Below are 113633 nucleotides of genomic sequence, written 5' to 3' on the forward strand. Positions count from 1 at the left end.
CTATGCGAGCCGGGCGATCCACGCCGACCCCGCCTATCATGTCGAGGGGCGGATATTGGCGCCGCTCTTTCTTGTCGCGCTCGCGCTGCGGCTTTATGCACAGCGCAGGCGACGATGATGCGCCGGCAAGGGCGCGCGCACATGATTTTCGGCTGTGGAATGATGAATGGACTTGCCGGGCGGGTAAACAGGTGGGGCTATTCGCCCGCCCGGCGAAGTCTCTGTGTATGAGGCGGGCGAACCATGTGACCGGCGCCAGGGACCAGCTCGCACCTGCCGATTCACCAACCTCAATTCGTCAAGCCAGACCAAGGCCCGGACCAGACAGCGACGTCATGAAGACAACGTCGCCACAATCATGGAATGCCCGAAATGGGACAAGTTGGCGAGTTACATCGGGTCACGTAGCGGGTTGTTGCAATCCATTAAGGAATTTTTAACCTTGTTTGGGCTTTTTCCGCACACACTTTGCCGCCGCGCAATATTATGTTATGGAACTCGCCTTCGTTGTTACCGTTACAAAGAAGTAACAACGGCTGGTCGCGCCCCGTTATTGGCGTATCTACCACGCCGCAGCTCGCTTGTGGGCATTTGGGGGTAGTATGGACCGCACAAAAGCGAGCGTTGACCAGAGCAGCGATGATGGCGAGCGGATCGTCGCCGACGAACTGGCGCGCCTGCTAGAATCGCCGATGTTCGTGCGCTCGCCGGTGCTCACCCGCCTGCTTCAATATCTGGCCGACCACCGGCTGCAGGGCAATCGCACCGCGCCCAAGGCCTATGCGATCGCGACCGAGGCGCTGGGACGCAGTGCCGATTTCGATCCCGCGGTCGACAGCTATCCGCGCGTGATGGTTGGCCGGCTGCGCAACCTGCTCGACCGTTATTATGCCGAGACGCCGTGGCTGCACCGCTTGCGCGTGCCGCAGGGCAGCTATGAGATCGTTGTCCAGCATCGCGCCGCGCCGCCGAGTTCGCGGAGCGCCGACGCGCCCGACGCGCCGCACGATGAGCAGGGGCCAGCCGGCGCGGCGGTCCCGGAAGCCGCGGGCGGGAGCGCCGTACCCGCCAGGCCGGCGCAGGCCGCCGCATCGCGGCCGCGCGGTATCTGGCTGTGGCTGGGTTTTGTGGTGGCGCTGGCGTTCGCGGCCGCGGCCGGATGGTGGTTCGCCCGTTCCGACGGGCATTTGCTCGGCGCCGATTTCGTCGCGATGCCGACGATCGAGGTGAGCAGTCCGGCGGCGGGCGACACCGGGCCGTCGCGGGCGATGGCGCGCGGGCTCGACAGCAAGCTGCGCGACGGGCTGCGGCGTTTCGAACTGGTGCAATTGCTGTCGTCGCGCGGTCCCGGCGCCGCGGCGCGGCAGACCCCCGCCGACTATCGCCTCGATGCCTCGATCGTCCGCGCGCTCGAGGGCGGTGCGGTCGACGTGACGCTGGTGCTCAACCGCGTTGCCGACGAGCGCGCGATCTGGTCGCAGCAGATCCGGCTGGGGCAGGACGATGTTCCCGAGTTCCGCGGGCTCGAGCCGGCGATCGCCCAGATGGCGGGCGATTACGGAATCATCGTGCGCGACCAGTTGCAGCGCGAGCCGAACAATTATGCGCCGGGCTTCCCGTGCCTCGCGCAGTTCAACCGGTTGCGGCAGATGCGCACTCCGGTGGCGGCGCAGCGGGTCGACCGTTGCCTGCGTGCCACGATCGTCGACCTGCCGGGCGATCCGGTGCCGCTTGGCGCGCTGTCGTTGCTGCGTTTCGGCGATTGGCAACCGCTGCGCGCGACCCCCAAGGGTAAGCAAGCCTTTGCGGAGGCGCAGGATTTCGCCCGGCGCGCCTATACGGCCGCGCCGAACAGCGCGGCCGGAATTTTTGCGATGGCGCGCGCCCATTTTTATGTCGGTCAATGCCAGCGCGGGGTGGCGATGGGCAACGCCGCGGTCGAGCTCAATCCCTATGACCCCGATCTTGCGGGGTTCATGGGGCTGTTCAAGACATCGTGCGGGCTGACGGCGGACGGCGAGGCGTTGCTGACGCGTTCGGTGATGCTCGACGATTCGCACGCCGGGGTTCCCGCGGTGACGCTCGCCTTCCTGCGCTCGCAGCGCGGCGAGCAGCCCGAGGCGCTGGCGCTGCTCGACCGGATGCCCTCGCCGAGCAATATGGAACCGCAATATCTGATGGTGCGGTCGGTCGTGCTGGCGCGGATGGGCAAGGTCGACGAAGCGCGGATATTGTGGCGCCGGCTGCTCGACTATACCGGCCAGCCGGCCGCCGCGCCGCCCGAAATGGTGCTGCGCCAGTTCATGATCACCCCCTCGGTAATCGCGCGCGCGTCGATCGCGCTGCGCGAATCGGGTGTCGTCGGGCCGGGATCGGCGGCGCCGCCCGCCGCAGCCAGGGCGACCAATTGACAGTGGGTTCGCGGGCGAACAGGATCGCCCGATGCTGACCGCGATCGCCGCCCTGACCCTCGCCGCCGCGCCGGTTCCGCCCGCCGCGGTCGCGGTCGCGTTCGACCGCGAGGGCCACATCGAAACGCGGGTCGTCGAAGGCGCCGCGGATCGCGATGCCGGGCGGCTGCTGACCGCCGACGATCCGGTACGGATCGCGTCCATTTCCAAACTGGTCGTCGCACTCGGGGTGATGCGGCTCGTCGAGGCCGGGACGCTCGATCTCGACCGCGACGTGTCGGATTATCTCGGCTGGCGGCTGCGCGCGCCGGCCTATCCCGACAAGCGGGTGACGCTGGCGCAATTGCTCGGCCACCGCGCCGGGCTGACCGACAATGTCGACTATGCGCTGCCGCTCGGCACCGAACTGGAAAAGATCCTGCAGAATCCCGCGGCATGGGACATCGCCCGACCGCCGGGGGGCGATTTCGCTTATGCCAATCTGAACTATCCGGTGGTCGCCGCGGTGATCGAGGCGGCGACGGGCGAACGGTTCGACCGGGCGATGGCACGGCTGGTCCTCGAACCGCTCAAGCTCGACGCCTGTTTCAACTGGACGACGTGCGGCGACGGCGCGGTTGCGCGCGCGGTGGTGCTGTACGGCGCCGACGGCAGCGTTCAGCGCGACGACCTGAAAAGGCGGCTGCCTGCCTGTCCGGCCGTGCCTGCCGCCGACGGCAGCTGCGATCTGACCACCTATCGTCTCGGCCGTCATGGTGCCGGGTTCAGCCCGCAGGGCGGTTTGCGTATTTCGGCGAACGGGCTGGCGCGGATCGGCGTGATGTTTCTTCGCCGCGGTGGCGGCTTTCTGAAGCCCCAAAGCCTGGCCCGGCTGGAGGCGATGGCCCCGGTGAATCCGACGAGCGGCGAGGGGACCGGCGGCTTTTTCTGCGAATATGGCCTTGCGATGCATAGCAATGGCGGCCCGGCGCTTGCCGATCCGGCGTGCCGCGACGATTTGTTCGGCGACGGCCGCCTGCGCCTTGGTCATTCGGGCGATGCCTATGGTTTGCGGTCGGGATTGTGGTTCGACCTTGAACGCGGGCAAGGCATCGCCTATTTCGTCACACAGGTGCCGGAGGGGCAGAAAGGGAAGCGGTCGGCCTATAGCGCCGCAGAGGAGGCATTGGTCGACAAAGCACGCGCCGGGCACCCCGACGCCAGCCCTCTTGCCAGCCCCGCTGGCGCACACTAGGGCAAATTTCAACATTCACGGCTTAGTCAGAAAAGGAATAGCGCATGAGCGATTCGGCCGAAAAGGTTAAGAAGATCGTCGTCGAACATCTGGGCGTCGAAGCCGACAAGGTCACCGAGGAAGCGAGCTTCATCGACGATCTGGGCGCAGACAGCCTCGACATCGTCGAACTGGTGATGGCGTTCGAAGAAGAATTCGGTGTCGAAATCCCCGACGACGCGGCGGAAAAGATCGCCACCGTCAAGGATGCGATCGACTATATCGAAGCGAACAAGGGCTAACGCCCTGCGGTCCGGCCTGGCCGGACGCGGCGGCGACGCCGCCCACGCGTTTCCGGCTTCCCGGTCCCGAGCGCTCGCGCGCAGAGACCGGGAAGCTTTTTTTATGCGCCCGCTTTCCCTAAAAGGGCGCCGATGATGCTGCCGGGTCCCGGGCGAACGGGGACCGACGAAAGGAATGACTATGCGCCGGGTTGTGGTGACGGGATTGGGTTTGGTGACGCCGCTGGGCGCCGATGTGGAAACCACATGGGCCAATCTGCTCGCCGGCAAATCGGGCGCGGGCCAGATCACCCATTTCGACGCGTCCGACCAGAAATGCACCATCGCGTGCGAGGTCAAGGGACCCGACCATGAATATGGTTTCGACCCCGGCAAGCGCGTCGACCACAAGGTGCAGCGCCAGGTCGACCCCTTCATCATCTTCGGCATCGACGCCGCGGGCCAGGCGATCGAGGACGCCGGCCTCGAGGATATGACCGACGAGCAAAAACTGCGCGCCGGCTGCTCGATCGGGTCGGGTATCGGCGGCCTGCCGGGCATCGAGAGCGAAAGCCTGTTGCTCGCCGAAAAGGGTCCGGGCCGCGTTTCGCCGCACTTCGTCCACGGCCGCCTGATCAACCTGATCTCGGGCCAGGTCAGCATCAAATACGGCCTGATGGGTCCCAACCATGCCGTAGTCACCGCCTGTTCGACCGGCGCGCATTCGATCGGCGACGCGGCGCGGATGATCCGCGACGACGATGCCGACATCATGCTCGCGGGCGGCGCCGAGGCGACGATCTGCCCGATCGGCATCGCCGGCTTCGCGCAGGCGCGCGCGCTCAACATGAGCAGCAACGACGCGCCTGAAAAGGCCAGCCGTCCCTATGACAAGGACCGCGACGGCTTCGTCATGGGCGAGGGCGCGGGCGTGGTGGTGCTCGAGGAATATGAGCATGCCAAGGCACGCGGCGCCAAGATCTACGCCGAGGTGGTCGGTTACGGCCTGTCGGGCGACGCCTATCATGTCACCGCGCCGCACCCCGAGGGCTTCGGCGCCTATCGCTCGATGGAAATGGCGCTGAAGAAGGCAGGCATGACCCCCGGCGATATCGACTATGTCAACGCGCATGGCACCTCGACGATGGCCGACACGATCGAGCTCGGCGCGGTCAAGAAATTGTTCGGCAACGAGATCGCCAATGTGTCGATGAGCTCGACCAAATCGGCGATCGGCCATCTGCTTGGCGGCGCTGGCGCGGTCGAGACGATCTTCTGCATCCTCGCGATCCGCGACCAGATCGTCCCCCCGACGCTGAACCTCGACAATCCCGACGAAGGCACCGACGGCGTCGACCTGGTGCCGTGGAAGGCCAAGAAGCGCGTCGTCAAGGCGGCGCTCAACAACAGCTTCGGTTTCGGCGGCACCAACGCCAGCCTGATCGTCAAGGCGGTAGACTAATACCCGATCCTCCCTGTCGCGCAGCGATGGGGAGGGGGACCGTTCGCGAAGCGAATGGTGGAGGGGCCGGCAACGTCGCGCCATCGCACCTCCGTCAGCGCTTCGCGCTGCCACCTCCCCATCGCTGCGCGACAGGGAGGATTAAAAGCCTTTCCTACATTATCCCGCCATGCTTTACCCCTTGGCACGACCCGCCGGGCAACCGGTGTTAAAGCCACAAAGGGCACAATCCGGTACGGTGCATGCGGGGCTTTTGTGGCTTTAGGTAAAGCCATCTGACCGACGGGAGAATGAAAAGTGCATCCGTTCCGCTGGCTGACGATGGCGATCCTCGCCCTCCTGCTCGCCGCTTGCTCGGACGGGGCGCCGCGCGATGCCGTCGTCGTCATCCCGCAGGGCGCGAGCATCGCCAAAGCGGGCGAAATCGTCGAAAAGGCGGGCGCGGTGTCGGCGTCGAGCTTTCGCAACGAGGCGCGCTTCTTCGGCGGCGACGCGCCGATCAAGCCCGGCGAATATAAGATCGAAAAGGGGATGGACGCGGGCGACATCCTCGCGCTGTTCCAGTCGGGCAAGACGATCCAGCGCCTGGTGATGATCCCGGAGGGCATGCCGTCGATCATGGTGTGGGACCGGCTGATGGCCGAAAAGCGGCTGAAGGGCGAAATCCCGGTGCCCGCCGAGGGCAGCATATTGCCCGACAGCTATGCCTTCACCACCGGCGAAAGCCGCGCCGCCGTCGTCAAGCGGATGCAGGCGGCGATGGACAGGGCCTTCGACGACTTGTGGAAAAAGCGGTCCCCGCGCACCGCGGTCAAGGACCGCAACGAGGCGATGACGCTGGCCTCGATCGTCGAGAAGGAGACCGGCGTCGCCGCCGAGCGCCGCACCGTCGCGGGGGTTTACACCAATCGCCTCGGTGTCGGCATGCGGCTCCAGGCCGACCCGACGATCATCTATCCGATCACCAAGGGCAAGCCGCTCGGCCGCCGCATATTGCGCTCCGAAATCCAGGCGGTGAACGGCTATAACACTTATGCAATGGTCGGCCTGCCGCAGGGGCCGATCGCCAACCCCGGCAAGGCGTCGATCGCCGCGGTGCTCGACCCCGAGGCGAACGACTATCTCTTCTTCGTCGCCAAGGGCGATGGCGGCCATATCTTCGCGCGGACGCTGTCGGAGCATAATGCCAATGTGCAGAAATGGTACGCGCTGCGCCGGGAGCGCGGAGAGATCGAATAGTTCGCATCGGCGGCGGCGAGGGGAGACGGTATGACGGCAAAGCTTTTCCTCCATGGCGTGCCCGACAGCCCGGCGATCTGGCGACCACTGCTCGCCGAACTCGACCTCGGCGACACGCCCGTCGCGGTGCCTGCGCTCCCCGGCTTCACCGCGCCGCTGCCCGTGGGCTTTCCGGCGACCAAGGAAGCATATGCCGACTGGGCGGTGGGGCAGGCCGAGGCGTTGTTCGCGGCGCATGGTCCGATCGACATCATCGGCCACGACTGGGGCGCGCTGATCGCGCAGCGGGTGGCGATGCTGCGGCCCGACCTGCTGCGCAGCTGGGCGGTGTCGAACGCGGTGATCGACCCCGACTATCGCGGGCACCGGCTGGCGCGGATCTGGAACACGCCGATCCTCGGCGAATTGTTCATGGCGCTCAGCAAGCCCGCGAAGCTCGCCGCAGGGCTGGCGGCGGCAGGGATGCCCGCCGACATCGCGGCGGAGGAGGCGGCGCAATGGGCGAACAAGGACAAGCGCCGCGCGATCCTGAAACTTTATCGTTCGGCGAAGGGGCTGAGCTTCGCGCACGACTGGGCGCTCGATATTCCGAAGCTGCCGACGGCGGGCGCTCTCGTCTGGGGCGCGGGCGATCCCTATGTGGAATTGTCGGTGGCGCAGCGCTTTGCGGCGACCACCGGCACCCCGCTCACGGTGATCGACGGGGCAGGGCATTGGGCGATCGCCGAGCGCCCGGTCGAGGTCGCCGCGGCGCTGAAGGCGTTCTGGAGCGGGCTAAGCACCGGATAATATTATGTCATCGCTTTGTACGATTATTGTGACGAACAAAATCGATTGGAAGTTTGCGGGCCGGCGAACCACATGCGCGGCGATCCCGAACGGGTGTCCCATGGACGATGGCCATCCCCCTCCTCCCTGCCGCGCCCAATTCCGTTCGTGATCGGCGATCCGGCCACCCCCCCTCCCGGCCGGGTCGCTGGTGCCGCGCCCATCATCGTGACCGCGACGATGGGTGCGGCCGACCAGCGCTTTTTCGATGCGCTGCGGCAGGCCCATTTCCCGCCCGCGCGCAATGTCCTCCGCGCGCATCTCACCTTGTTTCACCAACTGCCGCCGTCGTGCCTTGCCGAGCTCGACCGGCTGCTCAAGGCAATTGTCGCCGACGGGCCGCCGCCCGCGACGGTGAGCGACATATTTTCGCTCGGTGGCGGGGTCGCCTATCGCGTCGACAGCCCCGAACTGCTCGCGATCCGCGAATATATCGCCGACTGGTTCGCGGGATCGCTGTCGGCGCAGGATCGCGGCATCCCGCGGCTCCACATCACGGTGCAGAACAAGGTCGAGTCCGCGCAGGCGAGGGCGCTGCTCGCCGAATTGCGGCGCGATTTCCATCCGCGCCCGCTGTCGATCGTGGGACTGGCCGCGCATCATTATCGCGGCGGTCCTTGGGAAACCGCGGTCACGCGCAATTTTCGCGGCAGGCGCTGACGAGGTCAGCGAGCATATTGACCGGGGCGCACCGCCTATCTATAGGCGCGGCTCGCCCGCCCGATCTTGGGTGCGGCGGCCTTTCGGGGCGGAGTAGCTCAGCTGGTTAGAGCACCGGAATCATAATCCGGGTGTCGGGGGTTCAAGTCCCTCCTCCGCTACCAACAGGCCCATTGACGGCGAGCGTAACGAAGCGATCAATCGCCGCGACGCTAAGAAGACATTTAGTCAATAATGGGGATCCCTGCTGATCGCCTCCATTGCTTTGTAAACGGGCACCTTAGACCAAATGCCATCGCTGACGATGTGAATGACGCTCCCTCGCCCTTGAAGTAGACCGGCCGCGCTGCGAGTGCCCGTCGCATAGCGTAAGCTGCCAAGCTCTCTGCTGGCCTTGCCGTCGAGCTTTACAACTGTGATGCGGTTGGCATCGTCGCCGTAGCCGCCGCCCAGCACCACAATATCATCCTTCACTGCGATGGCCCGCGCCCCAGCGACGCTATTCGACCAGAACACCGGCTTGCCCCCACTGATCCGGGCGATTGGAAAGTCCGTGTAGAAGCACGCCCACAGGTCGGTTCCGGCAAGTGTCATCGCATATGAGTCGGCAATCGAGTGATCTTCGTCCACTTGGTCGTTGAACGACCAGATCGGCGTGCCCAAAGCGTCGAAATAGCCAACCCAGATGGTGCCATCCGCCGAACATAGCAAATTCTCGATCCCGTCCCCGAGAGCCATGTCGCGCTCTTTCCGTCCATCAGCGGCGTAGATGCGACCATTTCTCTCGCCCTTATCGGCACGGGAACCGGCAACGAGCCACCTGCCATCCGGCATCCTGTCAACGACCGGATGCGCCCCACATGGCATGATTGCCACATCGGTCTCCTCAACCCCATCGAAGATCGACAGGCGCATGTCGCCGCCCCAGACCTTTGGATATTTCCGCGACTGGTCGCCGCCGTTCACCGCCTCCAACCAACGCATATGTTCGACATGAACATCCTGGCGCGTGCGAACGAGCGCCAGTCGTCCATCCGTCAACGCAGTGTAGCCATAGTCAAACCACCCTTCCGGCGTAGCCGGGAGAGGGATCGGTTCCGTTATCGATTCTATCTTGATCATGATGCGACGCTCGCAGTTCGGTGTGGAGAGCACAACCGTTCAACCGATTGCCCGCAATCGGAACGGCAATCGCCGCGTCAGGGAGCTTGATGAACTCGCCCCTCCGCTACCAATATTACAGTATTTTGGGAGACGGCGGGTTAGCCTTCGATCTCGAACGCGCTCGTCGCCATCGTTTGGCCGTTGACGATCAGGTCGACCGCGTGGCGGCCCGGATGGTGGCGCCGCGTGCTGAAATCGCGGATCGTCTGGCGGATCGCCAGCGCCGCGGTTTCGCCGGCGGCGAGGTCGAAGCTCTTCCATTTGAACACCTTCGCCGCGGTCTTGCTGCCGGCGCGGGCATAGTGAATGCGGTAGTCGACGACGAGTGACTGCGCGTCGGTCGCATCGGACGCGAGGGTGGCCGCGATGGCGACCTGGTCGCCGAGGCGGATGGTCGCGGGTTCGACGGCAAAGCGCTGTACGGTGACCGCGGCGCCATGGCCGACCCCGATCAGCGCCAGCGCGCGCGGGTCGCCCGCCTTGATCAGCGTGCGCAGCGCGTGGCGGACGATCCACTTTGTGGCGGCATCGGCCTGCGACCAGCCGCCGAGGCGATCGAGCAGCCAGTCCGGGCGGTCCTTGGCGATGTCGTTGAGATGGTTGGCGACCGATTTGCGCACATAGAGCGCGGGGTCGGCTTTCAGCGCTTCGAGAATCGGGGCGCCGAGCGTCGAATCGGCCTTCAACGCCGGAACGCGCGCCGCCCAGGGCAGGCGCGGGCGGCAGCCTTCGCTGGCGAGGCGGCGGACATGCTCGTCAGCGCTCGCCGTCCACCCGAGCATGACTGCGAGGGTGCGCGGCGCATCCTGGGCGAGAAAGGGCCGGATCGCGAATTCGGCGGTGCCATGGCGGGTGAGATCGGCGAGCGCCGTCATCGATGCCTCGAAATCGCCGAGGCCGTGGCGCGCGACATATTCGGTGACCGAGACCGCCTGGAAACCGTGGGTCAGGCGCGGCGCCATCGCGCGGACGATCGGCAGCGCGGCCGCATAGTCGGCGGGCAGGGCGATGGCGAGCGCGTCGGCGATATGGCGCACCCGTTCCATGATCGACAGCGCGTCGAGGCCGTCCGAGGCGGCGGCGAGAAACGCCTTGCGATCGAAGCGCGGCGAGGCGGCGACACCCGCATCGGCGATGGTCGCCAGCGCCGGGCGACCCAGAATATCCTTCAGCAGGGCGGGGGTGCTCGGCTCGCTCATTCTTTCGGCGCGGATTTTTTGCCGGCCAGCGCCGCGCTGGCCCATGTTTCGCCATCGACCGCGGCGTCATAGGCGGCGAGGTGCGCGGGATCGGCTTCCAGCCACGCGGTCAGCGCCTCCCAATCGCCGAAGGCGGGGTCGCCGACGCGGATCGCCCAGCGGCGGGCGATCTCGTTCAGCTCGGATGGATGCGTCGGCATTCCCCACTTCCCTGTTTCGACGGGATTTTACCCCATGACGAAGCCGGGTGACCTATTCCGCATCGAAGCGCGCCTTCAACTCCGCAATTGCCCGATAGGCCTTTTGCAGGTCCTTTTCGACCGAACTCAGGCTGATCCCCCATTCGGCGGCGATATCCGCCTGTCCGGCGCCGTCAAGCCGATAACGGCGGAAAATTCGCTCGGCCCGCGGGCCGAGCGCGGCGAGCGTGGCCTCGATCGCCGTCAGTTGCTCGCGCGCGATCAGCGCCCGCTCGCCCGCCGGCCGGTCGTGCGGCGCGTCGGACAGGCCGTGCCATTCGGACTGGCGCCGGTCGCGGCTGATCGCGGCGCGGCGCATGTCGCGCATCAGGTTTTCGGCGGCGCGAAACAAATAGGACAGCGGGTCGTCGACGGCGCGATCGGGCAGCACGGCGACCTTTTGCCACAGGTCGTGAAACAGATCCTCGGCCTCGTCCCCGGCGCCGCGCGCGGCGAGGAAGCGGACTAGCCGGGGCCGCTCGCCGAGCAGCACCCGCTGCAGATCGTTGGCGGTTTCGCCCGCTTCCATCGTCTAGCGCGCTTCGGCCGGTGCGCGGCGGCGCGCGAAGTCGGAGATATGCGGCGCGGCGGGCGCGACCGGGGCATCGGCGATCGCGGCGCGGGGCGCGGGGGCGCTGCCGAACCAGCCGAGCGGATCGGTCGGGCGGCCGTTCATCCGGACCTCGAAATGCAGGTGATTGCCGGTCGAGCGGCCGGTCGACCCCATCAGCGCGATCGCCTGTTCGCGCGATACCGCTTCGCCCGGCCGCACCAGGATCTGCGACAGATGCGCATAACGTGTCTTGAGACCGCCGCCATGGTCGATCTCGACCATCTGGCCGTAACCCCCGGCGCGGCCCGCGAAGGCGATCGTTCCCGGCGCCGCGGCAAGGATCGGCGTCCCGGCGCGACCGGGCATATCAAGGCCCCGGTGGGCGCGGTGGCTGCCGTCGATCGGATCGACGCGGGTGCCGAAACCCGAGGAGAGGCGGGGCAGACGGGCGGGGGCGGACGGTGCGCGCTGCTGTTGCGGCGGTGCGAGGACGGGCGCGGGCGGCGGCGCGGACCAGCCGGTCATGCGTTCGCGCACCGCGGTGCTGTCGCCCGACGGAAGCACCGCCTGTTCGGCTGCTGTCGCGCTTCCCGCGGCGCAAAGCAGCCACAAGGCGAGGGTTGGACGAAGAGCCGGGGGCACAGGCATTTCCTGTAATGACGGAACGACGCGTGCCTAGCCTTGGATCGGCCAGCAGAAATATTTTTGTGCTGAAATCCTTACGGAATGCACCGCCTTCCTTCGTCTTCGGCTGTGTCACCAGCCTTTGCACCGAAGGGAGACGGAAAATGAATTCCACCGAAAAACGCATGCTCGACATGCTCAAAAGGGGTCGCGACCACTATGGCGTGGTCGCGGTCAAGGCCGAGTTCGAAGCCGAGGGCACGCGCCCCGACGAACTGCTGCGCCTGCTCGAACTGACCTGGCGCGCCGACCTGAAATTCGCGCTCAAGATCGGCGGCTGCGAGGCGGTCACCGACCTCCACGCTTCGAAGCTCTACGGTGCCGACTACATCATCGCGCCGATGGTCGAGACGCCCTATGCGCTCTCGAAATTCGTCGATGCCGCCGCCAAGGTCTATGGCGCCGATCGCGGCGACACGCGCATGTTGTTCAACCTCGAAACCGAAACCACGCTCGGCAATCTCGACGCGATGCTGCCGCTGGCGAGCGAGATCGATGGGATCGTGTTCGGCCGCGTCGATTTCACCCTGTCGCGCGGGATGCCGCGCGGTGCGATCAACGAGCGCGCGATCACCGATGCGGTGCTGCGTGTGGCGCATGCCTGCACAGAGCGCGACCTTGAACTCGTCGTCGGCGGTTCGGTCGCGGTCGAGGCGGCGGCGGCGCTGCGCGAAGTCCGCGCGGTCCGGCTCGACCGCTTCGAGACGCGCAAGATCGTGTTCGACGGCGCGGCGGTCGAGAGCGCCAGCTTCGACGCCGGGGTCGCCAACGCCGTCGCGTTCGAACTCGCCTGGCTGCAGAACAAGCGCGACTATTACGGTGCGATCGCCGCCGAGGACCTGCCGCGCATCCGCATGATGGAAGAGCGCAGCGCGGTCGCCAAGCGCGCGCATCTCGCCAGCGTCGCTGCCTGAGTCCGATGCCGCTGCGCGACCAAGTCTCGACCCTGATGCGCGATGTCGCGGCGGACGTGGTGATGCCACGGTTCCGCCTGCTCGCACCCGAGGAGATCGACGAGAAAAGCCCCGGCGAGATCGTCACGATCGTCGATCGCGAAAGCGAACGGCGACTCCACGACGGTCTCGCAGCGCTCGGGCTTGGCGCGCGGATCGTCGGCGAGGAGGCGGCCGAGGCCGACGCGGACTTGCTGGAGGGCGTCGATCGGGGATTGCTCTGGTTGATCGACCCGCTCGACGGCACCGCCAATTTCGCCGAAGGGCGGTCGCCTTTCGGCATGATGGTGGCGCTGGTCGAGGATGGCGCGCCGCTGGCGGCGTGGATCCTCGACCCGCTCGCCGGGCGCCTGTGCCATGCCGAGCGCGGCAAGGGCGCGACCTGCGACGGCCAGCCGGTGCGGGCGCGGTCGGCGACGCGCAGGGTGCCGCGCGCGGCGCTCGGAACGCATTTCCTGCCGCCCGACCGCCGCGAGCGGGTGCATGCCGCCGCCGCGAACGGCCTCGACGTCCAGCCGGTGCCGCGCTGCGCCGCCGAAAGCTATCCGCGGCTGGTGCTGGGGCAGGACGATGTCGCGCTGTTCCAGCGCATCCTGCCGTGGGACCACGCCGCTGGCGCTCTGTTCCTGACCGAGGCGGGCGGCAAGGCGACGCATTGGGACGGGCGGCCGTATCGGGTCGGCGGAACGGGGCAGGGGATGCTCGCCGCGGCGACGCCCGACCTGTGGCAGGCCGCGGCCGACATATTGCTCGGCGCCGAAGCCGGGCTGGTGGACATGGAAGACATATCGCGATGACCCATGGGTGGAAGCGGCTGGCGACGGCGTCGCTGGCGCTATCGTTGTTCGGGCTGGCGCCCGCGTCGGCGCAGCTTGCGTCGCCGGTCGGCGCGCCAGGCGACAATGCCGCGAGCCGCGGCGCCGCCGAACAGGTCGCGGTGCCGGTGGTCGAACTGCCGCCGATCGCGCCCGCGGTGATCGAGGTCCCGGCGCCCGCGCCCGAGGCGCCCGACGAGGGCGGCCGCCGCCCGGTCATCAAGGCGCCGCCGGTCGCGAGCGAGTTCGAAACCTGGGTGTCTTCGGTCGCCGGCAAGCCGCTGCGCCGCTTCGGGTCGGACCTGTTGATCCCCGGCGCGCGCGATTTCACCGCGCCGTCGACCACCGCGATTCCGCCCGATTACCGGCTCAACCCCGGTGACGAATTGCTGATCGGCCTCACCGGATCGGTGCAGGCATCGGGCTTGCGCCTCGTCATCGACAGCGAGGGGCGCATCTTCGTGCCGCGCGTCGGCGCGGTCCGCGTCGGCGGGGTGCGTTATGGCGACGTCCATGGCGTGATCGAACGCGAGGTATCGCGCCAGTACCGCGGTTTCCACCTCGAGGTCGGGGTCGCGCGGCTGAAGGGCATCACCGTCTATGTCACCGGCTTTGCGGCGCGCCCGGGTTCCTATTCGGCGAGCAGCCTGTCGACCCTAGTCAACGTCGTGCTCGCCGCGGGCGGACCCGCGACGGGGGGCAGTTTCCGGTCAGTGCAGCTGCGCCGTGGCGGTCAGTTGGTCTCCGACTTCGATCTCTACGACCTGCTGCTCAAGGGCGACACGCGCGGCGACGCGGTGCTGCAGAATGGCGACGTCCTCTATATCGCGCCGGCGGGCGCCGAGGTCGCGGTGATCGGCAGCATCAACCGCGAGGCGATCTTCGAACTCGCGCCCGATGAGACGCTGACCGACGCGATCGTCTATGCCGGCGGCGTCAACACCGTTGCCGACGATGGGCGGCTGATGGTGCTCAATGCGCTCAACCCCGACGCGAGCGGCTGGCGCGAGCTGTCGGCGGCCGACGCCGCGAGCAGCAAAGCGCGGCGCGGCGATGTCATCCGCATCCTGTCGAACATCGGCATCGCGCGGCCGCTGCGCCAGCAGCCGGTGCTGGTGACGCTGAGCGGCGAGGTCGCACGGCCGGGTCATTATTATGTCCAGCCTGGTACCCGCATGGCCGATGTCGTCGCGCAGGCGGGCGGGCTGACCGGCGAGGCCTTCCCCTATGCCAGCGTCATCACGCGCGAGAGCGTCAAGCATCAGCAACGGCTGAGCTATGACCGCGCGATCAGCGACGTCGAATTGCTGCTCGCGGCGCAGCCGGTGACCTCGGTCAACCGCGCCCAGCTCGCGCAGCCCGGCAATATCGCGCTGATCAACAGCATCGTCGACCAGCTGAGGCGCCGCGAGCCCGACGGGCGGCTGGTGTTCGACTTGGCCGTAGACGCCGCGGCGCTGCCCGGCGATTTGATCCTCGAGAATAACGACGTCGTCCATGTCCCCGCGCGGCCGGTGACGGTCGGTGTGTTCGGGGCGGTGCCGAGCCCGGCGTCCTTCGCCTATCGCCAAGGCGCGACGGTCGAGGATTTCGTCAAATCCGCCGGGGGCGTGCAGAATATCGGCGACAAGGACGAGATTTTCGTCGTGCGCGCCAATGGCACGGTGCTGGCGGGCGGCAAGCGCGCGCTGCGCGCCGCGGCCTTGCCCGGCGACCTCGTCTATGTCCCGATCGACGCCAATCGCGGCGAGTTCTGGGCCCGGCTGCGCGACATCACCGGGACGCTGTTCAGCGGACTGGTCGGCGCGGCTTCGGTCGCGGCGATCACGAAATGAGCCGGTTGATCGCTTTCGCCGCCGACGCGCGGTGGCGCCGTCGCGGTTATTCGCTCGCCGCGCTGATCCTTGCGCTGCTGACGGTCTTTCCGCAGCCCTATGTCGCGCGGGCCAAGCTGCTGCCGCAGGACAGCAGCAGCATCGGGCTCGGTTCGACGCTCAACGCGCTCGGCGGGCAATTGCAGGGATTCGCCGCACTGTTCGGCGGCGCGAAGCAGCAGACCGACATGTATCTGGCGGTCAGCCGCAGCAGCGAAGTCGGCGATGCGGTGATCAAGCGGCTCAAGCTGGTCGGGCCGGACGGTTATGCCAGCGCGACCAGCGCGCATGTCGCGCTGGCGAAGAAGGTCGACATCCACACGCTGACCGGCGGCATTGTCGAGGTCGAGGTGCGCACCCGCGACGCCGAGGAGGCGGAGAAACTGACGCAGGCCTATGTCGCCGCGATCGGCGACCGCATCGTCGCGCTCGGCAAGGACCGCGTCGAGCGCAAGCGCGCGATCGTCATGCAGCGTTTCAAGGAAGCCGGCGACCGTGTCGTGGAAACCGAAACCGCGCTGAATGATTTCCGCCGCCGCAACCGGCTCGCCGAACCGCAGGCCGAACTCGGCGCGGCGCTGTCGCTGCGCGCGGGGCTCGAGGCGCGGCTGCAGGCGAAACAGGTCCAGCTGCAGACGCTGGAAAAGGTGCAGGGCCCCGAAAACCCCGAACTGCTGGCGGTCCAGACCGAAGTCGCGTCGCTGCGCGCCCAGATCGCGCGCTCGGCGCAGCCCGCGGCCGGCGCCGCCGGCCCGAACGTCGCCGGCCTCAGCGAAGTGTCGGGCGAATATCTGAACCTCTATCGCGACTATCGCTTCGCGCAGGCGCTGTATGAGGTTTATGCGCGCTCGTCCGAAGAGGTCGCGGTCGAAACGCTTGCGGGTGAGACCGCGGCGAGCGTGCAGGTGCTGGAGGCGCCGCGCCTCGATCCCGACCGCAAATATAATGTCGCGGCGGTCGCGCTGCTGGCGCTCGTCATCTTCGCGGCGCTGTTCACCGAAATCTATGCGCCCGCGACGGGGATCCGCCTGTTTGCGGCGCGCAAGGCGGACGGCGCGGCATGACCGCGGACGCCGCGCCCGAACTGTCGGTCGTCATTCCCTGCTATAACGAGGCGGCGAATGTCGCGGCGATCTGTGCCGCGGTGACCGCCGAGGCCGAGGCGCATGCGGCGAGTCACGAGATCATCCTGATCGACAATGGTTCGACCGACGGCACCCGCGCGATCATGCGCGCGATCTGCGCCGTCGATCCACGCGTGCGGGTGATCTTCAACAACCGCGATTACGGCCAGATGCGCTCGCCGACCTATGGCCTGTACCAGGCCGAGGGGCGGGCGGTGATCGGCATGTGCGCCGATTTCCAGGACCCGCCCGAGATGATCGGTCCGTTCGTCGCGCGGTGGCGCGCGGGCGCACAGGTGGTGCTGGGGCAGCGGCGGTCCGAACGCGCGTCACCGATGCTGCGCGCGGCGCGGCATATGGGCTATGGCTTCCTGCGCCGTTTCGGCGACTATCCGGTGATCCCGGGCGCGACCGGTTTCGGGCTGTTCGACCGCATTGTGATCGACACGCTGGCGGCGTGGAACGAACCCGAGCCCTTTTTCCGCGGCATGGTGGTCGAAAGCGGTTTCCGCCTGGAACTGGAACCGTTCGACCGGCCCGGCCGCGCGGCGGGCGAGAGCAAGAATGACTTCGTCGCCCTCGCGTCCTTCGCGCTGTCGGGGCTGGCGGGGTCGGCGAAATCGTTGCTGCGGTTGCCGTTGTTCCTCTCGGTCTACATCGCCGCATTGGCGCTGTGCCTGCTGGCCGCCGCGCCGGTCGCGCTGGCGCTCGATGGCCCGGTCTGGGCGCTGCTCGGCCTGGCGCTCGGCTTTGCGCTGTTCGCCATCCTGCTGCTCTTCCTGGGGCTGATCGGCGAGCAGGTGCGTATGCTCGCCGAACGCAGCCGCAACGTGCCGCTGGTGATCGAGGAGGAGCGGATCAACTTTCCCGCCGGTCGGTCGCGGCCCGCGGCCCGCACCCACATCCGCCGGCCATGACCGCGCCGCGCGTCCGCCTGCTGCCGCTGGTCCCGGAAGCCTTGCTCGCGCTCGCGGTGGTGGCGAGCAGCGCCTGGACGCTGCGCTTCTTCCTCGAGTTCGGCTATTTGCCCCAGCCCTTCGTGTTCGACACCAACGACACGTTCATGGACTGGTTCAACACCGCCTATTGGGCGAACAATCCCGGTATCTACAATGTGTGGCGGAGCATCTATCCGCCGCTGTCGTTCGTCTTTCTCGACGCGACGAGCCTGCCGGGCTGCTACCTGCACAACAGCTTTACCGCGCGCGATTGCGACTGGCTGGCACGCGGCACGATCTACATCTTCTATGCGATCGACGTGGTGTTGGCGTGGGTCTGTTTCCGCCGCCTCGACCGCCGCACCGCGCCGATGCGGACGGTCGCGATCGCGCTCGGCTTGCCGATGCTGTTCACGATCGAGCGCGGCAATCTGATCCTCGTCGCCTTCGCCTTCTTCATGATCGCGCACGGGCCGGTGACGTCGTCGAAGCCGTGGCGCTGGTTCGCCGCCGCGGTGACGATCAATTTCAAGCCCTATCTGGTGCTGCCGATGCTGGCGCATGCGGTGAAGCGCGACTGGCGGACGCTCGAAGTCGCGGGGATCGCGACGATCGCGCTCTATCTCGTCACCCTCGCGCTCGTCGGATCGGGGACGCCGATGGAGCTGGCGGCGAACACCGCCAACTGGGTCGTCTTCCAGGGCGGTCAGGTGTGGAACGAGGTCAATTATTCGACGAGCTACGCGCCGCTGTTGATGTTCCGCACCCTCGATATTCCGCTGCTGCAATTCGTGCCGTCGCGGCTGATCGAGACGATCGAATTTCTGGTGCCGATCGTCATCCGGTCGAGCCAGCTGGTCGCGCTCGCCGCGCTCACCGCAGCGTGGCTCCAGCCGAGGGCGCTGCCGACGCACCGCATCGCGGCTATCCTGCTCGGCGCCTATCTCGTGACCCAGTCCCCCGGCGGCTACACGCAATTGTTCCTGCTGTTTCTTGTGTTGATGGAGACATGGAAGGGCGCGGGGCCGATCGCCGCGATCGTCTGCGCCTATCTGCTCTGCCTCGTCGGCGACTGGCCGCTGGCGACGGTGCTCGACGTGACCAGTGCGAGTTGGCTCGGCGAGCGGACGGTGACCGCGAGCTTCGGGTTGACCGCGGGCCATTTCATCCGGCCGGGTCTGATCGTCATGATGCTGTGGGCGCTGTCGCTCGACAGCATCGCGCGCGTCGTGCGCGCGCATCGCAGCCAACGCCCTTCGCTGGGGCTGGTGGTCGCATGATCCTGACCGAAGACCTGACCGCGATCGACCGCCAGCTGGCGCCTTACTGGGCTGGGCTCAAGGGCGCGCGCATCTTCATGACCGGCGGCACCGGCTTCATAGGGCGCTGGATGCTCGAAGCGCTGGCCTTTTCGGATTGCGATGCCGAAGTGGTGATCCTCAGCCGCGATCCCGATGCCTTCGCGGCGCGCGCGCCGCATCTGGCCAGCCGATTCGAGTTCGTTGCCGGCGACGTGATGGATTTCGCCGCGCCGCCGGGCCGCTTCACCCATGTCATCCACGCCGCGACCGATGCGAGCGCGGCGCTCAACGCCAGTGACCCGCGCCGGATGTTCGACACCATCGTCACCGGTACGCGCCGCGTGCTCGATCTCGGGGTCGAACGGCAAGCGGGGCGGGTGCTGTTCCTGAGTTCGGGTGCGGTCTATGGCGCCCAGCCGTGGGAGGTCGGCCATGTCGCCGAGGATTGGCATGGCGGCCCCGACCCGCGCGATCCCAAATCATCCTATGGCGAGGGCAAGCGCGCCGCCGAACTGCTCTGCGCCATTTACGGCCAGCAGTTCGGGCTCGACGTCGTGACGTCGCGTATCTTCGCGTTGCTCGGTCCCTTGCTGTCGCTCGATATCCATTTCGCGGCGGGCAATTTCATCCGCGACGCGATGGCGGGGCGGGCGATCCGGATCGAAAGCGCGGGGACCGCCGTCCGCTCCTATCTCTACGCCGCCGATCTTACCGCCTGGCTATGGCTGATGCTGCTGCGCGCGCCGCGCGGCGCGACATGGAACATGGGGTCCGAAGAAGCGGTGTCGATCGCCGACCTCGCGCGGCGGACCGCCGCCGTCCTCGGCGGCCCGGGGGTCGAGGTGCTGGGACAAGCCGACGCCGGGTGGAACCCCGGCCGCTACGTCCCCTCGACCGCGGCGATCCGCAGCCGGCTCGGCGTCGCGCCGACCATCACCCTCGACGCGGCAATCCGCCGCACCGCAATTTTCAATGGATGGATAGAATGAGCCAGATCAAGCTCTCCGACTGGGTCGCCCAGACCCTCGCCGACCGCGGCATCGCCGACGTCTTCATGCTGACCGGCGGCGGCGCGATGCACCTCAACCATTCGCTCGGCACCCACCCCGCGCTGACGACGACCTTCACCCATCACGAACAGGCGCTGTCGATGGCGGCGGAGGCCTATTATCGGCTGACCAACCGGCTCGCGGTGGTCAATGTCACCTCGGGTCCCGGCGGCACCAATGCGATCACCGGCGTTTACGGCGCCTTCGTCGATTCGATCGGCATGCTGGTGATTTCGGGGCAGGTGAAGACCGAAACGACGGTGCGCCACACCGGGCTGCCGCTGCGCCAGTACGGCGACCAGGAACTCGATATCGAGGAGCTGGTGCGCCCGATCACCAAATATGCAGTGATGGTCACCGACCCGCGCTCGATCCGCTATCACTTGGAAAAATCGCTCTATCTCGCGACCAGCGGCCGGCCGGGGCCGGTGTGGCTCGACATCCCGCTCGACGTGCAGGCGGCGAAGATCGACCCCGACGATCTGCTGCCCGGCTTCGACCCCGCCGAACTCGACGAACCGTGGAAGCGCGGTGACCTCGACGCGGTGGCGGCGGAGATATTGGAGCGCATCGCCGGGGCCGAACGCCCCGTCGTGTTCGCGGGCAGCGGCGTCCGGCTGAGCGGCGCGCACGCGCAATTCCTGACGCTGATCGAACGGCTCGGCGTGCCGGTTGTCACCGGCTGGAACGCGCATGACGCGCTGTGGACCGACCACCCGCTCAATTGCGGCAAGCCCGGCACGGTCGGCGATCGCGGCGGCAATATGGTGACGCAGAGCGCCGACCTGCTGCTCGTGCTGGGAAGCCGGCTCAACATCCGGCAGGTCAGCTACAACTGGAAAAGCTTCGCGCGCGCGGCGTACAAGATCTGGGTCGATATCGACCCGGTCGAACTCGCCAAGCCGACCGTCGTCCCCGACATGCCGGTGACCGCCGACCTGGCCGAACTGATCCCCGCGCTGCTCGCGCAGCCTTATGCCGGGCCGACCGAGAGGCAGTGCGAATGGCTCGGCTGGGCGCGCGCGCGCGTCGCGAAATTCCCGACCGTGCTGCCCGAATATCGCGACCATGCGATGCTGGTGCATCCCTATGTCGCGATGGATGAATTGTTCGCTCAGCTTGGCGGCGACGACATCGTCGTCACCGGCAACGGCAGCGCCTGCGTCGTCGGATTCCAGGCGGCGCATCTGCATCCGGGGCAGCGGCTGTGGACCAATTCGGGCTGCGCGACGATGGGCTATGACCTGCCCGCCGCGATCGGTGTCTGCACCGCGACCAGGGGACAGCAGCGGGTGATCGCGATTGCCGGCGACGGCAGCATCATGATGAATCTGCAGGAGATGCAGACGATCGCCGGATACGGTCTGCCGGTGAAGGTGATCCTGATCAACAACAGCGGTTATGTCTCGATCTTCCAGACCCAGCGCAATTTCTTCAACGGGCAGGAAGTCGGCGGCGGGCCGAAGAGCCATGTGACCTTCCCTGATTTCTCGAAGGTCGCGGGCGCTTTCGGCTTTGCTTATGCGCGCGCCGAAAACCATGCCGAGCTGGCCGGCGCCATCGCCGCGACGCTCGCGGCCGATGGTCCCGCCTTCTGCGAGATCATGGTCGACGAGCATGTCGGCTTCGCCCCCAAGCTCGGCGCGAAGCAGCATCCCGACGGGCGCATCACCTCACCCGCGCTCGAGGATTTGTCGCCCTTCCTGCCGCGCGAAGTGCTGGAAGCGAATATGCGCATTGCGTTGATGGACGAGGAATGAGCCGCGTGGTGACCGCGCGCTTCCTCCGCCTCGGGAAGCCTTTGCGCTTCCTGATGGTCGGCGGCGTCAACACGGCGTTCGGTCTCGGCTTCTATCCGCTGCTGCTGTGGTCGGTGCCGCTGTTCGCGGTCCATTATATGATCGCGCTCGGGATCGCGCAGGCGGTGTGCCTGTGCTTTGCCTTCACGACCTACAAGCTTGCGGTCTTTCGCACGCGGGGCAATGTGCTGCGCGAATTCGGGACCTTCGCGAGCTTCTACCTCGCCAATTATGCCGCCAACTGGCTGGCGCTGCCGCTCCTTGTCGAAGTCGGCGGCGTACCGCCGATGATCGCGCAGACGGGCTTCACGCTTATTGTGATCGTCGGCAGTTGGTTTTGGCACAACCGCGTCACCTTCCGCGACAACGGCGCGCGATGACGATCGCCGCCCGCTGGCGTCCGTCAGTCGAAGCCCTGGCGTTATGGGCGATCCTGCTCGCGGCCCTTTTGCTGCGGCTCGACGGCGTCGACTTCGGGCTGCCGGCGCTCAACGACCCCGATGAGCCGCTGTTCATGATGACCGCGCTCGAAATGCTGCAGAGGCACAGCTTCGATCCGGGCTGGTTCGGCCATCCGGGAACGATCACCCTCTATTCGCTGGCGCTGGTCATCGCCGCGGTCGGCGGCATCGGCATCGCGACGGGACGTTTCGCCGACGCCGATGCGTTGGCGGCTGCGGTTTATGCCGATCCCGGTATCGTGTTCCTGCCCGCCCGGGTGATGATCGTGCTGTGCGGGGTGCTGTGCGTCTGGCTGACCTGGCGGCTCGGCAAGCGGCTCGGCGGCGCGCGCGTCGGCCTGGTCGCCGCGGCGATCCTCGCGGTCAACGCGGTGCATATCGAATATTCGCAGATCATCCGCACCGATATCCAGGCGAGCGTCTTCATGCTCCTCGGCGCGCTGGCGGCGGTCGGCATCGCCGAGCAAGGCCGGCGGCGCGACTATCTGTTCGCCGGCATCTGCGCGGGGCTGGCGTGCGCGACGAAATGGCCAGCGGCGGCGATATTGGTGACCGCGATCTGCGCCTGGGCTTATCGAGCGCCCGGTGAGCGCCATTGGAGCCGGCTGGCGATGGTGGTCGCAGCGGCGGTCATCACCTTATTCGCCGTGTCGCCCTATCTGCTGATCGATCATGCGACGGTGGTGGCCAATCTGTCGGGCGAAGCGCGGCCGTTGCACCCCGGCGCGACGGGTGGCGGCTTTTTCGCCAATCTCGGTTGGTATGTCGCGGGTCCCCTGCTGTCGTCGCTGGGCGTCGGCGGATTGCTGCTCGCCGCGGCCGGCCTCGTCTGGGGCGGCGGCAAAAGGCGCCTGTGGGTCTTCGTGATCCTGCCCTTCTGTCTGCTGTTCTTCGCGATGATCTGTTTCCAGTCGTTGCGTTGGGAACGCTGGGTCGTGCCGCTGCTGCCGTTCGCCGCGCTCGCCGCGGCGCGCGCCTTGTGTGCGCTCGCCGACTTGTTGCCGCGCCATCGGTTGCCCATGGCGGCGTTGCCCGTGGCGCTGCTCATCCTGCTGACGCCCATGGCCTGGGAGGCGCGGATCGAGGCGGCCGAGCGGCGGCACGACACGCGCCAGATCGCGTCGGCGTGGCTGCGCGATCACGCGCCGTCGGGGAGCAGCGTGCTGATCGAACATGCCGCGTTCGACCTGCTCGCCGCGCCGTTCGAACTGCGCACCGCGATGGGGTCGGCGGGATGTGTCGATGTCGGCGATCTGCTGTCGGGACAGATCCGCTATTCGAAGGTCGACCGCTTGCGCGGCGGCGGGGCGATCGTCGACGTCGGTCATGTCGACAGGACGAAGCTGGAATCATGCCGTGCCGATTTCGCGGTCGTCACCAATCACCTTCGCTATCGCGCCGATCCGGTCGGCTATCGCGAAGAACTGGCGCGTTACGACCGGCTGCTGGCGGGCGGCACGACCCGCCTGATCGTCAAGCCTCGGCGCGGCGAGCGGTCGGGTCCGGAAGTGCATATCGTCCAACTGGTTTCCGCGCGCTGACCGATCGCCGATGTTTTCGCGATAGATACAGGCCGCCCGAAATGCTCTAGTCTCGCGAGGAGCATTGGTTCGGGACGCGATATCATGGCCGGTGAGAAACCGAGATACAAAAGCTACAACAGCCCCGCCGGCGGCTGGGGCGCGGCGGCGGCGACCGCGAAGGTGCTGCTCGAACAGAGCGTGGTCGGCAAGGGTTCGCGCGCGCTGCTGTCGATGAACCAGCCGGGCGGTTTCAAATGCCCGAGCTGCGCCTTTCCCGACGCGAGTTGCACCAAGACGCTCGAATTCTGCGAAAATGGCGCCAAGGCGCTGGCGCATGAAGCGACGAAATTCCGCGTCACCCGCGAATTTTTTGCGCAGCACAAAGTCACCGACCTGATGGCGCAGTCGGACTATTGGCTCGAAATGCAGGGCCGGCTGACCGAACCGATGCGCTATGACGCCGCGACCGACCACTATGTGCCGGTGAGCTGGGACGATGCCTTCGCGTTGATCGGCACGCATTTGCGCGCGCTGGGCGACCCCAAGCAGGCGGAATTCTATACCTCGGGACGCACGGCGAACGAGACGGCCTTTCTCTATTCGATCTTTGTCCGCGAGTTTGGCACCAACAATTTCCCCGACTGTTCGAACATGTGCCACGAGCCGACGAGCCGCGGGCTGCCGCATTCGATCGGGGTGGGGAAGGGCACGGTGATCCTCGACGATTTCGAGCATGCCGAGGCGATTTTCCTGATCGGGCACAATGCCGGAACCAACGCGCCGCGGATGATGACCCCGCTGGTCGAGGCGCGCAAACGCGGGGTGCCGATCGTCGCGGTCAACCCGATGCCCGAACGCGCGCTGATCAAATTCACCGAGCCGCAGGACATCGTCCAGATGGCGACCTTCGGTTCGACCGAGATCAGCAGCGAATTCGTCCATATCGCGATCGGCGGCGACCTCGCGCTGCTCAAGGGCATGATGAAGGTGCTGTTCGAGCGCGAGGCGGCGGGCGAGGCCGTGCTCGATCACGCGTTCATCGCGGAACATACCGCAGGGTATGAGGCGCTGCACGACGACATCATGGCGCAGGACTGGGCCGAGATCGTCGCGGTGTCGGGGGTCGATGAGGCGCAGATCCGGCGCTGCGCCGAAATCTATATCCGCTCGTCGGCAACGATCATCTGTTACGGCATGGGGATCACCCAGCATCAGGAGGGTTCGCGCCTGGTGCAGCAGATCGCCAACCTGCTGATGCTCCGGGGCAATTACGGCAAGCCGGGCGCGGGCATCTCGCCGATCCGCGGCCATTCGAACGTCCAGGGTGATCGCACCGTCGGTATCGACGAGAAACCGACCCAGGCGTATCTCGACAAGGTGCGCGATGTGTTCGGGTTCGAACCGCCGCGCGCCGAGGGGCATCATAGTGTCGAATCGGTCGCGGCGATGCAGGCCGGAACCGCCAAGGTCTTCATCGGCATGGGCGGCAATTTTGTCCGCGCGGTCCCCGACACCGACCATGCCTATGCGGCGATGCGCAAGTTGAAGCTGACCGTCGGGATCGCGACCAAGCTCAACCGCGGGCATCTGGTGCATGGTCAGGATGCGCTGATCCTGCCGGTGGTCGCGCGCTCCGAACGCATCGAAACCGCGAAGGGCGAGCAGTTCGTGACGATCGAGGATTCGATGTCGAACGTCACCGCGTCGCGCGGGGTGCTCAAACCCGCGAGCGAGCATTTGCTGACCGAGACCGAGATCGTCTGCCGCATGGCGATGGCGACCTTGCCCGACAGCAAGGTCGATTGGGCACGCTATATCGACGATTATGACGCGATCCGCGACAAGATCGCCGCGGTCTATCCCGCCATCTACGACGGCTTTTCGGAGCGGATCAAAAACCCCGCCGGCTTCCACCTCGACATTCCACCGCGGCGCCGGGTGTGGGCGACGCCGAACGGCAAGGCGAATTTCCTGATCCTGCCGGGGCTGCACGCCAACGCCCCTGTCGCCGATCCGGCTATGCTGCGGCTCGCGACGGTGCGGTCACACGACCAGTTCAACACCACGGTGTACAGCTATAACGACCGCTATCGCGGCGTGTATGGCGACCGGATGGTACTTTTCGTCAACGCCGAGGATCGCGCCGATCGCGGGTTCGAACAGGGCGCGCGGGTGGCGCTGGAGACGATCAGCGACGATGGCGTCGCGCGGCGCGTCGAGGGGCTGACCCTGCTCGACTATCCGATGTCGCGCGGCGCGGTCGCGGGCTATTATCCCGAACTCAACCCGCTGTTGCCGCTCGCTTTCTATGACAAGATCAGCGGCTGCCCGGCGGCGAAATCGATCCCGGTGCGGATCGTGGCGGCGGCGGATTAGGTCGCCGATGGCGCGCCCAAGCTCCTTCGCGCCGGGCCGGCATATCGCGCCGATGCGCTTTCTGGTCTTCGCGGCGGTGCTCGTGGTCGCGACCGGCGGCGCGAGCGCCCTCGGTCTCGATCCGCGTAGCGCCGCGCTGGTCGGTTTCGACGTCGCGGCGGTCGTTTTTCTGGCCTCGATCCTCCCGCTGCTGTCGGCGGACCCCGACTCGATGCGCCGGCACGCGCAGGACAACGACGCCAATCGCGCCGGGCTGCTCGCGATTTCGGCGCTGCTGTCGCTGGTGATCCTGTTCACCGTCGGCGGGCTGATCGCCGGCCCCGGTGATCTTGGCCGCGGCGACGTCATCCTGATTATCGCGACGCTGGTACTCGCGTGGCTGTTCGCGAACATGGTGTTCACGCTCCACTATGCGCATCTCTTCTATCTGCGCGTGAAGGGGCACGACCGGGGCGGGCTGGAAGTGCCGGGGACGCACGAGCCCGATTATTGGGATTTCCTCTATTTCGCCTTCACGCTGGGCATGACGTTCCAGACCTCGGACGTCAGCGTCACCGGCGCGCATATGCGCCGCGTCGTGCTCGGCCATTGCATGGCGGCGTTTTTGTTCAACATGGGGATATTGGCTTTCACCGTGAACGCGCTCGGGGGCTTATAGGCTTGTCTCGCGGTCGAGGTCGGCGACACTGTTGATGTTCGGCGGGACAAAATCGCTGGCGACGGCGCGCGCGCCGATGCTGTTGCCGAAGCGGCGGACCGAGCGGTCGTCGCCCCCGATCAGCTGTTTTTCGAACGCGCCGCGTGCCGACACCGGCCAGAGGGAGATCACCGGCTGGCTCGCGAGATAGGCGGGTGCAGGGGTGAGCAACGCGCGCAGGTCGGCGGGCAGGCGGACGCAATCGACCGAGATGCAGAGCAATTGGTCGAAGCCGGCGGCCTCGGCATGGCGCAGCGCCCCCGCGATGCCGCCCATCGGCCCGAGGTCGGGCGCCGGCCAGTCGGCGATCATCGGCTGACCCTCGATCGCGCGACCGACGACCACGACGGCATCGACATGCGGGCGCAGCGCCGCGAGCGCATGGTCGAGCAGGCTTTGCCCGGCGAGCAACGCGGCTGCCTTGTCCGACCCGAAGCGCGACGAGCGCCCGCCCGCGAGCACCGCGCCGAGCGTCTTCATCGGATCATCCCGTGCGGGTCGCCGACGATCAGCGCCGAATCCGCGCGCGCCAGCGTGACGAGCGTCAGTCCCGCCGCGACCGCGCGCTCGGCGGCAAGGCTGGTCGCCGCCGAGATGGTGACGAGCATCGGGCAACCGGCACGCACCGTCTTTTCGACAAGTTCATAGCTGCAGCGGGCCGACAGCAGGATGAAACCGCTGCCCGCATCGATGCCGTCCCGCGCCAGCGCGCCGATCAATTTGTCGAGCGCATTGTGCCGCCCGACATCCTCGCGGACGCGGAGGATATCGCCGTTGGGGGCGCAAAAGGCGGCGGCATGCGCGGCGCCCGTCGCGCGGCCGAGCGGCTGATGGTCGGGCAAGGCCGCGAGCGCCGCCGCGATGGCGGCGCGGTCGGTCGCGATCCGCGCCGCCATCGTGGGCAGCGGGCGCAGCACCTGTTCGATATTCTCCATCCCGCACAGCCCGCAGCTGCTTTCGCTCACCCGCTTGCGCGCGCGTTCGAGCGCCTTTTCGGTCCGTTCGGGCGGCAGCCAGATACGCAGGGCTACGCCGCCCTCGACAGGATGCACGTCGATGCTCCGGATTTGCGCGGCGGTTTCGACCAATGCTTCGCCGAGCGCGAAGCCGATCGCATAATCCTCCAGGTCCGACGGCGTCGCCATCATCACGGCATAGCCGATGCCGCAAACCTCGACCGACACCGGCGCCTCGATCGGCAGGTCGCGCAGTGTCGCGGCGTCGTCGGTTCCGGCGAAATCGAGCCGGCGCATCGCCAGGGAAAGGGTCTGCAGCTGCGTCATGCGTCCGCAATAGGATGTTGCAGTCGGCGTGCAAGCACCGCGCGCTCAGTCCTCGGCCGCCTCCGCGGGCAGGCCGTCCTGCATCGCGCGGTAGCGGGCGATCGATTTGTCCATGTGCCGCCGCGCCGCGCGCCGCGCCGCCGCCGGGTCGCCGGCCAGAATCGCGTCGTAGATCGCCTGATGGTCGCGGTTGATCGTGCGCGCATATTGCTGGTGCCGTTGCCGGTCGCTGCCCTGCAGATAGAGTTTGCGCGAGGGGACCAGGCGCACGCCGAGAAACTGGGTAAAGCGGAGGAAATAATCGTTGCGCGTCGCGGCGGCGATCGCGGCGTGGAAAGCGGCGTCGGCGACGACCGATGCGTCGACGTCCTCGCTATTCTCCATCGCGTCGAGCGTGTCGCGGATCGCCGCAAGGTCGGCATCGGTGCGGCGGCGTGCGGCGAGGTCGGCCATTTCGGCCTCGAACCCCATGCGCATTTCGAGCAGGCGGAGTACATCCTCGATCTCGCTGAATTCGTCGGCGGCGATCTGGAAGGCGCGATAGCGCGCGCCGTCGGCGACATAGGCGCCCGATCCGCGGCGCGACACCAGCAGCCCCCGCGCGGCGAGGCGCGAATAGGCCTCGCGCACCACCGTGCGGCTGACCCCGAACGCCTCGGTGATCGCCTTTTCGGTCGGGAAGCGCGATCCGGCGGGCATGTCGCCCGACTCGATCTGTTCCTCGAAGCGCTGGACCAGATCGTCGGCCAGCGATGCCGCCTTGGTTACCCTCATGGGCGATAGCGTTATCATCGCGTCTTCGGGCTGGCTAGGGGCGGAAATCGGGGCGCTGGGCATCGACATATGCGGTCCAGGCGTCGCGCGTCGCAAAGTCGCCCCCGCCGTCCCACGCCGCGCCGCTGTAATAGGTAAAGGGTCGGCCCGGGGTAACGCGGACGAGGATCAGATAATTGTCGGCATCCTCGGCGAAGCCCGTGAAGGCGGCGGGATCGACGATGACGGCGGCGGCCATGCGGCCCTTGCCACCATCGCCTTCGCCATCGGCGGGTCCCCACCAGTTCATCCGCGCGGCCTTCGCGTCCTTGACGATCTCGCCAAGCTTGCCACCGTTGATCGGGCGTTTGGAGATGCCGATGCCGACGATCATCTCGGCGTCGCTGCTCGACGCGATGGTCGAGGTCAGGCGGGTGAAGTTGGTCCCGGCGGGCAGGGTGAAGCGCCGCGTTTCGCTGACCGTGCGTCGCATGTCGACCGGCCACGGGTCATAATCGACGCGGAAGTCGGCGACATCGGGCCCGGCGCTGAGAATGTGCGGGCGGACATAGTTGCGCGAGGTCCACAGCTTGTTGTCGTACCAGATGCCGAGCCCGCCGACGCCGCGCCCGGTGCCGACGTTATAGAAATCGAGCCCCTCGCCATGATTGTCGTGCTGCTCGCCGGTGCGCAGCTGGCGCTCCATGAACGGCCAGCGGACAGTCTTGCCCCACGCATCGATGCCCGACGAGGAGGGCGGCTCGGCCTGTTCGAGCGCGCGGCCATAGATGCGGTGTGCGGTGCGGTCATTCTCCCACAGCAGATCGCCGAAACGATAGTCGGCGATGGAAACCGCGGCGCGCGCCTTTTGCTCCTCGGCCGTCGCGGGCCGCATGGGGTGCTTGTCCTGCGCCGCGACCGGCGCGCCAAGCAGCAAAAGACCGAGCAAGGCGCTGCGCATCACCAACTCCACATCGTCCCGTCCTCGAGCCGGTTCACCGGCAGATAGGCGCGGGCATAGGGGTGGGTCTCGGCACGTGCCTCGTCGATATCGACCCCCAGCCCCGGCGCCTCGCCCGGATGCATCAGCCCGTCGGTCAGGCTGTAGGCGTGGGGGAAAACGGCGTCGGTCTCATCGGTGTGGCGCATATATTCCTGGATGCCGAAATTCGGGATCGACAGTCCAAAATGCAGCGCCGCCGCCATCGTCACCGGCGACAGGTCGGTGGCGCCGTGGCAACCGGTGCGGACCTGATACAGTTCGGCGAGCGCGGCGATCTGGCGCATATGGGTGATGCCGCCGGCGTGGAGCACGGTGGCGCGGATATAGTCGATCAGCCGGTTCTCGATCAGCGCCTTGCAGTCCCAGATCGAGTTGAAGATTTCGCCCACGGCGAGCGGCGTCGTCGTGTGCTGGCGGATCAGGCGGAACGCCTCCTGATCCTCGGCCGGCGTCGCATCTTCGATCCAGAAGGGGCGGTAGGGCTCAAGGTCCTTACCGAGCCGCGCCGCCTCGATCGGGGTCAGCCGGTGGTGGATGTCGTGGAGCAGGTGGACGTCCCAGCCCAACGCCTCGCGCGCCGCGGCGAACAATTCGGGGACGACGCGCAGATACTTCTCGGTCGACCAGATATTGCCGCTCGGCAGGTCGGCGTCGGCGGGTTCGTAGAAATAGCGGTCCTTGCTGACGCCATAGGTCGACGCCATGCCCGGCACACCGCATTGCAGCCGGATCGCCCTGTAGCCTTGGCGCTGATAGTCGAGCGCCGCCTCGATCGTGTCGGCGATCGTCGCGCCATTGGCATGGCCATAGACCATGCAGCCGCTGCGCGCCGCGCCGCCGAGCAACTGATAGACGGGCAAACCCGCGACCTTGCCCTTGATGTCCCACAGCGCCATGTCGACCGCGGCGATCGCGGTCATCGTCACCGGACCGCGCCGCCAATAGGCACCCTTGTAGAGGTAATTCCAGATGTCGCCGATCTGCTGCGCGTCGCGCCCGATCAGGCAGGGGACGACATGGTCGGCCAGATAGCTCGCCACCGCCAGCTCGCGCCCGTTGAGCGTCGCGTCGCCGACGCCGGTGGTGCCGTCGTCGCATGTGATTTTCAACGTGACGAAATTGCGACCCGGAGAGGTGACGATCACCCGGGCAGACACGATCTTCGGCATTCCATCCCCTTTGGCGCGATTCCGCGCTTGGCTAAGTTGTCAGACAACATTATTGACATGTTTCCCGGAAAAGGAAAGATATTGTCACCGGTGTCAAGGGCAAAAGCCCACAATGTTTCGAGGGAGGTGGATGTGGTTCGAAGCATAGGACTTGTCGGCGCGAATATCGTCGCGCTTGGGCTGATGGCATGGCCGAGTCCGGGAGCGGCGCAACCCGCCGGTCCCGCCGTCATGGTCGAGGCGTCTCCTCAAATGCCGCGCGCATCGGCGATCCTGACCGAAACGCGCCGCGTCGCCGACTGGCAACTCGCCAACCGCACCAACTGGGTGAAGATACCCGCCGGGCGCAAAAGCGTGCGCGAACCGCGCGGCTGGGAACAGGCGACCTTCTGGGTCGCGCTCACCGAACTGGCGAACCGCGACCGGCGCTACGCCCGGCCGCTGCTCGACCTTGGCCGCGAACAGGCGTGGAAGCTCGGCGACCGGCCCTTCCATGCCGACGACCAGTTGATCGGGCAGGCGTGGCTGTGGGCGGCGCGCAATGGCGCGGGCAAGACGGCCATCGCCCCGGCGCGCGCCTATTTCGACCATGTCCTCGCCAACCGCCCGGCGATCGGGCTGGAATTCGTCCCGCACGAACCGGGCAAGGGCACGTCGGACTGCACCGACCGCTGGTGCTGGTGCGACGCGATTTTCATGGCGCCGCCGACGCTACTCAGGATGAGCCGGGCGACCGGCGACCCGCGCTATGCCGATTTCGCGCATAAAGAATTTAAGGCGACCACCGCCTATCTCTATGACCCGGCCGAACATCTCTATTTTCGCGACAGTCGCTTTTTCGGGCAGCGCGACAGCGCCGGCCGCAAGCTGTTCTGGAGCCGCGGCAACGGCTGGGTGATGGGCGGACTTGTGCGCATGTTGCAGACGATGGATCGCAAGGACCCGAAAAGACCGGCGTATGAAAAACAGTTCAAGGACATGGCGGCAAAGCTGCTGAGCCTGCAAAAGGTCGATGGCTATTGGTCGCCCTCGCTGCTCGACACCGACCCCGACACGCCGACCGAAACCAGCGGCACGGCCTTTTTCACCTATGCCTTCGCGTGGGGTGTCGACGTGGGGTTGCTCGATCGCAAAGCCTATGAACCCGCGGCGATCCGCAGCTGGAACGCTGTCGTTCGCGCGGTGCAACCCGACGGCATGCTCGGCTGGGTGCAGCAGGTCGGGGACCGGCCCGACAGCGTCTCGGCGACCGAAACGCAATTCTATGGCAGCGGGGCCTTCTTGCTGGCGGGCTCGGCGATGTACGACCTAGCGCGCAAACGCGGGCGTTACTGACCCGCGGCGCCCGTGCGGGGCCGGATCACAACATCGATTGACTTAAGTTGTCCTACAACTATGGTGTCGATCCTATGATGGGGCACCATCCTCGATATGTGATCTGGCCGGCCCAGCACGACCTCCCGCTGGTTTCGGTCACAGCCGCCGCCGCGATGCCACTCGCGGCGGCGGTATTTTCTCCTCCCCGGATACTGGCATGATCGCGCGCCGTTCGCTGCTGCTGGGCCTGATGCTCGCCGGTCCGGTGGCGGTGCTGGCGCGGGGCAGGGGCCTGCCGCTCGATATCGCCGCGATCGAACGCGCGCGCGTGGTGCCGCAGGCGCTCGCGCTGCTCGATGCGGCGCCGCGCACGATCGCGGCGATCCCTGCGCCGCGCAGCCCGGCCGGGCGGCAGGATTATTATTCGGAGGGCGATTATTGGTGGCCCGACCCGGCGAACCCCGGCGGTCCCTATATCCGCCGCGACGGCCGGTCGAACCCCGACAAGTTCGATGGCCACCGCGACGCGCTGATCGCGTTCGGGCGCACCGTGCCGACGCTGGCGGCGGCGTGGCGGCTGACCGGCGACGCGCGCTTCGCGGCGGCGGCGATGCGCCATTTGGCGGCATGGTTCGTCGATACGGCGACGCGGATGGACCCGAAGCTGGACCACGCGCAGGCGATCATCGGGGTCAACAATGGCCGCGCGATCGGGGTGATCGACACGCTGCAGATCGTCGAGGTAGCGCGCGCGGCGCAGATGTTCGCAGAGCGTGATGCGCCAGGATATGCCGCGATCCGCCCGGGTGTCGAAGCCTGGTTCGCGGCCTATCTCGACTGGCTCACCACGTCGCCCTTCGGCATCGAGGAGCGCGACGAGAAGAACAACCACGGGACCTGCTGGCTGTTGCAAGCCGCGTCCTTCGCGGCGCTGCTCGGCCGTAGCGACGTACTCGACGACGCGCGCACGCGGCTCAAGACCGTCATCATCCCGACCCAGATCGAACCCGACGGACGCCAGCCGCTCGAACTCGCGCGGACCAAGCCCTATGCCTATGCGCTGTTCAATCTCGACGTGCTCGCGGCGACCGCCTGGTTGCTGGGAGGCGAGGGCGACCTGATCGGGTGGCGGACCGACGACGGCCGCTCGATCGCGGGCGCGATCGGCTGGATGGCCCCCTATATCGCCGACAAGGCGGCGTGGCCGCTGCCGCCCGATGTCGAATATCGGGACGGCTTTCCGGTGCGTCAGCCGAGCCTGTTGTTCGGCGGCCTCGCGCTGCGTCGCGACGACTGGCTGGCGCTGTGGCGCCGACTCGATCCCGATCCGTCGACCGGCGAGGTGGTGCGCAATTTCCCGGTGCGCCAGCCGCTGCTGTGGTTGCCCGACGCCATTATCGGCCGCATCTCAGGGCACTAACCGCACCAACTTCGTTTCCAAAGTTGTCATACAAGTTTTTTCTTGACAGGATTGCCTCAAGAATCGATCATGGCTGACACCGGTTACCAAGATCGGCGTACAAGAATTTGAAAATCAAAAAGTCGCCATTCCGCTATCGCGGGATCGAGCGGCCAGGGTGGGAGAGACGAGATGGCGATGCGCGGCACAAATTTTCTGGCGAAGCTGGCGGGCGGGGCATCGCTGGCGGTGCTCGCGATGGCACCCGCCTTTGCGCAGGACGCTGCTGCCGACGCGCCGCCCGAAGGCGAGATCGTCGTCAGCGGCATCCGCGCCTCGCTCGAACAGGCGGCCGACATCAAGCGCGAGGCCGACCAAGTCGTCGACGTCATCACCGCCGAGGATGTCGGCAAACTGCCCGACGCCAACGTCGCCGAGGCTTTGCAACGCGTCACCGGGGTCCAGATCACCCGCGTCTTCGGCGAAGGCCAGTCTGTCTCGGTCCGCGGGCTGCAGCAGGTACGCGTCGAGGTCGATGGCCGCACCCTGCTCGGCTGGTCGGCGCGCCTCTCGCCGCCCGAGAACGACCAGCTCGGCCGGTCGTCGGGGCTCGATTCGGTCCCGTCCAGCCTGTTCGGCCGCCTCGAAGTGCGCAAGTCGCCGCTCGCGAGCCAGGCTGAGGGTGGGCTTGGCGGCACCGTCAACCTCGTCACCCCGAAGCCCTTGAGCTTCAAGGAGCCGACCGTCTCGCTGCGCGTGCAGGGGGTCTATTCGGAGAATAGCGACAAGTTCGAACCTGCGATCACCGGCTTTGCGACGACCAAATTCGCCGACGGCCGCATTGGTATCATGCTGGCGGGCGAATATCAGAAGCGCACCTCGACCACCCAGACCTTCGAGCGCAACAATTTCCTCAACCGCAACTATACCGCGAACGGCGTCACCACCGTCCAGCAGACCCCGGTGCTGCTGCAATATGAACAATTCACCGTCGACCGCTCGCGGCTCGGGCTGAACGGCGCGATCCAGTTCGAGGTGACCCCCGAATTCACGATCACCGCCGACGCGCTCTATTCGAAGCTGACGACGGGCCGGAAACAGGACTTCTTCGCGTTCCGCCTGCCGACCGGCACCAACCCGGTGACCAATGCGGTGGTCGAGAATGGCGCGGTCGTCGCGGGCAATGCCAACGGCACCGTCACCACCGCCGGGCAGATCCGCAAGGAGCCGACCGAAAGCTTCCTCTATGGCCTCAACGGCAAATATCAGAATGACGGGCTGACGATCGAGGCCGACGGCTATTACAGCAAGGGCACGATCGACCAGACGATCCAGATCATCACGCTGCAAGGGACCGCGGCGGTTCCGGGCGCCTTCGATTTCCGCGACGTGACGATCCCGTCGCTGACGCTCGGCGGCACGTTCAACCCGACCAGCTATGCGTCGTACAACCCCGCGAACAACGGCGTGCGCAGCAACCGCCTGATCGGGCTGCTCGAGGAATGGACCGGCAAGCTCGACGTCAGTTACGAAACCGCCGGCGGCGTGACCATCTCGGCGGGTGCGCGCTATACCGACCTGCACGCGCGTTCGAACGCGTTCCGCAGCCAGGTCACCCCGACCCGCGCCGAACTCGAACCCTATCTGAACCTGGTCGACATGGGCGACTTCCTGTCCGACATCGGCGGGACCTTCCCGCGCAGCTTCCTCAGCACCGCACCAACCTTCGACTATGTCTTCACCCGCGCGCAAGCGGCCGAGCCCAATCCCAACGCCAACGGCCTGTCGACCCTGCTGCCCAATTTGCAGCGCGACTATGATTTCAGCGAACGCACGCTCGCGGCTTATCTGATGATGTCGGGCGAGGGCGAGATCGTCGGCATCCCGTATAAGGCCAACGCCGGGGTGCGCATCGCGAGCACGCGACTGTCGGTCGACAGCTATGTCAATGTCGGCACCGTCAGCACGCTCGTCAACGACAAGAACCGCTATACCAATGTGCTGCCGAGCGCGAATATCGCGTTCAACGTCACCGACGATTTCCTCGTCCGCATGTCGGCGTCGCAGACGATGCAGCGCGCCTCGATCGCCGACCTTGCGCCATCGACCTTCTTCAACGCGACCAACCTGTCGGTGACCGGCGGCAACGTGAATCTCGAACCGCCGATTTCGACCCAGGCCGACATCAGCTTCGAATATTATACGGGCAAGAGTTCGCTGATCTCGGGCGCCTTTTTCTACAAGGATGTGAAGAATTTCATCGCCAGCTTCGTCACCACCGGCATCGATACCAACCTCGATCCGCAGGGGCGCGAACTGACCTTCTCGCGGCCCGAGAATCTGTCGAGCGCGCGGATCAAGGGTTTCGAAATCGGCATCCAGCAGTTCGCCGACTTCCTGCCCGCGCCGTTCGATGGCCTCGGCATCATCGCCAACTACACCTATTCGGACTCGGAGGATGCCGCGGGCTTCCCGCTCGTCGCGGTGTCGAAGAACAGCTACAACCTTGTCGGCCTGTTCGAAAAGGGTCCCTTCTCGGCGCGTGTCGCCTATAATTATCGCGACGAGGCGGTGTTCGAATTTTCCGAAGGGCGGCCGAGTTTCGTGGGCGCGCGCTCGCAGCTCGATGCCCAGGTCGGGTTCGACATCACCAGGAATTTCGCGCTTTCGTTGCAGGCGCAGAACCTGATGCCGCGGAAATCGGCGACGAGCGAGTATAGCAATTTCAACCCGACCGCGCTCAACAGCTATGCGCTGTCCGAGCGGCGCTACTCGGTCGGGTTGCGCGCCAAATTCTGAAGACGAGGACATGACGTGATGAAGCCGCTCAACAGGAACAAGTGCGTCCTCGGCCTTGCCCTGTCGATCGCCGTGGGCGCGGCGCTTCCCGCGCTCGCCCAGTCGACGTCGCTGCCGAAGATCCTGTTCGATCGCGGAACGATGACGGCGGCGCCGCTGCCCGATTATTCCTACGCCGGCTATGGTTTCGGTATCACGCCGATCCCCGACGATGCGGGCACCATCGTCGAGGTCACCGCCTATGGCGCGATCCCCGACGACGGGTATGACGACAGCAAGGCGGTGCTGCGCGCGCTCGATGCCGCCAATGCGGTCGAGGGCCGGGTGACCTTGCGTTTCCCCAAGGGGCGCACCCAGATCACCGAGGTGCTGCGCATCACCCGCAGCGATATCGTCCTCGACGGTGCGGGCGAAGGGGCGGGGGGCAGCGAGCTCTATTTTCCGCGCCCGCTCAAGATCATCGACAAGAGTCATGATTATGACGAGCTGCGCGAATATCTCGTCCGCGAGAAGAAGCAGCAGGTCGAACCCGAGCATAATATCGACTATCTGTTCACCGAATATAGCTGGGCCGGCGGCATGATCCTCGTCGCGCCCGAAAAGGCCCGACCGGTCTCCTACGACGGCAACAAGGATGTCCGCGACGACATGCTGGCGAACGGCGTGGCGGGCAAGCAATTCGCGCGCGTGTTGCGGGTCGACGATGCCGCGAAACTGCGCGTCGGCGATGTCGTGCAACTGCAATGGTATTCGGTCGACGGTCCGAACAGCAAAATCCTGAAGTCGCTCTATGGCGACACCGACCTGCCGATCGGGTCGCACCACTGGACCTCGCCGAACCGGCCGGTGGTCGCGCAGTCGACCCGCGTCACCGCGATCCACGGCAAGCGCGTGACGCTCGGCGATCCGTTGCTCCACGACGTGCGACCCGACCAGCCCGCTGTGATCGCCGCGTGGCGCCACCTCACCAACGTCGGCATCCAGAATTTGCGCCTGCAATTTCCCGAGGCGCCGTCGTTCGGCCACCATCTGGAGCAGGGATATAACGGCATCTACATGACCGGGGTGTTCGACGGCTGGATCCGCAACCTCGTCATCGACCGTTCGGACAGCGGCATTTTGACCGACAATGCGGCGAGCCTGACGATCGCCAATGTCACGACCACCGGCGACCGCCGCGCGCATTATTCGGTGCATGTCGGCGCGGTTCACAATGTGCTGGTCAAGGATCTGAAGGTCGAAAATCCGGTGATCCACCCGCTCAGCGTCAACACGCGCTCGACACGGTCGGTGTTCCTTCGGTCCGAGGTGATGCGCGATGCGATCATCGACCAGCATAGCGGATCGAACCACCAGAATCTGTTCGACCAGATTGTCATGCACATCGATCCGAAACAGGCGAAGGGCGAATGGGCCTATCAGCTGTGGGTCGGCGGCGGCGCGCCTTATTGGAAGCCCGGACACGGTCTGTACAACACGCTGTGGAACGCGCGGCTGGTGATGCCCGACACGGTGCCCGCCGACGCGACGGTGACGATCGCCAGCGGTCTCGAAGGACCGGGCGAGCGTATCGTCGGGCTGCACGCGAACCGCGGAATCGCGATCAGCTACACCCCCGCGCCCTATATCGAGGCGACCGGGCAGGCGCTGGATGCGGTGCCGTCGCTCTATGACTGGCAGCTGGCGCGCCGGCGGCGCTAGGGTCTCGCGCTGCGGTTACCCCGCCCAGACCTGCGCATAGAGCATCGCCATTTCGTCGGCATCGGGCACGCGCGGGTTGTTCGCGGGCGATCCCGACGCGGTCGCCTGCGCGCACATCGTCGGGACCAGCGCGTCCCAGCGCGCGGCGTTGATGCCCCATGCCGCCGGACCGGGCACCTCGAGCTCGCGGTTCAGCGCGGCGAGTTCGTCGAGCAGCCGCGCGACCGCCGACTGGTCGCCCTCGGCTTCGTCGGCGACGCCCATCGCCCGCGCGCAGTCGGCGTAGCGATGCAGCGCCGCGGGCGCCGACCAGGCGGTGACCGCGGGGAGCAGCATCGCGTTCGACAGCCCGTGCGGGACATGGAAATGCGCGCCGATCGGGCGGCTCATCCCGTGGACCAGCGCGACCGAGCTGTTCGAGAAGGCGATCCCCGCCTGCGTCGCGCCGAGCATCATCGCCTCGCGCGCCGCCGCGTCGGTGGGGTCGGCGCAGACGCGGCGCAAATTCGGTGCCAGCGCGCGCATCGCGAGCAGCGCCATGCCGTCGCTGAACGGGTTGGCGCGCTTTGACACATAGGCCTCGATCGCATGGACGAGTGAGTCGATGCCGGTGTCGGCGGTCAGCCTTTTGGGTTTGGTGAAAGTCAGCTCATAATCGACGAGCGCGGCGACCGGCAGATAGGCGAGGCCGGGGCACAGCATCTTCTCGTCGGTCGCCTCCTCGGTGATGATCGTGAAGCGCGTCGCCTCCGACCCCGTGCCCGCGGTGGTCGGGATCGCGATGACCGGCAGGCCAGGTTCGTCCTGAATGTGGGGCGCTTTATAGTCGGCCATCGCGCCGCCGTGCTTCGCGAGCAGGGCGATCGCCTTGGCGCTGTCGAGCGGGCTGCCGCCGCCGAAACCGACGACGCAGTCATGGTCGCCTTCGCGCAGGAAGGCCAAGCCCGCCTCGATCGAGGCGACGGTCGGGTCGGGCACGGTGTCGGCGAAGACACGCGCCGCGATGCCTGCGGCGGCCAGCCCGCACTGCAATTTGGCGACGCGGCCGCTGCTTTGCAGGAAGGCGTCGGTGACGATCAGCGGATGCGCGAGGCCCAGCGCCGTCAACACCTCGGGCAATTGCTTCGACGCGCCGCCGCCGATGCGCAGGATGCGGGGCAGGGCGATGCTGGCGATGCTCAACTCATTGTCTCCTCGTCGAACGCGGCGTCACCCTAGCTTCATCGCGGCGCAGAGGAAATCGCCGACTGCTCCGGTTGCTCGCGACGTCGATCTTGACACCGGTTACCTTGCGGCGTAGCAAGGCGGCCAATCACCAACATCAATCGCGAGGATGCCCCGATGTTTTCGAAGACCTATTATGCAACCCATCCGGTCATGATGGAGGAGGTGTCGAATGCGGAGCTTCGCGATCGCTATCTGATCCAGGACCTGTTCCGCACCGGCGAGTGCGTGCTCAACTACACCCATGCCGACCGCTTCGTGATCGGCGGGGTTGCCGTGGGCGCGGCCCCGGTCAAGCTGCCGGCGCAGACCGAGCCGCCGTCGGCGGCGGGCCACCCGTTCCTCGAACGCCGCGAGCTTGCGATCGTCAATGTCTCGTCGGTCGAGGGCATCGTCACCGTCGACGGCGAGAGCTTCACGCTCGGCAACAAGGATTGCCTCTATGTGACGATGGGCGCGACCGATGTCAGCTTCGCGGGCGAAGGCGCGCGTTACTATCTGGCATCGTGCCCCGCGCATAAGGCCTTTGCCACGCGCAAGCTGGGTATCGCCGATGCGAACAAGCTCGACCGCGGCAGTCTCGCCGAGTCGAACGAACGGTCGATCTACCAGCTCGTCATTCCGGGCGTCTGCGACAGCGCGCAGCTCGTCATGGGTCTGACCGTGCTCAACGAGGGCAGCGTCTGGAACACCATGCCGCCGCACATCCACGAGCGCCGCAGCGAGATCTATTTCTATTTCGAACTCGACAATGTCGACACCGACCGCGTGATGCACTTCATGGGCGAAGGCGAGGCGACCCGCCACATCGTGATGCAGAATGAGGAAGCGGTGATCTCGCCGCCCTGGTCGATCCATATGGGCGCGGGCACCAAATCCTATGCCTTCATCTGGGCGATGGCGGGCGAGAACCAGGACTATACCGACATGAACGTCCTCGACATCTGCCAGCTGTCGTAATGGTGGGTCTCTTCGATCTTTCGGGCAAGGTGGCGCTGGTGACCGGCGCCAATACCGGCATCGGGCAGGGGATCGCGCTCGCGCTCGCCGAGGCGGGGGCGGACATCGCCGCCGCGAGCCGCTCGCCCGCGACCGAGACGGTCGACAAGGTGCGGGCGCTTGGCCGGAAGGCGGAAAATTTCGCCGCCGACCTGTCGAGCGTTGCGGCGGTGCAGCCGCTCGTCGACGCGGTGCTCGGTGAGTTCGGGCGGATCGACATCCTCGTCAACAATGCCGGGATCATCCGCCGCGCCGACGCGGTCGATTTCACCGAGGAAGATTGGGACGCGGTGATGGACACCAATCTCAAGACCTTGTTCTTCCTTTGCCAGTCGGTCGGGCGCCACATGATCGGGCGCGGGTCGGGCAAGATCATCAACATCGCCTCGATGCTGACCTTTCAGGGCGGCATTCGGGTGCCGAGCTACACCGCGTCGAAATCGGGGGTCGGCGGCCTCACCAAGCTGCTCGCCAATGAATGGGCGGCGAAGGGCATTCAGGTCAATGCGATCGCGCCGGGCTATATCGCGACGAACAACACCGCGGCGCTGCAGGGCGACGAGACGCGCAACCGCCAGATCATGGAGCGTATCCCGGCGGGCCGCTGGGGTGATCCCAAGGATATCGGCGGGGCGGCGGTCTTTCTGGCCTCAAGCGCGTCGGATTATGTGCAGGGCCATATCCTCGCGGTCGACGGCGGCTGGCTCGCGCGCTAGCATCGCGCATAGAACCGCAACAGGCGGCGAACGGAGTCGGGATGGCAGAGGGTAGACTCGTCTTTTTCGGCGAATTGCTGATCCGCCTGACCGCGCCGGGTAATGAGCTGCTGATGCAGTCCCCCGCGCTGTCGCTCCATGTCGGCGGCGCCGAGGCGAATGTCGCGATCGGCCTGTCGCATCTCGGCCATGATTGCGCGATGGTGAGCAAAATTCCTTCGAACGCTCTGGGTCGCGGAGCGGTGGCGGCGGTGCGCGGCGCAGGCGTCGATTGCACCGCCGTCACGCCATCGCCCGGGCGGATGGGGCTCTATTTCCTCAGCGTCGGGGCGGGACTGCGGGCGTCGGAGATCGTATACGATCGCGCCGGATCGAGCTTCGCCGCGAGCGGAGCCAATGATTATGACTGGGACGCGTTGCTGGCCGGCGCAGGGCTGCTCCACCTGTCGGGCATCACCCCCGCGCTCGGCCCGCGCTCGGCCGAGGCCGCGCTGACGGCGGCGCGCGCCGCCAAGCGGCAGGGCGTGCCGATCAGCTTCGACGGCAATTACCGCGCGATGCTGTGGGAGGCGTGGGACAGCGATCCGCGCGCGATCCTGTCCGAACTTATCGGGCTGACCGACATCTTGTTCGGCAACCATCGCGATCTGTCGCTCGTGCTCGGCCGCGATTTTTCGGGCGAGGGCGCGGACCGGCGGCGCGAAGCGGCGGACGCGGGCTTTGCCGCCTTCCCCGACCTCAAGCTGATCGCCTCGACCGCGCGACATACGGTGTCGGCCGATCATCACCGCATCGCGGCGCGGGTCGATCTGCGCGACAGCGCGCATCAGACCGATGACATCGACGTCGCCGGCATCGTCGACCGGATTGGCGCGGGCGATGCCTTTGCCGCCGGGGTGCTCCACGCGCATCTCTGCGGCGGTGGTGCCAAAGCAATGGCCGACAGCGGCCTCGCGCTTACCTGCCTCAAACATAGCTTGCCCGGCGATGCGAGCCGCTTTAGCCAAGCGGATATCGACGCATTTCACGGGGGAGGGCTCGATGTCCGGCGCTGAGCCGTTTGGTCGTCGTTTGCTGCTGGGCGGAGCGGCAGGATTGGTCTTGCTGTCTTGTGCCGCGCCTTCATGGGCGCAGGCGGTCAATGCGACCGTATCCGCAGCCGACGGCACCTATCGCAGCAAGCCGCGCAGCGAGAATGCGCCGCTGTGGGCGACCGCCTATCCCGGCATTCGTTACGCGCGCGCCGAACGGTTCCGCGCCCCGGTGCCGGTGACCACCGCCGAACAGCCCTTTGCCGATCAGGGGCAATATGGTCCCGCCTGCCCGCAGGCCGGCGACCGCTACCAGCCGCAATCCGAGGACTGCCTGTTCCTCAACGTCTGGACGCCGACGGCTGCAGCCAAAAAACCGCGCGCCGTGATGGTCTATTTCCACGGCGGCGCCTATTCGTCGGGCAGCGTGACCGACCCGCTCAACGACGGCGCGACGCTCGCGGCACAGGGCGACGTCGTGGTGGTGACGGTCAACCACCGGCTGAACGCGCTCGGTTACCTCTATCTGCCCGACCGCTTTCCCGACAGCGGCAACGCCGGACAGCTCGACCTGATCCTCGCGCTCAAATGGGTACAGCGCAATATCGGCGCCTTCGGCGGCAATCCCGCCAATGTCACCGTCTTCGGCCAGTCGGGCGGCGGCGCCAAGATCGCGACCCTGATGGCGATGCCCGAGGCGGCGGGGCTGTTCCACAAGGCGATCACGATGAGCGGGCAGCAGGTGACCGCCTCGGGGCCGCTCAACGCCAGCAAGCGCGCGGCGGCGTTCCTCGACAAATTGGGGCAGGGTATTGATCCCGCGACCGCGCCGGTGGAGCAGTTGGTCGCGGCGTTGTCGGCGACTGACCCGATCATCGGCGGCGGGGTCTATATGGGGCCGGTGCTCGACATGAAGCATCTGACGCGCCATCCTTTTTGGCCCGATCCGGCACCGCAGTCGCTGGGCATCCCGATGATGCTCGGCAATACGGTGATGGAGACGCGGGCCTTTTTTGCCGCCGACGGCAAGCAGCTTTCGGGGCTGAGCTTCGACAATCTCGCGGCGCGCATCGGTCCCGAAATGCGCGTCGACATCGATCCGGTCTGGGTCGTCGCGCAGTTCCGCGCGCGTTATCCGGGCGCGCAGCCGCTCGAACTCTTCCACCGCATCGTCACCGCGGCGCGCAGCTGGCGCGGGCAGGTCGAGGAGGCCGAGGCGCGCGCGCGCGCCGGCGCGCCGGCCTTCGTCTATCAGCTCGATTATATGGAGGCGAAGCACGCCGACGACATCGCGCTCGTCTTCGGCACCGGACCCGACCAGTCGACGTGCAAACATCAGGTGAGCGCGGCGATGATGACCGCCTTCACGCGCTTCGCGAAAACGGGCAATCCGGGCTGGTCGGCCTATGACCTCAAGAAACGCCGCACGATGATCTTCGACGCCGGTCCCCGCGTCGAGGACAATCCGCGCGCATGGGAACGCGAGCTGTTCGCGCGAGTGCCGTACATCCAACCCGGTTCGTAATCATCCGTCATTGCGAGGAGCCGAAGGCGACGCGGCAATCCAGAGTCGCGTAGGCTGTCCTGGATTGCTTCGCTCCGCTCGCAATGACGAAGATTTAGACAATCCTCCGTGCCGCGAGCCAGTTCCACAGCAGTTCGGGCCACGCAGCAACGGGCAGCCCCGCAGTCTTCATCAACCCGAAGCCATGGCCACCCTTGGCGAAATAATGGGCTTCGCAGGGAACGCCGACCGCGCGCGCGGCACCTTGGAGGCGCAGGCTGTTCTCGACCTTCACGACATTATCGTCCTCGGCATGAAGGAGAAACAGCGACGGCATGTCGGCGCGGACCTGCCGCTCGGGCGAGTAGAGCGCCGCGCGCGTCGCGTCGGGGGCGGGGCCGAGCAATTTTTCTCGGCTGACGGCGTGGGCAATCGCGGGATCCATCGACACCACCGGGTAAAAGGCGGCGAGGGTGTCGGGGCGCGCCGACAGCGCGTCGGCGGCATCGACGGGCGCATAGACCTTGGCATCGAAACGCGTCAGCAGGCTGGTCGCGACATGGCCACCCGCCGAAAAGCCGCCGAAGGCGACGCGCGCCGGGTCGATGCCTTCGGCCTTCGCCCGGCTGCGCACCAGCCGCACCGCGCGCTGCGCATCGGCGAGTGGGACGTTCGAGCGATCGGCCCAGCCGTCGCCGGGCAGGCGGTAGAAGAGGACATAGACGGTGACCCCGCGATCGCGGAGCCAGCGCGCCAGCTCATAACCTTCCTTGTCGACCACGACGTAGCGATAGCCGCCGCCGGGGGCGAGAATCACCGCCGCGCCATTGGGCTTTTCGGGGCGGAAGATGTCGAGGCGCGGGCGGGTGATGCCCTGCAGCATTCGGTCGCTGGCGTTCGGGTCGTCGCTGCGCTGGACCACGCTTTCGACCAGGCCCGCCGGCACCGCCAGATGGCCCTCGGGCCACAGTGCGATACTGTCGTCGGGCGCGAGGCCGGCCGGGCGCGTCCAGGCGCTTTTCGCGCTGGCATTTCCCGCGGCGATCAGCGGCAGCGTCAGCCCGGCGGCGAGCAGGAGGCGGCGACCGAACCGCATCGCTATTCGGCCGCCTTGTTGGGATAGGCGATGATCAGCACCAGCGGTTCCTTGCCGGTCTGGCGGATGCCGACCTTCGCGCCCTTGTAAAGCCAGGCGGCGGTGCCAGCCTTGACGTCCTTCTCCTCGCCGTCCGAATGGACGATGCCGGTACCCGACAGGACATAATAGATTTCGTCATGGTCGATCGGATGGACACCGATCGCGGCGCCGACGTGCAGCGCGCGCTTGCGGAATTCGAAGCTGCGCGGCGCGGGGACGGCATCGCTGATCCGGTACGCCGTCGACATCCCGATCGCGCCGTGCGGCGGGGCTTCCTCGCGTAGCGTCGCGGCCTCGTCGATCACGACCATCGCGGGCGCCGCGCCGCCGGCGAGGAGCAGGGCGAGCAGCACGCTCATTTCACGCCGCCGCGCGAGTCGAGGTCGCGCGCCGACAGATGCTCCTGCGGCATCGGCGCGGTCTGTGCGGGATAGAAGAGGCCCCAGCGCGGTTCCATCGTCGCCAGGTCCCAATCACCCTCGACGAAGGGCGCTCGGATCGCTTCCTTGACCTTGGGATAGCCGCTGACCTCCTTCTCGTCGTCGATCACCTCCCCACGGCCCTCGGCGACGAAGAACAGCACGCGGATTTCCTCGGCATCGCGCGCCCAGGGACGCGCCCCCGCCGTCGCGAGCAGCGAGGTTTCGACGTCGCGGACCGGCAGGATCCTGTATCCCGCGATCGGCGCGAGCGGCGCCTTGGCGCGGATCAGTTGCGCGCGCGTTTCGCCATAGCGGCCAACCTCGGGTAGCGGCTCGCCATGGCGGTCGACCGCCAGATTGTCCTTGCCGTAAAATTCGAGGTCGCCGTCGCCGCCGAGCATCAGGAAGGGCAGTTTCGGATCGGTGTCGTTGCCGCCGCGCATGACGTTGGCGATCGCGGTGATCTGGCCCGTCACATAGGGATGGCCGACCCATTCGAGGTTCATCAGATTATAGTGTACCGCGCGGTGCTGCGGATTGTAGATCAGGTTGTTGATCATCAGCGCCTGCGCGCCGCCCTTGATCAGCGGATTGCGCTCGACATTATGCGCCCAGACATTGCGGTAAAAGACGATGCCGGTGGCATTGTCGTGGATCAGCGACCCCTTGCTGTGCTCGCCCTTGGGGTGGCTCGCGTCGGCGAGGCCTTCGGCGGCGAGATTGTTCGAGAAGGTGATATTGTGGCTGGTGCCCTGGCGCCATTCGTCGACCGTCTTGCCGGTGAAGCGCGGGCCCGACGCCGACATATTCTCGTCGATCGCCCACAGGAAGGTGCAATGGTCGACGATCACATTGGCGGCGGCGACGGTCGAAAAGGCGTCGGCCTCCCACCCGCTGCGCTTCGGCTGGCCGTCGACCCCGGTATAGACGCGCAGGTGACGAAAGATCACATCGTGCGTCTTCACGTCGATGCCGGTGCGAATCAGCGTGATGCCGGGACCCGGCGCGGTCTGGCCGGCGATGGTGAGGAAGGGGTGCTTCACCTCGATCGTCATGCGCCCCATGTCGATCACGCCGCCGACCTCGAACACGACAATGCGCGGTCCGGGGGTCTCGATCGCCGCTTTCAGCGAGCCGGGGCCGTCGGACGCGAGCGTCGTCACGCGCAGGATCTGGCCACCGCGCCCGCCGGCCGTCTGCGCCGCCGGACCCACCGCGCCGGGAAAGGCGAGGGGGGACGAATCGGTCGCGGTTGCGGGGTGTGCGACGATGGTCGGCGTCAGCAAAAGCGCTGCCAGCCAGAGCTTTTTCAGCATCCTGCCTCTCCTTCTCATTGGGGTATTGACACAATGGTCACATTCCTTCAATCTTCCTGACACCGGTTACCCCAACCGGTCAACGAGAAAATATTGTCGGGGAGAGGCCAATGGATGGCCCGTCGCGAAATCGCGACGGCATTGCGCTACTCTCTTAAATTTCTGGACAAAGGATCGGGGCGATCGACTTTGTCGCGTAAAGTAACCGGTGTCATTCATGCCTGAAGCGCTGGATGGACTGGTAAAAGGGAGGAACATGATGGCTATTCACGCAATGCAGGGCGTCCGCAATTTGAGCAGGTTGGCATGCGGCGTTTCGCTTGCCGTGCTGGCGGTGTCGCCGGCCTCTGCGCAGGATACCGCGGCGGACGCCGCCGACACCCAAGTATCGACCGAGGACGAAATCGTCGTCACCGGTTTTCGGGCCTCGCTGGAGGCCGCGCTCAACGTCAAGCGCGACTCGGTCGGTGCGGTCGACGCGATCGTCGCCGAGGACATCGCCAAATTCCCCGACCAGAATCTCGCCGAATCGCTGCAGCGCATTCCCGGCATCTCGATCCAGCGTGACGGCGGCGAGGGCCGGGCGATCACCGTTCGCGGGCTCGGTGCGCAATTCACCCGCGTTCGCGTGAACGGGCTGGAGACCATCGCGACCTCGACCGACGGTGCGTCGTCGAACCGTGATCGTTCGTTCGACTTCAACGTCTTCGCGTCCGAGCTGTTCAGCAGCATCGTCGTTCACAAGACCGCCGAAGCCTCGCTCGACGAAGGCTCGCTCGGCGCGGTGGTCGACCTCAACACCGGCAATCCGCTGGGTGGAAAATCCGGGCTGCGCGGTGCGCTGTCGATCGTCGGTTCCTATAACGACCTGTCGAACAATGTCGGGCCGCGCGTCGCCGGGCTGCTGAGCTGGCGCAACGATGCCGGCACCTTCGGCGTGGCGGTGTCCGGTGCCTATTCGAAGAGCGATACGCTGGAGCTTGGCAACAACTCGGTCCGCTGGGCGCAGGCACGGTTCGACTCGGTGGATGGAACCAACTGCTGGACCACCGCGAACAGCGGCGGCACCTATGTTCCCAGCGCCGGATGCACAAAGGCCGCCCTGTCCTTTCACCCCCGTATCCCGCGCTATGGCGAGATCGAACATCGCCGTGAACGATTGGGGCTGACGGCTTCGGTCCAGTTCGAACCGAGCGATTCGACGAAATTCTCGATCGATGGCCTCTATTCGCGCTTCAAGGAAAGCCGTGAAGAGAAATGGGGTGAGGTGCTGCTGCGGTCGAACGAGCGTTCGATCAACGTGGTCAACCCGGTTTACGATGCCGACAACAATATGATTTCGGCGACGCTGAACGATGTGTACGTCCGCACCGAACATTATCTGCGCAAATCGGATACCGAATTCTATCAGCTTGGCGGAACCTGGGACCAGGATATTTCCGACAGCCTTCGTTTCACCCTGCTCGGCGGCTTTTCGAAATCGAACGCCGACATTCCGGTCGAAACCACGGTCGTGTTCGATGACCGTGATGCCCAGAATTATTTCTACGATTACAGTGATATGAAGAGTCCGGTGCTGACTTTCGGCACCAGCGTCACCGATCCGGCGAACTTCCAGCTCGCCGAAATCCGCGATCGCCCGTCGAACGTCACCAACCGGTTCAAGACGGTCCAGCTGCGCACCGAATGGGATGTCGCCGACGGATTCCAGGTCAAGGCGGGCGGCATGTGGCGCCGGTTCAATTTCGACACCATGGCCTTCACTCGCGACACCGCGGTATGCGGAAATGGCGGTACCAGCCTCGTGACCAGCACGTCGGGGACGATCACCTGTACGCCGACCAGCCTCTTCGGCCCGAACGCCGTTTATGGCTTCCCCGCCACGGCGGCCCTGTCGGAGCTGTTCACGCTCGGCCAGGCGGGACAACCGGCGGGCACGACGACGCAGTGGCTGATTCCGGCTTTCCCGGCCGCGACCGATTTCACCCGGCTCTACAGTCGCAACCCCGCGATCGATGCGGCAAACACCCGTTCGGTGCAGGAAACCACATCGGGCGGCTATCTTCAGTTCGATGCCAAGGGTGAACTTCTCGGGCTCGAATATGCGGCCAATGCCGGCATCCGTTATGTCCGGACGGCGCAGATCTCGTCGGCGGCCAATGGCGTGAGCGTCAAGCGCAGCTATGACGACTGGCTACCGTCGGTCAACGTCGCGCTCTACCCTTCGCAGGATGTCGTCGTGCGCGGCGCGATCGGAAAGGTGATGACGCGGCCCAGCTTCGGCAATCTCAACCCCAGCGGAACCTTCGATGGCTTCAACTATCGTGCGACTTACGGGAATCCCTATCTCAACCCCTATCGCGCGACCAATTTCGATGCCGCGATCGAATGGTATTTCGCGCCGCAGGCCCTGTTGTCGGTCGCCGGCTTCGTGAAAAAGATCGAAAGCTTCCCGGTGTCCGGCACCTATCAGGCGACGCTGGCGCAACTCGGTGTCGACCGGAGCGTGCTGCTGCCGAGCTCGCCCGCCTATATCGCGAACGATCCCAGCCAGCTGTACACCGTTTCGGCGCAGGTCAATGGCACCGGCGCGACGTTGAAGGGCGTCGAGCTGGCGGCTCAGATACCGTTCAGCGCTTTCGTCGATCAGGGTGTATTCAGCCACTTCGGCGTGCTCGCCAATGCCACCTTCATCAGCTCGACCGCCGATTACACGGTCCAGGGTCCCGCGATCACCGACTGCGTGCTGCCCAACTGCACCTTCGGCCCGCTGGTCAGCGCCACCCGCACCTCGACCCTGTTCGGCGTGTCGAAGCGCGCTTACAACGCCACGCTCTATTATGACGACGGGGCCTTCAGCGCGCGCGCATCGGCAAGCTATCGCAGCCGCTATGTCGATTCGAACAGCGGCACCGGCAATGTCTTCGAAGGTTATGGCGCGACATGGAATGTCGATGCGTCGATCCGTTACAAGCTGACCGAGTGGGTCGAACTGTCGGTCGAGGGGACCAATCTGCTCGACACCTATCGCTATCGCTTCACCGATTTCGATGCCGACCGCAGTTACGAGAACAACCATTTCGGCCGCACCATCCTGTTCGGTGCGCGTTTCAAGATGTGATGATCGCGAGCTAGTCTCCGGAAAGGCCCGGTCTTCGCTTGCGGGGGCCGGGCCTTTCTTTTTTGAGGAACGCACTATGACCCATCGCCGCGAGATGCTGAAACTGGCCGGAACCGGGCTGCTAGCGACCGGCCTGTCGGGATTGGCCGCCCCCGCCGCGCTGGCGCAGGCAGCGCCCGCGCCGGGCAGCGTCGCGCCGCCCTGGGCCAGGGGCTTCGACGGCCAGCGCAAAGCCGACCTTGGCGACGGACGCTTCCTCAACCCGATCATGGCGGGCGACCATCCCGATCCGTCGATCCTGAAGGACGGCGCCGATTATTACATGACCTTCTCGACCTTCGACAGCTATCCGGGGCTGGTCATCTGGCATTCGCGCGATCTGGTGAACTGGCGGCCGATCGGTCCGGCTTTGCACAAGAATATCGGGTCGGTGTGGGCGCCCGAATTGTGCAAGCATGACGGCCGCTATTATCTCTACATCCCCACCAAGGGTCCGAACACCAGCTGGGTGATCTGGGCCGATCGGATCGAGGGGCCGTGGAGCGATCCGGTCGACCTGAACCTGCCCCATCATATCGACCCCGGCCATGCGGTGGGTGAGGACGGATCGCGCTGGCTGTTCCTGTCGGGCGGCGACCGGGTGCGGCTGGCGGACGACGGCCTGTCGCGGATCGGCGAACCCGAACATGTCTATGACCCCTGGCGCTATCCGTCGGACTGGGTGGTCGAGGGCTTCGCGCCCGAGGGGCCGAAGATCACCCGTCACGGCGATTATTATTACATGGTCACCGCGGTCGGCGGCACCGCCGGCCCGCCGACCGGCCATATGGTGATCGCCGCCCGCTCGAAGTCGATCCACGGGCCATGGGAAAATTGCCCGGCGAACCCGCTCGTCCACACCAAATCGGCGGGCGAAAAATGGTGGTCGCGCGGTCATGCGACGCTGGTCGAAGGCCCGGCGGGCGACTGGTGGAGCGTCTATCACGGGTTCGAGAACGGCTATTGGACGCTGGGGCGGCAGGCTTTGCTCGATCCGATCGAGTGGGCCGACGACGGCTGGTTTCGCATGACGGGCGGCGATTTGTCGCAGCCGATCGCCAAGCCCGAGGGCGGGGCCGTCGCGGGACCGCATGGCATGGCTCTGTCCGACGATTTCAAGACGCTGGCGCTCGGCGCCAAATGGAATTTCTTCAAGCCCGCCCCCGACGAGCGCGACCGCGCGCGGGTCGAGAATGGCGCGCTGCTACTCGCGGCGCGCGGCAAGGCGCCGTCGGATTCGTCGCCGCTGCTGCTGATTGCGGGCGATCAGGCGTACAGGTTCGAATGCGATATCGAGATCGCGCCGGGCGGGGTCGCCGGGCTGATCCTCTTTTATGACGAAAAGTTATACTGCGGCCTCGGCTTCGACGGCGAGCGTTTCGTGACGCACCAATATGGCATCGAACGCGGCCGCCCCGTGAACCCGCATGGTCGCAGCCTGCGGATGCGCGTGACCAATGACCGGCACATCATTACCTATGACACCAGCGGCGACGGCGGAAAGACCTGGCATCGTTTCGATCGCGGTATGGAGGTGTCGGGCTACCACCATAATGTGCGCGGCGGTTTCCTGATGTTGCGGCCGGGGCTGTATTCGGCGGGGGCAGGGGAGGCGAAGTTCCGCAACTTCCGCTTCGAGGCGCTGGCGTAGCGATATTGTTTCGCGCAAAGACGCAAGGACACAAAGCAGGCACGCGCCAAGGCTCGGCGCTCGCCTTTTCCATGCGCGAAGAAACCCGCGTGCCGAACGTCGGCTTTGGGGTGGGAGGCGGGCTGGCAGTTTTAGAATCAGCGATTAAAAGACCTGACATCAGTCCATTGCCTGCCCTGAGTTTATGGCCAAGCCCGAAAAAGTATATGTCCGTTTCGTCTGCTATCAGCAGGTTGAATCTCAACGCCAGCGCTTGGGCTTGTTCCAAGCCTTGGACGAAGCGCGAGAGTGTAGTTTCGCCCCTTCTTGGGCATTGATGCAGATTGGCGAAATCTACGACTGGTTCAAAAAGAATTTGGCAGTTCCCAGCCAGTTTTCACGTGGCGGCTGGAAGGGCCGCGGACAGCCCGGTCTGTCATGGTTTAAGCCTGTTGCGATCGAGCATATCAGGCAAATGCACCAACTGAAGGTGGCGTTGGAAGCCTGTGGTGTTCATGTAGATATTTTGACCACCCGCGATCCCGGACATATTATCTGGCAGGACCAGCATCAGTTAGTTGCCGAACCAGGCGCTCGGAAATTCTGACGCTCTATGTCCGCAATCTGTCGACACCGGTAGTCCCTCATTCATCTTCGCAAACGTCCAAAAATTGTCAAAAAAGCCCGCTTGCGGTGGCAACAGGCTTTGCATTCTCGCACGCCTTCTTCGTGTCTTCGCGTCTTTGCGCGAAACTTTCTCGCGCGGCCGCCCCTTAAAGCGTGACGCCCGATTTCCAGATCGCGATGTCGCGTTCCTCATTCGCCTCTGCGCGCGTCGGCGCACCCGAGGCGGTCGCGGCGATCAGGTCGAGCAGGGCATCCGACGCCGCGTCGAAGCCATCCGCCAGCACCCGCCCGGCGTCGAAATCGATCCATCCCGCCTTGCGCTGCGCGAGCGCGCTGTTCGATGCGATCTTGAGCGTCGGGGCGGGGAAACCGAGCGGCGTGCCGCGCCCGGTGGTGAACAGGATCATCGTCGCGCCCGCGGCGGTGAGTGCGGTCGACGACACCGCGTCGTTGCCGGGTGCTTCGAGCAGGGTCAGCCCGGGCAGCACCGCTTCGCCGCCATAAAGCCGGACATCGACAAGCGGCACCTGGCCGCCCTTCTGCACCGCGCCGAGCGACTTTTCCTCGAGCGTGGTGATGCCGCCGGCGATATTGCCGGGGGAGGGGTTTTCGCTCACCGGTTCGCCGTGGCGGATGAAATATTGCTTGAAATCGCGCACCAGCTCGGCGGCGCGGTCGAACACCTCGCGCGACACGGCGCGGTCCATCAGCATCTGTTCGGCACCGAAAATTTCGGGGATTTCGGTGAGGATGACCTTGCCGCCCGCTCCCGCGACGGCATCGGCCATGCGCCCGACGAGCGGGTTGGCGGTGAGTCCCGAGAGGCCGTCCGACCCGCCGCATTTGACCCCGAGGGTAAGCGCGGAAAGCGGGGCCTCGCTGCGCCGGGTCGCGGCGGCGATCTCCACCAGCTCATCGACGAGCGCCAGCGCGGCGGCGAGGTCGTCCTCGACCGCCTGCGCCGACAGCGTGCGGAGGGACGCGCGGCGCTCGGGCGGGATCGTGTCGATCAGCGCGCCGAGCTGATTGCTCTCGCACCCGAGCCCGACGATCAGCACCCCACCGGCGTTCGGATGCTGCGCGAGCGCCGCGAGCAGGCCGCGCGTGTGCCCCAGATCGTTGCCAAGCTGCGAACAGCCGAAGGGGTGTTTGAAAGCATGGACGCCATCGACGCGCCCGGCATGGCGCTCGCCCGCGATCCTTGCGACCCGCGCTGCGAGATTGCCGACGCAGCCGACCGTCGGCAGGATCCAGATTTCGTTGCGCGTGCCGACACGTCCGTCGGCGCGGCGGTAACCGGCAAAGCTGCGGATCGCGACCGGCGGGGCAGGGGGCGCGGCACTGCGCGGCGCATAATGATAATCGTCGCCGCCGCCGAGCGCGGTCGCCAGATTGTGGCTGTGGACATGCGCGCCCGCCGCGATGTCGGCGGTCGCGACGCCGATCGGAAAGCCATATTTGATCACCGCATCGCCGCGCGCGATCGGGGCGAGGGCGAATTTATGCCCGCGCGGGATGGCGTCGATCAGGGTGATCGTCGCCATATCCACCGTTATGCGATCATCCGCCGCCGTATCGGCCAGACAGGTCGCGACGGTGTCGCCGGGATCGATCCGCAGCGCGGTTACCGGTGTCAACGTCGTCGGAGGATCGGATATATTCGCCATCGCCTCAGCTTTTCGGCGCGGCGACCGACTGGCGTTCGACGAAGGTCGACGCCATGACATTCGCTTCGTCGGAGGCCGTGGTTCCGATGTCGAGGAAGTCGGGGACCAATGTCCGCGCCGCGCGCACCCCCATTTCGCGGATCGGCCAGCGCACGGTGCTCAGCGCGGGCCAGATATGCGTCGCGGTCGGGCTGTCGTCGAAGCCGATGATCGACAGGTCGGCGGGCACCGCGATGCCCTTGCTGTGCGCGACGCTCATCACGCCGGCCGCCATCTCGTCGTTCGAGCAGAAGATCGCGGTCGGCGGCGCGGTCAGCGACAGCAAGGCCTCGCCCGCCTCGATGCCCGCAGTGTAGCGATAATTGCCCGGTGCCGACAGTTCGGCGGGGAGCGTCAGTCCGGCCGCGGCCAGCGCCTCGTGAAAGCCTTTTTCGCGTTCGGCGGCCGACCGGAAACCGACCGGGCCGCGCACGAAACCGATCCGGCGATGGCCGAGTTCGACAAGCTTGCCGACCGCCTCGGCAACGACTTCGCGGTCGTTTGACGACACGCAATGCTTGGCGTCGTCGAGTTGCGCCGATCCGACCCGGACGTAGCGCACGCCCAGATCCTCGCAGAGCGCGGCGAGTTCGTCATTCTCCGAAATCGGCGGCAGCAGCATCGCGCCGATCGGGCGCTGCTTTTCGAGGAACACGCGCACATCGTCGAGCATCCGGTCGGACCCGCGATCGACCGGGCGGACGAGCAAGGCGAGGTCGCTGTCCTTGATCGCGTCGAGCACGCCCTGCTGGAAATTGAGCACCGTCTGCGCGTTCGGATTGTCGTGGAGCAGCGCGATCAGGAAGTTGCGGCGAAAGGCCAGCGCGCGCGCCTGCGGGTTGGGCACGAAACCGAGCATCTTGATCGCCTGTTCGACCGCCTGGCGCGTCTTGTCGGTAATGAATTCGGACCGGTTGATGACCCGGCTGACGGTCTTTTTCGAGACGCCGGCAAGTGCCGCGACGTCGTTGATCGTCGGTTGCTTACCGCTTTTTTCCCGCGTGCGTGGCGCCATGGAGGTTTCACTTTTCCTGTGCGGGCCCGGTTGGTCCGGCCCGCTGTTTCCTACTGCGCGCCCGCTGTCACAAAATCAACCGCGCTGATGGCTATTCGCTTGCTTTTGACACCGGTGTCTCTTACAGGAATTTTCGGATGAGGGAAATGACAAAGATGCTGGCAACGAGCGAACAACAAGCCATAGCCAAGGCGTTTCTGGCCGCACGGGCCGCGAAGACACCGCTTACCGACTATCCCGGCGCCATGCCGCAGGGCTTGGCCGAGGCCTATGCGATCCAGGATTCGGCGATCGCCTTCGACGGCCGCCCGGTCGGCGGCTGGAAGGTCGGGCGGATAGCCGACGAACTGGTCGCGCGTTTCGGAGGCCACCGCATCGCGGGGCCGATCTTTGCCAATGAGATCGTCGATGCCGCCGACGGGGCGGTCCCCGCCATGCCGGTCTACGGCGGGGGGTTCGCGGCGGCCGAGGCGGAGGTGCTGCTGCGCTTCGGCGACGTCGGGACCCGCGAGTACGACATCGCCTCGGTCCGCGACGCGATCGACGAGATACGCACGGGGATCGAGATCGCGAGTTCGCCCTTTCCCGGTATCAACAAACATGGCCCCGCGGTCACCGCGTCGGATTATGGCAACAACAAGGGGCTGGTGCTCGGTCCGCGCATCGCGGACTGGCAGGATGCCGACCTGATCGCGATGCCGGTCGAATTCCGCATCGATGGCGAACGGATCGGAGCGGCGACGATGGAAACGATGCTCGACGGTCCCTTCGGATCCGCGCTGTTCCTGATCCGCGCGCTGCGCGCCCGCGGCATCGCCATCCCGCCCGGCACCTGGGTGTCGGCGGGGGCGATCACCGGAGTGCATGAAATTCGCCCCGGCCAGGACGCCGAGGCGCTGTTCGACGGAAAAATCCGCGTCAGCTGCAAAATCACGGGCTAACAAGAGCCGATAACGGGAGAGATTCATGGCACAGGCAATCGCGGACGGAGGTACGGCGTCGCCGGTGCCCCGGGCCGGACGGTACCGCTGGCTGATCATCGCGCTGCTTTTTGCCGCGACGACGGTCAATTATATCGACCGGACGATGCTGGGGCTTCTCGCCCCCGTGCTCGGCGACGATCTCGGCTGGTCCGAGAATGATTATGGCAACATCGTCACCGCCTTCCAGGCGGCTTATGCGATGGGCTTCCTGTTGATGGGCTGGCTGATCGACCGTTTCGGACCGAAGGTCGGCTATGCGATCGCGATTTCGATCTGGACGATCGGCCATGTTGCGCATGGCTTCGCCTCGTCGGTCGTCTCCTTCATGATGGCGCGGGTCATCCTCGGCGTCGGCGAGGCGGGGCATTTCCCGTCGGTCGTGCGGGCATCGAGCGAATGGTTTCCACAGAAGGAGCGCGCCTATGCGATCGGCTGGGTCAACAGCGCGACGACGATCGGCGTCATCCTGACCGCCCCGACCATCTGGCTGTTCATGGTCTGGATGGGTTTCGACTGGCGCCAGACCTTCATCTACACCGGTATTTTCGGCGCGATCCTGCTCGTCCTGTGGCTCTGGCTGTACAGCAATCCGCGCGAGAGCGGCAAGGTCAGCGAAGCCGAACTCGCATGGATCGAGCATGACCCGCCCGAGAAGATCGAACGCCTCGGCTGGAGCAAGATCGTCACCAAGCGCGAAGCCTGGGCCTTTGCGGTCGGCAAATTCCTGACCGACCCGGTGTGGTTCCTGATGCTGTTCTGGCTGCCCAAATATTTCAGCACGACCTACAATGTCGATCTGAAGGTCGTCCTGCTGCCGATGATCATCATGTATCTGCTGTCCGACGTCGGCAGCATCGTCGGAGGCTGGACGTCGTCAAAGCTGATTCAGCAGGGGCATAGTGTCAATTTCGCGCGCAAGGTCACGATGCTGGGCGCGGGATTCTGCGTGCTGCCGCTGCTGTTCGTCACCGGCCTCGAAAATATGTGGCTCGCCGTGGTGCTGATCGGCATCGCGCTCGCCGGGCATCAGGCCTTCTCGTCGACGATCCTGTCGATCCCCCCCGACATGTTCCCGAAACGCGCGGTGGGGTCGGTGATCGGGCTCGGCGGGTTCATGGGCGGCGTCGGCGGTATGATCATGGCCAAATCGACCGGCCTCGTCCTCGACGCGACCGGCGGCAACTACACGCTCATCTTCGCCGCGTGCACCACCGTCTATTTCCTCGCGGTGCTGGCGATCCACCTGCTCAGCCCCAAGCTTGCGCCGGTGACCGTAGAAAGCGATGCTGCCCCCGCATGACCCGTCCGCTCGCCCTCAATCCCGATCGCCTGTTCCCGTCGGACCCGGGGCAGCGCGATATCGCGCGGCGGCTCTATGCTGAGGTCGCGGGGCTGCCGATCATCAGCCCGCACGGACACACCGACCCCAGCTGGTTCGCGGGCAACGCGCCGTTCGGCAACGCCGCAGAGTTGCTGCTGCACCCCGATCATTATGTGTTTCGCATGCTCTATTCGCAGGGCGTGTCGCTCGACGCGCTCGGCATTCGCAACCCCGCTGCCGATCCGCGCGAAAGCTGGCGGCTGTTCGCCGAGCGCTATCATCTGTTCCGCGGCACCCCGTCGCGGATGTGGATGGACTGGGTGTTCGCCGAGGCGTTCGGCATCGAAGTGCAGTTCGAGGCGGCCACGTCGGACCTCTATTACGACTGGATCACCGAGGCGCTGGCGACCGGGGCCTTCCGCCCGCGCGCGTTGTTCGACCGCTTCGGCATCGAGGTGATCGCGACCACCGAAAGCCCGCTCGACACGCTCGAGCATCATCGCGTGATCCGCGCCGCGAACGACAGCGGCGAATGGGCGGGGCGGGTGATCACCGCCTATCGCCCCGACCCGGTGGTCGACCCCGACTTCGAAGGCTTCTACGCGAATCTCGCGCGCTTCTCCGAGCTGACCGGCGAGGATGCGTACAGCTATGCGGGCTATATCGCCGCGCACCGCAAGCGCCGGGCCTTCTTCGCCAGCATGGGCGCGACCTCGACCGACCATGGCCACCCGACCGCCGCGACCGCCGACCTGACGCGCACCGAGTCCGAGGCGCTGTTCGCGCGCGTCACGCGCGGCGAGGTGAGCGCCGCCGATGCCGAACTGTTCCGCGCCCATATGCTGACGGTGATGGCGGGGATGAGCCTCGACGACGGGCTGGTGATGCAGATTCACCCCGGCGCCTTGCGCAACCACAATGCCTGGCTGTTCGACCATTATGGGCGCGACAAGGGCGCCGATATTCCGATGAGCACCGATTATGTCCAGGCGTTGCGTCCGCTGCTCGGCAAATATGGCAATGAGGCGGCGCTGACGGTCATTCTCTTCACGCTCGACGAGACGAGCTATGCGCGCGAACTCGCGCCGCTCGCGGGCCATTATCCGGCGCTCAAGCTTGGCCCCGCCTGGTGGTTCCACGACAGTCCCGAGGGGATGCGCCGGTTCCGGAATCAGGTCACCGAGACCGCGGGTTTCTACAACACGGTCGGCTTCAACGACGACACCCGCGCCTTTCTGTCGATCCCGGCGCGGCACGACGTCGCGCGGCGGATCGACTGCGGCTTCCTCGCCCAGCTCGTCGCCGAGCACCGCATGGAAGAATGGGAAGCCGCCGAACTCGCGACCGACCTCAGCTACAATCTTGCCACGGCCGCGTACAAGCTGTGAGGCTTTCGGCGCAAACGCCGCTCCCGGCGTCGGTGCGGGTGCCGGGTTACGACCGCGCCGCGCAGACCGCGGGGATCGTCCATATCGGCATCGGCGCCTTTCACCGCGCGCATCAGGCGGTCTACACCGACGATGCGATGGGCGCGGGCGACCGCGACTGGGGCATCATCGGCGTGTCGCTGCGCTCGGGCGATGTCGCGGCGCAGCTCAATCCGCAGGGTGGGCTTTATTCGGTCGCGAAGCGCAGCGCGGCGAGCAGCGAACTGCGACTGATCGGTGCGGTGCAGAAGGTGCTCGTCGCGGTCGAAGACGGCCAGGCGGTGATCGACGCGATCGCCGCGCCGACGACGCATATCGTCAGCTTCACCGTCACCGAGAAGGGCTATTTGCGTGGCGTCGATGGGGCGCTCGATCTCGCCGCGGCGATGGGCGTATCGAGCCTCTACCGCTTCGTCGCCGCCGGAATGGTCCAGCGCAAGGCGGCCGGACTGCCCGGCCTGACCCTGCTCAGCTGTGACAATCTGGCGAACAATGGCGCGGTGCTGCGACGGCTGATGCGCGAGTATCTGATAGCCTATCATTCCGACCTGACCGCCTGGTTCGATGCGACGTGCCGCTGTCCCGCGACGATGATCGACCGCATTGTGCCCGCGACGACCGACGCCGACCGCGCCACGATCGAGGCGGAACTCGGGGTGCGCGACGAGGGCACGGTGGTCACCGAAGCTTTCAGCCAGTGGGTGATCGAGGATGATTTCGCCGGTCCGCGCCCGCGCTGGGAGGCGGTCGGGGGGCAGCTTGTCGCCGATGTCGCGCCCTATGAAACCGCGAAGCTGCGCCTGCTCAACGGCGCGCATTCGGCGCTCGCCTATATCGGCCTCGGGCGCGGTCACGCCTATGTGCATCAGGCGATCGCCGATCCCGCGATCCGGCCGGTCATCGAAAGCCTGATGCGCGACGAGGCGGCGCCGACGATCGACGCCGCGCCGGGGCAGGACCTGTCCGCCTATGCCGATGCGCTGCTCGACCGCTTCGCCAACCCGGCGCTCGACCATAGGCTGATCCAGATCGCGATGGACGGCAGCCAGAAAATCCCGCAGCGCTGGCTCGAAACGCTGGCCTGGCACCAGCGGTGCGGCGCGCGCTGCCCGTCGCTTCTCGCGGCGATCGATGCGTGGATCGCCTTTTTGCGCGGCGGTGCTTTCCCGATCGACGACCCGCTCGCCGATCGGCTGCGCGAAGCCGTGGCAGGCCCCGATGCGATGACGGCGCTGTTCGGACCGGTTGGTGTGCTGTCGTCGGAATGGCGGCCCGAATAAGCGCTTGGGTTTCGCGTCGGGCACCCGCATAGCTGTTGCGACAAACGGGAGACACGGTTTGGAACAACAGGGAGAGGGGCAGGGGGCAGCCGCCCCGGCCGGGACGCAGGGCATCGAGCAGGACGAGCGTTACCAGCGGCTGGTGACGACGCGTTCGCGCTTCGGCTGGCGGCTGACGATCGTCATGCTGGCCATTTATTTCGGCTATATCCTGCTGATCGCCTTTGAACCGCATATCCTCGCGCGCCCGCTGGGGAGCGGCGTGACCTCGCTCGGCATTCCGCTCGGACTCGGAGTGATCGTCGCGGGCATCTTGCTCACCGCGCTCTATGTGCGCCGTGCCAACAAGATATTCGACCGCGACCTCGATGCGCTGCGCCGGGATTATGGCGCATGAGCCGCTTTCCGATCACCCGCACTGCGCTGATCCTGCTCGCGCTCGGCTGGCCCGCGATCGCGGCGGCCGACGCGCTGACCGGCCAGACCGAGCAGCAGGCGGCGAACTGGCCGGCGATCCTGATGTTCTCCGCCTTCGTGCTCGCGACCCTCGGCATCACGCGCTGGGCGGCGGGACGCGTGCGCAGCGCGTCCGATTTCTATACGGCGGGCGGCGGCATCACGGGGTTCCAGAACGGCCTCGCGATCGCGGGCGACTATATGTCGGCCGCCTCCTTCCTCGGCATTTCGGCGCAGATCTTCGCCGACGGTTATGACGGGCTGATCTATTCGACGGGCTTCCTCGTCGGCTGGCCGATCCTGCTTTGCCTGCTCGCCGAGCGGCTGCGCAACCTCGGCCGCTACACCTTCGCCGACGTCGTCAGCTTCCGCTTCGCGCAGACCCCGGTGCGGCTGTTCGCGGCGTTCAGCACCCTCGCGGTCGTGCTCTTCTATCTCATCGCGCAGATGGTCGGCGCGGGGCAGTTGATCAAATTGCTGTTCGGCTTGCCCTATAGCTATGCGGTGCTGATCGTCGGCGCGCTGATGACCTGCTATGTGCTGTTCGGCGGCATGATCGCGACGACCTGGGTCCAGATCATCAAGGCGGTGATGCTGCTCGGCTGCGCGAGCTTCATGGCGTTCGCGGTGCTGTGGAACTTCGGCTTCTCGCCCGAGGCGCTGTTCGCCAGGGCGGTCGAGGTGAAGACCGGGCTTGCCGCCTCGGCGGGTGCGGCGCCCGCGGAAGCGGCGGCGAAGGGCCTGTCGATCATGGGTCCGGGCGGCTTTATCAAGGATCCGCTGTCGGCGATCAGCTTCGGCATGGCGCTGATGTTCGGCACCGCGGGGCTGCCGCATATCCTGATGCGCTTCTTCACCGTTCCCGACGCCAAGGAAGCGCGCAAGTCGGTGCTGTGGGCCACGGGCTGGATCGGCTATTTCTATATCCTGACCTTCATCATCGGCTTCGGCGCGATTACCTTCGTTGCGTCGAACCCGGACTATCTGATGCCCGACGGCAGCCTGAAGGGCGGCGGCAATATGGCGGCGATCCACCTCGCTTCGGCGATCGGCGGCGATATCTTCCTGGGGATCGTCAGCGCGGTTGCCTTCGCGACGATCCTCGCGGTGGTCGCGGGGCTGACGCTGTCGGGGGCGTCGGCGGTGTCGCACGACATCTATGCGTCGATCGTCAAGAAGGGGCAGGCGAATTCGGCCGACGAGCTTAAGGTGTCGCGCTACACCGTACCGGTGCTCGCGATCCTGGCGATCCTGCTCGGCATCGCGTTCGAGAAACAGAATGTCGCCTTCATGGTCAGTCTGGCCTTCGCGCTCGCCGCGTCGGGCAATTTCCCGGTGCTGGTGATGTCGCTTCTGTGGGATGGCTGCACGACGCGGGGTGTCGTCGTCGGCGGTTTCGTCGGGGTGCTGCTCGCACTGGTGCTGACGATATTGTCGCCAGCGATCTGGGGCGCGGTGCTCGGCCATGCCGACCCCGTCTTTCCGTACAGCTCGCCGACGATCTTCTCGATGCCCGCGGCATTCCTCGCGATCTGGCTCGTCTCGCTCGCCGACAAGAGCGGGCGCGCGGCGGTCGATCGGGCGGGTTACCCGGCGCAGCGCGTCCGGGCCGAAACCGGCATTGGCGCTTCGGACGCTTCGGCGCACTAGATCAGGCCTGTGACCCTCACCCTTCCGGCGCTTCGCGCCTCTCTCCCTCTCCCGCCGGCAAAGCCGGTGGGAAGGGTGAGGGGGTGTTTTGTCCGCAGCGAAGTCTGATTCGTCCCGCATTTCCGCCTAACTTCACACACAAACGCCCTCCACAAATAATATTCACACACGAGAGAGTGAATATTGACTCGCTCGCGAAGCCTCGTCATAAACATCCCGACGCCGACACCCGATCGGCGCATGCTGGGAGAGATATGATGAGGGCAATTTTCTTGGCGTCCGTGTGCGCGGGCGCGCTGTTCACCGTTCCGACCGTCGCCGTGGCGCAGGATGCCGGGGGCACCGCCCCGCAGGCCGAGGAGCAGGACGGCGACGACGGTTCGATCATCGTCACCGCCACACGCCGCGCCGAGCGCATCCAGGACGTGCCGCTCAGCATCTCGGCCTATTCGCAGGAAGAGCTGACCGAAAAGGGCATCGTCGGTTATGAGGGCATCGGGCGCGAGACGCCGGGCGTCGTGCTCAACAAGCCGACCGCGAACTTCAACAATTTCACCGCACGCGGCATCGCGACCAACGGCTATAACGCCAACCTGCAGAGCTCGGTCGCCATCTATATCGACGAACTGCCGGTCTCGACGATCGGTAACACCACTGTCGTCGATCCCAATCTGTTCGACGTCGAGCGCGTCGAATTCCTGCGCGGGCCGCAGGGGACGTTGTTCGGATCGGGTTCGCTGTCGGGCGCGATGCGCATCCTGCAGAAAAGCCCCGACCTTAACGATTTCGACACCGCCGCGCTGGTCGATCTCGGGCTGACCGGATCGGACAGCGTTCGCCAGCGCTATAACGCGATGGTCAACGTGCCGCTGGTCGAAGACAAGCTGGCGCTGCGCGTCGTCGGTTTTTACCGCGACGAGGAAGGCTATCTCGACAATGTCGGGACCGGCGTGAAGAATTCGAACACGCTGATCGATTATGGCGGTCGCGCGACCCTGCTGTGGAAACCGACCGACCGGTTGTCGATCAAGCTGCTCGGCAGCTACGAATATAGCAACCCCAAGGACAGCTCGCTGACCAGCCCGTCGCTGGGGCGCAACAAGCGCGTGTCGGACGAGCCCGACCGCTTCACCGGCAAGCAGCTGATTGCGAACGCGACGATCGACTATGAGTTCGATTTCGCCAAACTCACCAGTTCGTCAACCTATTCGGATTTCGAGCAGCGTTTCTACGTCGACCTCGCCGGCACCTTTCAGCCCGGCTCGTTCCCGGGCGCGCCGATTGCCTTCGGCCTCGACGCCGATGGCTATGACAAGGTGTTCGTGCAGGAAACGCGCCTCGCCTCGACGCTCGACGGTCCGTTCCAGTTCGTGGTCGGCGGCTTCTATCTCGATCGCCGCCGCGACGTCGATTTTTTCTACCGGTCGAGCCTGGCCTTTCTGGCCGAGCGCAACTTCACCGGGTTGCCGGACAAATATTATCAGAAGCAATATACGCATTCGCTCAGCAAGGAACTCGCGGGATTTGGCGAGTTGACCTATCGCTTCTCGGACAAGTTCTGGCTCACCGGTGGCATGCGGTACGGTGAGACGTCGGCGCAGGGCTTTACGGAGGCGGGCGGTTATCTCTCTACCGCCGCAGGCTTTGGCTATTTCGATTACGCCCTGCTTGGGTTCCGGAACATAAACTTTACGCAAACGCCTTTCGCGGCCGTGACCGGACTCAAAGCGAAAGGATCCAAGCCGTCATGGAAAGCCAGCGCGACCTTCAAGCCGAGCGACACGCTGACCACATATGCCACCTTCTCTACCGGTTTTCGGGCGCCGATTGTTAACGCCTTCGCAAATCGCCCGCCGCCGGCGACAAGCCCCAACGACATCACCATTCCCTTTGGTGCGACGTCCGACAGCCTCAATAGCTATGAAGTCGGCGCCAAAGGGCGCTGGCTCGGCGGGCGGGTGAGCATCAACGCGGCCTTCTATCTGATCGACTGGACGAACATCCAGGCGCAGGCGAACCGCGTGTCGGACTCGGTGCAGTTCGCGACCAACATCGGCGCGGCTCAGAGCAAGGGTTTCGAGTTCGAGGTCGCGGTGATCCCCGTGACCGGCTGGTCGATCGGCTTCAACGGCGCCTATAATGATAGCAAGATCACCAGGCTGTCGCCTGCCGAGGCGGCGATTTCGGGCGCGGTGCTCGGGCACCGGCTGTCGGCGCCGCGGATTCAGGGGTCGGCCTATATGTCGTATAATTTCAAGATCGGGTCCGATGTCGATGCGTTGCTCGCGGTCAACGCGCAGCATATCGGGTCGTACAACAGCAGCTTCCCGAACACCCCGGGCAATCCCAATCTGCCGCTCGCGACCTTTGGCAAGACCGACGCCTATAGCAACGTCAACCTCAGCCTCGGGCTGAAGAAGGGCGATATCTCGGCGCAGCTCTATGTCGAGAATCTCTTCGACGATCATTCGATCACCTACATCCACCCGGAGGCCTTCCTGAACAGCCGCTTCGGCACGATGCGGCCGCGCACCTTCGGCATTCGTCTCGGTTACAGTCTCTAAGCCGTGGCGACCGGCACACTCCCGTCCACCGCCACGAAGCCGGCCGCGCGGCCCGGGTTCGTCTTGGGGATGCTCTGCTTCGTCTATGTGCTGAACTTCCTCGATCGCCAGCTGCTGTCGATCCTCGCCAAGCCGATCCAGGATGCGCTCCAGATCAGCGACGGCCAGCTCGGGCTGATCAGCGGTCTCTATTTCGCGATGTTCTATTGCTTCATCGCGATCCCGGTCGGCTGGTTCGCCGACCGAACGAGCCGCGTCGGGGTGCTGTCGCTCGCCTGCGCGGTGTGGAGCGGTGCGACCGTCGCGTGTGGGATGGCGGCCAATTATACCCAGCTCGCGATCGCGCGCATGGTCGTCGGCTTTGGCGAGGCGGGGGGCGTGCCGCCCTCCTATGCGATCATCACCGACACCTATCCGCCGGGCAAGCGCGCCGCGGCGCTGGGCATCTTCAACCTTGGCCCGGCGATCGGCGCCGCGGCGGGGGTGGCGTTCGGCGCCGCGATCGCCGAGCATTTCGGCTGGCGCATCCCCTTCATCGCGGTCGGCGTCATCGGCATCGTCACCGCGCTGGTCGTGTGGCTGACAGTGCGCGAGCCGAAGCGCGGGGCGACCGATGTTGCTGCGCCGGTTTCGAGTTCGCCTGCGGACGAGAAGGCGGAGTTCTGGCCGACGGTGCGCATGTTCCTGTCGCACCCGATCCTGATGCTCGCGGCGCTCGGCAGCGGCGCGACGCAGTTCGTGACTTACGGCCTCGGCAATTTCGCGGTGCTGTTCCTGATGCGCGAAAAGGGCATGGAACTGGGCGATGTCGCGATCTGGTACGCGCTGGTGCTGCTGGTCGGCATGGGTGGCGGGATGATCGTGTCGGGGCGGGTGATCGACCGCATGGTGAAGAAGTCGCGCGCCGGCTATGCGATCGCTCCGGCGCTGTCGCTAGTCGTCGCGATGCCCTTCTATATCGGCTTCGTCTGGGCTCCGGGCTGGCCGTTGGCGCTCGCGCTGCTCAGCGTCGTGATGGTCTTCAACTATTTCTATCTCTCGGCATCGGTCGCGCTGGTGCAGGAGGAAGTGAAGCCGAACCAGCGCGTGCTGGCGGGCGCGCTGCTGCTCCTCATCATGAACTTCATCGGGCTGGGACTCGGGCCGACGTGGGTCGGTTTCGCAAGCGACTGGTTCAAGGCGCAGGGCGACGCGCACGGGCTGCAGACCGCGCTCTACACGCTGACGCCTTTCTATCTCGTCGCCATCGCTCTCTTTCTCTGGCTCGCACGGCGGCTGCGCCGCGAGGAGGCTTCGGCATGAAAAAGACAACTACGCTGCTCGCCGCCGCGATGCTGGTGGCGACACCCGTCATTGCCGCCGCGCCGGTGGTCGACGCCCCCGCCGGATCGGTCGAGGGCAAGGCGGTAGGCAAGGTCCGGATATTCAAGGGCATCCCCTTCGCGCAGCCGCCGGTCGGCCCGCTGCGCTGGAAGCCGCCGGTCGCGCTGCCCGCGTGGCAGGGGGTGCGCAAGGCGCAGAGCTTCGGCGCCGCCTGCATCCAGCCGCGCCCGACCGCGATCGGCATCTATACCAACCCGCCTGCCAAGGCCTCTGAAGACTGTCTGACGCTCAACATCTGGGCGCCCGAGGCGGCCAAGGACGCGCCGGTGATCGTGTGGATCCACGGCGGCGCGCTGACCAACGGCTACAGCCATGAGGCGATGTACGATGGCGCCAAGCTTGCCGCGCGCGGCGCGATTATCGTGTCGATCAACTATCGGCTCGGCGCGCTCGGCTATATGGCGCACCCCGAACTCAGCAAGGAATCGCCCGACGGGGTGTCGGGCAATTACGGGCTGCTCGACCAGATCGCGGCGCTCGAATGGGTGAAGGCCAATATCGGCGCCTTTGGCGGCGACGCGAACAATGTCACGATCGCGGGCGAGTCCGCGGGCGCGCTCAGCGTGATGTATCTGATGACCGCGCCCAAAGCGCGCGGGCTGTTTCACAAGGCGATCGCGCAGAGCGCCTATATGATCTCGACCCCGTCGCTTCGCGGGGCGCAGCACGGCGAAATCCCGGCCGAGACGATGGGGACCAAGGTCGCTGCGGCGCTCGGCGCCACCGACCTCGCGGCGCTGCGCGCGATGGATGCGACCACGCTCAACGACGGCGCGCTCAAGGCGGGCTATTTTCCCTGGGGTACGGTCGATGGCAAGATCTTGCCGCGGCAGCTGGTCGACAGCTTCGACCGCGGCGAGCAGGCGCCGGTGCCGATGATCGCGGGGTTCAACATCGGCGAAATCCGCTCGCTGCGTATGCTCGCGCCGCCGGCGCCCGCGAGTGCTGCGGTCTATGAGGCCGCGATCCGCGAGCGTTATGGCGATCTCGCCGATGGCTGGCTCAAGCTCTATCCCGCCAAGGACCTGAACGAAGCGGTGATCGCGACCACGCGCGACGCGCTCTATGGCTGGACGTCCGAGCGGCTCGCGGTCAAGCAGAGTGCGCTCGGCCAGAACGCCTATCTCTATTTGTTCGACCATGGCTATCCGGCGACGAGTGAGGCGGGGCTGCACGGCTTCCACGCCGCCGAAATCCCTTATGTGTTCGGCACCGCGACCGACACGCCGCCCTATTGGCCGAAAATCCCCGACACGGTCGCCGAAAAGCGCTTCGCCGCCGCGATGGGCGATTATTGGGTGTCGTTCGCGAAAACAGGCAAGCCCGAGGCGGCGGGGCAGGCGGTCTGGCGGCCCTATGGCCAGGACGCCGCCTTCCTCGCTTTCGCCGACATCCCGCGCCCCGGCGCGCGTCTGATGCCGGGCATGTATGCGCTGCACGAGGCGGCGATGTGCCGCCGCCGCGCCGCGGGCAACCTGCCGTGGAATTGGAACACGGGCATTCTCTCGCCCGTGCTCGCGAAGGGCGCCGACTGTCCATGACCGACGGTAGCATGCAGGATTATCCGCTGACGCTGAACCGCTTCCTCGACCATGCCGCGCGCTGGCATGGCGATGCCGAGGTGGTGAGCGCGCGCGACGACGGCGGTATCGATCGCATCACCTATGCCGCGCTCCGCGACCGCAGTGTGGCGATCTCGTCGCTGCTGAATGGTTTCGGGATCAGGAAGGGCGACCGCGTCGCGACGCTGGCGTGGAACAGCGCGGCGCATGTCGAACTCTGGTATGCGGTGATGGGCATCGGCGCGGTGTGCCACACGCTCAACCCGCGCCTCACCGGGCCACAACTCGCGTCGATGGCGGTGCAGTCGGGCGCGAAGATCCTGGTCGCGAGCGCCGACCTGTTGCCGCTGGCCAAGTTGATCGCCGAACGTGCCCCAGCGATCGAGCGGATATTGCTGATCGACGGCACGGTGGGGGAGGGCGCCTTTGCGGGCGTGCCGGTTGTCGCGCTCGAATCCTTGATCGCAGACGCGCCGGGCAATGCTCTCTGGGGCGATTTTCCCGAAACCGCACCCGCGGGACTCTGTTTCACCTCGGGCACCACCGGTGCGCCGAAAGGCGTGACCTACACCCATCGCGGCAGTTTTCTGCATACGCTACGCAGCCTGCAGGCCGATGTCATGGCCTTCACCAGCCGCGACGCGGTGCTCGCGGTGGTGCCGATGTTCCACGCCAACGCCTGGGGGCTGCCCTTTGCGCTGCCCGCAGTCGGCGGCAAGCTGGTGCTGCCGGGCCGCCAGGCCGATGGCGCCAGCCTTGCGCGGCTGATCGCCGCCGAGGGGGTGACGATCGGGGTTGGGGTGCCGACGGTGTGGCTTGGGCTGGTCGAACATCTTGAGGCGGTGGGCGGCGAATTGCCGTCGCTCGAACGCCTGATCGTCGGCGGCGCGCCGATGGCCCCGGCGCTGATGGAACGGCTCGAAAGCCGGCTCGGCGTCACCATCCAGACGAGCTGGGGCATGACCGAATTGTCGCCGCTCGGCGTCATCGCGCCGCCCGACGATCCGCAACGCAGTGCGGCGGTGTCGGGGCGGCCGGCGATCGGCGTCGACCTGCGGCTGACCGATGCAGGCGGCACACCGCTTCCCGAACAGCGCGGCGGCGAGGGACATTTGTACGTACGCGGCGCGTCGGTAGTCGACCGCTATTTCGGCGAGAGCGTGCCCGCGACCGACGCCGAAGGCTGGTTCCCGACCGGCGACCTCGCGCGCATCGACGCGAAGGGCAATCTCATCATCACCGGCCGCGCCAAGGATCTGATCAAATCGGGCGGCGAATGGATCAACCCCGCCGAGATCGAGGCGGTCGTCGGCGCGCTGCCGCAGGTGTCGCTCGCCGCCGTGATCGGCCGGCAGGACGCAAAATGGGGCGAGCGCCCGGTGTTGCTGGTCGAGATGCGCGGCGGCGAAGAGATCGACGATGCCGCGCTGCTCGCGCCGCTCGCGGGCCGCGTCGCGACCTGGTGGATTCCCGATGCGGTGGTGCGGCTCGCCGCCATGCCGCTGGCGCCGACCGGAAAAATCGATAAGATTCGCTTGCGGAACGAGCATGGAGCGGGTTGAGCGGACTGCGGCGCGGGGCGCCGGGGAACAGGGATCGGAATTGGCACCAGTGGCAGACGAGCCAAAATCGCGTCGGCGGTCGACCAAGGCCGAACAGCGCGCCGAAACGATCGAGCAGATGCTCGATGAGGCCGAATATCTTTTCTCGAAGCACGGTCTGCACGGCGTCACGCTGAAGGACGTCGCCAAGCGCGTCGGGGTCCACCACACGCTGCTAAACTATTATTTCGCCGACAAGAAAAGCCTGTTCGACGCGGTCTTCGCGCGCCGTGCGGTGGTGACCAGCGAGCGGCGGATGAAGGCGCTCGACGATTATGAGAAACTGGCGGGCGACAAACCCACCGTCGAGGGCGCGCTTCATGCCTTTCTCGACACCGACCTCGACCTCTATATCCATGGCGGCGAGGGCTGGAAAAATTACGGCGCGCTCGGCGCGCTGGTCGCCAACACCCCCGAATGGGGCGCCGATTTGATGGACAGCCATTTCGACCCGGTGGTGCTGCGGCTGATCGACCTGCTCAAGAAAGCGCTGCCCGACTGCGCCGAGCGCGACATCTTCTGGGGCTATCATTTCGTCACCGGCGCGCTGATGGTCACGCTGGCGCGGACCGGTCGCATCGACAAATTGTCGGGTGGCGTCTGCAAGTCCGAGGATTTCGAAGCGATCAAGGCGCGCATGGCCTCGTTCATGGCCGCGGGCTTCCTGCAGATCTGCCACAAGACGGCCTGAGGCGGGAGCGGAGGCTCCACGCGTCACGCCAAAGCTTCGCTGCGAAAGATATTAACTAACTAGAGAGTGAATAAAGGAGTTTTCAGGATGACGACATCGGGTTCGGAATTGCCGCTCGGCGGCCGGGTGGCGATCGTGACCGGCGCGGGCGGCGGACTCGGCCGCGCGCACGCGCTGTATCTGGCAAGCCAGGGCGCGTCGGTGGTCGTCAACGATCTCGCGCTCTCGCCCGCCGAAGCCGTCGTTCGCGAGATCGAGGCGGCGGGCGGCACTGCGCTCGCGGTCGCAGCATCGGTCACCGACGAGGGCGCGGTCGAGGCGATGGTGCGGCAGGTGCTCGACCAGTGGGGCCGCGTCGACATCCTCATTAACAACGCCGGCATCCTGCGCGACAAGAGTTTCGCCAAGATGAGCCTCGACGATTTCCGCACCGTGATCGACGTCCATCTGATCGGCGCCGCGATCTGCTGCAAGGCGGTGTGGGAGGTGATGCGCGCGCAGCAGCATGGTCGCATCGTCATGACCACCTCGTCGTCGGGGCTGTGGGGCAATTTCGGCCAGGCCAATTATGGCGCCGCGAAGATGGCGCTTGTCGGGCTGATGCAGACGCTGGCGATCGAGGGCGATAAATATGGCATCCGCGTCAACGCGCTGGCGCCGACCGCGGCGACGCAGATGACCCATGGCGTGCTGTCGGACGCGAGCCTCGCTGCGCTCGACCCGGCACTGGTCAGCCCGGCGCTGCTGCCGCTCGTCGCCGACGATGCGCCGACCCGTATGATCCTGTGTGCCGGGGCAGGACATTTCGCAGTGGCCGACGTCACGCTGTCGCAGGGGCTCCATATCGGCGCCGGTGCCGATGCGGGCCAGCGGCTGATCGCCGAACTGCCGCGCGTGATCGACCGCGACGGCGCGATCGTTCCCGCTTACGGCTTCACCCAGGCCGAACGCGAAGTCGCGAGTGCCGACGCGGCGATGGCGGGGGCCAGCTAAGCGCGCGGCCAACCTGTCATACAGCTGTTGCCAAGAGCTGTCTGACAGGTTTAAACGACGCATGGGAGAACAGCCATGACGTCGAAGCATGTGGTCATCGTATCGCAGGACATGACGAGTTTTGTCGGGTCGGGGGGCTGCGATCGCCGCCACTTGCCGTCCGACGCGCTGCTGCTCGGTTTTGGCGGGGTGCAGGAACCGGTGGTCAGCACGCTCGGTCTCGCCGAACTCGATGCGGTCGCCGACGATCATCTGCTGATCTTCGCGGTGTCGCGCGCCGCGTGCCGCCGCCTGTTCGGCGACCTGCCAGACCCCGCCGCGCGCTGGTACCTGCCGTCGGACCTGCGCGGGCTCGGCCAGTCGATCGTTGCGCCCGACAGCGATCCGCGCGCCGCCGACACGCTGCGCCTCGCGCGCTCGCTCGAACTGCTCTGCCAGTTTTTCGCCGCGCTCGCCGCCGGGCGCATGGTGCCGGTCGATGGCCAGCCGAGCCTGTGCGAAAGCGACATCGCGCGCATCGCCGCGGCGCGGCGGATCGTCGACGAACGTTGGCACGAAAAACTGACCATTGACGATATCGCGAAGAGCTGCGGCCTCAACCGCGACAAGCTGACGCGCGGCTTTCGCGAACTCTATCGCTGCACCGTCGCCGAGGCGCTGAGCGAACGGCGGCTGCGCCAGGCGCGGCAGATGCTCGCGGCGAGCGACCTGCCGGTGGCGAGCATCGGCTATCGCTGCGGCTATCTCAACAACGCCAGCTTCACCCGCGCCTTTTCGCGGCGTTTCGGCATGGCGCCGACCGCGATGCGCCGGATCGGCGTCGCGGCATGAGCCGCGTCGCCGCGATCGATGCGACCGCGAGCCGCTCGCTCGTCGAGCGCGCGATGGAGATGGTGCGCGATCATATCCGCACCCACGACCTGAAAGTCGGCGACAGCTTACCGGGCGAGGGGAGCTTCGCCGTGCAAATGGGGGTCAGCCGCCCGGTGATGCGCGAGGCGTTCGGGGCGCTCGCCGCGCTCCGCCTTGTCGATGTCGGCAACGGCCGCCGCCCGCGCGTCGCCGCGATCGACGGGTCGGCGATGGCGGCGTCGCTGGGCCATGCGATCAACACCGCGCAGGTCAGCCTCGCCGACGTCTGGGACGTGCGCCGCACGCTCGAACTGCGCACCGCCGAACTCGCTGCGCTCAACCGCAGCGACGATCAGGCGCGCGTGATATCGGCCGCCGCACACCGCCTTGCGGTCGACCGGGACGAGGGCGCGCGCACCGCCGCCGATACCGAATTCCATCAGGTGATCGCCGCCGCGAGCGGCAATCCGCTGTTCTACCAGATCATCTGTTCGTTCGAGGAAATGATGGCGCGCGCGGTCCCGCGCGCCTGGCAGGAGCGTGCGCTGCCCGAAGAGCGCGCCGAATCGCTGACCCTCCACCACGAGGTCGCCGATGCGATCGCGGCGCGCGAACCGGCGCGGGCGCGGGCCGCGATGGAGCGGCATTTCGCCAATTCGGTCGGCGAACGGCTGCGCGACGCCCGATGACGACGACCGCACCCGCGCCGGCCGGCCGTTTCGCCGGGGTCGAACTGGGCGGGACGAAGGTCGTCGTGACCCTCGCCGACGGGCTCGACATCGTCGACCAGCGCAGCCTTGCGACCACGAGTCCCGACGAAACGCTGTCCGCCGCGGTCGATATCCTCGTCGCATGGGACCGGCAGGCGCCGATCGCGGCGATCGGGATCGCCAGTTTCGGCCCCGTCCGCGTCGACCCTGCCGCGCCCGACTATGGCACGATCCTCGACACCCCGAAGCCCGGCTGGACCGGTGCGCGCGTCGTCGCCCCTTTCACCTCGCGTTTCGCCTGTCCGGTCGCGCTTGATACCGACGTCAATGGCGCCGGGATCGCCGAGGCCGAGTTCGGCGCCGGGCGCGGTTGCAGGACGATCGTCTATCTGACCATCGGCACCGGCGTCGGCGGCGGGGTGATCGTGAACGGTCAGCCGGTGGCCGGGCGCCTCCATCCCGAAATCGGGCATATGTCGCTGCGCCGCGCCGCGGGCGATGGTTTCGCCGGCGCCTGCCCCTTCCACCGCGATTGTGTCGAGGGGCTGCTGAGCGGGCCGGCGCTCCGTGCGCGCTTCGGGCGCGATCCCGCGACCGTCGACCCGGCCGATCCGGGTTGGGCGGCGGTCGCGTCCGACCTCGCCGAACTCCTTGCCGTGCTGATGCTCGCCCTGTCGCCAGACCGCATCATCGTCGGCGGCAGCGTCGCCCTCGGCCAGCCTGATGTGGTGGCGCGCGCCGCGATCCTCGCCGCCGAAAGACTGGTGATCTATATCGCCGATTATGACCTTACGGCATTGTCGTGTATCGTCGCTCCGCCGGCGCTGAAGCAGGATGCCGGGCCGCTTGGCGCGATTTTGCTCGCCGTCCGGGCGGCGCAACGCGGGACACCCGGTGTCACAACGGGCTTGCGTTCGGTCGCCCTTCGTGATTCAGCGGGGCATAGATAAAAATCGGGTCGGCTTCCGCCGATGAGCACAACAGCGAGCGGAGACTAGAATGAAGCGATTTGACATCTTGTCGAAACAGGACGGCGGCATCGCCGGGCCGCCGGTGCGGTCGCCGCATGCGCGCGCCACAGCGTTAACACCTAGTTAGCCAGCTTGCTTTCGACTCGAGATGTACTATTCCCGACCCGTGCAAGGCGATCCTGACAATTACATCAGCCTGCTGTCTGCCGCGCAAATCGAAACGCTGCGGCATGTTTTCGAGCATAAAAATTCCAAGGAGATCGCGCGGCTGATGAACGTGTCGCCGCACACGGTCGACGAACGCGTGCGAAGGTCTCTAAAAAAACTTAACGTTTCCAACAGGGTAGAGGCCGCAACGATATTGGCTCGTAACGGTGTCTTCGAAGATGTTACCCCTTATCAGCCTTTGACATATCAACCGGTTAACCTTTCCGATTCCCTGCCCGCCGACGAAGGCGACCCGGGGCACGGGTCGTTTCGGCAGATCTTCAATATCGGTTTGCCGTTTCCGACCAAGTCCCAGCCGATCAATCGGCATGGGTTGTTGGAAAGGATTATCTGGCCGATCTTGATCGCATTCGTGACGATTTTGGCCTTCTCCGCTCTCTACTCGATCCTTGTCGGACTTGGTCGGTTGACCTGACGTTCGAGCCGAATGCTGCGGGGGGGAACCGGTAGCATTCTTTTTTCAAGGACCAAGAAATGCTGAACCAAAGACTCTCCGGCGCGAAAAAAATCGCTTCCGAATTGCACCAGGCCGAAGACGCCATCGACGAGGTGATGATCCGCATCGCCAACCTCGCCGCGACCCTGCCCACCGTGCGCCGCGACACCAACATGTCGGCGATCGTCGGTCAGGAAGCGATGTCGAAAGTCGCGCACGCCCTGGCCGCCGCCGGCGACGTCCGCCAGCTGCTCACCGACGCGCATCTCGCGCTGACCGTGACGCAGAAAGAGGTCGGTCTCGGCACCCGCATGTTCGGCGCCGGAGTAAAGCCCGCCAGCGCGTCGCTCGACGAGGGCAGCAACGATCTGGTTCGCGCCGACGTCGTGGAAATGCCGCTGGCCAAGGCTTCGTAATCACTACGGAAGGTTGACGAAAGCCACATGTGGGCCGTTGCGATTTATTACAGCGTTTTGTTGATCACGGTGGCCGTCGCGATGAAGCGCGGCGGTCCCCTGGAACGCTGGGCGGCTTACACCGCGCTGATCGCATCGGTCTGCTCCACATTGGTGTCACCCGTTCCGGAATGGACAAATATCGAAATCAATATCTTCGTCATAGACCTCATCGTCTTGATAAGTTTCTGGTACATCGCCTTCAAAACAGAGCGTTTCTGGCCCTATTGGATCGCCGGTTGGCAGCTCATCGCGATTTTCGGGCATATCCAGAAGCTGATGTTTTCGGAGATATTGGCGCGTCCCTATTCGCTGCTTTCGATATATATATCCTATCCGATCCTGCTCGTGATCATGTACGCGGCGGGATCGACGGAACAGAGGGGTGACGTGAGGGCGACCGCATAGCGGGCGCCCCGGGGGTCCCAATCCATGCAGCAATTTTCGAATGTTGAAATTGCGGAAATCAAATCGCGGATCGACCAGATCCAGGAAATGCTCGGCAGCGGTGCTGGCGGGCAGGTCCCGGTCGTGTCGCAGCCCGACCGGATCGACGCGCCGGTTCCGGGCCTGATCGAGCAACTCAACTTCAGTCTTCAGATGCGCCGCACGCGCAAGTCGCATTTCGGCAGCAACCAGCTGACCGGGCCGACCTGGGACATGCTGCTCGACCTGATGCTGGCCAAGACCAATGACCGCGAACTCAGCGCCAGCGATCTCGCGACCGGCGCCGGAGTGCCGCTGTCGTCGGGGCTGCGCATGATCGCGCTGCTCGAACACCTCGATCTCGCCGAACGTTTCATCGACGAACGCGACCGCCGCCGCTCGATCGTGCGGCTCACCGACAATGGCGTCGACAGCATGACGCGCTATTTCGAAAAAATGGGCCATGCGTGGAACAGCCGTCGCCGGCTCGCAATGTAGTCCCCTCCGGCCGGGATGCGGCGGCTGGCCTCCCCGGTCGCCGCGCCCGGTCATCCTATTCGGTGATATCGCGCAACATCCGGTCGATCTTGGCCATCGCGCCCGCCTTGATCTGGCACACGCGGGCCGCGCTGACATCGAGCGTCAGCCCGATTTCCTGCAGATTGAGTTCCTCGAAAAAATAGAGCTGCAGCACCAATTGCTCGCGCTCGGGTAGCCGGGCGATGCACTGGCCCAGCGCTTCGAGCAGATCGTCCTGTTCGCACCGGTCGTCGGCCCCGTCGCTGTCGTCGGCGAGCAGGAAGCTGCCTTCGTCCAGCATCGCGTCGAGTGAGGTCGACCGCCCGTGCGTCGCGCTGCGTTCGAGTGCGAAATATTCCTCCGCCGACATTTCGAACGCCGCCGCCATTTCGGCGGTCGTCGGCGCGCGCATCAGATTCTGTTCGAGCGCCGCGCGGACGCTGCCGATGCGCTTGCTGGCGACCATCGCCGATCGCCCGACATCGGCCTCGCGGCGCAGCTGGTCGATCATCGCGCCGCGGATGCGCGTCGAGGCGTAGGTGGCAAAGGCGAAACCGCGTTCTTCATAGTGGCGGCTCGCCTCGATCAGCGCGATCAGCCCGGTCTGGACGAGGTCGTCGAGGTCGCTCGTCCGCGACAGGCGCGAGAACACCTGCCAGGCGATCTTGCGCACCAGCGGCGCATATTCGTCGATCAGGTCCTCGGCGCTGGTGCCATAGCCCTGCGGCGATGCGGCGCGCGCCGCCGCGCCGGCGAATTGCTCGGCAGGCTCAATTCTCATGATGATGGTCCTTCATCTGCTCGGCGCTTTCGTCGGCTAGCCGCGGCACATCGGCACCGATCGTCGCAACGATCTCGGTCGCCTTGCTGGCGGGAATTTCGAGGTAGGAAATGACCGCGACGTCGGGGAACGTCGCGCGGACGAGCCGCGACAGCGCGGGGCGGCAGATCGGCGACGCGACCAGCGCGAAGCTGCGCGTCGACAACAGCAGCGGTTCGACCGCCTCGCCGATCTGTCCGACGATCTTCATCGCCATGCCATGTTCGAACGGCCATTCGGCGCCCGGATTGGCGCGCACCGCCTGGTTGAGCAGCATCTCGATCTCGGGTGTGAAGGTCACGACGGGCAGCGGCATGCGGCTCGGCACGATCGTCTGGACGATCAGCGCGCCGATGCGCTGGCGCACCGCCTCGACCAGGTCGCTTTCGCCAAGCTGCTGGCCAGAAAAGGCGACCATCGCCTCGGCGATCTTGCGGAAATCGCGCAAGGGGATGCGCTCGATCAGCAGCGCCTTGCACAGGCTGGCGATGCGCGGCAGCGCATAGCCCGCCGGGGTCAGGCTCGCCGCGAGCTGCGGATATTGGGCCTTGAGATTGTCGATCAGCGCCTGTGCATCGTCGATACCGAACAGGTCGGACGACGCGGCGACGATGCTGTTGTTGAGGTGGGTTGCGACAACGGTCGCCGGATCGACGACGGTATAGCCGGCCGCGATCGCGTCGTTCTGGCTGCTGCGCGGGATCCACAAGGCGTCGAGGCCGAAGGTCGGGTCCTTGCACGGCCGTCCGGTGACTTTGGTGACGAGGTCGCCCGAGTCGAGCGCGAGCATTTCATTGGGGAAGACCTCGTCCTCGCCGACGATCACCCCCGCGACCGAGATGCGATAGACGTTGCCGGGCAGCGACAGGTCGTCGCTGACCTTCACCGCGGGGACGACAAAGCCGAGTTCTTTCGACAGCTGGCGTCGGATGCCGGTGATCCGGCCCATCAACGGCGCGCCCTTGCGTTCGTCGACGAGGGCGACGAGGGCATAGCCGATCTCGAGCTGGCACGGGCTCGAATCGCTGACGTCGGACCATTCGATCAGGTGCGGGTCGGGCGCGGGCAGCGCCGGTTCGGGAGTTGCGGCGACCGCGGCGGCGGCCTTGCGCAACTGCCATCCCATGCCGAGCGACAGCGCCGCGGCGGGCAGGATCAGCATCTGCGGCATCGCCGGGACCATGCCGAGAATGAACAGGATGCCGCCGACCGCGAACCAGACATGCGGCGACGCGAACTGGCTGCCGATCTGGTCGCTCAGGTTGAGCGGCGAGGTGACGCGGGTAACGATCGACGCGGCGGCGATCGACAGCAGCAGTGCCGGGATCTGCGCGACGAGGGCGTCGCCGATCGCGAGCGTGACATAGGTGCTGCCGGCTTCGGAGAAGCTGAGGCCGTGGCTGAACACGCCGAGGATCAGGCCACCGACGATATTCACGAACAGGATCAGCAGGCCGGCGACCGCGTCGCCCTTCACGAATTTCGACGCACCGTCCATCGAGCCATAGAAATCGGCTTCGGTCGCCACTTCGACGCGCCGCGCCTTGGCTTCGTCGGGGGTGAGCAGCCCGGCGTTGAGGTCGGCGTCGATCGCCATCTGCTTGCCGGGCAAAGCGTCGAGGGTGAAGCGCGCCGACACTTCGGACACGCGCCCCGCGCCCTTGGTGATGACGACCATGTTGATGATCATCAGCACGACGAAGACGAACAGGCCGACGACATAGTCGCCGCCGATCAGCACCTGGCCGAAGGCTTCGATGACATGACCCGCGGCGTGCGTGCCTTCGTGCCCGTGGACGAGCACGACGCGCGTCGAGGCGACGTTGAGCGCGAGGCGAAAGAGGGTGGTGAGCAGCAACACCGTCGGAAAGGCCGAGAAATCGAGCGGCTTGGCGGCCGACAGCGCGACCATCAGCACCGCGAGGCTGACCATGATGTTGGCGACGAAGCTGATGTCGAGGATCAGCGGCGATACCGGGATCACCATCAGCGCGACGAGGATCAGCATCCCCGCCGGCAGCGCGGCGGCGCCGGCGAAACGACCGGCGTCGCGGGCGTTGAAGCTCAGGTTCATGCGCCGCCTCCGAGCGAGGCGAGGCGTTGATAGGCCTGGGCTGCGAAGCCCATCGAGAGTTTCTTGGGCATTGGTTGAATATCCATCATCGAAAGCGGCGGACGCCCGGCCTGGGTGCCGCTCATGCTCGCCATCTGCATCCGCCAGCCGGGGGCTGGGGCAGTGCCGCCGGGGAAGGCGCCGGGGGTGAAGCCGGGCTCGCCGCCGGCATCGAGCTTGGCGCGGAAGCGTTCGCGAATGTCGCCGAGGCTGCGCATGCTGCCGTTGGCGGCGTAGAAGATCGATCGGTTGGCGGCCGCGGCCTCGGGCAGCATCGTCGCGCCGGCTTGGTCGGGGTCGGCCGCCCACGCTGACAGGAATTTCACCGCGCCGCCGCTTCCCAGAAAATGGGCGAGGTACAGGTCGACGGGCTCGGCGGTGCGGCCGGTCCGGCTTTCGACATAGGCGCGATTGTCGGAGGTGAAGGCGGCGGCCATCGCGGCCGAAGCGGCGGGGTCGTCGCGCAGGTCGAAGATCTGCTGGCGCAGGGTGGGGTCGGTGATGGTGAGCCGCCCCGACGCGTCGCGGCCGATCGCGTTGGCGGCCCAGCCGAGGCCATGGTCGGCGCCGTGGCGGTCGAGCGTCGCGAGCCAGGTCGATTTGGTGAACTGGTACAGCCCGCGCGCCGACGAGGTCGATGCTTTCGCGGTCGGGTTAAAGCCGCTTTCCACACGCGCGACATCGACCAGATAATCGAAATCGACCCCGGTACGGCCCGATGCGTCCTGCACCGCCGCCATCACGGGGGAGGCGGCGCTGCTGGCGGCACTGTTGTTGATCGTCGTCATGGCTGTTGGTTCCGCTGCATTCAGCAGACCAAAAGCAATCATCGTGCCATTCTTCGGAAATGGCGTAGTTGTCTTGGTTAATTAATAGCTTAGCGCGATACCCTGGGGTCCGGTGCCGCGGACCTGGTGGTTTCTGTCAATCCTCTGACGCGTCCAGTTTTTGAGGACATTGACCCGGATCGCGGCGGCCTCGAGCTTGCGCAGCACCATGTCGATCAGCATCCGCGCATGGTCTTCGCGGCCAGGCGGAACCTTCGCGCTGCGGAACAGGATCACCGCGGTGGCGAGCGCTTCGGTCGCCGCGATGATCGCGCCGGCGTCGTGCCCGTCGAGCGCCGCGACCAGCGTGTCGAGCTGGGCCTGCACCTCTTCCATCTGCATCATCATGCGTCGGCGCCGCGTCCGTGGAACTGCATCATCGCGCGCGCCGTGGCGGCGGGGTCGAGGACATAGCTGCCCCCGGCGATGGCGCCGCGGATCGCCGCGACGCGCGCGCCGTCGATCGGCGTGGGCTGGCTGGCGATATCGGCGGCGAGGGTGATCAGGCTGGCGACCGGTACCGGCTCGCTCGCGGCCCTGGGCTGCGCGGGCGTCGGTGCGGGTTCTGCGGTGGCGCCGGCGATCTTGCGCACGGCGCCGATGCGCACGACGTTGCCGACCTGCAGCCCGATCTTGCCGTCTCCCGTCATGTGCGCCTCCTTTCCTCGGGTCCGTCAGAAAAACGACGGGCCTGTTCGAAGGGACTTAACGGACGCGAAATCGGGCGATTAAGCGCGATCGGTCAAAAAAACCAAAGAAAAGGCCCGGCGGCGTCGGGAAGCCGACAACCACCGGGCCAGAGGACAAGGCTCGGAACCTTGATCAGGAGGGGTCAGTCGACCAGGCGCGCGCGGCCCGGGCCGGTGACGACGGCGCTCAGCGCGCTCTTCGTGTCGCTGCCGCGCAGCGCGATCAGGTCGCCGACGCGGCCGTCCTGCGTCGCGGTGGCGGCGTAGCTGATCGAGAAGCTTTCGGTATCGATGGTGACGCGGACATTGTCGCCGCGGCGCACCACCGGTGCGGCGGCCGCGGGTTTGGCGACGAAGCCGCCTGCGGCGCTGGCGCCGGCCGGGGCGGTCATCGGCACGCGCAGCCGCCAGCCGAGCGACGGGCAACGGACGGCGAGCGTCGAGCTGTCGACGGCGGTCACCGATGCCTGTTCGGGACAGCGCGCGAGCTTGATGCGGCGGTCGATCGGGGTCGCGGTGCGGCCCATGGCACTGGCCACCATTGCGGTGAGCACGTCGATCGTCTGCCAGTCCTCGCTGGCGGTCTGGCCCGGCGCTTCGGCAGGGATCGCCATGGCCAACGCGCCGATGGCAAGGAAAAAATTGCGGTTCATGACCCATCTCCTTTGGTCCAAAATGGTCGCTCGCCTGATTGCAGGATGCGTGCCAGTCGCGCTTTGCCGCGGCTTTCGGGGCGGCCCGCCGCACGGCCGTCAAAAATCTGACCCTCGCGCCGACAGCTCGCACGACTGACGGTTCCGGGGCCTGAAAAATGGAGGAAATCCGGCGATAATCCACGTTTGGCACGCCGATTGCATAATGCCTTGGTGTTTTTCGCGCGTCTGCGCCGGCCGGTGCCGGAGCGGACCACCGAAAGAAGGATTGTGTACGATGGCATCAGAGAAGCTCTTCGGCATCCACGCCAATGCGCTGCAGCTCCGCAGCCAGCGGATGATGCTGCTCGCGTCGAACATCGCCAACGCCGCGACGCCCAATTACAAGGCGCGCGACCTCGACTTTTCGAAAGCGCTCGACCTCGCGCAGCAGGGCGGCTCGATGGAAGGGGCGATCGAATATCGCATTCCGGTCCAGTCGTCGCTCGACGGCAACACCGTCGAAATGGCGACCGAACAGACCGCCTTCGCCGAAAACGCGCTCGCCTATCGTTCGAGCCTCTCCTTCCTCTCGGGCCGCGTCAACACGCTGACCCGCGCGCTGAAGGGCGAATGACGATGAACGGCAATTTCTCGGTCTTCGACATCAGCGGCCGCGCGATGTCGGCGCAGCTGATCCGGCTCAACACCACCGCATCGAACCTCGCCAATGCGGGGACGACCGCCGGCAGCGAAGCCGGCGCCTATCGCTCGATGAAGCCGGTGTTCCGCACCGTGATGGACGAAGGCGGCCGCGCGACGGTCGCGGTCGACCAGGTCACGCAGACGAAAATGGCGCCGTCGAAACGGCACGATCCCAACAACCCGCTGGCCGATGCCGACGGCAATGTCTGGGACGCCGCGGTCGATAGCGCCGCCGAGCTGGTCGAGATGGTCGAGACCGCCCGCCAGTATCAGAACAACGTCCAGGTCCTCGAAACCGCCAAGGGCCTGATCAACGAAACCCTGCGGATGGGACAGTAAGATGGCCGTGAACAGCGTCACCAACACCAGCAATGTCGTGCTCCAGCCGAAGGGCAGCGCGAACCAGATGGGGCAGAGCGATTTCCTGCGCCTGATGACCGCGCAGCTCAGCCAGCAGGACCCGTTCAACCCGGTCGATAACCAGGCGATGGTCGCGCAGATGGCGCAATTCTCCAGCCTCGCGGGGATCACCGAGACGAACACGACGCTTCAGACGATTTCCGACCAGCTCACGGCACAGACCCAGCTGCTCAAGGACATCAAGGCCTCGACCCCGGCGCCGGCCACCACCACCGACACCACCAGCACGCAGTAAGGAACCGATCCCATGTCTTTCTACACCTCGCTTTCGGGCCTCAAGGGCGCCCAGACCGAAATGTCGGTCGTTTCGAACAACATCGCCAACGCCGGTTCGATCGGCTTCAAGCGCAGCAAGGCGCAGTTCGGCGACATCTTCGCCGCCTCGCCGAACCAGTCGACCAAGACCGTCGCGGGGCAGGGCACGCGCCTGACCGGCATCACCCAGCAGTTCACCCAAGGGTCGTATGAATCGAGCGAAAAGACGTTCGACATGGCGATCATCGGCGACGGCATGTTCGTCGTGAAGGGCGAGCCGCCGCGCAACCAGGTCACCTACACCCGCAACGGCTCCTTCTCGCCGCTCGAGGATGGCCGCGTCGTCGACTCGACCGGCGCGACGCTGCAGCTGCTGCCCGTCGATGCCGACGGCAATGTCACCAGCCGCACCCTTGCCTCGACGACCGACTTCGTCGTGCCGCAGCACGCCGCCGGCAATCCCGACGCCGCGCTCGTCAACGTGTCGATCGGCCAGGACGGCCTCGCCACCGCGACCTTCGCCGATGGTTCGAACCAGACGCTCGGCAAGATCGCCATGGCGACCTTCCCCGCGACCGAGGGCCTGCGCCCCGTCGGCGACGCGCATTGGCAGGCGACCGGCGAGAGCGGCCAGCCGACGATCGATGCGGCGACCAACGGCCCGATGGGCACGATCCAGTCGGGCGCGCTCGAACGCTCGAACGTCGATATCACCGAGGAACTGGTGATGTTGATCGCGGCCCAGCGCAATTTCCAGGCGAATGCAAAGGCGATCGAGGGCGCGTCCGCGCTGACCCAGACGATCATCGGCCTCCGCTGATAGCCCGCGATTAGCCGCCTGCCAGGAGCAACCCCATGGACCGCGTCATCTATACCAGCCTCACCGCGATGCGGGGCAGCATGGCCCGGCAGACGGCGATCGCCAACAACCTCGCCAACGCGCAGACCCCCGGCTTTCGCGCCGACATGGCCGAAGCGCAGTCGCTGTGGCTGCACGGCAGCGGTGCGGGCGGACGCGCCATGGCGTCCGAGGAAGTCGTCGGCGCCGATATGCGCGCCGGCACGATCACCGCGACCGGCCGCGACCTCGATATCGCGATGGCCGGCGACGCGATGCTCGTCGTCCAGGCGCCGAACGGCGAGGAGGGCTATACCCGCCGCGGCGACCTTCAGGTTTCGCCCAGCGGACTGCTCACCACCGGCGACGGTCATCCGGTGCAGGGTTCGCAAGGACCCGTCACCATCCCGCCAGCGGATTCGATCAAGATCGACCAGGAAGGGCGCGTCTTTGTCGTGCCCGCCGGCGGCGATCCCGAAAATCCGCAGGAGGTCGATCGCCTGCGCCTCGCGACCCCGACCGGGTCGGACATCGTCAAGGGGCTCGACAATCTGTTTCGCGTCAAGGGCGGGGGCATCCTGCCCGACGATCCCGAAGCGCGCGTTATCACCCGCTCGATCGAGGGCTCGAACGTCACCGCGACGGTCGCCCTCGTCGACATGATCGAGGCCAGCAAGGCCTGGGATTCGCAACTCAAGCTCATCAGTGACGCGCGCGACATGGACAGCGCGACCGCGAACCTGATGTCGCTGCCCCGTTAAGGAGACAAGAATATGAGCTATGGTGCCTTGCACGTCGCGCGAACCGGTCTGGATGCCCAGGGCTTCCGGATGCAGGTGATCGCGAACAACCTCGCCAACGTGAACACCACGGGTTTCAAGCGCGACCGGGCCAATTTCGAAACGCTGGGCTATCAGATCATGACGCAGGCGGGAGCGCCGTCGTCGGCGGAAAACCGCTATGCGACCGGGCTCAACCTCGGCACCGGCGTCGAACTCGCCGGCACCTCGCGCATGGATACGCAGGGCACGCTGCAGACGACGGGCAATGCGCTCGACGTCGCGATCGAAGGCGCTGGCTATTTCCAGGTCCAGATGCCCGACGGGCGCACCGGATACACCCGCGCGGGCAATTTCAACCGCTCGGCCGACGGCACGATCATCACCCCCGATGGCAAACCGCTGCAACCGCAGATCCAGATTCCCGAGGATGCGACGAGCATCTCGATCGGCGCCGATGGCACCGTCTCGGCGCAGGTCGCGGGCCAGTCGGAAGCGACCGAACTCGGCCGCATCGAGATCGCGCGCTTCGCCAATCCCTCGGGGTTGCAGGCGATCGGCGACAATATCCTCGTCGAGACCGCCTCCTCGGGTGCGCCGCTGGTCGGCGCCGCGGGCGAGGAAGGCCGCGGCACGCTGCGCGGCGGCATGCTCGAAGGATCGAACGTCAATGTCGTCGAGGAACTTGTCGACATGATCGAGACCCAGCGCGCTTACGAGGTCAACTCGAAGATGATCCAGGCCACCGACGAGATGCTGAAAAATGCCACGCAAACGCTCTGACGGCCTGACCGGCCTCCTGTTCTTCGCGCTGCTCGCGGCCCCGGCCGCGGTCGAGGCGAAGAAGAAGGACCAGATCGCGCCCGACGCTTTTTCGGTCACCATGCCCGAACCGGCGTCGCCGGTGCCGCCCGCCAATGGCTCGATTTTTCAGGGCAGCTATGTCGCGCTCACCTCGGGTGGGCGCGCGGGGCAGGTCGGCGATATCCTGACCATCCAGCTCGTCGAACGGACGATCGCGGCGAAGAGCAACAGCGCCGGCACGACGCGCGACGGCAGCGTCGGGTTGACCCCGCCGGCCACCGGACCGCTGTCTTTGTTCAATCCCAGCGATGTCGCCATGGGGGGCGGGTCTCAATTCAAGGGCAAGGGCGACGCCGCCCAGTCGAACACGCTGTCGGGCGAGGTCAGCGTGACCGTCGCCGCCGTCTATCCGAACGGCACGATGCTGGTGAAGGGCGAGAAACTGCTCACCCTCAACCGCGGCGACGAGCGCGTCCAGATCTCGGGCATCGTCCGCGCGATCGACATCAGCCCCGACAACCGCATCCTGTCGACCCGCGTCGCCAACGCGCACATCCGCTACGTCGGCAAGGGCGAGATCGCCCGTGCCAGCCAGCAGGGTTGGCTGCAACGCTTCTTCTCGATCATCAGCCCGTTCTGACAGACACGAAGGGACCAACTCCGTGCCGATACGCCATGCCATTTTCGCTTTCCTTGCCTTGCTCGCCGCGAGCTTCAGCTTTGCCGCTCCGGCGCAGGCCGAGCGGATCAAGGACATGGGCCAGTTCCAGGGCCTGCGCGCCAACCAGCTGACCGGCTATGGCCTCGTCGTCGGGCTCGCGGGCACGGGCGACGACAGTCTCGATTATTCGACGCTGGGCATGAAGGGCGCGATGTCGCGCTTCGGCCTGACCCTCCCTCCCGGCGTCAATCCGGCGCTGAAAAATGCCGCGGCGGTGATGATCACCGCCGAACTGCCGCCCTTCGCCAAGCCCGGCCAGCGCCTCGACGTCACTGTCTCGGCGATCGGCAAGGCCAAGAGCCTGCGCGGCGGCACCCTCGTGCTCGCGCCGCTCTATGGTGCCGACGGACAGATTTACGCGATGGTGCAGGGCAATCTGGTCATCGGCGGACTCGGCGTCGATGCCGCCGACGGGTCGAAGCTGACGGTCAACGTCCCGTCGAGCGGCCGCATCGCGGGTGGCGCGACGGTCGAACGATCGGTCGATACCGGCTTCGCCAGCAGCGAGATGCTGACCTTCAATCTCCACCAGTTCGATGCGACCAACGCCAAGGCGGTGGCCGACGCGATCAACGCCGCGATCCCCGGCAGCGCGTCGATGATCGACGGCGCCAGCATCGCGATCCGCGCCGCGGGTGGCGGCGACCAGCGGATGCGCCTGATGTCGCAGATCGAAAATCTCGGCGTCCGGCGTGCCGAACCGCCCGCCAAGGTCATCGTCAACGCCCGCACCGGCACGGTGGTGATCAACGGCGCGGTGCGCGTCGGCACCGCCGCGGTGTCGCAGGGCAAGCTCACCGTTTCGATCAAGGAATCGCCGACGGTGGTGCAGCCCGCGCCCTTCAGCCGCGGCCAGACCGCGGTCGAAGAGTCGAGCGACGTCCAGGTGACCGAAGAATATCGGCCGATGATGCTGGTCAAGCCGACCGCGTCGCTGTCCGAACTCGTCGATGCGATCAACCGCATGGGCGTCCCTCCCGGCGACCTCGTCGCCATCCTCGAGGCGCTGAGCCAGGCCGGCGCGCTCACTGCGGAACTGGTGATCATATGACGACGCCCATTTCTTCGATCGGCGCGACCCCGGCGGCTGCCGGCGGCGGCGACGGCGGGCTGCGCAAGGCGGCCGAGGCTTTCGAGGCCGTCATTCTGCGCCAGCTGATGGCGTCGATGCGCCAGGCGAAGCTCGGCGAAGACGTCTTCGGGTCGAGCGCGACCGATAATTTCCGCGAGATGGCCGACGCCAAGACCGCCGACAGCATCGCCGCGATGCGCCAGTTCGGCATTGCCGACATGGTCGAACGCCAGTTCAGGGGCATCACGGGCGGCGGCCCGAGCAGTCTGGGCGGAGGCACACAATGAGCGACCTGCTCAGCATCGGCGCGAGCGGGCTGAAAGCCTATTCGCGCGCCATGTCGACCGTCGGCGACAATATCGCCAACGCCCAGACCCCCGGCTATGCCCGGCGTACGCTGGCGCTCAAGGAAATGGCGAGCGGAACCGAATCGGCGCTGGTCGGGCGCAACGTCAGCCCCGGCGGCGTCACGATCCAGGGCATCAGCCGTTCGATCGACAAATGGCTGATCAACGACGCGCGCATCTCCTCGGGCGAAGCCGAGCGCGCGGCGACGCGCGCCGACTGGATGACCAAGGTCGAAAGCGCGCTGAGCGACGACGCCAACGGCATCTCGACCAACCTCACCAAGCTGTTCACCACCGCCGACCAGCTGACCGCCGATCCGAACAATGTGACCCTGCGGGCGCAGTTCCTGCAATCGGTCGACGATGTCGCGTCGGGGTTCCGCTCCAGCGCCACCCAGCTTGGCGCGATGTCGGAAGGCATTTCGGACGCGGCGCAGTCGTCGGTCACCGATCTCAACAACAATCTCGATGCCCTCGAAAGCGTCAACGCCGGCCTGCGCAAGGCGCGCGCGGGGTCGACCAACGAGGCGAGCCTGCTCGACGAGCGCGACCGGTTGATCGACCAGATTTCGTCGCAGATGTCGGTGACGGCCAGCTTCGACGACAAGGGCACGGTCACGCTGCGCGCCGCGGGAACGGGCGACACGCTCGTCGGCAATGCGACGGTGACCCATGTTGCGATCGCCACTGCCGCCGAGGGGCGGCTGGGCTTCACGGCCGGCGGTGCTGCGATCGACCCCGGTTCGGGCAACCTCGCCGGACTCAGTCAGGCCGCCGACCATGTCGCCGACCAGCGTGCCGGGCTCGACGCTGCTGCGGCGCAGTTCGCCGGCCAGCTCAATGCCGCGCATCAGGCCGGCACCGATGCCAATGGCAATGCCGGCCAGCCGCTGTTCGCCGGCACCACCGCCGCGACGCTGACCGCGACACCGTTGTCGGCCAGTCAGGTCGCCGCCGCCAACGGCAGCGGCACCAACGGCAATATGCTCGCGATCGGCGGCATGCGCGGAGCCAATGACCCCGAAGCGGCCTGGGCGTCGCGGCTCGCGTCGCAGGCGCAGGCCACCTCGTCGAGCCGGGCGCAATTTGCCGCCGCCGCAACCCGCGCCGACGGCGCCGCCGCCGCGCGCGACAGCGTCAGCGGGGTCGACCTCGACCAGGAAGCCGCCGACCTGCTGCGCTTTCAGCAAGCCTATTCCGCCGCCGCGCGCACGATCCAGGTCGCGCGCGAGACGATGCAAGCGCTGCTCAGCGCGATCTGACGATAGAGAAGGGACCGCGCGATGATCAATGCCGTGGGCAACCGCATGACGCGCGAAATCGCGCGCCAGTCGAAACTCTCCGACCAGCTCGAACGCATCCAGACCCAGATTTCGGGCGGCAAGAAATTGCTCCGTGCCTCGGACGATCCCGCCGCCTCGCAGCGGATCGCGACGATCGGCAAGGCGCAGGCGAGTGCGAAGACCTGGGCGGCGAACGTCAAGACCGCGACCGCGCAGGTGTCGCAGGCGGACAGCGCGCTGGGTTCGGTGAGCAATCTTCTGACCCGCGCCCGCGAGCTGACGATGACGGCCGCGAGCGCGACGACCAATCCCGCCGACCGTGCCAGTATCGCGGCCGAACTGTCGGCGATCGCCGACGAGATCGACGGCTTCGCCGCGACGCGCGATTCCAATGGCGAGCCGATCTTCGCGACCAATGCCAAGCAGGTGCGTTTCGATGCCGACGTCAGTTTCGCACCGGTGCCGTCGGCCAGCACCGCCTTTGTCGTCGACGGCAACAGCGTGTCGACGGGCCTGCGCGATGCCGCGGCGGCGATCACCGCGGGCGACAGCGCCGCGATGGGTGCCGCGCTCGAAACCCTGTCGGGTGCGATCTCGCACATCGCCGACCAGCGCGCGGCAATGGGCCTTTCGGCCGGTCGGCTCGAACGGATCGGCGACAGCCTCGATTTGCGCGGCATCACCCTGTCCGACGAACGATCGGCGGTCGAGGACACCGACCTGTCGGTGGCGATCGCCGAGCTCAATGCCCAGAAATTGACGCTCGACGCGGCGCAGGCGGCCTTCGCGCGGATCAACCGGCAGACCTTGTTCGATATTTTGAGCTGAGGCGAGGGCGCTTCGCCCTAAATCTTTCGCCGCCGCTGCCGTTAATCATCAAGACGCCCTGATTTTCGGGGTACCGCCCCGACAGGAGCCCACCGCGCATGTTTCCCGTAATCGGCATCGTTGTTCTTCTCGTGCTGGTGTTCGGGGGCTTTGCGCTGACCGGGGGCAATCTCGGCCCCGTCATGCACGCGCTGCCGCACGAAATGCTGATCATCGGCGGCGCCGCGGTCGGATCGCTGATCATCGGCAATTCGGGCAAGGAGCTGAAGGCGCTTGGCGGCGGCTTCGGCAAGGTGTTCAAGGGGCCGACCTACAAGAAGTCCGACTATCTCGACTGCATCCTGCTCGTCTCGACGCTGATGAAGATGATGCGCACCGAGGGGCCGGTCGCGGTCGAACCGCATATCGAGGATCCGGCGAGCTCGCCGATCTTCCAGCAATATCCGAAACTCCTGAAGGACGACACGCTCGTCCACCTGATCTGCGACACGCTGCGCCTCGTCGTCGTGTCGTCGGGCACGCTCGACCCGCACGCGGTCGAAGAGGTGATGGACAGCGCGATCAAGAACCACCACCATCATGCGATCAAGCCCGCCGACGGGCTGCAGAGCCTGGCCGATGCGTTGCCGGCGCTCGGCATCGTCGCCGCGGTGCTCGGGGTGGTGAAGACGATGGGCTCGATCGACAAGCCGCCCGAAGTCCTCGGCGGCATGATCGGCTCGGCGCTCGTCGGAACCTTCCTCGGGGTGTTGCTCGCCTATGGCCTCGTCGGTCCGTTCGCGACGCGCGCGCGTGCGGTGATCGAAAGCGACGCCGCCATCTATCACACGGTGAAGCAGCTGATCATCGCCTCGCTCCACGGCCATCCGCAGCCGCTGGTGATCGAGGCCGCCCGCTCGGGCGTTGACCATGACAACCAGCCGACCTTCGCCGAGGTGTTCGACGGTATGCGGGGCCGGTAATGGCCGCGCGTCCGAATACCCCGCTGCGCCCGATCATCGTCAAGAAGATCATCGAAGCGCCGCATGCCGGTCATCATGGCGGCGCGTGGAAGGTCGCCTATGCCGACTTCGTGACCGCGATGATGGCCTTCTTCCTGCTGATGTGGCTGCTCGGCGCGACGACTGAGAAGCAGCGCAAGGCGCTCGCCGATTATTTCGCCCCGACGATCGTCCAGACCAAACAGGACACCGCGGGCTCGACCGGGCTGTTCGGCGGCGACTCGCTCGTCTCCGTCGACAAATATCCGAACGCCGCGGGGCAGACGGGTACGCGCGCGATGACGATCCCGCGCGACGCCACCGGCGGCCCGCGCGAGGCATCGGGCCGCGAGATTCAGCGCGCCAATTTCCAGAAGCTCGCCAAGTCGCTGCTGCGCGAGGTCCAGGCGAAAGCCGAGATCCGCCGCCTCGCGCCCAACATCCGCTTCACCGAAACGCGCGAAGGGCTGCGCATCGACATCGTCGACGATGCCGATTTCTCGATGTTCGTCGTCGGCACCAACCAGCTGACGCCGGAGGCGAACAAATTGTTCGCGCAGATCGCGACGATCGTCGCCGAGGTTCCGAACCAGGTGATGATCCGCGGCCATACCGACGCCAGCCCTTATTCGGCGAAGGCGGGCACCAACAACTGGCGCCTGTCGGTCGAGCGGGCAGAGGTCACGCGGCAATATCTCGCCTTCCGCGGCATCGGCTCCAGCCGCTTCGCGCGCATCGAGGGGGTGGCCGATACCGAACCTTATGTCCCCTCGAATCGATATGATCCGCGCAACCGTCGCATCTCGATCACTCTCGGCTGGGACAATGGCGGCAGCTGATCGGAACAATTGGTGCCAATCTGGCAGCGATATAATCCTTAACAACGGACATCCGCCACCATTGCTGCCAGATTGGCAATAACTCTTTGATTTGAAGGGGTTAGGTCGGTTTGGTTAGTCTTTTGTTTACCAGATTCCGCAATCTCTTGGGTCATCGAGAAGCGCCGAATTCGGGGGGCGCGGTGGAGATCGAAATGACCAAGGTGGGGAACGGCAGCGACCAGGCTGCCCTTGAAATGCTGATTATCGGGACGAGCCCGGCGGCCGCGCAACTGCGCGACATGATCCGCCGCGTGGCGCGTTCGAACGCCTCGGTCATGCTCTGCGGCCCTTCGGGCTCGGGCAAGGAACTGGTGGCCCGCGCGATCCACGACGAAGGCGTCCGTTCGGGCAAGGCCTTTTCCGCGATCAACTGCGGCGCGATCCCCGGCGACCTCATCGAATCCGAATTGTTCGGGCATGAAAAGGGCAGCTTCACCGGCGCCCATGCCCGCCGCATCGGCCATTTCGAAGCGAGCGAGGGCGGTACGCTCTTCCTCGACGAAATCGGCGACATGCGTTTCGACATGCAGGTCAAACTGCTCCGCGTGCTGGAAGAACGGATGATCGTCCGCGTCGGCAGCAGCGATGTGAAGGCCGTCGACGTCCGCGTCATTTCGGCCACCCACCAGGATCTCGGCGCTGCGATCGCCGATGGCAAATTCCGCGAAGACCTGTTCTTCCGGCTCGGCGTGGTTGTGCTTCAGGTCCCCAGCCTTGCCAGCCGCGTCGAGGATATTCCCGCGCTCATCCGCCATTTCCAGCGTAAGATGCCCGGCGACGCCAAATGCCGTTTCGACGATGACGCCATGCTCACGCTGATGCAGCATCCCTGGCCCGGCAACGTCCGCGAATTGCGCAACTTCGTTGAGCGCGCCAGCGTATTGCACGGCGGCGAGACTTTGGGCGCCGACGATGTCGCCATTCTTTTGAACCCCACCGCAGCGCTTGCGCCGCGACAGGCTATCCCCACCAGCTTTGTCGCGGCGCAGGCCAGCGCGGAAGATAGCACGCCCGCCGCGCCCTTCGGCAAGACGCCGGCGCCGGGCCGCCCGATCGACCTCAAGCGCGAGATCGAGACGATCGAGCTCGAACAGATCCACGTCGCGCTCGACCTTGCCGACGGCATCATTTCGGAAGCCGCGCGTCTCCTGACGCTCAAGCGCACCACGCTCATCGAAAAGATGCGCAAATATGGAGTTCAGCAACAGGCAGCCTGAGACTACCCCACCAGTCTCAGTGCCGCTGAATCGGCACCGGTTCGTTCCTTCTGTCGCCAGTCCCCACCTTGGCGATGAAAGAGGGAAGGGGCCGGTGCCGAAGTTTTTTGGGCAAGCTGAAAACCGTCATTGCGAGCGAAGCGAAGCAATCTCCAGCCATCGGCGCAGCGCCAGGCCGATGGCTGGAGATTGCTTCGTCGCGATGCTCCTCGCAATGACGGCTCTTACCTGAGCTGCCGCCACGCCCCGCTCACGGTCTTCACGCCTTCCAGCAGCTCATCCAGGTCCGCGTCGCTGTTCGCGGCCACCGCCTTGTCGAGCTTGCGGCGCATGCTGCTGTAAACCCGCGACAGCGCGCCCGCGACGTCGCCGCCGGCTTTGTGGTCGAGCCCGGCGTCGAGCCCGATCAGGATCGCGCGCGCGCGGTGTGCGGGTTCGGTGGCCGAAATCGGCTGGCCCTGCCGCACCATCGCGGCGAGCACGCCGATCGCGATCTCCAACTCGTCGTAGAGCATGGTGACCAGTTCGACCGGGTCGGCGCCGGCCGCGCGGCTTTCGCTCTGCATGCGGCGGTACTGGCCGGTCGCGCGGACCGTGGAGGCGGTGGCTGCCATGGCGATCGCCCTTAATTCTTGTTCTGGTTGTTCCACATCTCGATCTGCTGTTCGAGATAGGATTGGGTCGCCTTGAAAGCCGCGAGCTTGGCATCAAGGCCGCCGAATTGCTTTTCGAGCCGTGCAGCGTAGGATTCCTCGCGCTGTTCGATTTTTTCGAGCGTCTCAGCGAGCGCCTCGCTTTTTGCGGCGAGCGATTTGGAGACGCGATCCATCACCCCGTCGGTCGCGATCGCCTTGTCGCGGATCGCGTCGAGCGCGAAAGCGATGCCCGGATCGCTGGTCTCGTTATGCGTCGCGTCGCGGCGGGGATTGAACAGCGCCTCCACGGCGCCGGCATTCGTCGCGAGCGCCTTGTCGAGCTTCGCGGTGTCGAGTGAGAGCAGGCCGTCGCGGGTCGATCCGATGCCGATGTCGCTCAGCTTGTTGATGCCGCTGTTGCTGGTCAGCACCTTGCCGACCAGCGCCTGCAATTCGCGTTCGAGTTCGCGCAGGCCCGTCGTCGCGCCGGACATGCTCGATGCCGAGGCGAGGCTTTTCTTGAGCTGGTTATAGACGTCGACGAAATCGCTGACCGTCTGCTTGATCATGTCGAGCGGCCGGCTCGCGCCGATGTCGACCGGTTGCCCCGGCGCCGCTTTCCTGAGCGTCAGCGACATGCCGGGCACGACATCGTCGACGATGTTGCTCGCGCGGCTGAAGGCGACGCCGTCGATAGTGAATTGGGCATTGGTCGCCGATTGGCCGAGCGTCATGCCGCCGCCCGAGCCATAAGCGAAACCGGCGAGTTCGGGGGTGGCGGTTTCCAGCGTGAAGCCGTTCGCCTCGCCGCTCGGCCCCTTCAAAATCATGCGATGCCCGCCCTCGTCGGCGACGAGCGAGGCGGTGACCCCGGCGCCGCTGGCGTTGATCGCATTGACCAGGCCGTCGAGGCTGTTGTTCGCGGTGCCGATGGTGATCGTCTTGGCGACCCCGCCGACGGTCAGCGTCATCGTGCCGGCGCCGATCGCGGCGCTCTTGTCGGCGACGATGCCCGAATAGACGGTCTGTGCGCGCGCGAGCTGGATCACCTCGACCGTCGCGGCGAAGCTGTCGGCCGACAGACCGGCGCGCGACGTGGCGCTGAGGACGCTTTCGTCGGAGACGGTGGGGGTGCTGCGCAGCGTGCCGTCGGACACCATCTGGCCCAGCGAGTCGGCAAAGCCTTCGAGGTTCGATCGCGCCTGCGCCAGCGCGCTGATCTTGGCATTATTCTGCTTGGCCAGCAGGGTGACGCGCTCGACCTTGGGCGCGCGCGACGCCGCGGCGAGGTCGGTGACCAATTGCTTGGTGTCGATCCCCGATCCGAAACCGAGGCTGTTGGCGATTGAACTGACCATGCGCGATATCCTTCAGACCCAATAACGGTCGCGCTGGCGGGAGTTTAAGCGGCGTCGGTGCGACTATCCCGCTCTGAAGACGGTATTGGGGCGGAGAACTGATATGGCGCGGTCGATAGCCCAACCGTCATTCAGACTTCGGTTGCCTGTCATTGGCGGCACTGTTCAACAGCGCCGCAGTGGCGGCCTCTACGTTAAGCTTGGTCTCCGATACGATCGTCTCGAGCAAGCGAAGTGTGATCGGATGCAGTTCGGTTATGTCGACTACTATGGTGTCGGGCAACGTAGTGAGCGGCGCGGGCCGGGAAAAGGTGACCATTCCGACAGTCGGGTTCAACTTGGCCTTGCGCCCCAAGGACAGCCACGCGCGGGCCTGTGAATGCGAGGACGCGTTGGACCACCATTGTCGGCTGACCGACCCCGACGCCGATGGGGGCAGCCGCCGCCCGATGAGGTCCTCGATCTCTCCGAAGGACAGGGTTACCGATCGATCGCCTTTGGCAGCGAGAAAGTCGCGTAGAGGTTGATAGTGATACATGATTCTCTCCATAAGAAGCTACAAAAGAATATATAGCATTTTGGAGTCTTTTCAAGCCCAATCTCAGCCGGATTGGAACGCCCCAAACCGGTCGAAACCGGCCCTATGCCTGTTTTCGTCCCTCGGCGTCGAAGCGATGCGTTTCGGGCACGTCGATGTCGGGCTGCGCCATCCCCTCGGCGACTGCGCGCTCAAGGCGGAAGACGAAGGCCAGGATCGTTGCGACCGCGACGAACAATTCCTCGGGGATCACGCGCCCGGCGCGCGCGGTGAAGTAAATCGCGCGCGCCAGCTGCGGATATTCGAGGATCGGCACATCGGTGCCGCGTGCGAGTTCGCGGATCGCCAGCGCGACGTCGCCGCGCCCGCGCGCGACGACGACCGGCGCCGCATCGATGCCGGGGCGGTACCGCAGCGCGACCGAGAAATGGGTCGGGTTGGTCAGGATCACCGTCGCCTCGGACACCGCCTTGCGCGCCGACCCGCTCAGCATCTCGTGCGCGCGCTGGCGCTGCGCCTGCTTGAGTTCGGGAGCGCCGTCGGACTGGCGCATCTCGTCCTTGATTTCCTGCTTGCTCATCATCAGGCGGCGGTTGCGCTGATACCATTGCGTGGGAACGTCGATCAGCGCGATGACGACCAGTCCACCGGCCATCACCAGCACCGCATGGCCAATCGCTTGCCCCGCAAGCCCGACCGCGCTGTGCAGGTCGCTCGACGCCATGTGCAGGATCGCGGGCAGGTTCTTGGCGACCAGCCAGTAACCGATGCTGCCGAGCAGGGCGACCTTGGCGAGCGCCTTGCCGAGTTCGGTCGCGCCCTGCGCGCCGAACATGCGCTTGAGCCCGCTCATCGGGTTCATGCGGTTGCCCTTGAATTCGAGCGACTTGCCGCGCCAGCCGAGCGAGCCGAGCAGGCCCGGCCCGGCGATCGCGGCGAGCAGCGCCGCGGCGAACAGGCTGGCGAGCGGCAACAGCAGCTCGACCCCGTTGCGCAGCAGTGCTTCGCCCGGTGCAAAATCGGCGATGTCGCGGTGGTCGATGGTCAGCCCGCGCGACAGCAGGTCGCCCGCCGAGCGCACGAACCAGCCGCCCGCCGCGATCAGCCAGCCCGCCGCGACGAGCATCATCAGCGCCGTCGCCAGTTCGCGCGACTGCAGCACGTCGCCGTCGCGCGCCGAATCGGCGAGCTTCTTCGGCGTCGGCTGTTCGGTTTTCTGGTCCTTTTCGGTCTGTCCGGCCATCGCTCAGGTCCCCGCGACCATGCGCGCGGCGTCGAGCGCGTCGGACAGGATATGTGCGAGACCCTCGGCCATCACCGGGGTCGCGACGCCGAGCAGCACGACGCCGGCGAGCAGCGTCGCCGGGATGCCGACCGCGAACAGGTTGAGCGCGGGCGCCGACCGACCGATCACGCCCATGATGATCTGGACCAGGATCAGCACGAAGCCCACGGGCAGGGCGATCGTCAGCCCCGCGGCGAACATCAGGCTGCCGAAGCGCAGGATGCCCCCGATCGTCTCATAGGAAGGAAAGGCGTTGCCCGGCGGCAGGGCGTTATAGCTGTCGACGATGATCGAGATCAGCACCAGATGGCCGTCGGCGGCGAGGAAGATCGCGGTCGCGAGCATCGACAGGAACTGCCCGATCGCCGAGCTCGAGGACCCGCTCAGCGGATCGATCATCGACGCGAAGCCGAGACCCATCGCGTTGCTGATCGCCTCACCCGCGATCAACGCCGCGGCGAGCCCCATCTGGAGCACGAATCCCATCGCAAGCCCGATCACGACCTCGCCGATGACCAGCAGGAACCCCGGGACCGACACGATCCCCTCGGGCGGCAGCGTCATCCCCGATGCGGCGACCGCGGGCACGCCGACCGCGAGCGCGATGACGAGACGGAGCTGGATGGGCACGTTGGTCGCGCCGAACACCGGCGCCGCCAGGAAGCAGGCGCCGGGGCGGATCATGCCGAGCATCCACAGCTGCAGCATCGCCTCCACATTCGGGATGTCGGCGGGGTTCATCGCCTGCTTATCGGACGAGCGTCGGGATCTGCGCGAAAATCTCGCGGGTGAAATCGGTGAGCAGCACCAGGATGCTGCCGCCGAAGATCGCAAGGCAGACTGCGGCGACGATCAGCTTGGGGACGAAGGTCAACGTCTGTTCGTTGATCGACGTTGCCGCTTGCACCATGCCAAGCAGCACCCCGATCACCAGGATCGGGATGAGCAACGGCGCGGTGGCGAGCGCGAGGATCCACAGCGACTGCTGCGCCACCCCGATGAAATAATCTGCTTCCATCTGTCGCTAGGTCCCGAATGAGGCGGCGAGCGAGCCCATCGTCAGCGCCCATCCGTCGACAAGGACGAAGAGCAACAGCTTGAAAGGCATGGATATGATTGTTGGCGACAGCATCATCATACCCAGCGACATCAAGGCCGAGGCGACGATCAGGTCGATGATCAGGAAGGGCAGGAAGATCAGGAAGCCGATCTGGAACGCGGTCTTGAGTTCGCTGGTGACAAAAGCGGGCAGCAGGATCGAGAAGGGCACGTCCTTCGGACTCGCATAGCTCGGTGCTTTGGCGATCTTGGCGAACATCATCAGGTCGGACTTGCGCGTCTGGGTCAGCATGAAGCCGTGCAGCGCGTCGCCCGACCGCGACACCGCGACCCCGATGTCGATCTGTTCCTGGCCATAGGGCTCGATCGCGACGCGGTTCACCTCGGTGATCACCGGCGCCATCACGAACAGCGACAGGAACAGGCTGAGGCCCACGAGCACCTGGTTCGGCGGCGTCTGTTGCAGCCCGAGCGCGTGGCGCAGGATCGACAGCACGATGATGATGCGGGTGAAGCTGGTCATCATGAGCAGCAGCGACGGCAGCACCGTCAGCAGGCTCATCAGGACGAGGATCTGGAGCGACAGCGACAGCGGACGGCCATCGCCGCCCAGTTCGTTCACCGCGCGGCTGAGGCCATTGGCCTCCTGCGCATAGGCCGCGGGCGCCGCGACGAGCAGCGCGAGGCCGCCGGCGATCGCCGCGGCGCGCAGCCAGTTCGTCCTAGTCGACATGGAAATCGCCCTGGCTGTTGTCGGCGAGGCGGGTGACCGCCCCGCGCGATACCGACAGCAGGATGCGCTGACCGGCGAATTCGACGACGGTCAGCTTGGTGCCGGGGCCGAGCGGCAGCACATCGATCATCTCGATCGCGCGCGTCCGTTTCGCGCCCTGCCCGGGCAGCTGGAGCGTGCCCATCTGGACCTTTTTCCAAAGCCACAGGCTGCCCCACGCCATGCCGCCGACGAGCGGCAGCAGGATCAGCAGGCGCAGGATATATTCGAACATCAGGCCCTCCGGTCGAAACCGGCGAGGCCGCGGTCGGGGGCGACCACTTCGGCGACCTGGATGCCGTAACGGCCATCGACGTTGACGATCTCGCCGCGCGCGATCAGCGTGCCATTGGCATAGATGTCGAGCAGTTCGTTCGCGGCGCGGTCGAGTTCGACGACGCTGCCTTCGGACAGGGCGAGCAGGTCGGCGAGCGTCATGCTCGTCGATCCGACCTCGACCGACACGCGCAGCGAGACCCCCGCGAGCAGGTCGAAATTGGGCGCCATCGCCATATCCTTGGCGTCGCGGCGATCGCGGCGACCGGCGCCTTCGCTCATGTCACTCATGATCCGATCCTTTTTCGATATGCTCGATCATTATGGCTGCATTCCCATTGGCTTCGCCGATGCTGCCGACCGCGAAACTGCGGCCAGCGACGGTTACCGGAACATTGCGCGGAATGGTTAACGGAATGATATCACCGACCTCCAAACCGAGCAGTTTGACCAAAGAAATTTCCGGACGGGCCAGAACCGAGCGCACCGGAAGGCGCACGGTCTTGAGCGCGCTGCCCAGCGTCGCCGCCCAGGCCGCATCGGCGGGGCTGGTTTCGCGCGCTTCGGGGGCGGGTTCGGCGCCCGCGATGCCGCGCAGCGCCGCGACCGGATAGGCGCAGGTGATGGTGCGGCCGTCGAGCTTTCCGCCGCGCAGCGTGAAGCGCTGGACGAGCAGTTCGTCGTCGGCGCGGACCGCGGCGAGCTTGGCGGGATCGCCGGTGACGCAGTCGAGTTCGGGCGCGATCGCCAGCTTGTCGCCCCAGGCGGCTGTCAGTTGCAGCCCCATGTCGCGGCCGAGCCGCGCCGCGAAGCGTTCCTCGGCGTCGGTCAGTTCTTCGCGTTCGGCGCCGAGCTGGCCCTTGCCGCCATAAAAGATATCGACGAGTTGGAGGATCAGCGGACGTCCGCCGGCGAGCAGGATCGGACCCTTCAGCGGCGGCGCGTGATAGCGCCAGAAGATCGCCGGCGCCGACGCCTTGGTCCAGTCGGCGAAGCGCACGACTTCGGCGGCCTCGCGCTCGACCTGCACCGTCGGGGCGCCGAGCGCGCGGACGAGGTCGCGCAGGCTGCGCGCGAACTGGTTCGCGACGCTGTCGAGCAGCGGAAAGGCATAGCCGCCCTCGGCCTTGCGCAGCAGCAGCGACGCCTTGGCGTCGTCCGCCGGGGCTTCGGGTGCGGGCTTCGCGGCCGGCGCTTTCGGCGCCTTGAAGGGATTGCTTTTCGTGGTCACTGGATCACCAGGCTCGTGAAATAGACATTGTCGATGCCGCCGAACCCTTCCTTGTCGCGCAGCACCTGATTGATCGCGCCGGTCAGCTGGCGCTGCAGCTGCTGCTTGCCGTGCGAAGTGGACAGCAGCGCCGGATCCTGCTCGGCAAGCACCATCAGCACCGCCGAACGGATCGGCACGTCCTGGCGCGCGACGTTGGCGACGACCTTGCCGTCGTAAAAGGTCGACAGGCTGATCCCGATCTGCAGGAAGCCCGACCCGTCGGCGAGGTTCGTCGTGAAGCTCTGGGCGATCGGCACATAGGTGATCTCATATTTGCGCGGGTCGACCTTGAACTTGTCGTTCGGGACCGAAACGGTACCGACCTTCGGCGCCGGGGCTTCGTCGCCTTCGCCCTTGGCGGCGGGTTCGGCCGAGGGATCGCGCACGACCAGCTTGGGATAATGATCCTCGGGCTTCGCGGCATGCGCCGCCATGCCGACACCGAAATACATGCCCACGCCCGCCCCCGCGCCGATCAGCACCGCGGCGCCGACGGTGATCATCAGCAGCTTCTTCATCTTGCCCTTCTTGGGTGCGGGGGCGTCGGTCTTGTCCTTGCTCATCACTTTGTTCCTCGTCAGGCGAAGCGGCTGCGGCGGTCGCCGCCGCGCTCTTGGTCACGGGTTTCGGGGGGCGCGTCGTGCGCGGTGGCGGTTTCGATCAGATGCGCCGCGTCCTGCGCCGGGCTGCGACCCTGGCCCTGTTGCGACTGGCGTCCGGCGTCGGTCGGCGTGTGGGTCACCTGCGTCTCGGCGACGCGCACGCCCTGCTGGCGGAGGTCGTCGACGAGGCGGACCTGCGCCGCGGTGACGATGGTCGCGGTCGCTTCATGCTGGGTGTCGAGCTTCAGCGACACGCCGTCGTCGCCCATCATCATCGACACGTCGAGCCGGCCGAGGTGGCGCGGCATCAGGCGGAAACTGACCTCGTTCGCCGCCGATTTGGTCGCGGCGATGTCCGACGCGAGCTGTTCGATCCAGGCATCGTCGCTGGTCAGGTCGAGCACGCGCTCGGCGATGACGGCGGGCTTGGCGGCTTCGGCGACCGCGCCGGCCTGCGTCGCGGGTTGGGCGAAGAGCACGGTCATCGACGGTTCGGCGGCGGGCCTTACGGCCTGCGGTTCGGCGGCGGAAGCGGCGACCGGGACCGGCGCGGCGTCGCGCGCCTTGGGCGCGGCCATCGGCAGCGTGGGCGTCTCGTCGCGGCGCGGCGCGACCGGGGCCGTTTCGACTGCGGGCTTGGCGGCGGCGCGGGTCTCGACCGCCGGTTGCGCCGGCAGCATCGTGGCGACCGGTGCGGCGTCGGTGACGGCTTCAGCCTCTTCGCCGGTTTCGCTTTCGCCCTTGGCTCCGGCGACCGGCTTGGCAATCGCCGGCTTGGGAGCGGCGGCGGTGAAGTGGGCGAGCGTCGCAAGCAATTCGTTCGCCGCGACCACCGCCTTGTCGGTGGCGGGGCGGGCGTCGGCGGTCGGTGCCGGGACCTCGCCGCTGGTTTCGTCGGCGTCGGCGAGCTCGGGTTCGGCGGCGATCGGGCGCGCGGGCTTGCCGGGAGCGGCGACGACGGGCGTGGGCTGGGCGCTCGGTGCATCGACCACCGCGAGCGGGGCCGGAGCCCCGGCGGCGGGGACGGCCGACAGGACCGGGGCGGTCACGACAGCCGCGCTCGGCGCCTGCTGCGCGACGAGTTGCTCGAATGCGCCGCCTTCGCCCGTGCCGACAGCCTGCGCCGGGGCGAGCGCCGCGAGCAGCGAGGGCAGTGCCGGGGTAGAGGTCTGCGGCAAGGTGGCCATCATGCGACGCCGCCGTCGATCAGGCGCAGCCGCATGCCGCCGCGTGCGCGGTGCGGGCGGTTGGCGTCGCTGCGGCGTTCCATTTCCTGCTCGGCCGACTTGCGGCCGCGTTCGTACAGGCGAACCGCCGATTCTTCCTTGACCATGGCGCGCTGCGCGAGCGCCCCCATCTGGTCGCGGCGGGCGCTGGCGCTCACCATCGGGGCGGCAAGATTTTCCTTCGCCATGTCGAGTCGCATGCCGAGTTCGCCGATCGTGTTGAGCGCGCGCCCGGCCACTGCGCCCTTCGCCATGGCGAGGTCGCTGCGCAGCGTTTCGAGCCGCTTCGACAGCTCGACCAGGTTCGCCAGTTCGTTGGTGGCCCGCGCCAGATTGGCTTCGGCCATCTGATGCTCGACGCCACGAACGCGGATGATCCGTTTGCGGCGCGCGGTGCGAGAGGTCATGCAATATATCCTTCAACGAGTGACTGGCGGGAGGTTTGAAAATCGACCTGGGCCTTGGCCGGCTGCGACACATAGGCGAGCTGGTCGGCGCGGCGGGCGATGGCTTCATCGAGCACCGGATCGCCGCCGGCGACATAGGCGCCCATCAGCATCAGGTCGCGGTTCTCTTCATACGCCGACCACAGCTGGCGGAAGCGTGCAGCGGCGGCGCTGTGCTCGGCATCGACCGAGTCGACCATCGTCCGCGACAGCGAGCGGGCGACGTCGATCGCGGGATAGACGCCCTGTTCGGCCATGGTGCGCGACAGGATGATATGGCCGTCGACGATGGCGCGGGCGCTGTCGACGACAGGGTCGTCGATGTCGCCGCCGTCGGCGAGCACGGTGTAGAGCGCGGTGACCGACCCGCCGGTTTCCTTGTCGATGCCGGCGCGTTCGCACAAAGAGGGGATCAGCGCGAAGACCGAGGGCGGATAGCCCTTCATCGTCGGCGGTTCGCCCAGCGTCAGGCCGATCTCGCGCTGCGCATGCGCGACGCGGGTCAGGCTGTCGATCAGCAGCAGCACCTTCTTGCCCTCGTCGCGAAACGCCTCGGCGATCGCGGTGGCGCGCATCGCGGCGCGCAGGCGGAGCAGCGGCGGATGGTCGGCGGGAACCGCGACGACGACCGATTTCTTGCGGACCTCGGGGGGCAGCTTGGTTTCGACGAAGTCGCTGACTTCGCGGCTGCGCTCGCCGATCAGGCCGACGACGATGACGTCGCATTCGGTGCCGGCGATCATCTGGCCCATCAGCACCGATTTGCCGACGCCCGAACCCGCGATGATCGCGACGCGCTGGCCTTCGCCGACGGTGAGCAGCCCGTTGATCGCGCGCACGCCCATGTTGAGGGCCTTGGTCACGCGGCCGCGGCGCAGCGGATTGACCTTGCGCCCGGCGAGCGGCCACAGGAATTGCGACTTGACCGGCGGGCGGCCGTCGAGCGGATTGCCCTGCGCGTCCATGATGCGGCCGAGCAAAGCCTTGCCGACGGGGACCATCGACGAGGCGCCATGCGGTTCGACCGGCGCGCCGGTGACCAGCGGCTTGTTCATGTCGAAGGGGAGGACGAGGCTGCGGTGGCCGCGAAAGCCGACCACTTCGCCATAGACATAGTCGTTGTCCGCCGACTTGATGCGGACGTTGCTGCCCAAAGGCTGCGGGAAACCGGACACCTCGAGCATGATGCCTTCGTGCGCGACAAGCGTGCCGATGCGGCGCGGGCTCGCCTTGCCGAGGTCGACGGGGGCGAGCAATTGCTGCGCGGTCATGGCCATGCGGCGGGTCATGCGGCACCGCTTTCGCCGCCGAGCGCGGCGCGGAGTTCATTCAGATAGACGGCGCGGCCATGCTCGATCCAGCCGCCCGAAGTTTCGATGCGGACGGTACCGCGGACCATCGCCGCGTCGGCGGAGATCGGCAGCGTAAGCGCGCAGTCCATCAGCAGCGCGGCGTCCTGGGGGTGCACCCAAAGGGTGCGCGCCTTGTCGCATTCGGCGACCAGCGCGGCGGCGGTTTCGGCTTGTTCCTTCAGCCACTCGGCATCGATCGGCGCGTCGGCGACGATCTGGCGGACCAGCCGCTCGACGGTCTCCGCGATCATCTGCGCCAGTTCCTCGCTGGGTTCGTCCTGCAGCGCCTGGGCGCCCGCGACCAGCGCGAGCAATTGTTCGCGTTCGACCGCGAAGCCCGCCTCGGCAAGGCGCTGACCTTCGGCGAGGCCCGTGGCGAAGGGATCTTCGCCCGGCTCAACCTCGACCGGTTCTGCGGCAGCCACGGCTTCGCGGGCACGCGCGGCCGGGTCGAACGACAGCGGACGAAAGCCGGTGTCGCGCGCCATGATCTGCGCGAGCGGGGTGGGGGCGAAGCTCTGGTCAGACATAATCGTCGCCCGCACCCGCGATCATGATTTCGCCCGATGCCGCCATCTGGCGCACGATCTGCATGATGCTCTTTTGTGCGTCGTCGACGTCGCTGCGCTTGACCATCGTCATCTCGGCCATTTCGTCGCGGATCGTTTCCGACGCGCGCTGCGACATCGTCGACAGGCACAGGTCGACCATATCGTCGTCGGCGCCCTTGAGCGCGATCGACAGCTGCGCCGCGTCGACGCCGCGCAGGATCGTGCCGAGGCTCTTGAGATCGAGGTCGCGCAGGTTTTCGAAGATGAACATTTCCTCCTCGATCGTCTGGGCAAGCTGGCGGTCGGCCTTTTTCAGATTGCGGATCGTCCGCTCGCTGGCCGATTTCGACATTTTCTTCATGATCCGGGCGACGTCGCTCGGGCCACCGATCGGCTGCTTGGCGACGCGCTGGCCGCCGACATTGGCGGAGGCGAGCACCGATTCCAGATCCTCGATCGCCGCCGCGGGGACCGAGGTCAGCTGCGCGGCGCGCAGCACCAGGTCGGCCTGCAGCCCTTCGTCGAGCGTTTCGATCGCACGCGCGGCGATGTCGGGGACAAGCACCGACAGGATCAGCGCGCCGACCTGCGGATGTTCGCTGGCGAGCAGCCCGCTGATCGCGTCCATGTCCATCCAGCGCAGCATTTCGAGCGACGCGGCGCTCGACTGCGGCGCGACGGCGGCGAGGATATTGTCGGCGCGGACGTTGCCGACGGCCTGGTTGATGACGGTACGGATGCGCGTGTCTGCGCCGACGCTGAACGCGCTGACGTCGCGGCTGCGCATCACGAAGCGGTCGAGCGCATGCTCGATCTGTCCTTCATTGGCGTTGGCGGCGTCGAACATGCCCTTGGCAAGCTGGCGCACTTCATCGGGATCGAGGTGCTTCAGGATCGTCGCGGCGTCGCTCTCGTCGAGCAGCATCAGCAGGATCGCGGCGGCGGCCGAACCCTCGACGGCGGGCTTGGCGGGTGCGGTTCCGATCGCGGTGTCGAGTTCAGGCACGGGCGCCCTCCTGCATCAGCTGGCGCACGACGATCGCGGCACGGGCCGAATCCTGGCGGACGAATTCGCGGACGAGGTTGGCGCGCGCTTCATAGCTCGGCGCCGCCTCGATCATTTCGAGGGTGATTTCGCGGCCGGCGCGCGGGGCGCCCAGCGCGGACTGGTTGGCGGCGCTCGCCATCAGCGATTCCTCCAGCGCGGCATCGCGTTCGGCGCGCGCCGCCGCCCTGGCCTTCGCCGAGCGGATCAGCGGGCGGCCGATGAAGAAGAAGGCGAGGATCGCGGCGAGTACCGCGCCGACCTGCTTGACCAGCGGCATGAACCAGCCCTGTTCGTAAAAGGCCGGGCTGGCGTCTTCGATCTTGGCGAACGGACGCTGGCCGATCGCGACCTGATCGCCGCGCGTCGCATCGAATCCGATCGCACCCTTGACCAGGTTGTCGATCTTGGCGAGGTCGCCCTGGCTCAGCGCCTTGCTACCTTGGTTGAGCGCGACCGCGACCGACACGCGGCGAAGCTGGCCCTGCGGGCGATGCGTCACCGAAATCTCGCGGCCGACTTCATAGGCCCGCTGGGCGTTTTCGTTGCTCTGGGTTTCGGTCGTCGCTGGGGCGGCGCCCGTCGGCGTCTGATTGAGCGTCGAGGCCGGCGGCGGCTGGTTCGACAAGGCGCCGGGGATGCCGACGGCGGGGGCATTGCCCTGGCCGCTGACCGAACGGATGACCTGCTCGCTGCGCAGCGCGCGGTCGTTTTCGGGAAAGCTTTCGCGTGTCGCCTGGCTTTCGGACATGTCGACGTCGGCATGGACTTCGACGCTGTAATTGCCGGCGCCGAGCATCGGTCCGAGCAGGCTGTCGAGGGCGCGGCGGAAACGGTCTTCCATCTGGGTCTGGAGCTGGAACGCCTGCATGTCGCTCGACGTCGCCGAGTCCGACAGCAGCGCGCCGCGCTGATCGATCACCGACACCTGTTCGGCGTTCATGCCGGGGACCGACGAGGCGACGAGGAAGCGGATCGCCTGGACCTGGCCGTCGCTGAGCGTGCGGCCGTTCTGCAGCGTCAGCATCACCGACGCGGTCGCGGGCTTGTCCTCGCGGACGAACAGGCTGGGTTCGGCGGCGGCGATATGGACGCGCGCCCCCTTGACCGCGTCGATCGCCTCGATCGTGCGGGCGAGGTCGGCTTCGCGGGCGCCGCGCAGCGTTTCGCCTTCGATCGCGCGGCTCGCGCCCATCGGCAGCGCGCCGATCATCTCGCTGCCGTCGGCCGAGGCCTTGGGCAGGCCTTGACCGGCGAGCGCGATGCGCGCGGCGTGGAGTTTGTCGGCGTCGACGGTGAGCGCGCCGGTGGCCGGGTCGATCGTGTGGCCGATGCCCTGCGCGGTGAGCGCGTCGGCGACCGCGGACTTGTCGGCGTCGGCCAGGCCGGCGAACAATTGGGTCTGCGGCGCCGCGGCGGTCGCGAAATAGGCGAGCGCGGCGATCCCGATCGCGGCGGTGGTGGCGATCGCGGGCAGCGCGCGCTGGACGGCGGGCTGGCGAATGAACTGCTGCACGGGGGCCAGGCGGCCGCCCATGACGGGGACGGGCAGGCGGTTCGCGCTGCCGTCGTCGACGGGGGTGAGGATCTGGGCTTCGGCCATCGGATCAGACCGGCATGTTCATGATGTCGCGGTACGCGGAGAGCAGCTTGTTGCGCACCTGCAACGTCGTCTCGAAGCCGAGCGAGGCTTTCTGCCGCTCGATCATCACGCTGACGATGTCGTGGGTGTCGCCGCGCTCATAGGCTTCGCTGAGCTCGCTCGCCTTCGCCTGCTGGCCGTTGACCTGCTGCAGCGCGGCGGTGATCGCCGATCCGAAATCGGGCGCGGCCTCGGCGCCGTCGACGCCGCCGGCCGCACCGCGGCCCGCAGCGCGTTGCAGCGCCTGGTTCTGATTGAGGATCGAACTGCGCATCTGCAGCAGCCGGCTCTGGTCAATCGTGCTCATAATCTCATCCGTCCTCGAGGCGGCATCGCGCCGCACGCCAAGAACAATGCAAAGCGCGTGCCAAAAATTTTTATCTCAGGAAAACATAGGATTAATGCGGGGGTGGCGCGCGAATTAACCCTGTCCGGCGTTTTTTTGACGCGCCTCGCTTAAGCCCCGCCGCGTCCCGCCGTTACTGCAATCGTGAAGCTCACCGAGCCTTACACCACGGGAATGGCCCTTGGGGGGCCGGAAAGGGAACATATGACTGTTATCAACACCAACGTGAGCGCGCTTCGCGCCCAGAACAACTCGCGCGTTGCGGGTCGCATGCAGTCGGAGGCGATGGAACGCCTGTCGAGCGGCAAGCGCATCAACAGCGCCAAGGACGACGCCGCCGGCCTCGCCATCGCCACCCGCATGGACGCCAACGTCCGCGGCCTGAACCAGGCGATCCGCAACTCGAACGACGGCATCTCGGCCTCGCAGACGGCTGAAGGCGCGATGGGCGGCATTTCGAACATGCTCGTCCGTATGCGTGAACTGGCCGTCCAGGCTTCGACCGGCACGCTGGGCGACGACGACCGTGAAGCGATCCAGACCGAAGTCACGGCGCTGATCGCGCAGATCGACGACGTTGCTACGCGCACCACCTTCAACGGCACCGCGCTGCTCGACGGCACCGCCGACCTCGACATCCAGACCGGTCTGAACGACGGCGAAGTCGTGAACATCACCATCGCCGACATGCAGTCGGCCGGTCTCGGCGTCGACGGCCTCGACTTCTCGACCGCCGCCGGTGCGTCGGGTGCGCTCGCCACGCTCGACACCGCGATCCAGACGGTCGCCACCGAACGCGCCAACCTGGGTGCCCAGCAGAACCGCCTCGAAGCCACTGTCGACAATTTGACGTCGACCGTCGTGAATCTGGCGGACTCGAAGTCGCGCATCGAAGACACCGACTTCTCGGCGGAATCGACGAAGCTCGCGGCGGCCGGCATCCTGGCCCAGGCATCGACCGCGATGCTCGCCCAGGCGAACCAGAGCCAGCAGGGCGTCATGAACCTGCTGCGCTAAGACACAGAGTAACCGAGACTCAGGCTATATTTGGTTGGTCCCTTAATTAGCCTGATCGAACGCCCCGGCCCCCCACGGCCGGGGCGTTCACTGTTTTGAGCGCTTCGCTCGCGAAGCGCTTGCCCCCGCCGCGCAAATGATCCAACGGGTCCCCGATCATATTGGGGAGCCAGAAATGAGCCATCAGCAAGCCGCCGCCGCGACCGTCTCGGATCGCGCGCTCGACATCGGCGCCCGCGTCGAAACCTTCGTCCGCACCGTCGTCGCCCCCTATGAAAGCGACCCGCGCCGCGACCATCATGGCGCCCCGACCGACGACCTCGTAGACGAACTCAAGGCGAAAGCGCGCGCCGCCGGTGTGCTCACCCCGCATATCCTTGCCGACGGCGACCATCTGACCCAGGTCGAGACGGCTTATGTGCTCCAGAAATCGGGCCTGTCGCCGCTCGGCCCGCTCGCGTGCAACACCGCCGCCCCCGACGAGGGCAATATGTATCTGCTCGGCAAGGTCGGCAGCCCCGAGCTCAAGGCGCGCTTCCTAGACCAACTCGTGCAGGGCCAGGCCCGCTCGGCCTTCTTCATGACCGAACCCGCCGAAGAGGGCGGCGCGGGCTCCGACCCCTCGATGATGAAGACGACCTGCCGCATGGACGGCAACCACTGGGTGATCAACGGCCGCAAATGCTTCATCACCGGCGCCGATGGCGCCAAGGTCGGCATCGTCATGGCTAAGGCCGAGGATGTCGCCGCGGGCGGCGGCGCCTGCATGTTCCTCGTCGATCTGCCCGACCCCGCGATCCGCATCGAGCATGTGCCGAACACGATCGACAGCTCGATGCCCGGCGGTCACGCGACCGTCGTCATCGACAACCTGCGCGTCCCCGCCGACCAGATGCTCGGCGAGGCGGGCGAGGGGTTCAAATATGCCCAGATCCGCCTGTCCCCCGCGCGCCTGTCGCATTGCATGCGCTGGCACGGCGCCTGCCAGCGCGCGCACGAGATCGCGAGCGACTACGCCAATCGCCGCACCGCCTTCGGCAAGCCGCTGATCGACCATGAAGGCGTCGGCTTCATGCTCGCCGAGAATCTGATCGACCTCAAGCAGGCCGAACTGATGATCCGCTGGTGCGCCGAAGTGCTCGACACTGGCGACCTCGGCACCGCCGAAAGCTCGATGGCGAAGGTCGCGGTGTCGGAGGCGCTGATGCGCATCGCCGACCGCTGCGTCCAGGTCATGGGCGGCACCGGGGTGACCGACAAGACGATCGTCGAACAGGTGTTCCGCGAAGTCCGCGCCTTCCGCATTTATGACGGCCCCACCGAAGTCCACAAATGGAGCCTCGCCAAGAAGATCAAGCGCGACTGGAAAAACGCGCAGGCTTAAGGCGCGATCCGCCCTTCGTCGCGCCCCGGCATCGGGGCGACGGCGTGGAGGATCGGCACCGACAGCGCCAGCCAGCCGCCGCCGGCCAGCACGGCGGCGGGCAGCGTCCACAGGTCGGCGATCATCCCGAAGACCCACGCCCCGAGCGCCAGCGCGCCGAAGGTCACCGCCTGATAGATCGACAGGCAGCGCCCGAGGATCGCGTCGGGCGAGCGCAATTGCATCGCGACGTTGAGCGAGGTCAAAGTGCCGACCCACGCCATGCCGGCAATGAAGGCTGCGGCGAGCACCGCGCCGACCTGATCGGTCAGCGCGACCGGGATCAGCGCCGCCGCAAAGGCCAGCGTTGCGACACTGACGACGATCTCGCTGCCCCAGCGCCGCCGCGCCGCACCGACCCATAGGGCGCAGATGATCGACCCCAGCCCGAAGGCGCCGAGGCAGAGGCCGTAGTCGAGTTCGCCGCCCCTGAGCTGGTCGCGGACGAGCGAGGGGAGCAGCGCCTGAAAGGCCGCCGCGCCGAAGCCGAACGAAAAGCCGCGCATCAGCACACGGCGCACCGGGTCGGACTGCGCGCAGAAGCGCAGTCCTGTCGCGATCGCGGCGAGCATCGGGCTGCGCTTCGGCGGCTCGGTTTCGGGCTTCCAGCGCAGCAGCACGACGATCAGCGCCAGATAGCTTAGCGTGTTGAGCGCGAAAGCCGGAGCCGGCCCGGTGAGCGAAATGAGCAGCCCGCCGAGCGCCGGGCCGACGCTGCGCGCGAGGTTGAAGGCGATGCTGTTGAGCGCGATCGCCTGCGGCAGATGCGCGTGCCCGACCTGCTGGCGCACCGAGGCCTGCCAAGCGGGCGAATTGACCGCGGTGCCGCAGCCGACCGCAAGGGTGAAGAAGAGCAGCGACAGCGGTCCGATTGTGCCGAACCATGTGACCGCGGCAAGCGCCGCCGAGGCGGCGAGCATCCCCGCCTGCGCCCACAGCATCACCCGACGCCGGTCGTAATTGTCTGCGATCGCCCCTGCGAACACCCCGATCAGCAGGATCGGGATCGTCGCCCCCGCGTTGACCAGCGCGATCAGTAGGTGCGACTGGGTCAGCTCGGTCATCAGCCAGGCCGCACCGACCGACTGGATCATCGACCCCATGTTCGACGCGAGATTGGCGATCCAGATCGCGCGGAAAGCGGGGAATTGAAAGGGGGCGAGCGGCGAGACGGGGGCGGGGCGAGGCTCGCTCCCGTCGGCCATCTTAATTGCGGCCCCCGACCAGCCCGCGCGCGATCACTTGCGCCTGGATCTCCGCCGCGCCCTCGAAAATGTTGAGGATGCGCGCGTCGCACAAGACGCGGCTAATCTCATATTCCATCGCATAGCCGTTGCCGCCGTGAATCTGCAGGCTCGCATCGGCGTTCGACCAGGCCGCGCGCGCGCCGAGCAGCTTGGCCATGCCCGCTTCGATGTCGCAGCGCTTGCCGCCGTCTTTGGCGCGCGCGGCGGCATAGGAGAGTTCGCGCGCGGTGACGAAGTCGACGAGGCTCATCGCCAGCTTGTCCGACACGCGCGGGAAATGGAGAATCGCCTTGCCGAACTGCTTGCGCGTCGTCGCATAGTCGAGCCCGAGTTCGAGCGCGCGGCGCGCGACGCCCACCGCACGCGCGGCGGTCTGGATGCGCGCGCCTTCGAAGGTGCGCATCAATTGTTTGAACCCCTGACCTTCCTCGCCGCCGAGCAGCGCGTCGGCGGGCGCGCGCATCGCGTCGAATTGCAGCGCATATTCGCGCATCCCGCGATAGCCGAGCACCTCGATCTCGCTGCCGCTCATGCCGGCGGCGGGGAAGGGCGTCTCTTCGCTGCCGCGCGGCTTGGGAACGAGCAGCATCGACAGCCCGGCATAGCCTTTGGCATCGGGCAGGGTACGCGCGAGCAGCGTCATCATGTCCGACCGCGCGGCATGGGTGATCCAGTTCTTCGCCCCGTCGATCGCCCAGTCGCCGTCCGCATCGCGGCGTGCGCGCGTCTGCAACGATCCCAGGTCCGATCCGACATCGGGTTCGGTGAACACCGCGGTCGGCAAGACCTCGCCGCTCGCGATGCGCGGCAGCCAGTCGGCCTTTTGCGCATCGGTGCCGCCGAGCACGATCAGTTCGCCCGCGATCTCCGATCGTGTGCCGAGCGACCCGGTGCCGATCCAGCCGCGCGACAATTCCTCGGTGACGATGCACATCACCAGCTTGCCGAGTCCCAGCCCGCCAAATTCCTCGGGAATGCAGACGCCGAAGGTGCCGAGGTCGGCCATTGCCTGCACCGTCCCATCGGGAATTAGTGCGTTGGCAAGGTGCCAGCCATGCGCGTGCGGGACGATCTCGCTGTCGGTGAAACGCCGATATTGCTCGCGGATCGCGTCGAGGTCGGCGTCGTGAAGCGTCTCGCTCGGCCATTGGCCGCCGGCGAGCGCCGCCGCCACTTCGGCGCGCGTTGCTGCATGGTCGGCGTCGAGCAGAGGGGCGCACGCGGCGGCGAGCCTGGCGGCCGCGGCGGTCAGGCCAAGGTCGGCGGGACGAAATATCTCATTCTGTCCCATCGGCAGTCCGCCGACGAGCTGGCCGATGCCTTCGGCGAAGGCGAGGGCCGCGATTTTCGCATCGAGGGGGTTGGCACCGCCGCCGGCTTCGAGCCAGCCGAGCGTCGCCTCGAGCGCCGCCACCGTCGTCGCGACCCATGCGAACCCGTGCGCCGCGCGCTGTTCGCTGTCGATAGCCGTGTCTTGCAACCGTGCGGCGAGCGCCGCCTGCGCGGCGCCGCGATAGTCCTGTGCGGCGCTGAGCGCCTGCCCGTAATTGCTCATTCCATCATCCCATTCGTCGCGGCGGCGATGCACCGAACGAGGGCGCTCTGCAACCCTCAGTTAGTATACTATCTTCCAAATGCGACGCCGCCCCGCCTTGGCTCGCGATACCGGCCAAAGCGCGACCTGCTCCGCCGCGAAATAATCGCCTTCTCCCACTGGCGCGCGCGGGGCCGACTGGTTACATGGGCCGCCACCAATCGACTCGCGCGTGCCGCCCCGCCAACGGGAGCAGGCGCCGCCAAAAGCAGAAAGTGGCTCCCATGGAAATCATCACCGGCCTGACCTTCGACGACGTGCTGCTGGTGCCGGGTCCCTCCGAAATCCTGCCCTCCGACGCGGTGCTGTCGACCCAGCTGACCAGCGAGATCAGCCTCAACATCCCGATCCTGTCCTCGGCGATGGATACGGTGACCGAGGCCGATATGGCCATTCTCATGGCGCAGATCGGCGGCATCGGCGTCCTCCACCGCAATCTGACGATCGAGGAACAGGCGGCGGCGGTGCGCCAGGTGAAGCGCTTCGAAAGCGGCATGATCGTCAACCCGATCACTATCACCCCCGACGCGCCGCTCTCCTATGCGACCGCGCTGATGGATCAGCACAAGATTTCGGGCATCCCGGTGGTCGAGACCGGCGGGCGGCTTGTCGGTATCCTCACCCACCGCGACGTGCGCTTCGCCGACAATCCCGGCCAGCCGGTGCGCGAACTGATGACCGCCGACAATCTCGCCACCGTGCGTCCCGGGGTCGGGCAGGACGAGGCGCGCAAGCTGCTCCACCAGCGCCGCATCGAAAAATTGCTCGTCGTCGATGACGACTATCGCTGCATCGGGCTGATCACCGTCAAGGATATGGAAAAGGCGGTCAACTTCCCCGACGCGACCAAGGACGGCACCGGCCGGCTGCGCGTCGCGGCCGCGACCAACACCGGCGATAGCGGCATCGAACGCGCCGAGGCGCTGCTCGAGGCCGAATGCGACCTGATCGTCGTCGACACCGCGCACGGCCACAGCAGGATGGTCGCGCAGACCGTCGAGAAGATCAAGAAACTGTCGAATCGCGTCCAGATCCTCGCAGGCAATGTCGCGACCGGCGACGCGACCAGGGCGCTGATCGACGCGGGCGCCGACGGGGTGAAGGTCGGCATCGGCCCCGGCTCGATCTGCACCACCCGCGTCGTCGCCGGCGTCGGCGTGCCGCAGCTCACCGCGATTCTCGACAGCGTCGAAGCGGCGTCGAAATTGGGCGTCCCCGTCATTGCCGACGGCGGCCTGCGTACCTCGGGCGACATCGCCAAGGCGCTCGCGGCGGGCGCGTCGAGTGTCATGGTCGGCTCGCTGCTCGCGGGCACCGCCGAGGCGCCCGGCGAAACCTTCCTGTTCCAGGGCCGGACCTACAAAAGCTATCGCGGCATGGGCAGCGTCGGCGCGATGGCGCGTGGCTCGGCCGACCGCTATTTCCAGCAGGACATCAAGGACCAGATGAAGCTCGTCCCCGAGGGGATCGAGGGCCAGGTGCCGTTCAAGGGTCCCGCGAAGGACGTGATCCACCAACTCGTCGGTGGCGTGAAGGCGGCGATGGGCTATACCGGCAGCCGCACCCTCAAGGATTTGCGCGAACGGGCGAAGTTCGTGCGCATCACCAACGCCGGCCTGCGCGAAAGCCATGTCCACGACGTCGCGATCACCCGCGAAGCACCGAATTATCCGGTCGGGTAAATTTGCCCGTCCGTCATTGCGAACGTAGCGAAGCAATCCAGAGCGGCCTTGTGCAACGCTGGATCGCTTCGTCGCTTCGCTCCTCGCAATGACGGGGAGGAAAGGTTGAACCCATGACCCCCGCTGCACGCGTCCACACCGCGATCGAAATCCTCGACGCCATCGCCGCCGCCGCGCGCGACGGCGGCCCGCCCGCCGACGCGATCTTCGCCGAGGCGATGCGCGCGCGCCGCTACGCGGGGTCGAAGGACCGCCGCGCGATCCGCAACCATGTTTATGACGCGATCCGCGGCGTGCGGTCGGCGCCCGTATCGGGCCGCGCCGCGATGCTCGCGCTCGCCGATGCCGACGCCGAACTCGCCGCGCTGTTCGACGGCGCCGCATACGGCCCCGCCGTCATCACCGCCGACGAACCGCGCGCCGAAACCGGGCTCGCCACGCCCGCGCTGCTCAAGCTGTTCGACCCGCTCGTCGGCAAGGCCGAGCGTGCGGCGATGCTCGCCCGCGCCCCGCTCGACCTGCGCGCCAACCGGCTGCGCTCGAGCCGCGACGAACTGGCACGGATCTTCCCCGACGGCGAAGCGATCGCCGGCCTCGCCGACGGCTGGCGCCTGCCCGGCGAAACCGCCGCGGTCCAGCATTCGGCCTATGCCGAGGGGCAGTTCGAGGTGCAGGACGCCGCGAGCCAGCTGGCGGCGGTCGCGCTCGCCGCCGAAGCGGGGCACGTCATCGTCGACCTGTGCGCCGGCGCGGGCGGCAAGACCCTCGCCATCGCCTCGGCGATCAATGA

At 66.4% G+C, this 113633-nt stretch carries 110 protein-coding genes and 1 tRNA gene (2 of these 111 cut by a window edge); 69 read left to right on the forward strand and 42 right to left on the reverse strand.

From position 1 onward, the window contains the following. The 9 genes from ASD67_RS15660 to ASD67_RS15700 form a co-directional block, all read left to right on the forward strand. On the forward strand, nt 1–118 hold the end of the coding sequence (locus tag ASD67_RS15660) for a hypothetical protein (protein ID WP_056349217.1). Its footprint begins 500 nt before the window's first position; 118 of the gene's 618 nt are visible here — the last part of the coding sequence; its start codon lies off the left edge, out of view; it ends in the stop codon at nt 116–118. 484 nt (nt 119–602) lie between these two features. Continuing rightward, nucleotides 603–2411: a tetratricopeptide repeat protein gene (locus tag ASD67_RS15665; RefSeq protein WP_056349222.1), complete on the forward strand. Its 1809-nt coding sequence runs from the start codon at nt 603–605 to the stop codon at nt 2409–2411. 31 nt (nt 2412–2442) lie between these two features. Beyond that, a complete protein-coding gene (locus ASD67_RS15670) occupies nt 2443–3645 on the forward strand; it encodes a serine hydrolase domain-containing protein (protein ID WP_056349224.1) in 1203 nt (400 codons plus the stop codon). A gap of 44 nt (nt 3646–3689) precedes the next feature. Further along, nucleotides 3690–3926 (forward strand): acyl carrier protein, encoded by a 237-nt coding sequence (locus ASD67_RS15675; protein WP_003039428.1) that lies wholly within the window; start codon nt 3690–3692, stop codon nt 3924–3926. Between the two features lie 181 nt (nt 3927–4107). Beyond that, nucleotides 4108–5367: a beta-ketoacyl-ACP synthase II gene (gene fabF / locus ASD67_RS15680; protein ID WP_056349227.1), complete on the forward strand. Its 1260-nt coding sequence runs from the start codon at nt 4108–4110 to the stop codon at nt 5365–5367. 321 nt (nt 5368–5688) lie between these two features. Continuing rightward, nucleotides 5689–6606 carry an endolytic transglycosylase MltG gene (gene mltG, locus ASD67_RS15685; protein ID WP_056351997.1) on the forward strand — a complete coding sequence of 306 codons (918 nt, stop codon included), beginning with the start codon at nt 5689–5691 and terminating at the stop codon, nt 6604–6606. A 30-nt stretch (nt 6607–6636) separates the two neighbouring features. After that, a complete protein-coding gene (locus ASD67_RS15690; protein ID WP_056349230.1) occupies nt 6637–7395 on the forward strand; it encodes an alpha/beta fold hydrolase in 759 nt (252 codons plus the stop codon). Between the two features lie 219 nt (nt 7396–7614). Continuing rightward, complete coding sequence (locus ASD67_RS15695) at nt 7615–8094, forward strand: 2'-5' RNA ligase family protein (RefSeq protein ID WP_056349232.1); 480 nt, start codon at nt 7615–7617, stop codon at nt 8092–8094. Between the two features lie 87 nt (nt 8095–8181). Continuing rightward, nucleotides 8182–8258, forward strand: a tRNA-Met gene (locus tag ASD67_RS15700). Nucleotides 8259–8322: 64 nt separating this feature from the next. Here the strand turns inward: ASD67_RS15700 and ASD67_RS15705 are convergent. From ASD67_RS15705 to ASD67_RS15725, 5 genes are all read right to left on the reverse strand, one after another. Then, a complete protein-coding gene (locus ASD67_RS15705) occupies nt 8323–9216 on the reverse strand; it encodes a hypothetical protein (RefSeq protein WP_056349235.1) in 894 nt (297 codons plus the stop codon). Between the two features lie 140 nt (nt 9217–9356). Next, nucleotides 9357–10457, reverse strand: a complete 1101-nt coding sequence (locus ASD67_RS15710) for a DNA alkylation repair protein (RefSeq protein WP_056349238.1) — start codon at nt 10455–10457, stop codon at nt 9357–9359. Further along, complete coding sequence (locus ASD67_RS15715; protein ID WP_056349241.1) at nt 10454–10657, reverse strand: hypothetical protein; 204 nt, start codon at nt 10655–10657, stop codon at nt 10454–10456. The genes ASD67_RS15710 and ASD67_RS15715 overlap by 4 nt, the downstream gene beginning before the upstream one ends. Before the next feature lie 52 nt (nt 10658–10709). Further along, nucleotides 10710–11225, reverse strand: coding sequence for a sigma-70 family RNA polymerase sigma factor (locus ASD67_RS15720; RefSeq protein WP_056349243.1), 516 nt, complete (start codon nt 11223–11225; stop codon nt 10710–10712). Nucleotides 11226–11228: 3 nt separating this feature from the next. After that, a complete protein-coding gene (locus ASD67_RS15725) occupies nt 11229–11891 on the reverse strand; it encodes a M23 family metallopeptidase (protein WP_235535700.1) in 663 nt (220 codons plus the stop codon). Between the two features lie 146 nt (nt 11892–12037). On the opposite strand from ASD67_RS15725, the gene ASD67_RS15730 reads away from it, so the two are divergent. The 12 genes from ASD67_RS15730 to ASD67_RS15785 all read left to right on the forward strand — a co-directional run bounded on the left by ASD67_RS15730 (nt 12038) and on the right by ASD67_RS15785 (nt 26804). Beyond that, nucleotides 12038–12847: an aldolase/citrate lyase family protein gene (locus ASD67_RS15730; protein ID WP_235535701.1), complete on the forward strand. Its 810-nt coding sequence runs from the start codon at nt 12038–12040 to the stop codon at nt 12845–12847. Between the two features lie 5 nt (nt 12848–12852). After that, on the forward strand, nt 12853–13683 hold the full coding sequence (locus ASD67_RS15735; RefSeq protein WP_056349249.1) for an inositol monophosphatase family protein: 831 nt from the start codon (nt 12853–12855) through the stop codon (nt 13681–13683). After that, nucleotides 13680–15536: an SLBB domain-containing protein gene (locus ASD67_RS15740; protein WP_056349252.1), complete on the forward strand. Its 1857-nt coding sequence runs from the start codon at nt 13680–13682 to the stop codon at nt 15534–15536. Before ASD67_RS15735 ends, ASD67_RS15740 begins: the two co-directional genes overlap by 4 nt. After that, the gene (locus ASD67_RS15745) at nt 15533–16639 is read left to right on the forward strand and encodes a hypothetical protein (protein ID WP_056349257.1); all 1107 of its coding nucleotides are present in this window, start codon (nt 15533–15535) and stop codon (nt 16637–16639) included. Before ASD67_RS15740 ends, ASD67_RS15745 begins: the two co-directional genes overlap by 4 nt. Next, nucleotides 16636–17616 (forward strand): glycosyltransferase family 2 protein, encoded by a 981-nt coding sequence (locus ASD67_RS15750; protein WP_056349260.1) that lies wholly within the window; start codon nt 16636–16638, stop codon nt 17614–17616. Before ASD67_RS15745 ends, ASD67_RS15750 begins: the two co-directional genes overlap by 4 nt. Beyond that, a complete protein-coding gene (locus ASD67_RS15755; protein ID WP_056349263.1) occupies nt 17613–18917 on the forward strand; it encodes a DUF2029 domain-containing protein in 1305 nt (434 codons plus the stop codon). The genes ASD67_RS15750 and ASD67_RS15755 overlap by 4 nt, the downstream gene beginning before the upstream one ends. Continuing rightward, nucleotides 18914–19927: an NAD-dependent epimerase/dehydratase family protein gene (locus ASD67_RS15760; protein WP_056349265.1), complete on the forward strand. Its 1014-nt coding sequence runs from the start codon at nt 18914–18916 to the stop codon at nt 19925–19927. The genes ASD67_RS15755 and ASD67_RS15760 overlap by 4 nt, the downstream gene beginning before the upstream one ends. Further along, entirely contained in the window at nt 19924–21747 is a 1824-nt protein-coding gene (locus tag ASD67_RS15765; protein ID WP_235535702.1) for a thiamine pyrophosphate-binding protein, read from the forward strand. The genes ASD67_RS15760 and ASD67_RS15765 overlap by 4 nt, the downstream gene beginning before the upstream one ends. Then, nucleotides 21744–22166 carry a GtrA family protein gene (locus ASD67_RS15770; protein ID WP_056349273.1) on the forward strand — a complete coding sequence of 141 codons (423 nt, stop codon included), beginning with the start codon at nt 21744–21746 and terminating at the stop codon, nt 22164–22166. Before ASD67_RS15765 ends, ASD67_RS15770 begins: the two co-directional genes overlap by 4 nt. Further along, nucleotides 22163–23788 carry an ArnT family glycosyltransferase gene (locus ASD67_RS15775; RefSeq protein WP_056349276.1) on the forward strand — a complete coding sequence of 542 codons (1626 nt, stop codon included), beginning with the start codon at nt 22163–22165 and terminating at the stop codon, nt 23786–23788. Before ASD67_RS15770 ends, ASD67_RS15775 begins: the two co-directional genes overlap by 4 nt. Nucleotides 23789–23872: 84 nt before the next feature. Next, entirely contained in the window at nt 23873–26146 is a 2274-nt protein-coding gene (locus ASD67_RS15780) for an FdhF/YdeP family oxidoreductase (protein ID WP_056349279.1), read from the forward strand. Nucleotides 26147–26153: 7 nt separating this feature from the next. Then, on the forward strand, nt 26154–26804 hold the full coding sequence (locus ASD67_RS15785) for a DUF1345 domain-containing protein (protein WP_056349280.1): 651 nt from the start codon (nt 26154–26156) through the stop codon (nt 26802–26804). Here the strand turns inward: ASD67_RS15785 and ASD67_RS15790 are convergent. From ASD67_RS15790 to manD, 5 genes are read right to left on the reverse strand one after another with little or no spacing between them, the layout of a single operon-like run. Then, nucleotides 26799–27323 carry a molybdenum cofactor guanylyltransferase gene (locus ASD67_RS15790; protein ID WP_056349285.1) on the reverse strand — a complete coding sequence of 175 codons (525 nt, stop codon included), beginning with the start codon at nt 27321–27323 and terminating at the stop codon, nt 26799–26801. The two genes, ASD67_RS15785 and ASD67_RS15790, sit on opposite strands and share 6 nt — an antisense overlap. Continuing rightward, complete coding sequence (gene fdhD, locus ASD67_RS15795) at nt 27320–28126, reverse strand: formate dehydrogenase accessory sulfurtransferase FdhD (RefSeq protein ID WP_056349289.1); 807 nt, start codon at nt 28124–28126, stop codon at nt 27320–27322. The genes ASD67_RS15790 and fdhD overlap by 4 nt, the downstream gene beginning before the upstream one ends. 45 nt (nt 28127–28171) lie before the next feature. Then, nucleotides 28172–28900 (reverse strand): FadR/GntR family transcriptional regulator, encoded by a 729-nt coding sequence (locus ASD67_RS15800; RefSeq protein WP_056349293.1) that lies wholly within the window; start codon nt 28898–28900, stop codon nt 28172–28174. A gap of 34 nt (nt 28901–28934) precedes the next feature. After that, nucleotides 28935–29840: a DUF4861 family protein gene (locus ASD67_RS15805; protein WP_056349296.1), complete on the reverse strand. Its 906-nt coding sequence runs from the start codon at nt 29838–29840 to the stop codon at nt 28935–28937. Further along, the gene (gene manD / locus ASD67_RS15810; protein WP_056349299.1) at nt 29840–31051 is read right to left on the reverse strand and encodes a D-mannonate dehydratase ManD; all 1212 of its coding nucleotides are present in this window, start codon (nt 31049–31051) and stop codon (nt 29840–29842) included. The genes ASD67_RS15805 and manD overlap by 1 nt, the downstream gene beginning before the upstream one ends. A gap of 132 nt (nt 31052–31183) precedes the next feature. Between manD and ASD67_RS15815 the strand changes: the two genes are divergently transcribed. The 4 genes from ASD67_RS15815 (at nt 31184) to ASD67_RS15830 (ending at nt 38267) form a co-directional block, all read left to right on the forward strand. Next, the gene (locus tag ASD67_RS15815) at nt 31184–32386 is read left to right on the forward strand and encodes a glycoside hydrolase family 88/105 protein (protein WP_235535703.1); all 1203 of its coding nucleotides are present in this window, start codon (nt 31184–31186) and stop codon (nt 32384–32386) included. Between the two features lie 199 nt (nt 32387–32585). Beyond that, nucleotides 32586–33788, forward strand: coding sequence for an alginate lyase family protein (locus ASD67_RS15820; RefSeq protein ID WP_056349301.1), 1203 nt, complete (start codon nt 32586–32588; stop codon nt 33786–33788). A 177-nt stretch (nt 33789–33965) separates the two neighbouring features. Then, entirely contained in the window at nt 33966–36566 is a 2601-nt protein-coding gene (locus tag ASD67_RS15825) for a TonB-dependent receptor (protein ID WP_200938045.1), read from the forward strand. An 18-nt stretch (nt 36567–36584) separates the two neighbouring features. Continuing rightward, the gene (locus ASD67_RS15830) at nt 36585–38267 is read left to right on the forward strand and encodes a hypothetical protein (RefSeq protein WP_056349305.1); all 1683 of its coding nucleotides are present in this window, start codon (nt 36585–36587) and stop codon (nt 38265–38267) included. A 15-nt stretch (nt 38268–38282) separates the two neighbouring features. Here the strand turns inward: ASD67_RS15830 and ASD67_RS15835 are convergent, their stop codons facing one another. After that, nucleotides 38283–39449: an iron-containing alcohol dehydrogenase gene (locus ASD67_RS15835; protein ID WP_082545102.1), complete on the reverse strand. Its 1167-nt coding sequence runs from the start codon at nt 39447–39449 to the stop codon at nt 38283–38285. Between the two features lie 159 nt (nt 39450–39608). Between ASD67_RS15835 and kduI the strand changes: the two genes are divergently transcribed. The 4 genes from kduI to ASD67_RS15855 are packed head-to-tail and all read left to right on the forward strand — an operon-like array spanning nt 39609 to nt 43762. Further along, a complete protein-coding gene (gene kduI, locus ASD67_RS15840) occupies nt 39609–40451 on the forward strand; it encodes a 5-dehydro-4-deoxy-D-glucuronate isomerase (protein WP_056349308.1) in 843 nt (280 codons plus the stop codon). After that, on the forward strand, nt 40451–41206 hold the full coding sequence (gene kduD / locus ASD67_RS15845; protein ID WP_056349311.1) for a 2-dehydro-3-deoxy-D-gluconate 5-dehydrogenase KduD: 756 nt from the start codon (nt 40451–40453) through the stop codon (nt 41204–41206). The genes kduI and kduD overlap by 1 nt, the downstream gene beginning before the upstream one ends. A gap of 41 nt (nt 41207–41247) precedes the next feature. Beyond that, on the forward strand, nt 41248–42261 hold the full coding sequence (locus ASD67_RS15850) for a sugar kinase (protein WP_056349312.1): 1014 nt from the start codon (nt 41248–41250) through the stop codon (nt 42259–42261). Beyond that, nucleotides 42248–43762 (forward strand): carboxylesterase/lipase family protein, encoded by a 1515-nt coding sequence (locus ASD67_RS15855; protein WP_056349314.1) that lies wholly within the window; start codon nt 42248–42250, stop codon nt 43760–43762. Before ASD67_RS15850 ends, ASD67_RS15855 begins: the two co-directional genes overlap by 14 nt. A 94-nt stretch (nt 43763–43856) precedes the next feature. Here the strand turns inward: ASD67_RS15855 and ASD67_RS15860 are convergent, their stop codons facing one another. The 3 genes from ASD67_RS15860 to ASD67_RS15870 are packed head-to-tail and all read right to left on the reverse strand — an operon-like array spanning nt 43857 to nt 46617. Beyond that, the gene (locus ASD67_RS15860; RefSeq protein ID WP_056349316.1) at nt 43857–44837 is read right to left on the reverse strand and encodes an alpha/beta hydrolase; all 981 of its coding nucleotides are present in this window, start codon (nt 44835–44837) and stop codon (nt 43857–43859) included. Nucleotides 44838–44839: 2 nt separating this feature from the next. After that, entirely contained in the window at nt 44840–45238 is a 399-nt protein-coding gene (locus tag ASD67_RS15865) for a cupin domain-containing protein (RefSeq protein WP_200938046.1), read from the reverse strand. Next, nucleotides 45235–46617, reverse strand: coding sequence for a pectate lyase (locus tag ASD67_RS15870; protein ID WP_156377740.1), 1383 nt, complete (start codon nt 46615–46617; stop codon nt 45235–45237). The genes ASD67_RS15865 and ASD67_RS15870 overlap by 4 nt, the downstream gene beginning before the upstream one ends. A gap of 259 nt (nt 46618–46876) precedes the next feature. Here ASD67_RS15870 and ASD67_RS15875 point away from each other — a divergent pair, with 259 nt between their 5' ends. The 3 genes from ASD67_RS15875 (at nt 46877) to ASD67_RS15885 (ending at nt 52014) form a co-directional block, all read left to right on the forward strand. Further along, complete coding sequence (locus ASD67_RS15875) at nt 46877–49738, forward strand: TonB-dependent receptor (RefSeq protein WP_082545103.1); 2862 nt, start codon at nt 46877–46879, stop codon at nt 49736–49738. Between the two features lie 76 nt (nt 49739–49814). Further along, the gene (locus tag ASD67_RS15880) at nt 49815–51428 is read left to right on the forward strand and encodes a family 43 glycosylhydrolase (RefSeq protein WP_056349326.1); all 1614 of its coding nucleotides are present in this window, start codon (nt 49815–49817) and stop codon (nt 51426–51428) included. Nucleotides 51429–51612: 184 nt separating this feature from the next. Then, the gene (locus ASD67_RS15885) at nt 51613–52014 is read left to right on the forward strand and encodes a hypothetical protein (RefSeq protein ID WP_056349329.1); all 402 of its coding nucleotides are present in this window, start codon (nt 51613–51615) and stop codon (nt 52012–52014) included. Nucleotides 52015–52180: 166 nt separating this feature from the next. On the opposite strand, the gene ASD67_RS15890 is transcribed toward ASD67_RS15885, so the two are convergent. Further along, nucleotides 52181–53671, reverse strand: coding sequence for a UxaA family hydrolase (locus ASD67_RS15890; RefSeq protein WP_443028045.1), 1491 nt, complete (start codon nt 53669–53671; stop codon nt 52181–52183). A 34-nt stretch (nt 53672–53705) separates the two neighbouring features. Beyond that, nucleotides 53706–54755, reverse strand: a complete 1050-nt coding sequence (locus ASD67_RS15895; RefSeq protein ID WP_056349334.1) for a LacI family DNA-binding transcriptional regulator — start codon at nt 54753–54755, stop codon at nt 53706–53708. Between the two features lie 146 nt (nt 54756–54901). Here ASD67_RS15895 and ASD67_RS15900 point away from each other — a divergent pair, with 146 nt between their 5' ends. The 19 genes from ASD67_RS15900 (at nt 54902) to ASD67_RS15990 (ending at nt 75242) form a co-directional block, all read left to right on the forward strand. Beyond that, nucleotides 54902–55696, forward strand: a complete 795-nt coding sequence (locus ASD67_RS15900) for a 2-keto-4-pentenoate hydratase (RefSeq protein ID WP_327197021.1) — start codon at nt 54902–54904, stop codon at nt 55694–55696. A 25-nt stretch (nt 55697–55721) separates the two neighbouring features. Further along, the gene (locus tag ASD67_RS15905) at nt 55722–57038 is read left to right on the forward strand and encodes an MFS transporter (RefSeq protein ID WP_056349337.1); all 1317 of its coding nucleotides are present in this window, start codon (nt 55722–55724) and stop codon (nt 57036–57038) included. Then, complete coding sequence (gene uxaC / locus ASD67_RS15910; protein WP_056349340.1) at nt 57035–58447, forward strand: glucuronate isomerase; 1413 nt, start codon at nt 57035–57037, stop codon at nt 58445–58447. The genes ASD67_RS15905 and uxaC overlap by 4 nt, the downstream gene beginning before the upstream one ends. A 38-nt stretch (nt 58448–58485) precedes the next feature. After that, on the forward strand, nt 58486–59766 hold the full coding sequence (locus tag ASD67_RS15915) for a mannitol dehydrogenase family protein (protein ID WP_327197022.1): 1281 nt from the start codon (nt 58486–58488) through the stop codon (nt 59764–59766). A gap of 58 nt (nt 59767–59824) precedes the next feature. After that, entirely contained in the window at nt 59825–60163 is a 339-nt protein-coding gene (locus ASD67_RS15920; protein WP_082545104.1) for a DUF485 domain-containing protein, read from the forward strand. Further along, nucleotides 60160–61872, forward strand: coding sequence for a cation acetate symporter (locus ASD67_RS15925; protein WP_056349345.1), 1713 nt, complete (start codon nt 60160–60162; stop codon nt 61870–61872). Before ASD67_RS15920 ends, ASD67_RS15925 begins: the two co-directional genes overlap by 4 nt. A 257-nt stretch (nt 61873–62129) precedes the next feature. Beyond that, the gene (locus ASD67_RS15930; protein WP_056352015.1) at nt 62130–64436 is read left to right on the forward strand and encodes a TonB-dependent receptor; all 2307 of its coding nucleotides are present in this window, start codon (nt 62130–62132) and stop codon (nt 64434–64436) included. 69 nt (nt 64437–64505) lie between these two features. Beyond that, nucleotides 64506–65738 (forward strand): spinster family MFS transporter, encoded by a 1233-nt coding sequence (locus ASD67_RS15935; protein ID WP_082545105.1) that lies wholly within the window; start codon nt 64506–64508, stop codon nt 65736–65738. Further along, a complete protein-coding gene (locus tag ASD67_RS15940) occupies nt 65735–67360 on the forward strand; it encodes a carboxylesterase/lipase family protein (protein WP_056349351.1) in 1626 nt (541 codons plus the stop codon). The genes ASD67_RS15935 and ASD67_RS15940 overlap by 4 nt, the downstream gene beginning before the upstream one ends. Further along, nucleotides 67357–68943 (forward strand): AMP-binding protein, encoded by a 1587-nt coding sequence (locus ASD67_RS15945; protein ID WP_056349354.1) that lies wholly within the window; start codon nt 67357–67359, stop codon nt 68941–68943. The genes ASD67_RS15940 and ASD67_RS15945 overlap by 4 nt, the downstream gene beginning before the upstream one ends. A gap of 49 nt (nt 68944–68992) precedes the next feature. Then, nucleotides 68993–69673: a TetR/AcrR family transcriptional regulator gene (locus ASD67_RS15950; protein ID WP_056349357.1), complete on the forward strand. Its 681-nt coding sequence runs from the start codon at nt 68993–68995 to the stop codon at nt 69671–69673. A gap of 87 nt (nt 69674–69760) precedes the next feature. Further along, nucleotides 69761–70666, forward strand: coding sequence for an SDR family NAD(P)-dependent oxidoreductase (locus tag ASD67_RS15955; RefSeq protein WP_200938048.1), 906 nt, complete (start codon nt 69761–69763; stop codon nt 70664–70666). 75 nt (nt 70667–70741) lie between these two features. After that, on the forward strand, nt 70742–71497 hold the full coding sequence (locus tag ASD67_RS15960) for a helix-turn-helix transcriptional regulator (protein WP_156377742.1): 756 nt from the start codon (nt 70742–70744) through the stop codon (nt 71495–71497). After that, nucleotides 71494–72207, forward strand: coding sequence for a FadR/GntR family transcriptional regulator (locus ASD67_RS15965; protein WP_082545106.1), 714 nt, complete (start codon nt 71494–71496; stop codon nt 72205–72207). The genes ASD67_RS15960 and ASD67_RS15965 overlap by 4 nt, the downstream gene beginning before the upstream one ends. After that, nucleotides 72204–73178, forward strand: a complete 975-nt coding sequence (locus ASD67_RS15970; RefSeq protein WP_056349362.1) for an ROK family protein — start codon at nt 72204–72206, stop codon at nt 73176–73178. The genes ASD67_RS15965 and ASD67_RS15970 overlap by 4 nt, the downstream gene beginning before the upstream one ends. A gap of 169 nt (nt 73179–73347) precedes the next feature. Next, nucleotides 73348–73842 carry a response regulator transcription factor gene (locus ASD67_RS15975; RefSeq protein WP_056349365.1) on the forward strand — a complete coding sequence of 165 codons (495 nt, stop codon included), beginning with the start codon at nt 73348–73350 and terminating at the stop codon, nt 73840–73842. A 59-nt stretch (nt 73843–73901) separates the two neighbouring features. Further along, nucleotides 73902–74279, forward strand: a complete 378-nt coding sequence (locus tag ASD67_RS15980) for a hypothetical protein (protein ID WP_056349369.1) — start codon at nt 73902–73904, stop codon at nt 74277–74279. A 27-nt stretch (nt 74280–74306) separates the two neighbouring features. After that, entirely contained in the window at nt 74307–74726 is a 420-nt protein-coding gene (locus tag ASD67_RS15985; protein ID WP_056349371.1) for a hypothetical protein, read from the forward strand. 24 nt (nt 74727–74750) lie between these two features. Next, complete coding sequence (locus tag ASD67_RS15990; RefSeq protein WP_056349376.1) at nt 74751–75242, forward strand: winged helix DNA-binding protein; 492 nt, start codon at nt 74751–74753, stop codon at nt 75240–75242. A gap of 55 nt (nt 75243–75297) precedes the next feature. Here ASD67_RS15990 and ASD67_RS15995 read toward each other — a convergent pair whose 3' ends face one another. From ASD67_RS15995 to ASD67_RS16020, 6 genes are all read right to left on the reverse strand, one after another. Next, a complete protein-coding gene (locus ASD67_RS15995) occupies nt 75298–76044 on the reverse strand; it encodes a sigma-70 family RNA polymerase sigma factor (RefSeq protein WP_056349379.1) in 747 nt (248 codons plus the stop codon). Continuing rightward, complete coding sequence (gene flhA / locus ASD67_RS16000) at nt 76034–78157, reverse strand: flagellar biosynthesis protein FlhA (RefSeq protein ID WP_056349383.1); 2124 nt, start codon at nt 78155–78157, stop codon at nt 76034–76036. The genes ASD67_RS15995 and flhA overlap by 11 nt, the downstream gene beginning before the upstream one ends. Then, nucleotides 78154–78984, reverse strand: a complete 831-nt coding sequence (locus tag ASD67_RS16005; RefSeq protein ID WP_056349390.1) for a transglycosylase SLT domain-containing protein — start codon at nt 78982–78984, stop codon at nt 78154–78156. The genes flhA and ASD67_RS16005 overlap by 4 nt, the downstream gene beginning before the upstream one ends. An 81-nt stretch (nt 78985–79065) precedes the next feature. After that, complete coding sequence (locus ASD67_RS16010; RefSeq protein ID WP_056349393.1) at nt 79066–79371, reverse strand: hypothetical protein; 306 nt, start codon at nt 79369–79371, stop codon at nt 79066–79068. Further along, nucleotides 79368–79673 carry a flagellar biosynthesis anti-sigma factor FlgM gene (locus tag ASD67_RS16015; RefSeq protein ID WP_056349396.1) on the reverse strand — a complete coding sequence of 102 codons (306 nt, stop codon included), beginning with the start codon at nt 79671–79673 and terminating at the stop codon, nt 79368–79370. The genes ASD67_RS16010 and ASD67_RS16015 overlap by 4 nt, the downstream gene beginning before the upstream one ends. A gap of 182 nt (nt 79674–79855) precedes the next feature. Beyond that, nucleotides 79856–80365, reverse strand: coding sequence for a flagella basal body P-ring formation protein FlgA (locus ASD67_RS16020; RefSeq protein ID WP_056349399.1), 510 nt, complete (start codon nt 80363–80365; stop codon nt 79856–79858). Nucleotides 80366–80642: 277 nt separating this feature from the next. Here ASD67_RS16020 and ASD67_RS16025 point away from each other — a divergent pair, with 277 nt between their 5' ends. From ASD67_RS16025 to ASD67_RS16090, 14 genes are all read left to right on the forward strand, one after another. Beyond that, a complete protein-coding gene (locus ASD67_RS16025; protein ID WP_056349402.1) occupies nt 80643–80981 on the forward strand; it encodes a flagellar basal body rod protein FlgB in 339 nt (112 codons plus the stop codon). Next, nucleotides 80978–81388, forward strand: a complete 411-nt coding sequence (gene flgC / locus ASD67_RS16030) for a flagellar basal body rod protein FlgC (RefSeq protein ID WP_056349404.1) — start codon at nt 80978–80980, stop codon at nt 81386–81388. The genes ASD67_RS16025 and flgC overlap by 4 nt, the downstream gene beginning before the upstream one ends. A 1-nt stretch (nt 81389) precedes the next feature. After that, the gene (locus tag ASD67_RS16035) at nt 81390–81704 is read left to right on the forward strand and encodes a flagellar hook assembly protein FlgD (RefSeq protein ID WP_056349407.1); all 315 of its coding nucleotides are present in this window, start codon (nt 81390–81392) and stop codon (nt 81702–81704) included. Nucleotides 81705–81716: 12 nt separating this feature from the next. Then, complete coding sequence (locus ASD67_RS16040; RefSeq protein ID WP_056349411.1) at nt 81717–82544, forward strand: flagellar hook-basal body complex protein; 828 nt, start codon at nt 81717–81719, stop codon at nt 82542–82544. Nucleotides 82545–82579: 35 nt separating this feature from the next. Then, the gene (locus ASD67_RS16045) at nt 82580–83323 is read left to right on the forward strand and encodes a flagellar basal body rod protein FlgF (protein WP_056349414.1); all 744 of its coding nucleotides are present in this window, start codon (nt 82580–82582) and stop codon (nt 83321–83323) included. A gap of 12 nt (nt 83324–83335) precedes the next feature. Beyond that, complete coding sequence (gene flgG, locus ASD67_RS16050; RefSeq protein WP_056349416.1) at nt 83336–84124, forward strand: flagellar basal-body rod protein FlgG; 789 nt, start codon at nt 83336–83338, stop codon at nt 84122–84124. Next, nucleotides 84105–84785, forward strand: coding sequence for a flagellar basal body L-ring protein FlgH (locus tag ASD67_RS16055; RefSeq protein WP_056349419.1), 681 nt, complete (start codon nt 84105–84107; stop codon nt 84783–84785). The genes flgG and ASD67_RS16055 overlap by 20 nt, the downstream gene beginning before the upstream one ends. Before the next feature lie 22 nt (nt 84786–84807). Further along, on the forward strand, nt 84808–85917 hold the full coding sequence (locus tag ASD67_RS16060; protein ID WP_056349422.1) for a flagellar basal body P-ring protein FlgI: 1110 nt from the start codon (nt 84808–84810) through the stop codon (nt 85915–85917). After that, nucleotides 85914–86225, forward strand: coding sequence for a rod-binding protein (locus ASD67_RS16065; protein WP_056349426.1), 312 nt, complete (start codon nt 85914–85916; stop codon nt 86223–86225). The genes ASD67_RS16060 and ASD67_RS16065 overlap by 4 nt, the downstream gene beginning before the upstream one ends. Then, on the forward strand, nt 86222–87547 hold the full coding sequence (flgK, locus tag ASD67_RS16070; RefSeq protein WP_056349428.1) for a flagellar hook-associated protein FlgK: 1326 nt from the start codon (nt 86222–86224) through the stop codon (nt 87545–87547). The genes ASD67_RS16065 and flgK overlap by 4 nt, the downstream gene beginning before the upstream one ends. 21 nt (nt 87548–87568) lie before the next feature. After that, nucleotides 87569–88396: a flagellin gene (locus ASD67_RS16075; protein WP_056349430.1), complete on the forward strand. Its 828-nt coding sequence runs from the start codon at nt 87569–87571 to the stop codon at nt 88394–88396. 98 nt (nt 88397–88494) lie between these two features. Next, nucleotides 88495–89358, forward strand: coding sequence for a flagellar motor stator protein MotA (gene motA, locus ASD67_RS16080; RefSeq protein WP_056349433.1), 864 nt, complete (start codon nt 88495–88497; stop codon nt 89356–89358). After that, a complete protein-coding gene (locus ASD67_RS16085; protein WP_056349436.1) occupies nt 89358–90215 on the forward strand; it encodes a flagellar motor protein MotB in 858 nt (285 codons plus the stop codon). Before motA ends, ASD67_RS16085 begins: the two co-directional genes overlap by 1 nt. Nucleotides 90216–90409: 194 nt before the next feature. Continuing rightward, nucleotides 90410–91474 carry a sigma-54 interaction domain-containing protein gene (locus ASD67_RS16090; protein ID WP_056352026.1) on the forward strand — a complete coding sequence of 355 codons (1065 nt, stop codon included), beginning with the start codon at nt 90410–90412 and terminating at the stop codon, nt 91472–91474. 224 nt (nt 91475–91698) lie between these two features. Here ASD67_RS16090 and ASD67_RS16095 read toward each other — a convergent pair whose 3' ends face one another. The 18 genes from ASD67_RS16095 to fliE all read right to left on the reverse strand — a co-directional run bounded on the left by ASD67_RS16095 (nt 91699) and on the right by fliE (nt 105841). Then, the gene (locus tag ASD67_RS16095; RefSeq protein ID WP_056349439.1) at nt 91699–92088 is read right to left on the reverse strand and encodes a flagellar export chaperone FliS; all 390 of its coding nucleotides are present in this window, start codon (nt 92086–92088) and stop codon (nt 91699–91701) included. An 11-nt stretch (nt 92089–92099) separates the two neighbouring features. After that, on the reverse strand, nt 92100–93467 hold the full coding sequence (fliD, locus tag ASD67_RS16100; protein ID WP_056349442.1) for a flagellar filament capping protein FliD: 1368 nt from the start codon (nt 93465–93467) through the stop codon (nt 92100–92102). 127 nt (nt 93468–93594) lie between these two features. Continuing rightward, nucleotides 93595–94005 (reverse strand): DUF7662 domain-containing protein, encoded by a 411-nt coding sequence (locus ASD67_RS16105; RefSeq protein ID WP_156377743.1) that lies wholly within the window; start codon nt 94003–94005, stop codon nt 93595–93597. 103 nt (nt 94006–94108) lie between these two features. Then, nucleotides 94109–95248, reverse strand: a complete 1140-nt coding sequence (gene flhB / locus ASD67_RS16110; RefSeq protein ID WP_056349450.1) for a flagellar type III secretion system protein FlhB — start codon at nt 95246–95248, stop codon at nt 94109–94111. 3 nt (nt 95249–95251) lie between these two features. Further along, complete coding sequence (gene fliR, locus ASD67_RS16115; protein WP_056349453.1) at nt 95252–96031, reverse strand: flagellar biosynthetic protein FliR; 780 nt, start codon at nt 96029–96031, stop codon at nt 95252–95254. Nucleotides 96032–96038: 7 nt separating this feature from the next. Beyond that, nucleotides 96039–96308 carry a flagellar biosynthetic protein FliQ gene (locus ASD67_RS16120; RefSeq protein WP_056349455.1) on the reverse strand — a complete coding sequence of 90 codons (270 nt, stop codon included), beginning with the start codon at nt 96306–96308 and terminating at the stop codon, nt 96039–96041. Between the two features lie 6 nt (nt 96309–96314). After that, nucleotides 96315–97082 carry a flagellar type III secretion system pore protein FliP gene (gene fliP, locus ASD67_RS16125; protein WP_056349458.1) on the reverse strand — a complete coding sequence of 256 codons (768 nt, stop codon included), beginning with the start codon at nt 97080–97082 and terminating at the stop codon, nt 96315–96317. Next, nucleotides 97072–97356 (reverse strand): flagellar biosynthetic protein FliO, encoded by a 285-nt coding sequence (locus ASD67_RS16130; RefSeq protein ID WP_056349463.1) that lies wholly within the window; start codon nt 97354–97356, stop codon nt 97072–97074. Before ASD67_RS16130 ends, fliP begins: the two co-directional genes overlap by 11 nt. After that, nucleotides 97356–97688: a flagellar motor switch protein FliN gene (gene fliN, locus ASD67_RS16135; protein ID WP_056349467.1), complete on the reverse strand. Its 333-nt coding sequence runs from the start codon at nt 97686–97688 to the stop codon at nt 97356–97358. Before fliN ends, ASD67_RS16130 begins: the two co-directional genes overlap by 1 nt. Next, nucleotides 97681–98628 carry a FliM/FliN family flagellar motor switch protein gene (locus ASD67_RS16140; protein ID WP_056349469.1) on the reverse strand — a complete coding sequence of 316 codons (948 nt, stop codon included), beginning with the start codon at nt 98626–98628 and terminating at the stop codon, nt 97681–97683. The genes fliN and ASD67_RS16140 overlap by 8 nt, the downstream gene beginning before the upstream one ends. After that, nucleotides 98625–99233: a flagellar basal body-associated FliL family protein gene (locus ASD67_RS16145; protein ID WP_056349472.1), complete on the reverse strand. Its 609-nt coding sequence runs from the start codon at nt 99231–99233 to the stop codon at nt 98625–98627. Before ASD67_RS16145 ends, ASD67_RS16140 begins: the two co-directional genes overlap by 4 nt. A 14-nt stretch (nt 99234–99247) precedes the next feature. After that, nucleotides 99248–100459 carry a flagellar hook-length control protein FliK gene (locus ASD67_RS16150; protein WP_162248599.1) on the reverse strand — a complete coding sequence of 404 codons (1212 nt, stop codon included), beginning with the start codon at nt 100457–100459 and terminating at the stop codon, nt 99248–99250. Next, a complete protein-coding gene (locus ASD67_RS16155) occupies nt 100459–100905 on the reverse strand; it encodes a hypothetical protein (protein WP_056349480.1) in 447 nt (148 codons plus the stop codon). The genes ASD67_RS16150 and ASD67_RS16155 overlap by 1 nt, the downstream gene beginning before the upstream one ends. Beyond that, complete coding sequence (locus ASD67_RS16160) at nt 100902–102233, reverse strand: FliI/YscN family ATPase (RefSeq protein ID WP_056349485.1); 1332 nt, start codon at nt 102231–102233, stop codon at nt 100902–100904. Before ASD67_RS16160 ends, ASD67_RS16155 begins: the two co-directional genes overlap by 4 nt. Continuing rightward, nucleotides 102230–102826 (reverse strand): FliH/SctL family protein, encoded by a 597-nt coding sequence (locus tag ASD67_RS16165; RefSeq protein ID WP_056349487.1) that lies wholly within the window; start codon nt 102824–102826, stop codon nt 102230–102232. The genes ASD67_RS16160 and ASD67_RS16165 overlap by 4 nt, the downstream gene beginning before the upstream one ends. Then, on the reverse strand, nt 102819–103853 hold the full coding sequence (locus ASD67_RS16170) for a flagellar motor switch protein FliG (protein WP_056349492.1): 1035 nt from the start codon (nt 103851–103853) through the stop codon (nt 102819–102821). Before ASD67_RS16170 ends, ASD67_RS16165 begins: the two co-directional genes overlap by 8 nt. Continuing rightward, nucleotides 103846–105495: a flagellar basal-body MS-ring/collar protein FliF gene (gene fliF / locus ASD67_RS16175; RefSeq protein WP_056349495.1), complete on the reverse strand. Its 1650-nt coding sequence runs from the start codon at nt 105493–105495 to the stop codon at nt 103846–103848. The genes ASD67_RS16170 and fliF overlap by 8 nt, the downstream gene beginning before the upstream one ends. Before the next feature lie 4 nt (nt 105496–105499). Continuing rightward, nucleotides 105500–105841 carry a flagellar hook-basal body complex protein FliE gene (gene fliE, locus ASD67_RS16180; RefSeq protein WP_056349498.1) on the reverse strand — a complete coding sequence of 114 codons (342 nt, stop codon included), beginning with the start codon at nt 105839–105841 and terminating at the stop codon, nt 105500–105502. A gap of 243 nt (nt 105842–106084) precedes the next feature. On the opposite strand from fliE, the gene ASD67_RS16185 reads away from it, so the two are divergent. Both ASD67_RS16185 and ASD67_RS16190 read left to right on the forward strand, forming a co-directional pair. After that, nucleotides 106085–106897, forward strand: coding sequence for a flagellin N-terminal helical domain-containing protein (locus ASD67_RS16185; RefSeq protein ID WP_056349501.1), 813 nt, complete (start codon nt 106085–106087; stop codon nt 106895–106897). A gap of 175 nt (nt 106898–107072) precedes the next feature. Further along, nucleotides 107073–108281, forward strand: coding sequence for an acyl-CoA dehydrogenase family protein (locus ASD67_RS16190; RefSeq protein WP_056349503.1), 1209 nt, complete (start codon nt 107073–107075; stop codon nt 108279–108281). On the opposite strand, the gene ASD67_RS16195 is transcribed toward ASD67_RS16190, so the two are convergent. Both ASD67_RS16195 and ASD67_RS16200 read right to left on the reverse strand, forming a co-directional pair. Next, nucleotides 108278–109525, reverse strand: a complete 1248-nt coding sequence (locus ASD67_RS16195; RefSeq protein ID WP_056349506.1) for an MFS transporter — start codon at nt 109523–109525, stop codon at nt 108278–108280. The two genes, ASD67_RS16190 and ASD67_RS16195, sit on opposite strands and share 4 nt — an antisense overlap. Nucleotide 109526: 1 nt before the next feature. Next, the gene (locus ASD67_RS16200) at nt 109527–111122 is read right to left on the reverse strand and encodes an acyl-CoA dehydrogenase family protein (protein WP_056349508.1); all 1596 of its coding nucleotides are present in this window, start codon (nt 111120–111122) and stop codon (nt 109527–109529) included. 263 nt (nt 111123–111385) lie between these two features. Here ASD67_RS16200 and guaB point away from each other — a divergent pair, with 263 nt between their 5' ends. Both guaB and ASD67_RS16210 read left to right on the forward strand, forming a co-directional pair. Then, nucleotides 111386–112843: an IMP dehydrogenase gene (gene guaB / locus ASD67_RS16205; RefSeq protein WP_056349511.1), complete on the forward strand. Its 1458-nt coding sequence runs from the start codon at nt 111386–111388 to the stop codon at nt 112841–112843. 113 nt (nt 112844–112956) lie between these two features. Next, nucleotides 112957–113633, forward strand: partial view of an RsmB/NOP family class I SAM-dependent RNA methyltransferase gene (locus ASD67_RS16210; RefSeq protein WP_056349514.1) — the 5' portion only. Its footprint extends 511 nt past the window's final position; only the first 677 of its 1188 coding nucleotides appear in the window; it begins with the start codon at nt 112957–112959; the stop codon falls past the right edge of the window.

The organism is Sphingopyxis sp. Root1497, from assembly GCF_001427085.1.
Taxonomy (GTDB): Bacteria; Pseudomonadota; Alphaproteobacteria; order Sphingomonadales; family Sphingomonadaceae; genus Sphingopyxis.

Coding starts and splice junctions, on each gene's coding strand:
- ASD67_RS16200 (WP_056349508.1), bottom strand. CDS start 111,122: ATGAGCAATTACGGGCAGGCGCTCAGCGCCGCACAGGACTATCGCGGC.
- ASD67_RS15865 (WP_200938046.1), bottom strand. CDS start 45,238: ATGAGCGTGCTGCTCGCCCTGCTCCTCGCCGGCGGCGCGGCGCCCGCG.
- ASD67_RS15665 (WP_056349222.1), top strand. CDS start 603: ATGGACCGCACAAAAGCGAGCGTTGACCAGAGCAGCGATGATGGCGAG.
- ASD67_RS15670 (WP_056349224.1), top strand. CDS start 2,443: ATGCTGACCGCGATCGCCGCCCTGACCCTCGCCGCCGCGCCGGTTCCG.
- fdhD (WP_056349289.1), bottom strand. CDS start 28,126: ATGACGCAGCTGCAGACCCTTTCCCTGGCGATGCGCCGGCTCGATTTC.
- ASD67_RS15965 (WP_082545106.1), top strand. CDS start 71,494: ATGAGCCGCGTCGCCGCGATCGATGCGACCGCGAGCCGCTCGCTCGTC.
- ASD67_RS15775 (WP_056349276.1), top strand. CDS start 22,163: ATGACGATCGCCGCCCGCTGGCGTCCGTCAGTCGAAGCCCTGGCGTTA.
- flhB (WP_056349450.1), bottom strand. CDS start 95,248: ATGGCCGGACAGACCGAAAAGGACCAGAAAACCGAACAGCCGACGCCG.
- ASD67_RS15945 (WP_056349354.1), top strand. CDS start 67,357: ATGACCGACGGTAGCATGCAGGATTATCCGCTGACGCTGAACCGCTTC.
- ASD67_RS15745 (WP_056349257.1), top strand. CDS start 15,533: ATGAGCCGGTTGATCGCTTTCGCCGCCGACGCGCGGTGGCGCCGTCGC.
- ASD67_RS15690 (WP_056349230.1), top strand. CDS start 6,637: ATGACGGCAAAGCTTTTCCTCCATGGCGTGCCCGACAGCCCGGCGATC.
- fliP (WP_056349458.1), bottom strand. CDS start 97,082: ATGTCGACTAGGACGAACTGGCTGCGCGCCGCGGCGATCGCCGGCGGC.
- ASD67_RS15880 (WP_056349326.1), top strand. CDS start 49,815: ATGACCCATCGCCGCGAGATGCTGAAACTGGCCGGAACCGGGCTGCTA.
- ASD67_RS15850 (WP_056349312.1), top strand. CDS start 41,248: ATGGCAGAGGGTAGACTCGTCTTTTTCGGCGAATTGCTGATCCGCCTG.
- flgG (WP_056349416.1), top strand. CDS start 83,336: ATGAGCTATGGTGCCTTGCACGTCGCGCGAACCGGTCTGGATGCCCAG.
- ASD67_RS15755 (WP_056349263.1), top strand. CDS start 17,613: ATGACCGCGCCGCGCGTCCGCCTGCTGCCGCTGGTCCCGGAAGCCTTG.
- ASD67_RS15830 (WP_056349305.1), top strand. CDS start 36,585: ATGAAGCCGCTCAACAGGAACAAGTGCGTCCTCGGCCTTGCCCTGTCG.
- ASD67_RS16120 (WP_056349455.1), bottom strand. CDS start 96,308: ATGGAAGCAGATTATTTCATCGGGGTGGCGCAGCAGTCGCTGTGGATC.
- ASD67_RS15730 (WP_235535701.1), top strand. CDS start 12,038: ATGAATTCCACCGAAAAACGCATGCTCGACATGCTCAAAAGGGGTCGC.
- ASD67_RS15925 (WP_056349345.1), top strand. CDS start 60,160: ATGAGCCGCTTTCCGATCACCCGCACTGCGCTGATCCTGCTCGCGCTC.
- ASD67_RS15885 (WP_056349329.1), top strand. CDS start 51,613: ATGGCCAAGCCCGAAAAAGTATATGTCCGTTTCGTCTGCTATCAGCAG.
- ASD67_RS15980 (WP_056349369.1), top strand. CDS start 73,902: ATGCTGAACCAAAGACTCTCCGGCGCGAAAAAAATCGCTTCCGAATTG.
- flgC (WP_056349404.1), top strand. CDS start 80,978: ATGACGATGAACGGCAATTTCTCGGTCTTCGACATCAGCGGCCGCGCG.
- ASD67_RS15695 (WP_056349232.1), top strand. CDS start 7,615: ATGGGTGCGGCCGACCAGCGCTTTTTCGATGCGCTGCGGCAGGCCCAT.
- ASD67_RS15855 (WP_056349314.1), top strand. CDS start 42,248: ATGTCCGGCGCTGAGCCGTTTGGTCGTCGTTTGCTGCTGGGCGGAGCG.
- fliD (WP_056349442.1), bottom strand. CDS start 93,467: ATGGTCAGTTCAATCGCCAACAGCCTCGGTTTCGGATCGGGGATCGAC.
- ASD67_RS16160 (WP_056349485.1), bottom strand. CDS start 102,233: ATGACCCGCCGCATGGCCATGACCGCGCAGCAATTGCTCGCCCCCGTC.
- ASD67_RS15750 (WP_056349260.1), top strand. CDS start 16,636: ATGACCGCGGACGCCGCGCCCGAACTGTCGGTCGTCATTCCCTGCTAT.
- ASD67_RS15790 (WP_056349285.1), bottom strand. CDS start 27,323: ATGAAGACGCTCGGCGCGGTGCTCGCGGGCGGGCGCTCGTCGCGCTTC.
- ASD67_RS16185 (WP_056349501.1), top strand. CDS start 106,085: ATGACTGTTATCAACACCAACGTGAGCGCGCTTCGCGCCCAGAACAAC.
- ASD67_RS15805 (WP_056349296.1), bottom strand. CDS start 29,840: ATGCGCAGCGCCTTGCTCGGTCTTTTGCTGCTTGGCGCGCCGGTCGCG.
- ASD67_RS16155 (WP_056349480.1), bottom strand. CDS start 100,905: ATGACCTCTCGCACCGCGCGCCGCAAACGGATCATCCGCGTTCGTGGC.
- kduI (WP_056349308.1), top strand. CDS start 39,609: ATGTTTTCGAAGACCTATTATGCAACCCATCCGGTCATGATGGAGGAG.
- ASD67_RS15860 (WP_056349316.1), bottom strand. CDS start 44,837: ATGCGGTTCGGTCGCCGCCTCCTGCTCGCCGCCGGGCTGACGCTGCCG.
- flgK (WP_056349428.1), top strand. CDS start 86,222: ATGAGCGACCTGCTCAGCATCGGCGCGAGCGGGCTGAAAGCCTATTCG.
- fabF (WP_056349227.1), top strand. CDS start 4,108: ATGCGCCGGGTTGTGGTGACGGGATTGGGTTTGGTGACGCCGCTGGGC.
- ASD67_RS15740 (WP_056349252.1), top strand. CDS start 13,680: ATGACCCATGGGTGGAAGCGGCTGGCGACGGCGTCGCTGGCGCTATCG.
- ASD67_RS15975 (WP_056349365.1), top strand. CDS start 73,348: ATGTACTATTCCCGACCCGTGCAAGGCGATCCTGACAATTACATCAGC.
- ASD67_RS15900 (WP_327197021.1), top strand. CDS start 54,902: ATGACAAAGATGCTGGCAACGAGCGAACAACAAGCCATAGCCAAGGCG.
- ASD67_RS16090 (WP_056352026.1), top strand. CDS start 90,410: ATGACCAAGGTGGGGAACGGCAGCGACCAGGCTGCCCTTGAAATGCTG.
- uxaC (WP_056349340.1), top strand. CDS start 57,035: ATGACCCGTCCGCTCGCCCTCAATCCCGATCGCCTGTTCCCGTCGGAC.
- ASD67_RS16035 (WP_056349407.1), top strand. CDS start 81,390: ATGGCCGTGAACAGCGTCACCAACACCAGCAATGTCGTGCTCCAGCCG.
- flhA (WP_056349383.1), bottom strand. CDS start 78,157: ATGAACCTGAGCTTCAACGCCCGCGACGCCGGTCGTTTCGCCGGCGCC.
- ASD67_RS15905 (WP_056349337.1), top strand. CDS start 55,722: ATGGCACAGGCAATCGCGGACGGAGGTACGGCGTCGCCGGTGCCCCGG.
- ASD67_RS15895 (WP_056349334.1), bottom strand. CDS start 54,755: ATGGCGCCACGCACGCGGGAAAAAAGCGGTAAGCAACCGACGATCAAC.
- ASD67_RS16045 (WP_056349414.1), top strand. CDS start 82,580: ATGGACCGCGTCATCTATACCAGCCTCACCGCGATGCGGGGCAGCATG.
- motA (WP_056349433.1), top strand. CDS start 88,495: ATGTTTCCCGTAATCGGCATCGTTGTTCTTCTCGTGCTGGTGTTCGGG.
- ASD67_RS16015 (WP_056349396.1), bottom strand. CDS start 79,673: ATGACGGGAGACGGCAAGATCGGGCTGCAGGTCGGCAACGTCGTGCGC.
- kduD (WP_056349311.1), top strand. CDS start 40,451: ATGGTGGGTCTCTTCGATCTTTCGGGCAAGGTGGCGCTGGTGACCGGC.
- ASD67_RS15720 (WP_056349243.1), bottom strand. CDS start 11,225: ATGGAAGCGGGCGAAACCGCCAACGATCTGCAGCGGGTGCTGCTCGGC.
- ASD67_RS16040 (WP_056349411.1), top strand. CDS start 81,717: ATGTCTTTCTACACCTCGCTTTCGGGCCTCAAGGGCGCCCAGACCGAA.
- ASD67_RS15940 (WP_056349351.1), top strand. CDS start 65,735: ATGAAAAAGACAACTACGCTGCTCGCCGCCGCGATGCTGGTGGCGACA.
- ASD67_RS15985 (WP_056349371.1), top strand. CDS start 74,307: ATGTGGGCCGTTGCGATTTATTACAGCGTTTTGTTGATCACGGTGGCC.
- ASD67_RS15760 (WP_056349265.1), top strand. CDS start 18,914: ATGATCCTGACCGAAGACCTGACCGCGATCGACCGCCAGCTGGCGCCT.
- ASD67_RS15825 (WP_200938045.1), top strand. CDS start 33,966: ATGCGCGGCACAAATTTTCTGGCGAAGCTGGCGGGCGGGGCATCGCTG.
- fliN (WP_056349467.1), bottom strand. CDS start 97,688: ATGAGTGACATGAGCGAAGGCGCCGGTCGCCGCGATCGCCGCGACGCC.
- ASD67_RS15875 (WP_082545103.1), top strand. CDS start 46,877: ATGGCTATTCACGCAATGCAGGGCGTCCGCAATTTGAGCAGGTTGGCA.
- ASD67_RS16105 (WP_156377743.1), bottom strand. CDS start 94,005: ATGTATCACTATCAACCTCTACGCGACTTTCTCGCTGCCAAAGGCGAT.
- ASD67_RS15770 (WP_056349273.1), top strand. CDS start 21,744: ATGAGCCGCGTGGTGACCGCGCGCTTCCTCCGCCTCGGGAAGCCTTTG.
- ASD67_RS15995 (WP_056349379.1), bottom strand. CDS start 76,044: ATGAGAATTGAGCCTGCCGAGCAATTCGCCGGCGCGGCGGCGCGCGCC.
- ASD67_RS16010 (WP_056349393.1), bottom strand. CDS start 79,371: ATGATGATGCAGATGGAAGAGGTGCAGGCCCAGCTCGACACGCTGGTC.
- ASD67_RS16165 (WP_056349487.1), bottom strand. CDS start 102,826: ATGTCTGACCAGAGCTTCGCCCCCACCCCGCTCGCGCAGATCATGGCG.
- fliE (WP_056349498.1), bottom strand. CDS start 105,841: ATGAGCACGATTGACCAGAGCCGGCTGCTGCAGATGCGCAGTTCGATC.
- ASD67_RS16065 (WP_056349426.1), top strand. CDS start 85,914: ATGACGACGCCCATTTCTTCGATCGGCGCGACCCCGGCGGCTGCCGGC.
- ASD67_RS15705 (WP_056349235.1), bottom strand. CDS start 9,216: ATGATCAAGATAGAATCGATAACGGAACCGATCCCTCTCCCGGCTACG.
- fliF (WP_056349495.1), bottom strand. CDS start 105,495: ATGGCCGAAGCCCAGATCCTCACCCCCGTCGACGACGGCAGCGCGAAC.
- ASD67_RS16005 (WP_056349390.1), bottom strand. CDS start 78,984: ATGACGACGATCAACAACAGTGCCGCCAGCAGCGCCGCCTCCCCCGTG.
- ASD67_RS15970 (WP_056349362.1), top strand. CDS start 72,204: ATGACGACGACCGCACCCGCGCCGGCCGGCCGTTTCGCCGGGGTCGAA.
- ASD67_RS16085 (WP_056349436.1), top strand. CDS start 89,358: ATGGCCGCGCGTCCGAATACCCCGCTGCGCCCGATCATCGTCAAGAAG.
- ASD67_RS15735 (WP_056349249.1), top strand. CDS start 12,853: ATGCCGCTGCGCGACCAAGTCTCGACCCTGATGCGCGATGTCGCGGCG.
- ASD67_RS15765 (WP_235535702.1), top strand. CDS start 19,924: ATGAGCCAGATCAAGCTCTCCGACTGGGTCGCCCAGACCCTCGCCGAC.
- ASD67_RS15870 (WP_156377740.1), bottom strand. CDS start 46,617: ATGCTGAAAAAGCTCTGGCTGGCAGCGCTTTTGCTGACGCCGACCATC.
- ASD67_RS16025 (WP_056349402.1), top strand. CDS start 80,643: ATGGCATCAGAGAAGCTCTTCGGCATCCACGCCAATGCGCTGCAGCTC.
- ASD67_RS15990 (WP_056349376.1), top strand. CDS start 74,751: ATGCAGCAATTTTCGAATGTTGAAATTGCGGAAATCAAATCGCGGATC.
- ASD67_RS15675 (WP_003039428.1), top strand. CDS start 3,690: ATGAGCGATTCGGCCGAAAAGGTTAAGAAGATCGTCGTCGAACATCTG.
- ASD67_RS16145 (WP_056349472.1), bottom strand. CDS start 99,233: ATGAGCAAGGACAAGACCGACGCCCCCGCACCCAAGAAGGGCAAGATG.
- ASD67_RS15955 (WP_200938048.1), top strand. CDS start 69,761: ATGACGACATCGGGTTCGGAATTGCCGCTCGGCGGCCGGGTGGCGATC.
- ASD67_RS15935 (WP_082545105.1), top strand. CDS start 64,506: ATGCTCTGCTTCGTCTATGTGCTGAACTTCCTCGATCGCCAGCTGCTG.
- ASD67_RS15780 (WP_056349279.1), top strand. CDS start 23,873: ATGGCCGGTGAGAAACCGAGATACAAAAGCTACAACAGCCCCGCCGGC.
- ASD67_RS15960 (WP_156377742.1), top strand. CDS start 70,742: ATGACGTCGAAGCATGTGGTCATCGTATCGCAGGACATGACGAGTTTT.
- ASD67_RS16095 (WP_056349439.1), bottom strand. CDS start 92,088: ATGGCAGCCACCGCCTCCACGGTCCGCGCGACCGGCCAGTACCGCCGC.
- ASD67_RS16020 (WP_056349399.1), bottom strand. CDS start 80,365: ATGAACCGCAATTTTTTCCTTGCCATCGGCGCGTTGGCCATGGCGATC.
- ASD67_RS15820 (WP_056349301.1), top strand. CDS start 32,586: ATGATCGCGCGCCGTTCGCTGCTGCTGGGCCTGATGCTCGCCGGTCCG.
- ASD67_RS15715 (WP_056349241.1), bottom strand. CDS start 10,657: ATGCCGACGCATCCATCCGAGCTGAACGAGATCGCCCGCCGCTGGGCG.
- ASD67_RS16150 (WP_162248599.1), bottom strand. CDS start 100,459: ATGGCCACCTTGCCGCAGACCTCTACCCCGGCACTGCCCTCGCTGCTC.
- fliR (WP_056349453.1), bottom strand. CDS start 96,031: ATGAACCCCGCCGACATCCCGAATGTGGAGGCGATGCTGCAGCTGTGG.
- ASD67_RS16075 (WP_056349430.1), top strand. CDS start 87,569: ATGATCAATGCCGTGGGCAACCGCATGACGCGCGAAATCGCGCGCCAG.
- ASD67_RS15785 (WP_056349280.1), top strand. CDS start 26,154: ATGGCGCGCCCAAGCTCCTTCGCGCCGGGCCGGCATATCGCGCCGATG.
- ASD67_RS16195 (WP_056349506.1), bottom strand. CDS start 109,525: ATGGCCGACGGGAGCGAGCCTCGCCCCGCCCCCGTCTCGCCGCTCGCC.
- mltG (WP_056351997.1), top strand. CDS start 5,689: ATGGCGATCCTCGCCCTCCTGCTCGCCGCTTGCTCGGACGGGGCGCCG.
- ASD67_RS16130 (WP_056349463.1), bottom strand. CDS start 97,356: ATGTTCGAATATATCCTGCGCCTGCTGATCCTGCTGCCGCTCGTCGGC.
- ASD67_RS16190 (WP_056349503.1), top strand. CDS start 107,073: ATGAGCCATCAGCAAGCCGCCGCCGCGACCGTCTCGGATCGCGCGCTC.
- guaB (WP_056349511.1), top strand. CDS start 111,386: ATGGAAATCATCACCGGCCTGACCTTCGACGACGTGCTGCTGGTGCCG.
- ASD67_RS15800 (WP_056349293.1), bottom strand. CDS start 28,900: ATGAGGGTAACCAAGGCGGCATCGCTGGCCGACGATCTGGTCCAGCGC.
- ASD67_RS15710 (WP_056349238.1), bottom strand. CDS start 10,457: ATGAGCGAGCCGAGCACCCCCGCCCTGCTGAAGGATATTCTGGGTCGC.
- ASD67_RS16055 (WP_056349419.1), top strand. CDS start 84,105: ATGCCACGCAAACGCTCTGACGGCCTGACCGGCCTCCTGTTCTTCGCG.
- manD (WP_056349299.1), bottom strand. CDS start 31,051: ATGCCGAAGATCGTGTCTGCCCGGGTGATCGTCACCTCTCCGGGTCGC.
- ASD67_RS15930 (WP_056352015.1), top strand. CDS start 62,130: ATGAGGGCAATTTTCTTGGCGTCCGTGTGCGCGGGCGCGCTGTTCACC.